At 60.7% G+C, this 112386-nt stretch carries 110 protein-coding genes, 2 tRNA genes and 2 pseudogenes (2 of these 114 only partly in view); 57 read left to right on the top strand and 57 right to left on the bottom strand.

Going from position 1 to position 112386, the window contains the following annotated elements; all coding sequences use genetic code 11:
• The 10 genes from FHT77_RS06785 to FHT77_RS06830 form a co-directional block, all read left to right on the top strand.
• Window positions 1-816, top strand: the 3' portion of a protein-coding gene (locus FHT77_RS06785; protein WP_183753621.1) for an ABC transporter ATP-binding protein. It extends 696 nt beyond the left edge of the window; the window shows 816 of its 1512 coding nt (coding positions 697-1512); its start codon lies off the left edge, out of view; its stop codon occupies window positions 814-816.
• Window positions 817-823: 7 nt separating this feature from the next.
• Window positions 824-1927, top strand: coding sequence for an ABC transporter permease (locus FHT77_RS06790; protein WP_183753623.1), 1104 nt, complete (start codon window positions 824-826; stop codon window positions 1925-1927).
• Window positions 1928-1938: 11 nt separating this feature from the next.
• Window positions 1939-2910, top strand: a complete 972-nt coding sequence (locus FHT77_RS06795; protein ID WP_183753625.1) for an ABC transporter permease — start codon at window positions 1939-1941, stop codon at window positions 2908-2910.
• A 4-nt stretch (window positions 2911-2914) separates the two neighbouring features.
• Window positions 2915-3304 carry a cytidine deaminase gene (locus FHT77_RS06800; RefSeq protein WP_183753627.1) on the top strand — a complete coding sequence of 130 codons (390 nt, stop codon included), beginning with the start codon at window positions 2915-2917 and terminating at the stop codon, window positions 3302-3304.
• Window positions 3301-4104 carry a purine-nucleoside phosphorylase gene (locus tag FHT77_RS06805; RefSeq protein ID WP_183753629.1) on the top strand — a complete coding sequence of 268 codons (804 nt, stop codon included), beginning with the start codon at window positions 3301-3303 and terminating at the stop codon, window positions 4102-4104. Before FHT77_RS06800 ends, FHT77_RS06805 begins: the two co-directional genes overlap by 4 nt.
• Window positions 4101-4877: a deoxyribose-phosphate aldolase gene (deoC, locus tag FHT77_RS06810; RefSeq protein ID WP_183753631.1), complete on the top strand. Its 777-nt coding sequence runs from the start codon at window positions 4101-4103 to the stop codon at window positions 4875-4877. The genes FHT77_RS06805 and deoC overlap by 4 nt, the downstream gene beginning before the upstream one ends.
• A 1-nt stretch (window position 4878) precedes the next feature.
• Entirely contained in the window at window positions 4879-6198 is a 1320-nt protein-coding gene (gene deoA, locus FHT77_RS06815) for a thymidine phosphorylase (RefSeq protein WP_183753633.1), read from the top strand.
• Between the two features lie 268 nt (window positions 6199-6466).
• Window positions 6467-7549, top strand: a complete 1083-nt coding sequence (locus tag FHT77_RS06820; RefSeq protein WP_183753635.1) for a substrate-binding domain-containing protein — start codon at window positions 6467-6469, stop codon at window positions 7547-7549.
• An 81-nt stretch (window positions 7550-7630) separates the two neighbouring features.
• Window positions 7631-9883 carry an ABC transporter permease gene (locus FHT77_RS06825; protein ID WP_183753637.1) on the top strand — a complete coding sequence of 751 codons (2253 nt, stop codon included), beginning with the start codon at window positions 7631-7633 and terminating at the stop codon, window positions 9881-9883.
• Window positions 9876-10667, top strand: a complete 792-nt coding sequence (locus FHT77_RS06830; protein ID WP_183753639.1) for an ATP-binding cassette domain-containing protein — start codon at window positions 9876-9878, stop codon at window positions 10665-10667. Before FHT77_RS06825 ends, FHT77_RS06830 begins: the two co-directional genes overlap by 8 nt.
• A 16-nt stretch (window positions 10668-10683) precedes the next feature.
• On the opposite strand, the pseudogene FHT77_RS06835 reads toward FHT77_RS06830, so the two are convergent.
• The 7 genes and pseudogenes from FHT77_RS06835 to FHT77_RS06865 all read right to left on the bottom strand — a co-directional run bounded on the left by FHT77_RS06835 (window position 10684) and on the right by FHT77_RS06865 (window position 16098).
• Window positions 10684-11242, bottom strand: a pseudogene (locus tag FHT77_RS06835) (TIGR02281 family clan AA aspartic protease).
• A gap of 124 nt (window positions 11243-11366) precedes the next feature.
• On the bottom strand, window positions 11367-11996 hold the full coding sequence (gene upp, locus FHT77_RS06840; RefSeq protein ID WP_016552306.1) for a uracil phosphoribosyltransferase: 630 nt from the start codon (window positions 11994-11996) through the stop codon (window positions 11367-11369).
• Window positions 11997-12105: 109 nt separating this feature from the next.
• On the bottom strand, window positions 12106-13074 hold the full coding sequence (locus FHT77_RS06845; protein WP_183753643.1) for an adenosine deaminase: 969 nt from the start codon (window positions 13072-13074) through the stop codon (window positions 12106-12108).
• Complete coding sequence (locus tag FHT77_RS06850) at window positions 13071-14291, bottom strand: phosphopentomutase (protein WP_183753645.1); 1221 nt, start codon at window positions 14289-14291, stop codon at window positions 13071-13073. Before FHT77_RS06850 ends, FHT77_RS06845 begins: the two co-directional genes overlap by 4 nt.
• Window positions 14292-14390: 99 nt before the next feature.
• Window positions 14391-14966 (bottom strand): TadE/TadG family type IV pilus assembly protein, encoded by a 576-nt coding sequence (locus tag FHT77_RS06855; protein ID WP_183753647.1) that lies wholly within the window; start codon window positions 14964-14966, stop codon window positions 14391-14393.
• Window positions 14966-15580: a TadE/TadG family type IV pilus assembly protein gene (locus tag FHT77_RS06860; protein WP_183753649.1), complete on the bottom strand. Its 615-nt coding sequence runs from the start codon at window positions 15578-15580 to the stop codon at window positions 14966-14968. Before FHT77_RS06860 ends, FHT77_RS06855 begins: the two co-directional genes overlap by 1 nt.
• Window positions 15581-15687: 107 nt before the next feature.
• Window positions 15688-16098, bottom strand: coding sequence for a pilus assembly protein N-terminal domain-containing protein (locus FHT77_RS06865; protein WP_183753651.1), 411 nt, complete (start codon window positions 16096-16098; stop codon window positions 15688-15690).
• A gap of 401 nt (window positions 16099-16499) precedes the next feature.
• Here FHT77_RS06865 and FHT77_RS06870 point away from each other — a divergent pair, with 401 nt between their 5' ends.
• From FHT77_RS06870 to FHT77_RS06915, 10 genes are all read left to right on the top strand, one after another.
• Window positions 16500-16697 carry a Flp family type IVb pilin gene (locus FHT77_RS06870; protein ID WP_114710697.1) on the top strand — a complete coding sequence of 66 codons (198 nt, stop codon included), beginning with the start codon at window positions 16500-16502 and terminating at the stop codon, window positions 16695-16697.
• Between the two features lie 99 nt (window positions 16698-16796).
• A complete protein-coding gene (locus tag FHT77_RS06875) occupies window positions 16797-17309 on the top strand; it encodes a prepilin peptidase (RefSeq protein ID WP_183753653.1) in 513 nt (170 codons plus the stop codon).
• Between the two features lie 109 nt (window positions 17310-17418).
• On the top strand, window positions 17419-18234 hold the full coding sequence (gene cpaB / locus FHT77_RS06880; protein WP_016552298.1) for a Flp pilus assembly protein CpaB: 816 nt from the start codon (window positions 17419-17421) through the stop codon (window positions 18232-18234).
• A gap of 11 nt (window positions 18235-18245) precedes the next feature.
• Window positions 18246-19739 (top strand): type II and III secretion system protein family protein, encoded by a 1494-nt coding sequence (locus FHT77_RS06885; RefSeq protein WP_183753655.1) that lies wholly within the window; start codon window positions 18246-18248, stop codon window positions 19737-19739.
• Window positions 19740-19756: 17 nt separating this feature from the next.
• Complete coding sequence (locus tag FHT77_RS06890) at window positions 19757-20488, top strand: CpaD family pilus assembly protein (RefSeq protein ID WP_405049253.1); 732 nt, start codon at window positions 19757-19759, stop codon at window positions 20486-20488.
• 15 nt (window positions 20489-20503) lie between these two features.
• Window positions 20504-21781, top strand: a complete 1278-nt coding sequence (locus tag FHT77_RS06895) for a CpaE family protein (protein WP_183753659.1) — start codon at window positions 20504-20506, stop codon at window positions 21779-21781.
• Between the two features lie 28 nt (window positions 21782-21809).
• Window positions 21810-23279, top strand: a complete 1470-nt coding sequence (locus FHT77_RS06900; protein ID WP_183753661.1) for a CpaF family protein — start codon at window positions 21810-21812, stop codon at window positions 23277-23279.
• Between the two features lie 4 nt (window positions 23280-23283).
• Window positions 23284-24291, top strand: a complete 1008-nt coding sequence (locus FHT77_RS06905; RefSeq protein WP_183753663.1) for a type II secretion system F family protein — start codon at window positions 23284-23286, stop codon at window positions 24289-24291.
• 12 nt (window positions 24292-24303) lie between these two features.
• Window positions 24304-25287: a type II secretion system F family protein gene (locus FHT77_RS06910; protein ID WP_183753665.1), complete on the top strand. Its 984-nt coding sequence runs from the start codon at window positions 24304-24306 to the stop codon at window positions 25285-25287.
• 76 nt (window positions 25288-25363) lie between these two features.
• The gene (locus FHT77_RS06915; RefSeq protein ID WP_183753667.1) at window positions 25364-25996 is read left to right on the top strand and encodes a LysE family translocator; all 633 of its coding nucleotides are present in this window, start codon (window positions 25364-25366) and stop codon (window positions 25994-25996) included.
• Between the two features lie 2 nt (window positions 25997-25998).
• On the opposite strand, the gene FHT77_RS06920 is transcribed toward FHT77_RS06915, so the two are convergent.
• Window positions 25999-26826 (bottom strand): tetratricopeptide repeat protein, encoded by an 828-nt coding sequence (locus tag FHT77_RS06920; protein ID WP_183753669.1) that lies wholly within the window; start codon window positions 26824-26826, stop codon window positions 25999-26001.
• Between the two features lie 142 nt (window positions 26827-26968).
• Between FHT77_RS06920 and FHT77_RS06925 the strand changes: the two genes are divergently transcribed.
• From FHT77_RS06925 to FHT77_RS06935, 3 genes are all read left to right on the top strand, one after another.
• Entirely contained in the window at window positions 26969-28357 is a 1389-nt protein-coding gene (locus FHT77_RS06925) for a leucyl aminopeptidase family protein (protein ID WP_114710675.1), read from the top strand.
• A 117-nt stretch (window positions 28358-28474) separates the two neighbouring features.
• Window positions 28475-28825, top strand: coding sequence for a MarR family transcriptional regulator (locus tag FHT77_RS06930; RefSeq protein WP_114710673.1), 351 nt, complete (start codon window positions 28475-28477; stop codon window positions 28823-28825).
• Window positions 28826-28835: 10 nt separating this feature from the next.
• The gene (locus FHT77_RS06935; RefSeq protein ID WP_183753671.1) at window positions 28836-29693 is read left to right on the top strand and encodes an NlpC/P60 family protein; all 858 of its coding nucleotides are present in this window, start codon (window positions 28836-28838) and stop codon (window positions 29691-29693) included.
• On the opposite strand, the gene FHT77_RS06940 is transcribed toward FHT77_RS06935, so the two are convergent.
• From FHT77_RS06940 to purU, 8 genes are all read right to left on the bottom strand, one after another.
• Entirely contained in the window at window positions 29686-31077 is a 1392-nt protein-coding gene (locus FHT77_RS06940) for an amidase (RefSeq protein WP_183753673.1), read from the bottom strand. The genes FHT77_RS06935 and FHT77_RS06940 overlap by 8 nt on opposite strands.
• A gap of 33 nt (window positions 31078-31110) precedes the next feature.
• A complete protein-coding gene (locus tag FHT77_RS06945; RefSeq protein ID WP_183753674.1) occupies window positions 31111-31974 on the bottom strand; it encodes an ABC transporter permease in 864 nt (287 codons plus the stop codon).
• 1 nt (window position 31975) lies between these two features.
• A complete protein-coding gene (locus FHT77_RS06950) occupies window positions 31976-32923 on the bottom strand; it encodes an ABC transporter permease (protein WP_183753676.1) in 948 nt (315 codons plus the stop codon).
• Window positions 32924-32970: 47 nt separating this feature from the next.
• Window positions 32971-34500 carry an ABC transporter substrate-binding protein gene (locus FHT77_RS06955; RefSeq protein ID WP_183753678.1) on the bottom strand — a complete coding sequence of 510 codons (1530 nt, stop codon included), beginning with the start codon at window positions 34498-34500 and terminating at the stop codon, window positions 32971-32973.
• 114 nt (window positions 34501-34614) lie between these two features.
• Window positions 34615-35622 carry a P1 family peptidase gene (locus tag FHT77_RS06960; RefSeq protein ID WP_183753680.1) on the bottom strand — a complete coding sequence of 336 codons (1008 nt, stop codon included), beginning with the start codon at window positions 35620-35622 and terminating at the stop codon, window positions 34615-34617.
• 120 nt (window positions 35623-35742) lie between these two features.
• Complete coding sequence (locus FHT77_RS06965) at window positions 35743-35937, bottom strand: hypothetical protein (protein ID WP_016552281.1); 195 nt, start codon at window positions 35935-35937, stop codon at window positions 35743-35745.
• Between the two features lie 516 nt (window positions 35938-36453).
• Window positions 36454-39381 carry an aminotransferase gene (locus FHT77_RS06970; RefSeq protein WP_183753681.1) on the bottom strand — a complete coding sequence of 976 codons (2928 nt, stop codon included), beginning with the start codon at window positions 39379-39381 and terminating at the stop codon, window positions 36454-36456.
• A gap of 108 nt (window positions 39382-39489) precedes the next feature.
• Window positions 39490-40374, bottom strand: a complete 885-nt coding sequence (gene purU / locus FHT77_RS06975) for a formyltetrahydrofolate deformylase (RefSeq protein ID WP_183753683.1) — start codon at window positions 40372-40374, stop codon at window positions 39490-39492.
• A gap of 338 nt (window positions 40375-40712) precedes the next feature.
• On the opposite strand from purU, the gene FHT77_RS06980 reads away from it, so the two are divergent.
• Window positions 40713-41045, top strand: coding sequence for a hypothetical protein (locus FHT77_RS06980; protein ID WP_183753924.1), 333 nt, complete (start codon window positions 40713-40715; stop codon window positions 41043-41045).
• 2 nt (window positions 41046-41047) lie between these two features.
• Here FHT77_RS06980 and FHT77_RS06985 read toward each other — a convergent pair whose 3' ends face one another.
• The 5 genes from FHT77_RS06985 to FHT77_RS07005 all read right to left on the bottom strand — a co-directional run bounded on the left by FHT77_RS06985 (window position 41048) and on the right by FHT77_RS07005 (window position 43839).
• The gene (locus tag FHT77_RS06985) at window positions 41048-41533 is read right to left on the bottom strand and encodes a DoxX family protein (RefSeq protein WP_183753685.1); all 486 of its coding nucleotides are present in this window, start codon (window positions 41531-41533) and stop codon (window positions 41048-41050) included.
• A 21-nt stretch (window positions 41534-41554) separates the two neighbouring features.
• Window positions 41555-42310 carry a DUF2063 domain-containing protein gene (locus FHT77_RS06990; RefSeq protein ID WP_183753687.1) on the bottom strand — a complete coding sequence of 252 codons (756 nt, stop codon included), beginning with the start codon at window positions 42308-42310 and terminating at the stop codon, window positions 41555-41557.
• Window positions 42311-42319: 9 nt separating this feature from the next.
• Window positions 42320-43174, bottom strand: coding sequence for a DUF692 domain-containing protein (locus FHT77_RS06995; protein ID WP_183753689.1), 855 nt, complete (start codon window positions 43172-43174; stop codon window positions 42320-42322).
• A 69-nt stretch (window positions 43175-43243) separates the two neighbouring features.
• On the bottom strand, window positions 43244-43528 hold the full coding sequence (locus FHT77_RS07000; protein WP_183753691.1) for a DUF2282 domain-containing protein: 285 nt from the start codon (window positions 43526-43528) through the stop codon (window positions 43244-43246).
• 41 nt (window positions 43529-43569) lie between these two features.
• Entirely contained in the window at window positions 43570-43839 is a 270-nt protein-coding gene (locus FHT77_RS07005; protein WP_183753693.1) for a DUF2282 domain-containing protein, read from the bottom strand.
• Between the two features lie 228 nt (window positions 43840-44067).
• Between FHT77_RS07005 and FHT77_RS07010 the strand changes: the two genes are divergently transcribed.
• Together FHT77_RS07010 and FHT77_RS07015 are read left to right on the top strand one after the other, a co-directional pair.
• Window positions 44068-44634 carry a sigma-70 family RNA polymerase sigma factor gene (locus FHT77_RS07010; protein WP_183753695.1) on the top strand — a complete coding sequence of 189 codons (567 nt, stop codon included), beginning with the start codon at window positions 44068-44070 and terminating at the stop codon, window positions 44632-44634.
• Window positions 44621-45256 carry an NrsF family protein gene (locus tag FHT77_RS07015; protein WP_183753697.1) on the top strand — a complete coding sequence of 212 codons (636 nt, stop codon included), beginning with the start codon at window positions 44621-44623 and terminating at the stop codon, window positions 45254-45256. The genes FHT77_RS07010 and FHT77_RS07015 overlap by 14 nt, the downstream gene beginning before the upstream one ends.
• A 64-nt stretch (window positions 45257-45320) precedes the next feature.
• Here the strand turns inward: FHT77_RS07015 and FHT77_RS07020 are convergent.
• Window positions 45321-45407, bottom strand: a tRNA-Leu gene (locus FHT77_RS07020).
• Between the two features lie 175 nt (window positions 45408-45582).
• On the opposite strand from FHT77_RS07020, the gene FHT77_RS07025 reads away from it, so the two are divergent.
• Window positions 45583-46014, top strand: a complete 432-nt coding sequence (locus FHT77_RS07025; RefSeq protein ID WP_183753699.1) for a BA14K family protein — start codon at window positions 45583-45585, stop codon at window positions 46012-46014.
• Between the two features lie 26 nt (window positions 46015-46040).
• Here the strand turns inward: FHT77_RS07025 and FHT77_RS07030 are convergent, their stop codons facing one another.
• A complete protein-coding gene (locus FHT77_RS07030) occupies window positions 46041-46337 on the bottom strand; it encodes a SelT/SelW/SelH family protein (protein WP_037115172.1) in 297 nt (98 codons plus the stop codon).
• Between the two features lie 118 nt (window positions 46338-46455).
• Between FHT77_RS07030 and FHT77_RS07035 the strand changes: the two genes are divergently transcribed.
• Window positions 46456-47196 (top strand): type 1 glutamine amidotransferase, encoded by a 741-nt coding sequence (locus FHT77_RS07035; protein ID WP_183753701.1) that lies wholly within the window; start codon window positions 46456-46458, stop codon window positions 47194-47196.
• A 28-nt stretch (window positions 47197-47224) separates the two neighbouring features.
• Here the strand turns inward: FHT77_RS07035 and FHT77_RS07040 are convergent, their stop codons facing one another.
• The 6 genes from FHT77_RS07040 to FHT77_RS07065 form a co-directional block, all read right to left on the bottom strand.
• On the bottom strand, window positions 47225-49138 hold the full coding sequence (locus FHT77_RS07040) for a glycoside hydrolase family 127 protein (protein WP_183753703.1): 1914 nt from the start codon (window positions 49136-49138) through the stop codon (window positions 47225-47227).
• 25 nt (window positions 49139-49163) lie between these two features.
• Window positions 49164-50027 carry a carbohydrate ABC transporter permease gene (locus FHT77_RS07045; RefSeq protein WP_183753705.1) on the bottom strand — a complete coding sequence of 288 codons (864 nt, stop codon included), beginning with the start codon at window positions 50025-50027 and terminating at the stop codon, window positions 49164-49166.
• A complete protein-coding gene (locus FHT77_RS07050; RefSeq protein WP_183753707.1) occupies window positions 50027-50941 on the bottom strand; it encodes a carbohydrate ABC transporter permease in 915 nt (304 codons plus the stop codon). The genes FHT77_RS07045 and FHT77_RS07050 overlap by 1 nt, the downstream gene beginning before the upstream one ends.
• 75 nt (window positions 50942-51016) lie before the next feature.
• On the bottom strand, window positions 51017-52255 hold the full coding sequence (locus FHT77_RS07055) for an ABC transporter substrate-binding protein (RefSeq protein ID WP_183753709.1): 1239 nt from the start codon (window positions 52253-52255) through the stop codon (window positions 51017-51019).
• A 43-nt stretch (window positions 52256-52298) separates the two neighbouring features.
• Window positions 52299-53321, bottom strand: coding sequence for a LacI family DNA-binding transcriptional regulator (locus FHT77_RS07060; protein WP_183753711.1), 1023 nt, complete (start codon window positions 53319-53321; stop codon window positions 52299-52301).
• 177 nt (window positions 53322-53498) lie between these two features.
• Window positions 53499-54788: an ABC transporter substrate-binding protein gene (locus FHT77_RS07065; protein WP_183753713.1), complete on the bottom strand. Its 1290-nt coding sequence runs from the start codon at window positions 54786-54788 to the stop codon at window positions 53499-53501.
• A 140-nt stretch (window positions 54789-54928) separates the two neighbouring features.
• Between FHT77_RS07065 and FHT77_RS07070 the strand changes: the two genes are divergently transcribed.
• From FHT77_RS07070 to FHT77_RS07080, 3 genes are read left to right on the top strand one after another with little or no spacing between them, the layout of a single operon-like run.
• Window positions 54929-55948 (top strand): LacI family DNA-binding transcriptional regulator, encoded by a 1020-nt coding sequence (locus FHT77_RS07070; RefSeq protein WP_183753715.1) that lies wholly within the window; start codon window positions 54929-54931, stop codon window positions 55946-55948.
• Window positions 55949-55962: 14 nt separating this feature from the next.
• Window positions 55963-57819: a DUF2264 domain-containing protein gene (locus FHT77_RS07075; RefSeq protein WP_183753717.1), complete on the top strand. Its 1857-nt coding sequence runs from the start codon at window positions 55963-55965 to the stop codon at window positions 57817-57819.
• On the top strand, window positions 57816-58826 hold the full coding sequence (locus FHT77_RS07080) for a hydroxyacid dehydrogenase (RefSeq protein WP_183753719.1): 1011 nt from the start codon (window positions 57816-57818) through the stop codon (window positions 58824-58826). The genes FHT77_RS07075 and FHT77_RS07080 overlap by 4 nt, the downstream gene beginning before the upstream one ends.
• Here the strand turns inward: FHT77_RS07080 and FHT77_RS07085 are convergent.
• Together FHT77_RS07085 and FHT77_RS07090 are read right to left on the bottom strand one after the other, a co-directional pair.
• Complete coding sequence (locus tag FHT77_RS07085; RefSeq protein WP_183753721.1) at window positions 58823-60094, bottom strand: Gfo/Idh/MocA family protein; 1272 nt, start codon at window positions 60092-60094, stop codon at window positions 58823-58825. The genes FHT77_RS07080 and FHT77_RS07085 overlap by 4 nt on opposite strands.
• Window positions 60095-60252: 158 nt before the next feature.
• Window positions 60253-60930 carry a TetR/AcrR family transcriptional regulator gene (locus FHT77_RS07090; RefSeq protein WP_183753723.1) on the bottom strand — a complete coding sequence of 226 codons (678 nt, stop codon included), beginning with the start codon at window positions 60928-60930 and terminating at the stop codon, window positions 60253-60255.
• 201 nt (window positions 60931-61131) lie between these two features.
• Between FHT77_RS07090 and FHT77_RS07095 the strand changes: the two genes are divergently transcribed.
• The 7 genes from FHT77_RS07095 (at window position 61132) to FHT77_RS07125 (ending at window position 69856) form a co-directional block, all read left to right on the top strand.
• Window positions 61132-62418: an ABC transporter substrate-binding protein gene (locus FHT77_RS07095; protein ID WP_183753725.1), complete on the top strand. Its 1287-nt coding sequence runs from the start codon at window positions 61132-61134 to the stop codon at window positions 62416-62418.
• A gap of 5 nt (window positions 62419-62423) precedes the next feature.
• Window positions 62424-63386: a carbohydrate ABC transporter permease gene (locus tag FHT77_RS07100; RefSeq protein WP_183753727.1), complete on the top strand. Its 963-nt coding sequence runs from the start codon at window positions 62424-62426 to the stop codon at window positions 63384-63386.
• The gene (locus tag FHT77_RS07105; RefSeq protein ID WP_183753729.1) at window positions 63379-64263 is read left to right on the top strand and encodes a carbohydrate ABC transporter permease; all 885 of its coding nucleotides are present in this window, start codon (window positions 63379-63381) and stop codon (window positions 64261-64263) included. The genes FHT77_RS07100 and FHT77_RS07105 overlap by 8 nt, the downstream gene beginning before the upstream one ends.
• A gap of 21 nt (window positions 64264-64284) precedes the next feature.
• Entirely contained in the window at window positions 64285-65358 is a 1074-nt protein-coding gene (locus FHT77_RS07110) for a Gfo/Idh/MocA family protein (protein ID WP_183753731.1), read from the top strand.
• Between the two features lie 24 nt (window positions 65359-65382).
• Window positions 65383-66462 (top strand): ABC transporter ATP-binding protein, encoded by a 1080-nt coding sequence (locus FHT77_RS07115; protein ID WP_183753733.1) that lies wholly within the window; start codon window positions 65383-65385, stop codon window positions 66460-66462.
• A gap of 66 nt (window positions 66463-66528) precedes the next feature.
• Complete coding sequence (locus FHT77_RS07120) at window positions 66529-67404, top strand: phosphotransferase (RefSeq protein WP_183753735.1); 876 nt, start codon at window positions 66529-66531, stop codon at window positions 67402-67404.
• 1 nt (window position 67405) lies between these two features.
• Window positions 67406-69856: an FAD-dependent oxidoreductase gene (locus FHT77_RS07125; RefSeq protein WP_183753736.1), complete on the top strand. Its 2451-nt coding sequence runs from the start codon at window positions 67406-67408 to the stop codon at window positions 69854-69856.
• 253 nt (window positions 69857-70109) lie between these two features.
• Here the strand turns inward: FHT77_RS07125 and FHT77_RS07130 are convergent, their stop codons facing one another.
• Together FHT77_RS07130 and uxaC are read right to left on the bottom strand one after the other, a co-directional pair.
• Complete coding sequence (locus FHT77_RS07130) at window positions 70110-71564, bottom strand: mannitol dehydrogenase family protein (protein WP_183753738.1); 1455 nt, start codon at window positions 71562-71564, stop codon at window positions 70110-70112.
• Window positions 71561-72976, bottom strand: coding sequence for a glucuronate isomerase (gene uxaC / locus FHT77_RS07135; protein WP_183753740.1), 1416 nt, complete (start codon window positions 72974-72976; stop codon window positions 71561-71563). Before uxaC ends, FHT77_RS07130 begins: the two co-directional genes overlap by 4 nt.
• Before the next feature lie 181 nt (window positions 72977-73157).
• On the opposite strand from uxaC, the gene FHT77_RS07140 reads away from it, so the two are divergent.
• The gene (locus tag FHT77_RS07140) at window positions 73158-73367 is read left to right on the top strand and encodes a SlyX family protein (RefSeq protein WP_183753742.1); all 210 of its coding nucleotides are present in this window, start codon (window positions 73158-73160) and stop codon (window positions 73365-73367) included.
• A 118-nt stretch (window positions 73368-73485) separates the two neighbouring features.
• Window positions 73486-73923: a PACE efflux transporter gene (locus tag FHT77_RS07145; RefSeq protein ID WP_183753744.1), complete on the top strand. Its 438-nt coding sequence runs from the start codon at window positions 73486-73488 to the stop codon at window positions 73921-73923.
• Between the two features lie 81 nt (window positions 73924-74004).
• On the opposite strand, the gene FHT77_RS07150 is transcribed toward FHT77_RS07145, so the two are convergent.
• Together FHT77_RS07150 and FHT77_RS07155 are read right to left on the bottom strand one after the other, a co-directional pair.
• The gene (locus FHT77_RS07150) at window positions 74005-75486 is read right to left on the bottom strand and encodes an NAD-dependent succinate-semialdehyde dehydrogenase (protein ID WP_183753746.1); all 1482 of its coding nucleotides are present in this window, start codon (window positions 75484-75486) and stop codon (window positions 74005-74007) included.
• Window positions 75487-75518: 32 nt separating this feature from the next.
• The gene (locus FHT77_RS07155; RefSeq protein WP_183753748.1) at window positions 75519-76796 is read right to left on the bottom strand and encodes a 4-aminobutyrate--2-oxoglutarate transaminase; all 1278 of its coding nucleotides are present in this window, start codon (window positions 76794-76796) and stop codon (window positions 75519-75521) included.
• Window positions 76797-77000: 204 nt separating this feature from the next.
• On the opposite strand from FHT77_RS07155, the gene FHT77_RS07160 reads away from it, so the two are divergent.
• The 3 genes from FHT77_RS07160 to FHT77_RS07170 all read left to right on the top strand — a co-directional run bounded on the left by FHT77_RS07160 (window position 77001) and on the right by FHT77_RS07170 (window position 80290).
• The gene (locus tag FHT77_RS07160; protein WP_183753750.1) at window positions 77001-77807 is read left to right on the top strand and encodes a MerR family transcriptional regulator; all 807 of its coding nucleotides are present in this window, start codon (window positions 77001-77003) and stop codon (window positions 77805-77807) included.
• A gap of 74 nt (window positions 77808-77881) precedes the next feature.
• Window positions 77882-78508, top strand: a complete 627-nt coding sequence (locus tag FHT77_RS07165) for a ribonuclease D (RefSeq protein WP_183753752.1) — start codon at window positions 77882-77884, stop codon at window positions 78506-78508.
• 294 nt (window positions 78509-78802) lie between these two features.
• Window positions 78803-80290: a hypothetical protein gene (locus tag FHT77_RS07170; RefSeq protein WP_312859733.1), complete on the top strand. Its 1488-nt coding sequence runs from the start codon at window positions 78803-78805 to the stop codon at window positions 80288-80290.
• 89 nt (window positions 80291-80379) lie between these two features.
• Here FHT77_RS07170 and rpsA read toward each other — a convergent pair whose 3' ends face one another.
• The 3 genes from rpsA to FHT77_RS07185 form a co-directional block, all read right to left on the bottom strand.
• On the bottom strand, window positions 80380-82083 hold the full coding sequence (gene rpsA, locus FHT77_RS07175) for a 30S ribosomal protein S1 (RefSeq protein ID WP_114710594.1): 1704 nt from the start codon (window positions 82081-82083) through the stop codon (window positions 80380-80382).
• A gap of 168 nt (window positions 82084-82251) precedes the next feature.
• Window positions 82252-82899 (bottom strand): (d)CMP kinase, encoded by a 648-nt coding sequence (cmk, locus tag FHT77_RS07180; protein ID WP_183753756.1) that lies wholly within the window; start codon window positions 82897-82899, stop codon window positions 82252-82254.
• Between the two features lie 8 nt (window positions 82900-82907).
• Entirely contained in the window at window positions 82908-83549 is a 642-nt protein-coding gene (locus FHT77_RS07185) for an FMN-binding negative transcriptional regulator (protein WP_183753758.1), read from the bottom strand.
• 238 nt (window positions 83550-83787) lie between these two features.
• On the opposite strand from FHT77_RS07185, the gene FHT77_RS07190 reads away from it, so the two are divergent.
• The 5 genes from FHT77_RS07190 (at window position 83788) to FHT77_RS07210 (ending at window position 86614) form a co-directional block, all read left to right on the top strand.
• A complete protein-coding gene (locus tag FHT77_RS07190; RefSeq protein ID WP_007798949.1) occupies window positions 83788-84174 on the top strand; it encodes a TIGR02300 family protein in 387 nt (128 codons plus the stop codon).
• A 148-nt stretch (window positions 84175-84322) separates the two neighbouring features.
• Window positions 84323-84398: transfer RNA gene (locus tag FHT77_RS07195), tRNA-Ala, on the top strand.
• A 261-nt stretch (window positions 84399-84659) separates the two neighbouring features.
• A complete protein-coding gene (locus FHT77_RS07200) occupies window positions 84660-84869 on the top strand; it encodes a hypothetical protein (protein ID WP_183753760.1) in 210 nt (69 codons plus the stop codon).
• Window positions 84870-85052: 183 nt separating this feature from the next.
• Window positions 85053-85775, top strand: coding sequence for a YoaK family protein (locus tag FHT77_RS07205; RefSeq protein ID WP_183753761.1), 723 nt, complete (start codon window positions 85053-85055; stop codon window positions 85773-85775).
• Between the two features lie 53 nt (window positions 85776-85828).
• Window positions 85829-86614: a YdcF family protein gene (locus FHT77_RS07210; protein ID WP_183753762.1), complete on the top strand. Its 786-nt coding sequence runs from the start codon at window positions 85829-85831 to the stop codon at window positions 86612-86614.
• A 5-nt stretch (window positions 86615-86619) separates the two neighbouring features.
• Here FHT77_RS07210 and FHT77_RS07215 read toward each other — a convergent pair whose 3' ends face one another.
• Entirely contained in the window at window positions 86620-87102 is a 483-nt protein-coding gene (locus FHT77_RS07215) for a hypothetical protein (RefSeq protein WP_016552235.1), read from the bottom strand.
• A 123-nt stretch (window positions 87103-87225) separates the two neighbouring features.
• Here FHT77_RS07215 and FHT77_RS07220 point away from each other — a divergent pair, with 123 nt between their 5' ends.
• Window positions 87226-87861: a trimeric intracellular cation channel family protein gene (locus tag FHT77_RS07220; RefSeq protein WP_114710541.1), complete on the top strand. Its 636-nt coding sequence runs from the start codon at window positions 87226-87228 to the stop codon at window positions 87859-87861.
• A gap of 2 nt (window positions 87862-87863) precedes the next feature.
• Here FHT77_RS07220 and irrA read toward each other — a convergent pair whose 3' ends face one another.
• Window positions 87864-88283: an iron response transcriptional regulator IrrA gene (irrA, locus tag FHT77_RS07225; protein WP_016552233.1), complete on the bottom strand. Its 420-nt coding sequence runs from the start codon at window positions 88281-88283 to the stop codon at window positions 87864-87866.
• A 303-nt stretch (window positions 88284-88586) separates the two neighbouring features.
• Here irrA and fabA point away from each other — a divergent pair, with 303 nt between their 5' ends.
• The 3 genes from fabA to fabI are packed head-to-tail and all read left to right on the top strand — an operon-like array spanning window position 88587 to window position 91195.
• Window positions 88587-89102, top strand: coding sequence for a 3-hydroxyacyl-[acyl-carrier-protein] dehydratase FabA (fabA, locus tag FHT77_RS07230; protein ID WP_016552232.1), 516 nt, complete (start codon window positions 88587-88589; stop codon window positions 89100-89102).
• A gap of 58 nt (window positions 89103-89160) precedes the next feature.
• Window positions 89161-90384: a beta-ketoacyl-ACP synthase I gene (gene fabB, locus FHT77_RS07235; protein ID WP_183753763.1), complete on the top strand. Its 1224-nt coding sequence runs from the start codon at window positions 89161-89163 to the stop codon at window positions 90382-90384.
• Between the two features lie 4 nt (window positions 90385-90388).
• A complete protein-coding gene (fabI, locus tag FHT77_RS07240; RefSeq protein ID WP_183753764.1) occupies window positions 90389-91195 on the top strand; it encodes an enoyl-ACP reductase FabI in 807 nt (268 codons plus the stop codon).
• Window positions 91196-91243: 48 nt separating this feature from the next.
• On the opposite strand, the gene FHT77_RS07245 is transcribed toward fabI, so the two are convergent.
• The 11 genes from FHT77_RS07245 to rimP all read right to left on the bottom strand — a co-directional run bounded on the left by FHT77_RS07245 (window position 91244) and on the right by rimP (window position 103938).
• A complete protein-coding gene (locus FHT77_RS07245; RefSeq protein WP_183753765.1) occupies window positions 91244-91651 on the bottom strand; it encodes an ester cyclase in 408 nt (135 codons plus the stop codon).
• Between the two features lie 72 nt (window positions 91652-91723).
• The gene (locus FHT77_RS07250; RefSeq protein WP_183753766.1) at window positions 91724-92740 is read right to left on the bottom strand and encodes a class I SAM-dependent methyltransferase; all 1017 of its coding nucleotides are present in this window, start codon (window positions 92738-92740) and stop codon (window positions 91724-91726) included.
• A gap of 72 nt (window positions 92741-92812) precedes the next feature.
• A complete protein-coding gene (gene pnp / locus FHT77_RS07255) occupies window positions 92813-94963 on the bottom strand; it encodes a polyribonucleotide nucleotidyltransferase (RefSeq protein WP_183753767.1) in 2151 nt (716 codons plus the stop codon).
• Between the two features lie 316 nt (window positions 94964-95279).
• The gene (rpsO, locus tag FHT77_RS07260; protein ID WP_016552226.1) at window positions 95280-95549 is read right to left on the bottom strand and encodes a 30S ribosomal protein S15; all 270 of its coding nucleotides are present in this window, start codon (window positions 95547-95549) and stop codon (window positions 95280-95282) included.
• A gap of 157 nt (window positions 95550-95706) precedes the next feature.
• On the bottom strand, window positions 95707-96558 hold the full coding sequence (locus FHT77_RS07265) for an alpha/beta fold hydrolase (RefSeq protein ID WP_183753769.1): 852 nt from the start codon (window positions 96556-96558) through the stop codon (window positions 95707-95709).
• Window positions 96559-96688: 130 nt separating this feature from the next.
• The gene (gene truB, locus FHT77_RS07270) at window positions 96689-97621 is read right to left on the bottom strand and encodes a tRNA pseudouridine(55) synthase TruB (RefSeq protein WP_016552224.1); all 933 of its coding nucleotides are present in this window, start codon (window positions 97619-97621) and stop codon (window positions 96689-96691) included.
• Window positions 97622-97633: 12 nt separating this feature from the next.
• Complete coding sequence (gene rbfA, locus FHT77_RS07275; RefSeq protein WP_183753771.1) at window positions 97634-98044, bottom strand: 30S ribosome-binding factor RbfA; 411 nt, start codon at window positions 98042-98044, stop codon at window positions 97634-97636.
• A 75-nt stretch (window positions 98045-98119) separates the two neighbouring features.
• Complete coding sequence (gene infB, locus FHT77_RS07280; RefSeq protein ID WP_183753772.1) at window positions 98120-100876, bottom strand: translation initiation factor IF-2; 2757 nt, start codon at window positions 100874-100876, stop codon at window positions 98120-98122.
• Window positions 100877-100976: 100 nt separating this feature from the next.
• Window positions 100977-101666, bottom strand: a complete 690-nt coding sequence (locus tag FHT77_RS07285) for an RNA-binding protein (RefSeq protein ID WP_183753773.1) — start codon at window positions 101664-101666, stop codon at window positions 100977-100979.
• Window positions 101666-103270 (bottom strand): transcription termination factor NusA, encoded by a 1605-nt coding sequence (gene nusA, locus FHT77_RS07290; RefSeq protein WP_114710517.1) that lies wholly within the window; start codon window positions 103268-103270, stop codon window positions 101666-101668. Before nusA ends, FHT77_RS07285 begins: the two co-directional genes overlap by 1 nt.
• A 62-nt stretch (window positions 103271-103332) precedes the next feature.
• Window positions 103333-103938, bottom strand: a complete 606-nt coding sequence (gene rimP, locus FHT77_RS07295) for a ribosome maturation factor RimP (RefSeq protein ID WP_037131128.1) — start codon at window positions 103936-103938, stop codon at window positions 103333-103335.
• Between the two features lie 227 nt (window positions 103939-104165).
• Here rimP and FHT77_RS07300 point away from each other — a divergent pair, with 227 nt between their 5' ends.
• Window positions 104166-105797: an MFS transporter gene (locus FHT77_RS07300; protein ID WP_183753774.1), complete on the top strand. Its 1632-nt coding sequence runs from the start codon at window positions 104166-104168 to the stop codon at window positions 105795-105797.
• An 8-nt stretch (window positions 105798-105805) separates the two neighbouring features.
• On the top strand, window positions 105806-106261 hold the full coding sequence (locus FHT77_RS07305) for a GNAT family N-acetyltransferase (RefSeq protein WP_183753775.1): 456 nt from the start codon (window positions 105806-105808) through the stop codon (window positions 106259-106261).
• Window positions 106262-106263: 2 nt separating this feature from the next.
• Here FHT77_RS07305 and FHT77_RS07310 read toward each other — a convergent pair whose 3' ends face one another.
• Complete coding sequence (locus tag FHT77_RS07310; protein ID WP_183753776.1) at window positions 106264-107517, bottom strand: lytic murein transglycosylase; 1254 nt, start codon at window positions 107515-107517, stop codon at window positions 106264-106266.
• Between the two features lie 8 nt (window positions 107518-107525).
• Window positions 107526-108131, bottom strand: a complete 606-nt coding sequence (gene recR / locus FHT77_RS07315) for a recombination mediator RecR (RefSeq protein WP_183753777.1) — start codon at window positions 108129-108131, stop codon at window positions 107526-107528.
• Window positions 108132-108188: 57 nt separating this feature from the next.
• Here recR and FHT77_RS07320 point away from each other — a divergent pair.
• Window positions 108189-108808 (top strand): annotated as a pseudogene (locus FHT77_RS07320) (MOSC domain-containing protein).
• On the opposite strand, the gene FHT77_RS07325 reads toward FHT77_RS07320, so the two are convergent.
• Window positions 108805-109341 (bottom strand): alpha/beta hydrolase, encoded by a 537-nt coding sequence (locus FHT77_RS07325; RefSeq protein WP_183753778.1) that lies wholly within the window; start codon window positions 109339-109341, stop codon window positions 108805-108807. The pseudogene FHT77_RS07320 and the gene FHT77_RS07325 sit on opposite strands and share 4 nt — an antisense overlap.
• Window positions 109342-109451: 110 nt before the next feature.
• Between FHT77_RS07325 and FHT77_RS07330 the strand changes: the two genes are divergently transcribed.
• Window positions 109452-109934 carry an Lrp/AsnC family transcriptional regulator gene (locus tag FHT77_RS07330; RefSeq protein WP_183753779.1) on the top strand — a complete coding sequence of 161 codons (483 nt, stop codon included), beginning with the start codon at window positions 109452-109454 and terminating at the stop codon, window positions 109932-109934.
• A gap of 84 nt (window positions 109935-110018) precedes the next feature.
• Window positions 110019-110546 (top strand): DUF992 domain-containing protein, encoded by a 528-nt coding sequence (locus FHT77_RS07335; RefSeq protein WP_016552210.1) that lies wholly within the window; start codon window positions 110019-110021, stop codon window positions 110544-110546.
• Window position 110547: 1 nt separating this feature from the next.
• Here FHT77_RS07335 and FHT77_RS07340 read toward each other — a convergent pair whose 3' ends face one another.
• The 3 genes from FHT77_RS07340 to FHT77_RS07350 form a co-directional block, all read right to left on the bottom strand.
• Window positions 110548-111159: a LysE family translocator gene (locus FHT77_RS07340; RefSeq protein WP_183753781.1), complete on the bottom strand. Its 612-nt coding sequence runs from the start codon at window positions 111157-111159 to the stop codon at window positions 110548-110550.
• Between the two features lie 74 nt (window positions 111160-111233).
• The gene (locus tag FHT77_RS07345; protein WP_007799011.1) at window positions 111234-111557 is read right to left on the bottom strand and encodes a YbaB/EbfC family nucleoid-associated protein; all 324 of its coding nucleotides are present in this window, start codon (window positions 111555-111557) and stop codon (window positions 111234-111236) included.
• Between the two features lie 22 nt (window positions 111558-111579).
• Window positions 111580-112386, bottom strand: partial view of a DNA polymerase III subunit gamma/tau gene (locus tag FHT77_RS07350; RefSeq protein WP_183753782.1) — the 3' portion only. The gene runs 1062 nt beyond the window's last position; only the last 807 of its 1869 coding nucleotides appear in the window; its start codon lies beyond the right edge, outside the window; its stop codon occupies window positions 111580-111582.

Genomic DNA, 112386 nt, shown 5'->3' on the forward strand with positions numbered 1-112386 from the left:
GAGCTGGCCGAACTGATGGTCGGTCGTCGCGTCCTGCTGCGCGTGCAGAAGGGCGAAGCCAATCCAGGCAAGGTGATCCTGTCGGCTCGCAACCTGACCGTTAAGGACAATCGCGGGGTCACCATGGTCGACAACGTCTCCTTCGACGTCCGAGCCGGCGAGATCGTCGGTATTGCCGGCGTCGCCGGCAATGGGCAGTCCGAACTCTTGGAGGCAATTGCCGGCATCCGCAAGCCGCATTCCGGCGAGATTTTCCTCGACAACCAGCCGATCGACAAGGCCGATCCGGCGCGGCTCAGGGAGCTCGGCCTCGCTCACATTCCTGAAGATCGTCATCACATGGGGCTGGTGCTGAAGTTCGAGGAGTACGAGAACTCGGTTCTCGGCTACCATCGCAATCCCGGCTACAGCAAGGGGCCGCTGCTTGATCTCGACGCGATCCGCAAGGACGCGATGGAGAAGATCGAGAAATACGACATTCGTCCGCCGAACCCGCGCCTGAAGACAGCGAACTTCTCCGGCGGCAACCAGCAGAAGATCGTCGTGGCGCGCGAAATCGAGCGCGATCCGACGGCCCTGATCATCGGCCAGCCGACGCGCGGCGTCGATATCGGCGCCATCGAATTCATTCACCGCCGGATCATCGAGATGCGCGACGCGGGCAAGGCGATCCTGCTTGTCTCCGTCGAACTCGACGAAATCCGCGCCCTTTCAGACCGTATCCTTGTCATGTTTGCCGGCCACGTGGTCGGTGAGAAGACGCCCGATGCCGGTGAACAGACCCTCGGCCTGATGATGGCCGGCATTGCCGCGTGAGGCCTCGATGAGCACTGCTTCCGTTCCACTTCCAAATTGGATCAACTACGGCCTCATCCCGCTGTTGAACCTGTTCGTTGCCTTCCTGATCTCCGGCTTTGTCGTCTGGCTGATCGGAGAGAGCCCGCTTGCGGCCCTGTCGCTGCTGGTCGAAGGCGCGCTTGGCAGCGGCGAAGGTATCGGCTTTACGCTTTATTACGCGACGAGCTTCATCTTCACCGGCCTCTCCGTTGCCGTCGCCATTCATGCCGGCCTGTTCAATATCGGCTCGGAAGGTCAGGCCTATCTCGGCGGCCTCGGCAGCGCGCTGGTAGCGCTGGCGCTCGACCACTATGTCCCATGGTATGTGACCATGCCGGTAGCGGTTGTCGGGGCTGGCCTGTTTGGCGCTGCCTGGGCCTTCATTCCGGCCTTCCTGCAAGCAAAGCGCGGCAGCCACATCGTCATCACCACCATCATGTTCAACTATATCGGCGCGGCGCTGATGGTCTACCTGCTGGTGCATGTGCTGATCGTGCCTGGCAAGATGGCGCCGGAAACCCGCACCTTCCTTGAAGGCGGCCAGTTGCCGAAACTCGGCTGGCTGATGGACCTGTTCGGCGCCAAGCTCGGCGCCGCACCGTTCAACGTTTCCTTCCTCATTGCGCTGGTTGCGGCCTATTTCGTCTGGCTGCTGATTTGGCGTACCAAGCTCGGTTTCGAGATGCGCACGCTTGGCGTCAGCCAGAGCGCTGCAGCCTATGCCGGCATCCCCTACCCTCGCATCGTCATGATTGCGATGCTGCTGTCCGGCGCGCTTGCGGGCATGATGGCGCTGAATCCGGTCATGGGATCCTCGGCCCGTCTGCAGGTGGAGTTCGTCGGCGGTGCCGGTTTCGTTGGTATCGCCGTGTCGCTGATGGGCAGAAACCATCCGGTCGGGATCATCTTCTCGGCGATCCTCTTCGGCATCCTCTATCAGGGTGGCGACTGGATCTCCTTCGAGATGCCCAATATCACGCGCGAAATGATCCTTGTCATTCAGGGTCTCGTGATCCTCTTTGCCGGCGCGCTTGAATACATGTTCCGCCCCGCGATGGTTCGCGTCTATCAACAGTTCAAGGCCGCGTGAGGGAACGCACGATGGATTATTATGACATCTTCATCAGCGTCCTCAGCTCCACGATCCGCCTGTCGATCCCGCTGATCTTCACGGCGCTGGCAGGGCTGTTTTCCGAGCGGGCAGGCATCTTCGATATCGGCCTCGAGGGCAAGATGCTCGGATCGGCGTTTGCGGCGGCCTGCGTTGCTTATCTGACCGGTTCGCCATGGCTTGGTCTCGGCGCCGGCATCGTCTGCTCCGTGGCGCTCAGCCTCGTGCACGGCTTCGCCTCGATCACCAACCGCGGCAACCAGATCATCTCGGGCGTGGCGATCAACTTCTTCGTCGCCGGTATCACGATCGTTCTCGGCGGCGCCTGGTTCGGCCAGGGCGGCCGCACGCCGCAGCTGCTTCCTGAGGCTCGCTTTGTGCCGATCGTTCTGCCTGGCGCCGATGCCATCCGCGATATTCCGATCATCGGCCCGCTTTATGCCAACGTGATTTCCGGCAACAACATCCTGACCTATCTCGCTTTCCTCGCGGTTCCGCTTTCCTGGTGGATCCTCTACCGCACGCGCTTCGGCCTGCGGCTGCGCGCCGTCGGCGAGAATCCGGGCGCCGTCGACACGGCTGGCATTTCGGTGACCTGGCTGCGCTATCGCGCCGTCATGTGCGCCGGCATCCTCTGCGGCTTCTCCGGAACCTATCTCGCGATCGCGCAGTCGGCGGCTTTCATCAAGGATATGTCGGCCGGCAAGGGTTATATCGCGCTTGCGGCGCTGGTCTTTGCCAAATGGAAGCCGGTGCCTGTCATGTTCGCCTGCCTGCTCTTCGGCTTTCTCGATGCGCTGGCCAACTTCATGCAGGGCAAGCAGGTGCCACTGATTGGCGAAGTGCCGGTGCAGATCTTCCAGGCGCTGCCTTATATCCTGACCTGTGTCCTGCTCGCCGGCTTCATCGGCGTGGCAATCCCGCCCAAGGCGGGTGGTGTCCCCTATACGAAGGAACGTTGAGAACATGTCCCACGATCTTTTCGAGGCCGCTCGCGGCGCCATGGCTTTCGCTCACGCCCCCTATTCGAAGTTTCCCGTCGGCGCGGCGATCCGCGCCGAGGACGGCAAGGTCTATACCGGCGCCAATATCGAGAACCTGTCTTTCCCACAGGGTTGGTGCGCGGAGCCGACTGCCATCAGCGCGATGATCATGGGTGGCGCCAAGAAGATCGTCGAAATGGCGGTCATCGCTGAAAAGCTGCCGCTCTGCCCGCCCTGCGGCGGCTGCCGGCAGAAGATCTCGGAGTTCGCCTCCAAGGATACGAAGATCTACCTCTGCGATGAGATCGGCGTGCAGAAGACGATGACCATGGAAGAACTTTTGCCATTCAGCTTCGAGACTGAACTCGGATGAGTGCCGCTCTGAAAGTGCTTGCCGGAGGGCTCGGCGGCCTTTCGCCGCGCTATGGCATCGTGCTTGGTTCCGGCCTCGGCTCGTTGGTCGGCGAAGTGACCGAAGCGCAACGCATCCCGTACCACGACTTGCCGGGCTTCCCTGTTAGCGCCGTTTCGGGCCATGCCGGAGAAGTGGTCGCCGGTTTGCTGGGCGGTGTACCCGTGGTCATGTTGTCGGGCCGCGTCCATTTCTACGAGAAGGGCGACGCCAGCGCGATGCGGCTGCCGATCGAAGTGCTGGGCGAACTCGGGGTCGAGACCCTGATCCTCACCAATTCCGCAGGCTCACTGCGAGACGACATGCCGCCCGGTTCGGTGATGCAGATTACCGATCACATCAACTATTCCGGCATGAACCCGCTGATCGGCGAGGAAAGCGATCGTCGTTTTGTCGGCATGACCAGCGCCTATGATGCCAGCCTTGCCGACAAGATGCGCAAGGCCGCTGAGAAACTCGGCATCCCCTTGGCACAGGGCGTCTACATGTGGTTTTCCGGCCCAAGCTTCGAGACTCCGGCTGAAATCCGCATGGCCCGTATCCTCGGCGCGGATGCGGTTGGGATGTCGACCGTGCCGGAGGTCATTATCGCGCGAATGCTGGGCTTAAGGGTTGCAGCGGCGTCGGTAATCACCAACTATGGAGCGGGCATGACCGGTGGTGAACTGAGCCATGAGGAGACCAAGGATATGGCTCCGATCGGCGGCTCCCGCCTCGCCGCCATACTAAGAGAGATGATTGCAGGAGAAAGCGAACAATGACCACTCATTCCAGCAAGGAGACCGCCGCTGTCGCCCTCTCTCTCCTCGATCTGACCAACCTCAAGGACGATTGCACCGAAGCGCAGATCGACGCGCTGTGCGCGAGGGCGCAGACGCCCTATGGCAACACGGCAGCGATCTGCATCTGGCCGCGCTTCGTTGCCCGCGCACGCGCCCAACTCGGCACCGCTCATCCGGTGCGGATCGCAACCGTGGTCAACTTCCCCTCGGGCGAGATGGAAATCGCCGACGTCGCCGCCGAAACCCGCGAGGCGATTGCCGACGGCGCCGATGAAATCGACCTCGTCATTCCCTATCGCAAGTTCATGACGGGTAGCGGCAAGGCCGTTACCGACATGGTGACGGCCATCCGCGCCGAGTGCAAGGATCCGATCCTGCTGAAGGTCATTCTCGAAACCGGCGAAATCAAGGATGCGGCGCTGATCCGTCGCGCCGCCGAACTCGCCGTCGACGCGGGTGCCGACTTCATCAAGACGTCGACCGGCAAGGTCGCCGTCAATGCGACGCTCGAAGCAGCTGACATCATGCTTCGGGTCATTCGCCAAAGTGGTCGAAAGGTCGGCTTCAAACCGGCGGGTGGTATCGGGTCGGTGGCCGACGCGGCGCTCTATCTGAGCCTCGCAGAAACGATCCTGGCACCCGATTGGCCGATGCCATCGACCTTCCGTTTTGGCGCATCCGGACTGCTCGACGACATTCTTGCCGTTCTCAGCGGCACGCAGTCCGCGCCTGCCGCTGCATCGAGCTATTGAAATGATCCCTCAGGAGATCATCCGCCAGAAGCGAAACGGCGGAACGCTTTCCACAGAAGACATCCAATCGTTCATCGCCGCGCTTGCTTCCGGTCAGCTCTCCGAGGGGCAGATCGGCGCCTTCGCCATGGCGGTCTGGTTCAGGGGCATGTCGCGCGAGGAGGTGGTGGCGCTGACGCTGGCCATGGCGCGTTCGGGCGACACGCTGAGCTGGACAGACATCGACCGGCCGATCGCCGACAAGCACTCGACAGGCGGCGTCGGCGACAATGTTTCGCTGATGCTGGCGCCGATCGCGGCCGCATGCGGCCTGGCCGTCCCGATGATATCGGGTCGTGGCCTCGGCCACACCGGCGGCACCCTGGACAAGCTCGAGAGCATTCCCGGTTACACCATCACGCCTGATGCAACGGTTTTCCGCAAAGTCGTGAAGGATGTCGGCTGCGCCATCATCGGCCAGACTGGCGCGCTTGCTCCCGCAGATGGCAAGCTCTATGCCGTCAGGGATGTGACGGCGACGGTCGACTCGATCCCTCTCATCACGGCCTCGATCCTTTCAAAGAAGCTCGCGGCCGGACTGCAGACGCTGGTGCTCGACGTCAAGGTCGGCACGGGCGCATTCATGGCCGAGCCGAAAGACGCAGAGATGCTGGCACGCTCGCTCGTCGATGTCGCCAACAGCGCGGGGGTGCGGACGTCGGCGCTGATCACCGACATGAACCAGCCGTTGGCGGATGCGGCAGGAAACGCCGTGGAGATCCGCAATTGCCTGGATTTTCTCGCAGGCAGAAAGAAGGACACCCGGCTGGAGGCTGCCGTTCTGGCGTTCGCGGCCGAGATGCTGATGGAATCCGGCGTGGCCTCCTCAGCGCAGGATGGCGAAACGCGAGCCGCTGACGCCGTTTCGTCGGGTAGGGCCGCCGAATGCTTTGCCCGCATGGTGCGCCTGCTCGGCGGCCCCTCAGACCTCCTGGAAGAGCCGGACAAATACCTTGTCCACGCGCCGGTAACCAAGGCGGTTCTCGCGACTCAATCCGGTTGGCTCTCCGGCTGCGACGTTCGTGAGATCGGCATGACCGTCGTCGACCTCGGGGGCGGACGACGGCATCCCGAGGACAGGATCGATCACCGGGTCGGTGTATCCGACATTTTGCCGCTTGGCACCCGTGTCGAACAGGGCGATCCGATTGCGCTGGTACATGCAGCCAACGAGGATGCCGCAGACGCGTCAGTCGCCGCGCTGGCTGCCAACTACAGGATCGGCGAGCGTCATCCCGCCATCCCTGATGTCGTTTGCGAGCGCATTGCGGCTATTGCCTGAGGCGGACGCACTCAACAGCGGAACAGGAGGCACGACTGGCGCGCTACGCCCTTTTCGAAAGCCTGAAACACGACTTCGGCGGCTATTTGCCAGCAAAGCAACCATGAGATGTTTATGCGGCGTATAAATTCGCCCTTACGATGAGTTCGCCGTTTACTTGCATTGAAATTGCGCAGAATATTAGCGCATGGGAGGAAGCCCTCGGGCCTTCACTCTCCATAATTTGCGCCCGAACGACTTTCTCCCTCGGCTCAAGGGAGGACTAATCATGAGGCGGACTTTGCTGTACGCAGCGTCGGCTGCGGTACTGTCGCTGGGCGTTACACATGCATTTGCGCAGTCGGGCGGCGTTGAGAAAGCGGTAGGCGGCTATGATTTTGTCGAGGCCGCCAAGGAAGCGTCCGGCACGAAAGATTTTCATTCGGCTGACGGCCATTTGACCTTCGCGATTGTGACGCATACGGCAGGCAATGGCTTTTTTGACCCCGTTTACGTCGGCGCAACCGTTGCCGGCAACATGATCGGTGCCAAGATCCTGTTACTCGGCTCGGAATCACCGGTTGACGATCCGGCGCGCGAAATCGAGATCCTGAACCAGATTGTCCAGGACCCGACAATCGACGGCATCATCATGACGACGCCGCAAGTCGGTGCCTACAACGACATCGTCAAGGCCGCCGAGAAGGCCGGCATTCCGATCGCCACAACCAACTCGTTCGACGCAACCATCTTGAACCGCAGTGGCATAAGCCATACCGGCCAGGACGCGTCAGCCGCAGCCATCGGAGGCGAGGCGCTTGCCAAGTGCGTGCTTGATAGCGGCGCGACCAGCGGCTCGATTCTCCTGCCGTCGTCGACCGCGATGGGCAACATCGAGGTCAATAATCGCGTGACCGCCGCCTTCAACGCAATCGTCAAGACGCTGAAGGATGCCGGCAAGCTTGACGCGTTCAAGGTGGATGCCGGGCCGGAGAATGTTGGCATCGACACGAATCCGAATGACCCCGTCAACGCGCTTGTTTCGCTATTTGAGTCGCGTGGTGACGCAGTCGGTGCGTTTACAGCCAACAATGTCTTCACGCCGCCGCTCGTGAAGGCGGTCGCACAGATGGGGAAGACCGGCAAGTTCTGCGCCTTTGGTTTCGATCTCGGCCCGGCACAGCAAGAGGGGATCGCGGCTGGAAATCTCACTGGCTCGCTGGGACAGCAACCCTTCCTGCAGGGCTTCTGGCCCGTCATGCAGCTTTACCTCCAGATCGATCGCGGCATTTCCGCCGCCAACCTGGACACGCGTGCCCAATTGGTGACGAAGGATAACGTCGCCAAAGTCGGCAAGCGCTTCGAGAACTAGCCACTCTGAATGCATGGAAATCGATGCCGTGGGATGCAAAATCCCGCGGCAGCGCGACGGCAAGGTTGATCGGTGGATACCATGGCGCCCACGACGACATCGTTAGCACGTGCGCCACCTCAGCTCGTCGGCGGCTGGGAGGCTGGGCTGCTGATCTTTCTCGCCGTGCTCTACCTCGGCGGAGCTCTTGTTAATCCGGCCTTTTTTGGGTCTGCGGAAGCCCTTCTGGCGCTGCTGCGCGATACATCGCGTGTCGGGATTATCGCCGTCGGAATGACCTTTGTTATCGCCAACAAGGATCTCGATCTCTCGGTCGGTTCCACCTACGGGCTCATCGCCGTGGTTTTTGCCAGGCTCTTTGCGTCTGATGTTATCGATTTCGGCATCATCGAGTGCGCAATCTTCTGCCTGCTGCTCGGTACCGTGATTGGCCTCCTTAACGGCATCCTTGTAACGATCCTGAGAGTGCCGGCCTTCATCGCAACGCTGACCATGCTTTTCATCGGTCGCGGCTTTGTTCTCGCGCTTACGCACGGTCAGGCGATCTACTATTCCGGCAAGGCGAAAGACTACCCGTTCTTCTTCCGTCTCGGAGAGATAAATACTCTCGGTTTCAACAACCAGATCGCAGTCTTCCTCCTCGTCGCCGTCGTCGGTGCCTATGTGCTTGCCAAAACCCGGTGGGGCTATGAGACCTTCGCGACCGGCGGCAATGAGCAGGCCGCAGCCTATGCCGGCATCAACACGCGATGGGTGCGCATTCGTGCTTACCTGCTCTCATCACTGTGCGCGACGCTTTCCGCGCTCCTGGCAGCGGCGCAGGATAAGGGTGTCACCCCTCTCTACGGCGTCAGCTGGGAACTTACCGTTATCGCTTCGGTCGTCATTGGCGGCGCATCGATCCTCGGCGGGCGCGGAAGGGTATTCGGGTCCTGCCTTGGCGCCGCAGTCGTTGTGCTGATCGACAAGGTGTTGCGAGAAGGCTGGCCGATCACTCGCACCGTCGTTATCGATGGCGAGAATGTTGCCGTCGGCGCGAGGTTCACCTTACCCGCCGGGGCCGTATTGGTTTTCCTGGGCTTGCTTCTTGTCACGGCCGTGCTTATCGAGCCCTTCCTCATTCGGCGCCAGATCGCAGGCCGGTTCTGGGCTTGGCTCCGCGGTCGACCGCCACCGCCAGCCTACGAAACCGGCGGCGTGGCACTGGAAGGCGTTCAGACCAAAGGAGCGATGGCGACCGACATGGCTCTCTCGGCCACGGGGCTCGGCAAGTTCCTCGCGCGCCGTGACGCGCTGGCCATTATCCTGACTGTCGTGCTCTGGCTGACCGGCCTGGCGCTGAGGCCGGACTACTGGTGGAACTTGCCCAACACCTTCGCGATCCTGCTCAACTATACCGAACTTGCACTCATTACCGTCGGGCTCACCTACGTCATTGCAGCCGGGGATATCGATCTCTCCGTTGGCGCCGTGCTTGCGCTTGCCGGCAGCACCGCCGCCTATTTCCTGAAGGTACTGGGCGCCGATCCGTTTACAGCCGTGGCGATGGGTCTCCTGGCGGGGACGGCTGCCGGCCTCGTCAACGCCGTCGTCACGGTCGGCTTCAAGCTGCCCGCGTTCATCGCCACACTCGGCATGTTCTACATTGCTCGCGGTCTTGCCGCCTGGTTCGTGGCAGGCCAGCAGCTGACCGGCTGGCCGGAGGGCTACAACCTGCTTGGCCGCAAGGTGAACGACGTTCTCCTGCATTTCGGCTTTTCGCTGCCGTCGGGAATCGTTCGCGCGGTGGCAGAGGTCGTCAGTCTCCAGACGATCTTCATGTTTCTTGTCGCTCTCGTCGCCGGCGTCATACTTGCCTACACACCATTCGGGCTGAAGGTCTGCGCTGCCGGTGGCAACGTCCGCGCGGCCGCCTATGCCGGCATCAACACCAACCGCGTGCGTTTCCTCTCCCTGATGCTGGCAGCGCTCTGCGCCACCATGGCCGGGATCATCAACGTCGCTTACTTCCGTAGCTTCAACCCGGTTGCCGGCCAATTCCGAGAGCTTGACGCCATTGCCTCCGTCATCATCGGCGGTGGATCGATCTTTGGCGGTTACGGCACGATGATCGGCTCGCTTGCAGGTGCAGCCGTGATCACGCTCGTCCGGGCGCTTCTACAGCTCAATGTCCAGGGCTTCAGCATGCCCCAACACTGGATCAATGTTTTCATCGGGCTCATCCTTATCGTCGCCGTGCTGATTGACATATGGGTACGGCAGGCCAATCTCTTCGCGCGACTGCGGGCCCGTTTCGCGACAGCTGCGCCAACCGGAGAACGCATCCATGGCTGACGCAGAGCCCCTACGGCCCATCGTGGAAATGCGGGGCATCGAGAAGGCCTTCGGAGCCGTGCAAGCGCTCCGCAAAGTCGATCTCGCGCTTTTCCCCGGCGAGATCCTCGGGCTGGTTGGCGACAATTCGGCTGGCAAGTCGACGCTGATGAAGATCCTGACCGGCGCCTACCAGCGCGATGCCGGCGAAATCCTGGTTGCCGGACAGCCGGTGTATTTCAAGAGCCCGCACGAGAGTCGGGAAGCAGGAATCGAAATGATCTACCAGGACTTCGCGCTCTGCGGGAACATGGATGTCGGCCAGAACATCTTCCTTGGCCGCTGGCCCCTCAGGGGGCCCTTCGTCGACCGGCGAAAGATGTATGCCGAGGCGGACAGCGTACTGAAGCGTCTCAAGGTCGACGTGAATTCCGTCTATCAGAAGGTCGAGAGTCTATCGGGCGGCCGCCAGCAATCCGTGGCGATTGCCCGCGCGATCTCTTTTGAACCGCGAGTCGTGATTCTCGACGAGCCGACCGCCAACCTTTCCGTCATGGCGACCGAACGACTGCTCGAAACCATGCTGGAGCTGAAGAAGCAAGGCGTTGCCCAGATCATTATCTCGCATCGCCTGGTCGACATTTTTGCGGTAGGCGATCGCGTCATGGTTCTCAAGCGCGGCGAGTATGTGGGCGACCGCTACGTCAAGAACACGGACGAGCATGAGGTCCTGGAGATCATTGTCTCCGGAACGCGAGAGAGTGCGCGGACCGCCGACCAAGCAAGAAACACAGATCCGTCATGACGCCGTAGGCCACCGTTTATTGCTTCAGGCTGAGGGATCCGTCGGCAACGGAATAGGAAGCAAGTTTCTTGAGGAAGCTCATGCCAACGAGCGTGGAGGTAAGGGCGTCATCCTTCAGCACGAAAGCTTCCACCTCCCGCACGCGGATGCCGCCGATTTCCACCCGATCAAGCGTCACATGCGCTGCCTTCGTCTGCCCGTTGGCGGTGTCGACCGAATAGCGAAAATCCAGCTGGTTGCCGGTATAACCAAGCCTGCGAGCGAAGCTCTCGTTCAGAGCGACATAGGTTGCGCCCGTATCGATCAGGCCCTGCACCGGTCGACCGTTGATCTTGAAGTCTCCGGAGTAATGCCCTTGGGCGTCGGCTCGAAGCCGCATTGTGCCGCCAGCGGCGGCCGTGGCAGGCGCCTGATCGGCCCTGCCGGTAACGAAGTTGGCCGAAAGAGCCACTTCGCCGCCGCGCTTTTCCATGATGGATGGAATTTGCGTCGCAAGCACTGCGGCAACGCTTGCAAAAATGACGGTACGCACGAGCATCGGGACAGAAATCCTTCCTGTATAAACCCCGCGTCATGCGTGGCCATGCTTACAGGTTCTACGCCATAATTGCTGATAAGTTGCTAATGCCAGCAAGGCCAATGGCCCGGCAAACTTGTCCGGGCCACAGGCAACAATGAACTTGGTAAACGAATTGCGAATTACTTCGTGCCGTACATGCGGTCGCCCGCATCGCCGAGACCAGGCATGATGTAACCCTTCTCGTTCAGGTGGCTGTCGATCGAGGCCGTGAAGACCGGCACATCGGGATGCGCGTCGCGGAAGTTCTTGATGCCCTCAGGGGCGGCCAGAAGGCAGAGGAAGCGAATGTTATGCGCGCCACGCTCCTTCAGCTTATCGATCGCGGCGATCGACGAATTGCCGGTGGCAAGCATCGGGTCAACGACGATGATCAAGCGCTCGGAGATATCTTCAGGCGCCTTGAAATAATATTCGACGGGCTGCAGCGTTTCATGGTCACGGTAGACGCCGATATGCGAAACGCGCGCCGACGGCACGAGATCGAGCATGCCTTCAAGAAGGCCGTTTCCGGCACGCAAAATCGAGGCGAAGACAAGCTTCTTGCCTTCGAGGATCGGCGACTCCATTGTCTGCAGCGGTGTCTCGATGGTTTCCATCGTGAGCTCCAGATCGCGGGTCACTTCGTAGCAGAGCAGCGTCGAGATTTCACGCAGGAGTCGGCGGAAACTCCCGGTCGATGTCTCCTTGCGCCGCATGATCGTGAGTTTGTGCTGCACAAGCGGGTGATCGATGACCGTTACGCCGTCCATGGCCAGAGCCCTTCCTATCGTTGTTCTTATCGGATGTTTCTTTCATGGAAATTGCCTCCACCGCAAGAGCAGAGGCAATTTTGCAACGCTGATCCCCAGGGCTGGGGGATCACATCCGGGCAAACAGCGCCTGGCGCGTTGGCTCATCGACGAAGGCTGCACCGATGCCGGTTCGGGTCAACTCGTTGATTGCGGCATCGTTGAATCCGAAGGCGTCGGCGGCCAATTCGTACTCGCGCTCCAGCGAAGTATGGAAGAACGGCGGATCGTCGGAACTGATCGTCACGCGGACACCAGCCTCCTTGAGCTTTCGCAAAGGGTGAGATGCGAAGTCCGGAAAGACCTTCAGGGCAATATTCGAACCGGGACAAACCTCCAGCACGGTTCCGAGATCGGCGAGCCGCTTGACGAGATCCGTGTCCTCGATCGCACGGACGCCATGTCCGATGCGCGAAGGCCTGACAACGTCGAGCGCATCGGCAACGCTGAAAGCGCCGCAGACTTCGCCAGCATGGATGGTAAGGCCGAGCCCTGAATCGCGGGCGATGTCGAAAGCACGTGCATAGTCGGCAACCCGACCCATCCGCTCCTCGCCAGCAAGATTGAAGCCGGTGATCAGCGGGTTTTTCGCCTTGGCGGCATATTCGGCTGCGCCGATGACACTTTCTGGGCCGAAATGCCTCTCACCAGTGACGATCAGGCGTGCCTCGATGCCGCTTTTGCTCTTTGCACGACGGATGCCTTCGCACACGCCCTCGATGTAGGCGTCGGCGCCAAGCCCGATCCGCTTGCCGTGATCAGGAGAGACGATCAGCTCGCTGTAGATGGTGCCGATACCCGCGAGCTCATCCAGATATGTTTCGGTCAGCAGCGCATAGTCTTCCTCGGTCTTGTAGACCTCGGAGACCTTGTCGTAGCACTCGAGGAAGCTCGCAAAGTCATGCCAGACATAGACGCCATCCGCGAGATACGCGCTGATGTCGATGTTGTATTTCCGGGCCTGCGCCAAGGTCAGCGCCGGTGGCGCGGCACCCTCCAGGTGGCAGTGCAGCTCGACCTTCTTCAAATGCGACGTCATAGAAAACTTCTCCCGTGTGCCCCCGGCGGAATCCGCAAGTGGCGGGCGATCGTCTCGCCAATGTCGGCGTAGGTGGTGCGAATGCCGATATCGCGAGATCGCATTCCAGGTCCGTAGGCAATGATCGGCACGCGTTCGCGCGTATGATCTGTTCCGCGCCATGTCGGGTCGCAACCGTGATCAGCGGTCAGAATAACAAGGTCGCCGGGCTTCAGCTTGCCGCCGACCTCGGGCAGCCTGGCGTCGAAGGCTTCAAGCGCAGCGGCATAGCCCGCGACGTCCCGGCGGTGGCCGTAGACCATGTCGAAATCGACAAAGTTGGTGAAGACCAGCTCGCCATCTTCAGCAGTATCCATGGCCGTGAGGCTGGCGTCCATCAACGCCTCGTTGCCGTTCGCCTTGATCACTCGGGATACACCCTTATGCGCAAAGATGTCGCCGATCTTGCCAATGGCATGGACCTTGCGGCCTTCCTTCACAAGCCGATCGAGAAGCGTCGGCTCCGGCGGCGGCACCGAAAAATCGCGACGGTTTCCGGTGCGCTGAAACTTCGAGGCCGTTTCCCCAACGAATGGCCGAGCGATGACGCGACCGATGTTGTATTGATCGAGCAGCGCCCGCGCGATCGCGCAAAAGGTCATCAGCCTGTCGAGGCCGAAATGTGTCTCGTGCGCGGCAACCTGGAAGACGGAGTCTGACGAGGTGTAGCAAATCGGCTTTCCGGTCCGGATATGCTCTTCGCCGTGGCGGGCAATGATGTCGGTGCCGGAGGCGTGGCAGTTGCCCAGAATTCCTGGAACATCAGCCGCCCTGCAGAGCGCCTCGATGAGCTGCGCCGGAAACGCTTCGCCTTCCGTCGGAAAGTACCCCCAGTCGAATGTCACCGGCGTCCCAGCGATCTCCCAGTGACCCGATGGCGTGTCCTTGCCGCGGGAAACTTCGCTGGCGGAACCGAACATAGCGTAGGTTTTTTCTGGCACCGGCATCCCGGCCGGGAAGCGACCCGAGGCGGCCTTGGCAAGATGGACGAGACCCAGGGCTGACATATTCGGAAGCTTGAGGGGGCCGGAGCGCAATCCCTCGCGATCGCCGGCACCGGCCGCGCAGAATTCCGCGATGTGTCCGAGCGTGTTAGCACCCCCATCGCCATAGGCAGTCGCATCGGGCGCGCCGCCGACACCAAATGAATCCAGAACAAAAAGAAAGGCTCGCGCCATGCTCCACCCAGCGACAAAAATTGACGGCCCGCGTAGTGCGGGCTGCTGCTGCTCAAGCCTTATAACGGTGGAGGGCGCTTGGCAAACGAGCTTGGGACCTCAGCAATCGCCACACGTGACAGTCGGGCTCGCCCGCGGCAGATAGAGGTAGCTGCGGCTGATGGTGATCGTGCTGTCGTTCGGCACCAAATAGGGCGCGAACAAGAAGAGCTTATAGGGAACGCTGAGTTCGGTGCGGACCAAAAAGGTATTGGCCTTCTTCATCTCGGTCGGTATCGTCGTGGCAGAATTTAATGCGTAAGGACGGCTGCCATCCTGGGCCCAGGACCATGCCACCTTTGCGGTTGCAGTACCGTCGATCGCGATGCCAGTGATCTTCACCACGAGACCTGTGGAGCCATAGGGTACGAACGCCGCAGTGGCGACCGCCGGCATATCGGTGAGCCAGACCTTGGTCACGCTTTTTTGTTGGGTCACGATGTCGGTGATCATCCCAGCCGCTCGACTGGCGCGCTTGCTGATGCTGAGACCAACGGTGATCTCAAAGGCGCCAACGTACAGCATCACTAGGATCGGGAACAGGATGGCGAATTCGATCGCGCCCACGCCTTGGCGATCCCGAATGAAGCGTCTTGCGAGACTGTGAAGTTGAATCACGGCGCCACGAGCTACCATCAGTACTGCTCGTTCTGGAAGGCTGTCGTGGCGACGATCAGGAAATAGGAGGAGGAGCCGTCGGTGGGGCGGACGCTGCTAATGTAAGGTCGGATCAGATCGGTGATAATCTGCCAGCGGTAGTAGGCCCTGACCATGTTGATCGTACCCGATCCGCCAGGCAGGTACTTGAAGTCAGAGGTCTTGATATCTGCATAGGTGCTGGTGGACGTTCTCGGTATCGTCGTGGGAACGGCGGCAAACGTGCTGAAGTTCTGCACGTCGATGAACAGCTTGCTTGGCGTCGCAACTTCTGTCGAAGAGCATGTTATCAGAATTGCGATCTCATTGCAGAACGCCGTCCGGAATGCCGTTGCATTCGTGTTTGCAGGTGTGATCTGTCCCGTCCGCATCTTTCTGCTCATCGTATCGACGGCATTGGACACCAATTGCTCGCCGGCGAACGCGACGAACGTCTCGATGATGGCAAAGACAACCATGAAATAGGGAATAGCCAGGAGAGCGAATTCGATCGCCGCTGCACCGTCACGCGAGCGCGAAAATGCGGTCAATCGCGGCCTCTTCCACCGATGAAGGCGGGCGGTCGCGTCCGCTACGTTATCCGTTTCCTTCATGGCATGCATCCGAGGACAGCTACGACTACACTGTTGTAAGGTGTGATCGTTGATTTTCCGTTTCAGGTCGGATCAGAAGTTTAACGGAAAATGTCGTTTGATGGCTGTCACTCGCCCGCCGCTGCGGTTTCAGCGCCTTGCTGGCTGTGCTGTTCGCAATTTGGGGTACAGGAAAGAACCGAGCGCTCCGTCTGGCGGAAGACGCGGACCGTGTTTGCCTCGTCGATCGATACCAGGATGCTCTCATCCAGAATTGCGTTACCGTCAGCATCAAGCAGCACAAGGTTGGTCGTTCCGAAACTGCGCCCGGTCAGGACGATCGTCTTGGAATCAGCGACCGTTGCGTCCGCCACCTTTGCGTTGCCTACAATCACCTTGCTCACCGGACGGTCGAGCTTCAAAACACGCGCTTGATCCATGTAGACGCGCAGTATGTCCTGTTGAGCGAGCGCGGATCCACCTAGGCCGAGGATGGCAAAAAAGCAGGCGGGAATGATCCTCTTGCCACTCAGCGACATTTTCGATCTCTTTCGGGTTTCGGCGATTTCACGGAACAGGATGAGAAAAATTGGTGAATGAAGCCTTAAACCTATTCAAATTTGTCTATGATGCCGGCTTTGTGAACCAGATAAAATCAGCTTATCGCTAGCGAAGTGCCTCCTTCCGGTCCTTGCGCGTTCGCGCAAGGTTATCTTTGGAACATCACGAGCGTCGATTACTGCGCGATGCGCCAGATTCTCCTCAAATTCTAAGTAACCAGCAAAGTAAATACTTACCACTCTAGATCGTCTAGTCGTGTTTACGAACCGGTAACCCAACTCTTTAAGTTGATGGAAACAGGCATTGGCTAAATTGTGGCAATCCGATCAACGGCAACAGTTGGCGGACGTGCTGAACCTCAACTGGAGTAGGAGTTACCATGACCAAGCTTGTTAGCCGTTTTCTGAAGGACGAATCCGGCGCGACCGCAATTGAATACGGCCTGATCGCAGCGCTGATCTCCGTCGCCCTCATCACCGGCGCCAGTGCGCTCGGCGGCAGACTGAACGTTCTGTTCAACAACCTTTCCGTGACCATGAACTCGGCAGCCTCCAAGGCTCCGGCTACCGTTCCCTGATCAGCGGCTTAAGGCGGCGGCGAGACCGCGCTTTGCCTAAGTGAAAATCGGGCTCACAGTTAACGCTGTGAGCCTTTCTATTCATGGGGATTCAACGGAATGATCTCGGCAGTCGTATTTGTGATTTTCCCACTCTGCCTTGCCATCGCTGCGTTCTCGGACCTGTTCACGATGACGATCCCCAACCGCGTGTCGGTAATTCTCGCCGTGACGTTCCTCGGAGTCGCAACAGCGACAGGAATGCCCTTCATTGTGTTGGGGACGCACTTGGTTGCTGCATTTGCAGTTCTGGCCGTCTGCTTTGTCCTATTCGCCCTGAATATCATGGGTGGCGGCGACGCAAAGCTGCTCGCCGCGGCGTCCCTCTGGTTTGGTTTTGGCCCGGCTCTCATTGAATTTCTGGCTTATGTCGGCGTCTTCGGCGGCATCATCACTCTTTTGATCCTCCTGATCCGTACACAAGCCCATGTTATCCTGGCGGTCGGGCTACCGGTTCCGAGTTCGATTCTTCTCGCCAAGAAAATCCCATACGGTATTGCTATCGCCGCGGGCGGCTTTATTGCCTTTCCCTCCTCACCGATCTTTGTTGCGGCATTAGAAGGCCTGAAATAGCGCCATTTAAGCCTCCGTTAACTTAAGATCGAAGGTTTTCATTAACCATAATTACACCAATTGTGAGCCATTCTTCGGGTGAATACCGCGAATCCCCGAGGAATGATCGATGAGACCCGCCCGCCTTTTGATACTTGGAGTGGCTGTCGTTGCTGCCGGCCTTGCTGGCGTGCTGGCGATGACGCTCGCGGGCCGCGGCTCCGTTGTCACCCAAGTTCAATCGGTGGTCGAAAAGGAGCCAACCGTCAGTGTGCTCGTCTCCAGTGCCAACCTTCCGGTCGGCGCGCGATTGGATGACAAGGCGGTTCACTGGATGGGGTGGCCACAGAGCGGCGTCGTCCAGGGCTTTATCACCGAAGCGGACAAGCCCGATGCCCTGAAAGACCTGCAGGGTGCCGTCGTCCGCCTTCCGATTTTCGAGGGCGAGCCGATCCGCGCGGAAAAGATCGCCGACTCAAACAGCCGCATCATGTCTTCGCTCCTGCCTTCCGGAAAACGTGCCGTGGCAACCGAAATCTCGGTTTCGACAGGTGCGGGTGGCTTCATCCTGCCGAACGACCGCGTCGACGTCATCATGGTTCGCAAGGCCAAGGAGGCGGACAAGTATCTGACCGAGACCGTGCTCAGCAACGTCCGCGTGCTGGCGATCGACCAGCAGATTCAGGAAAAGGAAGACGGCTCGAAAGCCGTGGTCGGCACGACCGCAACACTGGAACTGACGCCCGACCAAACCAAGGTGCTGGCCGTTGCGCAACAGATGGCGGACCGGCTGTCACTGGCCTTGCGCTCGGTCGCCGATGCCCAGGAACAGGATACCAGCGCTGCGGACTATCTCCTCAGCGGCGACAACGGCAGTGCAATCGTCCAGGTCATCAAATCAGGCTCAATCGTTACAGACGCCGCCAGCGCGCCGAAGGCCGAGTAAAGGAAATGGGAATGGGCAGTTTGACGCGCCACATGAAGCCCTTGATGGCAGGGTGCTTGTCTTTTGCAATCGGGCTCTCCGGCGCCGCACCTGGCGTTCTTGCTACAAGAGCTGCATACGCAGTTTCAGACGGGATCGTTAACATCACTCAGGCTGGACCTGGTGCACACCGCAGTCTGAAGCTCGGTTTGAAGAAGGCGATCGTCGTCGACCTGCCCGTCGACGCTCACGATATCCTCGTTTCTGACCCGTCCATGGCGGACGCGGTCACCCGTAGCTCGCGCCGCATCTATCTCTTCGGCAAAACTGTCGGGCAAACGAACATCTTCATCTTCGGCGCCGATGGCCAGCAGATCGTCAGCCTCGATATCGCAATCGAGCGTGACGTCGCCGGCTTGGAAACCAATCTCCGGCGCTTCATTCCGGACTCCAACATCAAGGTGGAAATCGTATCGGACAACATCGTGTTGACCGGAACGGTTCGCACGCCCCAGGACGCCGCACAGGCCGCTGATCTGGCCCAGGTCTTCCTGAAAGGCGGCGAAGCGACGACGCGTACGGAAACGGCCACCAGTTCAGGTGGAGATGGCTCCGTGGCCTTGTTCGCTGAGGGCCGCCAAACCTCGCAGGTCGTCAACCTTTTGCAGATCCAGGGCGAAGATCAGGTCACGTTGAAGGTGACTATCGCCGAAGTTCGTCGGGAAGTACTGAAGCAACTCGGCTTCGACAATCTGGTTTCGAATTCGGGCGGACTGACTGTCGCGCAGCTCGGCTCTCCGAGCGCGAGCGGGGCAGCGGCGACAATCGGCGGCGGTCTTGCAGCACTCTTCAAGAGCTCGATCGGAAAATACGATATCTCGACCTATCTGAGCGCTCTTGAGCAGGCGAAGGTGGTTAAGACGCTCGCGGAACCGACGCTGACAGCGATTTCCGGGCAGGCCGCAACGTTCAACTCCGGCGGGCAAGTGCTTTATTCCACGACGGACAACGACGGTAACGTCACGATCGTCCCGTACAACTATGGCATCAACCTCGCCTTCAAGCCGGTGGTTCTGTCCTCCGGCCGCATCAGCTTGGAGATCAAGACGAACGTATCGGAGCCAGCGCCTTCGGTTTCCGGCTCGACTCCGACCTACCAGCGTCGCGCGGCTGAAACATCGGTTGAACTTCCGTCCGGTGGTTCGATCGCGCTCGCCGGTCTGATCCGCGACGACGTTGCGCAGACCTCGAACGGAACGCCCGGCGTCAACAAGATTCCCCTACTCGGCACTTTATTCCGGCAGCGCACGGTGGAGCGTAACGAGACCGAGCTGGTGATCATCGCGACGCCCTATCTCGTCCGCCCGGTTGCCCGCAACGAACTCAACCGTCCGGACGACAACTTCAGCCCGGAAAACGACGCAGCGGCTTTCCTGCTCAACCGCGTCAACAAGGTTTACGGCGGCCGCGAAACGCCGGTCGCCGACGCTCAATTCCATGGCTCCATCGGGTTCATCTACAAATGAGCGCAGCAGGATCAGCGATGGCACAACACAGAGATCAGCCGATGGCCCACAAGCAGAACACTGCGTATGAATACCGCTTTTCGAAATCGCTGCTGACCGCGATCACAGTGGCGACCGCCCTGCTCTCCGGCTGCGCCTCCCACGACCAGCTGACGACCGGCGGCATTCCTGACGACTATCGTCAGCGTCACCCGATCGTGGTTGCCGAAGCCGAGCAATCGGTCGATATCCCGGTCGCTTCGACGGATCGTCGTCTAAACATCGCCCAGCGCGACATGATCCGCGGCTTTGCGCAGAACTATACGTCGCGGGCGACCGGACCGGTCTACCTATTGACCCCCGAAGGATCGCCCAACTCCTCCGCAGCACGTCAGCTCCGCGGCCAAGTGCGCGCAGAGCTCTCGGCCCGCGGCGTCGCCAGCTCCAAAATCGTCAACAGCACCTATGCCGCCACTGGCATCGGAGACGCGGCTCCCATCCGTCTGACCTTCGTCGGCACGACGGCGATGACCTCGCAGTGCGGACAATGGCCGCGGGATATGATCAACGATTTCAACAACCAGAATTATTACAACTTCGGCTGCGCAACGCAGAATAATCTGGCCGCGCAAATAGCGAATCCTGAAGACCTGATCGCGCCCCGCGGCATGACCCCCATCGATGCGACCCGGCGCAACGCGGCGATCAAGGAATACCGTGAGCGCACGAGCAACATCGAGGACGTCAGCGGCAGCGCCGACAGCTTCTGATCGGTAGGATTGAAGATGAGCACCGTCGAATACGAGATCAAGAATACCACCGAACTGCGGAACGCCGAGGATGCCATGCGCATGGCCGAACTCGAAACCATGCGTCCCCTTCCGCGCATATCGGTGCACGCCTTCTGCGAGAGCGAAGAATTGCAACGGGTCATGGAGCGTTGCAGCCATGACCGCCGCATGTCTAAGGTCGGCTTGCGGATCACCAGCGGCGGCATCGCAGCCGCTGCGAACATGTTCGCGTCGGCGCCGACGCCAAATCTCATCATTCTCGAGACCAAGGCCGGAGCCGGCAATCTGCTCACCGAATTGGCGCCGCTTGCCTCGGTATGCGACCCTTCCACCAAAGTCATTATCGTCGGCTATTACAACGACATCGCGCTTTATCGCGAACTCGTCCGCAACGGCATTTCCGAGTATATGGTCCAGCCTGTTGCCATGCCTGACATCATGATGGCGATGGCTACCATCTTCGTTGACCCGGATGCGGAACCGCTTGGCCGCAGCATCGCCTTCATCGGCGCCAAGGGCGGCGTTGGTTCCTCGACAATCGCCCACAACTGCGCCTTCGGTATTTCCAACCTATTCTCGACGGAAACGATCCTCGCGGATCTCGACCTGCCTTATGGCACTGCCAATATCGACTTCGACCAGGACCCGACCCAGGGCATCGCCGAGGCGGTCTATGCACCTGACCGTCTGGATGAGGTGTTTCTCGATCGCCTGCTGACCAAGTGCTCCGAGCATCTGTCGCTGCTTGCCGCCCCTTCCCTTCTCGATCGCGCCTATGACTTTGAAGGACAGGCGTTCCAGCCCGTTCTCGAGGTATTGCAGCGCAATGCCCCTGTTACCGTCCTCGACGTACCGCATGCCTGGTCGGAATGGACGCGTTCGGTGCTCGCGAGCGTCGATGAGGTCGTCATCTGCGCCTCCCCCGACCTCGCCAACCTCCGCAACGCCAAGAACATGATGGACGCGCTGCGCAAGATGCGGCCCAACGACAAGATGCCGCATCTGATCCTCAATCAGGTCGGCATGCCAAAACGGCCTGAGATCAGCCCGTCGGATTTCTGCGAGCCGCTGGAGACCGATCCGATCGCCATCATCCCGTTCGACGCCAACCTCTTCGGGAATGCGGCCAATAGCGGCCGTATGATCTCGGAGATGGATGCGAAGTCGCCAACCGCGGAAACATTTTCGCAGGTATCACACATCGTGACTGGGCGGATTGCCGTCAGAAAGGCGCGCAAAGGTAGATTGCTCGGCCTGCTGAAGCGCAAGTAACGCCCGCGAGGGTAGATTGGAATAAGGCATGTTCGGAAAACGCGGAAACGAGGGATTTGGCAAGGCGGGCGGCACAATCGCGCCGCCTCCGCCAGTGCAACAGCCCTCCCCGTCTGCACCTGCGGTTCTCGTCGAGCCCCAGCGCGAACCTCCGCGCCAGCAGGTTCCGCCGCCGCCGATGCAAACGCCGCAGCGCAAGCGCCCTGCCCGCACCGACGAGTATTACGATACAAAGGCGCAGGTTTTCTCCGCGCTGATCGACACGATCGACCTTTCGCAGCTTGCCAAGCTCGACGGTGAGAGCGCCCGCGAAGAAATCCGCGACATCGTCAACGACATTATCACGATCAAGAACTTCGCGATGTCGATTTCCGAGCAGGAAGAACTGCTCGAAGACATCTGCAACGACGTCCTTGGTTATGGTCCTCTCGAGCCGCTGCTGGCGCGAGACGATATCGCCGACATCATGGTCAACGGCGCCGGGCAAACCTTCATCGAAGTCGGCGGCAAGACCATCGAGTCCGAAATCCGCTTCCGTGATAATTCGCAACTGCTTTCAATCTGTCAGCGCATCGTTAGCCAGGTTGGTCGCCGTGTCGATGAATCGAGCCCGATCTGCGACGCACGCCTGCCGGACGGCTCGCGTGTCAACGTCATTGCACCGCCGCTCGCCATCGACGGACCAGCACTTACAATCCGCAAGTTCAAGAAGGACAAGCTGAACCTCGAGCAGCTCGTTCGGTTCGGCGCCATCACACCTGAAGGCGCGACGCTGCTCCAGATCATCGGCCGCGTTCGCTGCAATGTCGTCATTTCAGGCGGTACGGGCTCCGGCAAGACCACGCTGCTCAACTGCCTTACCCGCTACATCGACGCGGATGAGCGCGTCATCACCTGCGAAGACACGGCCGAACTGCAACTGCAGCAGCCCCATGTGGTGCGTCTGGAAACACGCCCGCCGAACATTGAAGGCGAAGGCGAAATCACCATGCGCGATCTCGTCAAGAACTGCCTGCGTATGCGACCAGAACGCATCATCGTCGGCGAAGTGCGCGGACCCGAGGTTTTCGACCTGCTGCAGGCAATGAACACGGGTCATGACGGCTCGATGGGCACGATCCACTCGAACTCGCCGCGCGAATGCCTGAGCCGTATCGAATCGATGATCGCCATGGGTGGTTTCACGCTGCCGGCAAAGACGGTGCGCGAAATCATCTCCGGTTCGATCGATATCATCGTCCAGGCGGCCCGCTTGCGCGATGGTTCGCGCCGCATCACGCAGATCACCGAAGTGATCGGCATGGAAGGCGACGTCATCATCACCCAGGACCTGATGCGCTACGAAATCGAGGGCGAAGACGCCTCGGGCCGGCTAGTCGGCCGGCATAAGTCGACCGGCATCGGCAAGCCGCATTTCTGGGACCGCGCCCGCTACTTCAATGAAGAGAAGCGCCTTGCTGCCGCGCTCGACGAAATGGAAGCCAAGTCCAAGGATTAGTGAAATGTTCGGGTTCGATCCTGTCGTGTTGGCTATTGTCGTGCTCGCCGCCGTTGCGGCGGGCGCTGTTTGCTATGGCCTTCTTTTCACCCGGATGGAAACCGAAAAGAAATCGGCAAGCCGCGTCAACCGTGTCGCCTCAGCGGAAGCAGATAAAGCCAGCGTCAAGGCAGCCCGCGACCGCGTTCAGGAAATGTCGAAGCGTCGCAAGTCGGTGCAGGACAATCTGAAGGATCTCGAAAAGCGACAGCAGGAGAATACCAGGAAGAAGCTGTCGCTGAAATCGCGACTGACGCAGGCAGGTCTAAAGATCACCCCAGGGCGCTTCTACATGTTCAGCGCCATCTTCGGCTTCATCCTGATGTTCGTGGCTTTCCTGGCTGGCGCCTCGGTTGTGGTTGTCTTGGGCCTGCCCATTGTCGCCGGACTTGGGCTGCCGCGCTGGGTGCTCGGCTTCCTGATCAAGCGACGCCAGAACAAGTTTCTCGACGAGTTCCCCAACGCTCTCGACGTCATCGTGCGTTCAATCAAATCGGGCCTGCCGTTGAACGATGCTATCCGGCTCATCGCCAACGAAGGCAAGGACCCGGTCAAGAGCGAATTTCGGCGCGTCGTTGAATCGCAACAGGTCGGTCTCAGCGTGCCGGATGCCTGTGCACGCATGACAAATCACATGCCGCTGCAGGAAGTGAGCTTCTTTGCCATCGTCATCGCGATTCAATCGCAGGCGGGCGGCAACCTCTCGGAAGCCATCGGCAATCTGGCAAAGGTTCTGCGCGATCGAAAGAAAATGAAGGCGAAGGTGAAGGCGCTTTCGATGGAAGCGAAGGCGTCCGCCGTCATCATCGGCGCGCTGCCGTTCATCGTGGCAACGCTCGTCTACCTCACCTCGCCCGAATATATGCTGGTCCTGTTTACCGACCCCCGCGGCCACCTGATCATGGGCGTTTCTGCCGTCTGGATGTCGATCGGTATTTTCGTCATGCGCAATATGGTCAATTTCGACATTTGATGGAGACGGGCGATGTCATCTGATCTCGCGACCACACTGACTGACCCTTCCATGTTGATCGCAGTGCTGGTGGCGATCGCAGTGTTCGCCAGCCTGTACACGATTGCTGTTCCGTTTTTCGAGCGCGGTGACCTCAGCAAGCGCATGAAGGCCGTGTCGACCGAGCGCGAGCAGATCCGCGCCCGCGAACGCGCGCGCATGAATGCCGATTCGTCGGGAAAGGCCACGCTTCGCAACCAGAACAACCATTCGGTTCGGCAGATTGTGGAGAGGTTCAACCTCCGCGAGGCGCTAGTCGACGAAAACACTATGAACAAGCTGCGCGCGGCCGGTTACCGCTCGGAAAATGCGCTGAACATGTTCCTTGTGGCGCGCTTTCTGCTGCCGTTCCTGTTCTTCGGCCTCGCAATCTTCTGGGTGTTCGGTCTCAACAATCTCGCCGACAAGCCAACGATGATGCGTTTCCTGGTGACGTTGGGGGTCGCCTATGCGGGCTTCTATGCCCCGAACATCTTCATATCCAATCGGATGGGGAAGCGTCAGCATTCGATCAAGCGCGCGTGGCCGGACGCGCTCGACCTGATGCTGATCTGCGTCGAGTCGGGTATTTCGATCGAGGCAGCCATGCGTCGTGTATCGGAAGAACTCGGCGAAGCCTCGCCACCGCTGGCGGAGGAAATGATTCTGACGACGGCCGAGCTTTCCTTCCTTCCCGATCGGCGTGTCGCGCTTGAGAATCTCGGCCTGCGCACGCAGATTCCGTTGGTGCAGTCGGTCACCCAGGCCCTCATCCAGGCGGATCGCTATGGCACGCCGATTTCACAGGCACTGCGCGTCCTTGCGCAGGAGGGTCGCGACGAACGCATGAACGAGGCCGAGAAAAAGGCCGCAGCTTTGCCGCCGAAGCTGACCGTGCCGATGATCCTGTTCTTCCTGCCGGTTCTCGTCGCCGTCATCCTCGGGCCCGCCGGTATCAAGGTGGCGGACAGTTTCTAAGTTTTCGAGACTGGCCATCCCGCGGCGTTGAGCTTAGGTTCAGCGGCATCTCTCCGTGAGCGAGCAGGAGCGAGCGATGTCGTCCGCAAGCATCTTTTTGAGCATCATCGCAGCCCTATCCATCGGGGCGATGAGCCCCGGCCCGAGTTTTGTCCTCGTTTCACGGATTGCGATGTCGCGTTCACGTCTGGACGGACTTGCGGCCGCGCTTGGCATGGGAATTGGCGGCGTTGCCTTCAGTGTCTTGGCGCTGGCCGGGTTGACGGCGCTGCTTGCACAATTCGAATGGCTCTATCTGGCCCTGAAGGTGGCTGGCGGCGCCTATCTGGTCTACATCGCCGTTAGAATCTGGCGTGGCGCACGCGAGCCGATCCATATCGGCGATGCGGGAAGCGACAACTGGGCGCTGGCTCGAAGCTTCGCCACAGCCCTCCTGACCCAACTCAGCAACCCCAAGGCGATCGTCGTCTATGCAAGCATCTTTGCTGCCTTGCTACCGAAGACCGTTCCGCTCGGGTTGATTTTCGCATTGCCAGTTGGCGTTTTTGCCGTCGAAGCAGGCTGGTATGCGATCGTGGCGCTCGCATTCTCGGCAATGCATCCGAGGCGGCTATATCTGGCGGCCAAAACATGGATCGATCGCCTTGCCGGTACGGTCATGGCCGGGCTTGGCGTGCAGCTCGTAACCTCGGGACTTGCCGGTCGCTGACGTCAGTTGGTGCTCGTGGCTGAACTGCTATTGTCCTTGGCGGCAAGCTTTTGCCAGGAATTCTGCTGCGACAGCATCGAGCGCAGATAGGCGACATTGGCGTCTGCCTGTTCTTGCGAAAGCTCTCCGCGCGCAATCTTTTCCGCCTCGGGGAAGCGGCCCTGGAGGCCGACGACGAGCGCCAGGTTCTGGCGGACCCTGCTATCAGCAGTAGGCTGCCCCGCGGCCTGGTGCAGATAAGTCTCCGCTGTCCTGAGGTCGCCGGTCAGCACATAGGACATGCCGAGGTTGGACAAGATCGATGCCTCGCCGGGTTGGATATCGAGGGCTTCGCGATAGCGCTGACGTGCTTCGGTGGGGCGGCCGAGCTGATCGAGGATCGCGCCTTCCGCCGATGTCAGCTTCCAGTCCGGACGGTCCGGGGTCTGCGCGCGGCCAATCGTATCAAGCGCCTGCTGCAATTGACCGGCCGCAGCCTGAGCCTTTCCATAAGCCGCCAGCACGGTACGATCGGTAGGGTTGGAAATGGCAACCTGTTGCATGACAGCAAGGGCCTGGACGTCGCGGCCTTGCATGCGCAGGAGGTTCGCATAGTTCACACCGTTGACGGCATCGCGCGGGTTCTTTTCATAGGCCTGCCCGACGCGCTCGGTCGAGCCGCGCAGCTCGGCTTCGTTCATCGCTTCTACCGGCTTGGTGAGTGTCGGTATCGATCCCGTCGTCATCCGGTCCTTGGTCGTCGTGCAGCCGGCCAGCGCCAGCACGACGAGCGCGGTCGCGACGCCCTGAAAAATCCGAGTTTTGAGAAAACTATTGGCCGAAGCAGGCATCGTGCGTCCCTGAGATCCGAAATCGGCGTCTGACCTCAAAACGGAACAGGGAAAGGTTTTGACGCAATCTTCACTCCAGCAATAGTCTGTTAACCCTAACAGACCGTTAAGATGCGATTCCCGGACGCCCCTAAGGATACACATGGCCCCCTATCAGTTCATCGAGAGACCGACCCCGTTCAACACCAAGGGCGGCTCAACCTTGCCGATCTTTGCCGTCACCCCGGCGCACATCGAAACCGGCACGATCGATCCGATCGCACTCGATTGGGCGAAGAAGGCGGGCTACAAGGCCGAGAGTGGCTCGCTGCTGCTCATTCCGACGGAAGACGGTCATCTCGGCGGCGCGCTGTTCGGGCTCGGCACCAATCCCTCCGAGCACCCGTACATCACCGGTAAGCTTGCGCGCACATTGCCGGCCGGCGACTGGCACATCGAAACGGCGCCGCTGACGGCCAACCGCCTGTCGCTCGGCTTCGGCCTCGGCAGCTATCGCTACGACCGCTACAAATCGGAAAAGAACGCGGGCCCCACGCTGATGATCCCGCGGGATGCCGATGGCGCGGACATCAAGCGGCAGCTGGCCGGCGTCTTTTTGGCCCGCGACCTGATCAATACGCCGACCAACGACATGGGGCCGAACGAGCTGGAAGCGGCATTCCGTGGCCTGGCCGCCCACTACAAGGCGGAGATCAACGTCGTCAGCGGTGACGATCTCAGGCAGAACTTCCCGCTGGTCCACACTGTCGGTCGCGCCAGTGCGGATGCGCCGCGCCTGCTCGAAATGCGCTGGGGCAAGAAGGGTCATCGCAAGATCACACTGGTCGGCAAGGGCGTGTGCTTCGATACCGGTGGTCTCGACATCAAGCCGGCATCCTCGATGCTGCTGATGAAGAAGGACATGGGCGGCGCCGCAAACGTCATGGGCCTCGCCCTAATGATCATGGACGCCAAGCTCAAGGTCGATCTCCGCGTCATCATCCCCGTCGTCGAAAATTCGATCTCGTCGAACGCCTTCAGGCCGGGCGACATCTACCGGAGCCGCAAGGGGCTGACCGTCCAGATCGACAACACCGACGCAGAGGGCCGCTTGATCCTCGCAGATGCGCTGGCCTATGCGGACGAGGATGCGCCTGACCTCATGATCGACATGGCGACGCTGACGGGTGCGGCCCGCGTCGCGCTCGGTCCCGACTTGCCACCCTTCTTTACCGATGACGCCGAACTTGCCCAGGACTTGACCGAGGCAAGCCTTGAGACCGACGACCCGCTGTGGCGATTGCCTCTCTATGCCGGCTACGAAAAGGACATCCGCGCGAAATTTGCCGATATCACGAACGCGCCGGCGGGCGGAATGGCCGGTGCGATCACCGCGGCTTTGTTCCTCAAGCGCTTCGTCTCCAACACCACGAGCTGGGCACATTTCGATATCTATGGCTGGGCACCTTCGGAACGCCCCCACTCTCCGGGCGGCGGCGAGGCGCAGGCCATTCGCGCGCTCTATCATCACATCCGGCAGAGCGTGCGCTAGGCGGCGATCGTTAAAATTTTATTCACCGTGACGGGCGGCAAAATCTGCCGCCCCGTTGCGTCGCGCGGTGAGCTGCCGGAAAATGGAACGCGGGCGCAACGAATTTCCGGAGGACCCATGCCGCTCGAACTGACGGCCTCGCAGGCACTGGGCTTGTGGCATGGCGTGACGCTCGATCAGGTCAGGCTCGACAATCGCGATTTGACATTGCGCCAGATGGCGATCCTACTGCATATCTATCTGGTGCCGCCGCCGCATACCGTGCGTGGCCTGGCGGCGACGCTCAATGTGACCAAGCCGGTGATAACCCGCGCGCTAGACACGATGGGCGAGATGGGTCTGGTCGACCGCGTGCGCGACGAACGCGACCGGCGCAACGTGGTGATAAAGCGCACCGTTGGAGGCGCGCTTTATCTGGAAAAGCTTGGCGATCTCGTGCGCGACAAGGGTCGTCGCCTGACGCCATGAAAGGGATAGAATGACGATGCTTGATCGCCGCCTGCATGCCTACCGGCCGGACCTCGCCGAGGCTGGGCTCGAAGGACGAGTGGAAGCCCTGCGCTTCGTTGCCGGCACGCCAGCCCGCATCGCAGTGCCGGTCATCGGATTGAGGCCCGCGCCGGATATCGCAAAGGGAATCGACACCGAACTGCTCTTCGGCGAGGACGTCACCGTGTTCGACCGTGCGGACGGCTGGTGCTGGGTCAAGGCCGCCTCGGACGGCTATGTCGGCTACCTGCCGGAAACAGCCCTTTCGGATCGGTTCGCTGAGCCCACGCACGTCGTCACAGTTCAGCGGACATTTCTCTATCTCGAGGCCGAGCTGCGCAAACCCTACAAAAGCATCCTGTCCATGGGCAGCAGGGTCCGGATCGTCGGGGAGACCGAAACGCGCGGCAACCGCTATGCGATGCTTGAAGACGGGACGGCAATCTTTGCCAAGCACGTGCAACCGATCGGGGCCGGCGACGGTGGGGACTATGTCGACGTCGCGACCCGGTTCCTGGAAACCCCATATCTATGGGGCGGCCGCTCCGGCCTTGGCATCGACTGCTCTGGTCTTGTGCAGCTTTCGATGCTGATGACAGGGCGAAGCGCACAACGCGACACCGACATGCAATCCGCGACCCTCGGCGAACCGATCGACCGGTCCGAACTACGGCGGGGTGATTTCGTTTTTTGGAAGGGTCACGTTGCCGTTCTGGAAGATCCGGAAACGATCATTCATGCCAATGGCCATACGATGACGGTTGCACGCGAAAACTTCGAGGATGCGGTAAAGCGCATCGGCTGGCTGTACGAGCAGCCCACGGGTTATCGCCGCCTTGTCACCTGATCGGCGGCTTCGGCCATGACCTCACCCCGCCTGTCCAAGTCTCGAAAGCCTTCGACAGTCTGAGGACAAGCATATCGTCGAAGCGCGGACCGACAATCTGCAGACCGATCGGCATTCCCGATCGCGAGAAGCCACAGTTGATCGACGAGGCAGGTTGCTCGGACATGTTCCAGGGCACCGTGAAGCAAATGTGCTCGAAGGGGCGCGCCGGATCGTTCGTCGGCGAAGCCCAATCGGCGGGATAGGAGACGATGGGATTGGTCGGCGAAATCACAGCATCGACCTTGGTGAACAGCCTGCCGCAACTCTTGCGCATCTCTATCGTCTGATTGAAGCCCCTGACGGCATCGGCACCGCTGGTCGAGGCGCCGCCCTGCGCCCAGGTGTAGATATAAGGCAAGATCCTGCTCCGCCGCTCTGGGCTCAAGGTCTCGATATCGGCCCAGAAGCGGGAGCGCCAGAAGGTGTCCAACCCGTCCAGCATTTCCCGCGTCAGAACGGGCTCGACCTGAATGACAATCGCGCCCGCATCCTCAAATCTCCGTGCAGCGGCCTCGACCGCCGCGCGCACCTCGTCGTCCACTGCTAGGCCACACCCGGCATCGAGCATCAACCCGATCCTCAGGCCGCGGACGTCGATATCGAGGTCCATCCAATCGAAATCGTTCGGCGGCAGGCTGGTCCCGTCCCGCCAATCCGGGCGCGAAAGCGTTGCCATTGCATAGGCGGCATCTTCGACGGTCCGCGTCATCGGTCCAGCGCAGCGACCGACATACAAGGGATCGACCGGAATGCGGCCGTGGCTCGGCTTGAAGCCGAAGATCCCGGTCCAGCCTGCCGGCAGCCGCACAGAGCCGCCGATGTCTGTGCCGACATGCAGGGGTCCGTAACCGGCAGCGGTCGCTGCGGATGCGCCGGCGCTCGAGCCTCCGGGATTTTGTGAGGTATCCCAGGGATTTCGGCTCAAGCGATGGAAGCTCGAAAGCCCCGAGGAGAGCATCCCGTAATCCGGGCAGGTCGTCTTCGCGAACAGCACCGCGCCGTCTTCGCGCAGCCTTGCAGCCGCAGGAGCATCCTCCGCCGCTGGCACCAAGTCCATGGCCCTGGTCCCGAGCGGCACCGGCTGTCCCTTGGTTGCGATGAGCTCCTTCAGCGTCGCCGGAATACCATCGAGCACGCCAAGCATCGCACCCTTAGTCCAGCGATCGGTGGACGCTTTCGCCTGCTGGCGCGCCGCCTCTGGATCGTAGGCGTAAAGGGCACAAATAGCGGGCTCCCAGGCCTCGATGTGCCGTTCCAATGCCAGCCAGTATTCGAGCGGAGACAGGCTTCGATCAGCAAAGCGCTGTCTCAATTCGCGGATCGTCAAATCGGTTTCGGACATGGCATGTCATCCGGGACTATGTGGTTTCGAAGACTAGCGGCAGTTTGCCTCGCGTGGGTCGAGCATGTCGCGCAGGCCGTCACCCAACATGTTGAAGCCGAACACGCAGAGCGCGATTGCAAGCCCCGGCAGGATTGCAAGCCACGGTGCAAGCGCAAGGTAGGTCTGCGCGTCTGCAAGCATGCGGCCCCATGTCGGTGCAGGCGGCGCGATGCCGAGACCGAGAAAACTGAGACCGGCTTCGGTCAGCACGGCCAAGCCAAGTTGAATCGTTACCTGAACGATGATCTGGCTCATGATGTTCGGCAGCACATGGCGGACCGAGATCGTGAAGCGGCTATTCCCGATGGCACGGGCCGCGAGCACATAGTCCCGGCTCCAGGCCTGCAGGGCTGTTGCCAGCGTGATACGGGCAAAGACGGGAACCATGAAGGTTGCAATGGCGATGATGGCGGTAAGCCGGCCCGGACCGAGAAAGGCGCCCAGCATCATCGCCGAGAGGATCGGCGGCAGCGCGAAGATGACATCGCAGGCCCGCATCAGCAGAGCCTCGAAGGCTCCGCGCGCGGCAGCGGCCGAAATGCCCACGATCGAACCGAGTGTACCCCCAATTGCCACGGCGGTGATGGCGATCGAAAGCGAATTCCAGCAGCCCACCATCATCATCGACAGGACGTCCCGGCCAAAATGGTCAGTGCCGAGAACACCTGATGTCAAGGGCGGCTGCAGCTTGTGAATGATCTGCATCTTCGCTGGCGGCAGCGGCGTCCAGAGCAGCGACAGAAGCGCGACGGCAATGAGCATCGCAACGATGCCGCCGCCGATGACCAAGTTCATTCTCCGGCTAACGTTTGATAGGCGCTGATTGACCGTGTGACTCGATACGAGCGGACCCATATTAGACACCCTCTCGCAAGCGCGGGTCGATCGCAAGATAGGAGAGATCGACGACGAAGTTCATGACGATGACGAGCCCGGCAAAGAACAACACGACATCCTGCATGACGATGATGTCGCGCTGCGATAGCGCCTGATAGGCAAGCCGGCCGAGGCCCGGGAGGTTGAAGACGTTTTCGACAAGAACCGCGCCGGCGACCAGGAAGGTGAACTGCAGGCCGAGGATTGTCAAAACAGGAACGAGCGCGTTCGGCACCGCGTGGCGCCACAGGACCCGACGCTTCGACAGTCCCTTGGCAAGCGCCGTTCGGGTGAAGTCCTCATGCAGGGTTTCCAGAACGGCAGAACGCGTGACGCGCGTCAGGACGGCGGCTTGCGGCAAGGCAAGTGCTATTGCGGGCATCACGAGCGCCTTGAGAGCGGGCCAGATACCGGAACTCCATTCCGGGAAGCCCCCAGCCGGCATCCAGCCAAGCGCAGTGGAAAAAAGCATGATCAGCAACAGCGCCACCCAGAATCCCGGAACCGCGATGCCAAGCTGCGAGAAGATCGAAGCGACGGCGTCCGGCACGCCGCCTCGATGCGCTGCCGCAAGAGCGCCCAAAGGGATGGCGATGGCAATGGAGAGCGCGATTGCGATCAGCGCAAGAGGTAGCGTAACTGCCAACCTCTCGAGGATCAGGCCAGCAACCGGGACACCATAGGTATAGGATTGGCCGAGATTGCCCCGGAATACGCCGGCGAGCCACTCGCCATAGCGCCACAGGAGCGGCTGATCGAGGCCGAGCTCGTGGCGAAGAGTCGCAAGCGTTTCCGGCGAGGCCGACGTTCCGAGCATAATGGAGGCGGGATCGCCCGGCAGTAGGTCCATCACGACGAAGATGAGGAGGGAAACGATAGCAAGCGTGACGATCAGACCAGCGAGTCGACGTGACAAAAGCGTTATCATGTCAGGTCCGGTTCTGTTCGCCGCCTCGCCATGTCATTCATCCGCAATCAGTCTTCCCAAGAGACGTTGGCGAGAACATTGGAGGGAATGGGCTCGTTCTCCCAGAGGCCCTTCAGCTTCTTGTCCCAGACGCCGAGCTTGGGCATGACGAAGAGATAGAGCGCCGGCACATCATCGGCCAGAATCTTCTGAGCTTCACCATAGACCTTCGCTTGTGCAGCGGGATCCGAGGTCTCCTGCACCTTCTTCATCAAATCGTTGAAAGCCGGATTCTTGTAATTGAAGTAGTACGGATCACGGGCGTAGATGTCGATGTCGAGCGGTTCGGCGTGGGCGACGATGGTCATCTCATAGGCGCGATCCTTCATGACATCCTGCACCCACTTGGCCGGGAATTCGGTCGGCTCGATGTTCATTGTCACGCCGACTTCGGCGAGCATCGCCTGCATGACCTCAGCACTTCGCGGCGCATAGGCCATTTGCGGCGACTTGATCGTGAATGTGAAACCATTGGGATAGCCGGCTTCGGCAAGCAAAGCCTTGGCCTTCTCGGGGTCGTAGGGCAGGACGCCGGTAAGATCGACGTAGCCCGGGTCGTTCGGCGTATAGTGGCTGCCGATCGGTGTGCCGAGTCCTGACCAAGCCCCGTCGACGACAGTCTTCCGATCGATTGCCATCATCAGCGCCTGGCGCACGCGCTTGTCGTCGAAGGGCTTCCTGGCGTTGTTCATGCCAGCCACGACCTTCAGCTCGGTGTTGCCGATCTTGGTCGCAAGCCTCGCATCGCCGTCAAACGAACTCATCAGCTCCGGCGCCGCGAACTCCGGAATGGCATCGACATCGCCCGCCTTCAACGCCGCAGCCTGGGCTTGCGGATCGGCGATGAAGCGGAAGGTCACCTTGTCGAGCTTTACCGCGACGTCCTTGTTCCAATAATCGGCGTTCTTCTCGAGTTCGACCTTGTCGCCCTTTGCCCAGTTCACGAACTTGAACGGGCCGGTCCCGACGGGCGTCGTCTTGTCCGCTGCGGCAGACTTCGGGCCGACCATCACCGAGGCTGGCCAACCCAGCCAATAGAGGAGACTACCTGTAGGCGCGGAGAGATGCAGGACGAGCGTTTCCGGGTCGGGTGTCTCGATGGATGCGATCGAGGCGAAGAAGCGTTTCTGCGGATTTACCGAGTCAGCGCCGCGAGCGCGATCCAGCGCAAATTTTGCTGCTGCCGAATCGAAAGCCTCGCCGTCGTGGAATTTGACTCCACTCTGAAGCTTGAACGTATAGCTGAGACCATCGGACGAAATCTCCCAGCTCTTGGCGAGCTGGGGCTTGATCTTGCCGGACTCGTCAATTGCCACCAGGCCTTCAAAAACGTTCTGCCAAGTGACCTGCCCGATCGCGACAGGCGCTGCGATCGTCGGGTCGAGACCAGTCGGTTCGACAGTCATACCGAGGGTCAGATTGGTCTTGGCGGCCTCCGCCGGGGTAAGCCCCAGCGCAACCAGACCGGCCGACACGGCCGCGCCAAAATAAAGTCGCCTAACCAGCTGCGCCGACGGCACGAGCGAAACCTTCTTCATTCTGTTCCCTTGTCTGGCCACCGCGATGGCGATGGCCTTTTGCTGCTAAGGTGTCATTGTCGGAGTGCACACACAATGGCGAGCATGTGTTCTCGGCATAGCCTACTCTTTAGGCTATCTCGCGCGATCGGGGTAGCGATCTCGCCAAGCCTGCTGCGCGCCGGCAACCGGAAGTGCGGTGGCCTCGTAGACGCCACGCGCGATGGCGCGCGCCATCACGATCGTGGCGAGATGGCAGAGTTCCAGAAAGGCGGGAAGGTCCGGCCGTGGTTTTTTGCCCGTGGAAGCAGCAAAGACAGTGTCGCCATCAAGCGGCAAGTGAGCCGGCAGCAGAGCGCGCGCAAAGCCGTCATGCGCCATGATCGCCAAGCGGTGTGCCTCTTGCTTGCTCAATTCGGCATCAGTGACAATAGCGCCGATTGTTGTTGCCGTGATACTCACGCCCTTCAGTCGCATGCGGGTGTCGGCTTCAGAGATCGGTGACGGCAATCCGAGGCCGCCAAATTCCCCGTTCAGTTCGAACGGCGCCGCCCAGAAGTGTGGCCCCTCGCCCACCGTCGCCGAGCCGAGTGCGTTGACGGCGACGATCGCTGCGATCTTTAGTCCGGTGCCGGTCTCCGCGCTGGCCGAACCGAGCCCCCCTTTGAAGGTCGCGGTCGTCGCTCCCGCGCCCGCACCGACAGTCCCGAGTGCAAAGTGCGCTTTCGCCGCCGCCTTGAAGGCTTGGTAGCCCATGTCGCGATAGGGGGACTGCAGACCCCAGTCTTTATCGCCGCCGTTCAGCAGATCCATGAGAATCGCCTGGGGAACGATTGGCACCTTCACATCGCCGACCGGAAAGCCGCGACCGGCTTCGCGGAGCCCAGCCTGTACACCGCCTCCCGCATCCAGCCCAAAGGCCGAGCCGCCGGAAAGCACGAAGGCATCCACCGCGCCGACCGTCATCGAGGGATCGAGAAGGCTTGTGTCACGACCGCCGGGGGCGCCGCCCAATACCACGCCGGATGCAGTGGCCGGTTCGTCGAACACGATGGCGGTCACGCCCGAGCCGAGCTTCAGGTCAGTCGCGTGCCCGACGGAAACGCCTTCAATGTCGGTGATCAGATTGAGCAAGCGCGCCATCCTCGTTTGAACAGGAGCGCGCGATAGGACCGCAATGGCGGTCAAAACACAAGACCGGCTCACCTTTGGGCAAGACCGGTCTCAAATCTGTCAGGGGTGGTTCGCCCGTGTCTCATGCGCTCAGGCATGGATGGGCTTCGGGTCACGGCGGGTCATCAGATCATGGATCGCAAGCTTCACCTCCGCCGGCGAGCTGAAATGCTGCTCGTCCAGGTCGTGAACATGGTACTTCACTGCGATGAACTTCAACCGGTTCTCATCCGGGATGACGATCCCGACGGGAACGCCGGCGTATTCGATTACTTCTTTTTTCATGCGTAGAACTCCTGCCGCGCGGTATGCGCTGGCGATGGCGAATTGACTTGTCTGATTCCGTTAGAGGTGGACGAAGGTCACATTCGACAGTTCGGGCGGGAGAGGGCGCCCGGACGGTCATTGCCAAGCACAAATCGCCCAAGGAAATCGGCGAGAGTATTGATGTCAGTCATGTCTCGTTCCTTTCGTTGGCGTTGCGCTTGCTTGAGGCCCCGTTGGTGGGACCCGGCGATGACTGCGCTATAATCTATCTATTCTGTAGACTATATCTCGCAGTCTGTCAGAAACATATTCCGAAACATGTCAAAAAATCGACCATTCGGAAAATTTCATTCCATCATACTCGAATTGACTGCAAGAACCCTATCAAGTCTTTGTGCAATTCGCGTGACAGCCTGACGCTCTCTTTCGATCACGGAGCAGACATAGGAAGCATCACTGATTCCGGCAATGGGCGTTTGGTTAAAAAGCCGTAAGCCTTGAAATGACCGAAATGGTTAACGGGGCGACCGCCCTTTACCAGCCTTCCGAAAGCACCTTTTTCAGCATGTCGACGAAGAAATCTGCGCTTTCTGGCGTCAGGCAAAGCGGTGGCTTGATCTTCAACACGTTCAGGTGATCGCCGGTCGGCTGCATCAGGACGCCGAGATCGAGAAGTCGATTGCAGATCGCCGCGGTCTCTTCCGTCGCCGGCTCCAGCGTCGTTCTGTCGCGAACCAGTTCCAATCCAAGATAGAGCCCCATGCCATGCACGGCGCCGACCAGCGGATAGGTTTCGATCAGCGCCACAAGGCGACCCTTGAGGTAGTCGCCGACATCACGTGCGTTCTCCTGCAGCTTTTCGTCGGCCATGATATCCAGCACGGTCATACCGGCGACGCAACTGACCGGACTGCCGCCAGCCGAAGAGAAGAAATAACCTTCCTTCTCCAGCGAACCGGCGATCGCCTTGGTGGTGATGACGGCACCGAGCGGATGCCCGTCCCCCATGCCCTTGGCAATGGTGATGATGTCGGGCACGACACCCTGCTGTTCAAAACCCCAGAAATGATGCCCAAGCCGTCCATACCCCACCTGTATTTCGTCGGCGATGCAGACGCCGCCGCGAGCTCGAACCTGCCCGTAAACCGCGGCGAGGTAACCATCCGGCAGCGATATGCCCCCGGCATTCCCATAGACCGGCTCGGCGATGAAGCCCGCCAACCCCTCACCTTTGGTGTCGATGCCCTCGAGGGCCTCAACGACCGCTTCCAAATACCCGGTGGCTGATTCAGAACCGCGGAACATACCCCGATAGGTATTTGGCGACAGAACGGCATGTACCCAGTCGGGCCGCGTCGTCAGGGCCTGCGGATTATCGGCGATCGACGTGGATACGGCGTCGCTTGCAACCGACCAACCGTGATAGGCCTCGAGCAGGCTGAGCACATGCCTGGACCCCGTATGCGCCCACGCCAGTCGCAACGCGAGATCGTTGGCCTCCGATCCACTGTTGACGAGAAAGACTGCGTCCAGCCCTTCGGGGGCAAGAGAGGCAAGGCGCTCTGAAAATTCCGCGATGGCTGAATAGTGGAAGCGTGAATTGGTGTTCAGCCGCAACCATTGCTCGCTGATCGCCTCGGCCAGGCGCGGGTGGCCGTGACCGAGAATCGTTACGTTGTTGAGCATGTCGAGGTAGGCTCGCCCCTCGACATCGAACATATGCTCCTTCCAACCGCGCTCCATTTGCGGTGGCGCCTCATAGTAGTGCTTCTGCGGCTTTGCAAGATGAGCTTGGCGGAGAGCGAACAATTCCGTGGACGCCGGCTTCGGTGCATCGACGCCGGTTCCCAGAAGTGCTGCCGGCGACGGGCATAATTCCGACCAGGCAGCCGCCTCCCGAGGAGCGCAAAACAGCGGCGGCTCGGTGCCCACAAGAGTGGAGAGCTGTACCCGCAGACCGCCGAGAGATCCGCTTTCGCCGGAGATCGCACCGAGGGGCTGACCTGGTTCCACGTCCGCCTCATCGTCAATCGTGGGCTCCATACCGTCGAGATGAAGGCTGATACCCTCGCCTGCCAGAACGAAATGGTGATTCTTCCAGCTGACCTTCCCGGCGAAGGGGGCGGAAACCGTGGTACCGCCAGCAAGGCAAATGTCGGAATGCAATGTGTAAGTCGCCGGCGGCGTGGCGCTACGAAGCTTGGAACGCGACAACCGGTACTCGCCATAGCGCGTTGCCGACGTACCGGTCTCGGCCGCAGCGCGGGCAAGCAGGCGCCAATCCATGTCGGCTTGCGACCAGTTGCCCGCGGCGAAATGCCGGCTCGAAACGCCGAGATCGACGAAGGAAATTGTCGCCGGATCGATATCAGGAAAGAGTGGACGCCAGCCTTCGGTCGAAAGCACGGCCGTGCTCATACCAACCGCCTTCAGGACAGCAATCTCCATCAGTTCGTAGGGGGCGGAGACCGCCGTATCGAAAATGCGGCGCTCCAACTCGAGATTGCGGCGAACATAGTCGTTCTCGGGGTCGATCGAGATCTGCTGCTCGCCGCTCGCGACGAGAATGACAGCGCGGGCGACGACCAGCGGCCAGAGCGCGCGCAGCTCCTCCTCGGTCAGAGGATAAACCTCGTGATATGCCTTCACCGCCGGAAGAATATAGAGCGGGTCGCCATCCGCCTGATGCAACAGCGAGGCGCAAGTCACCGCGAGATCCCCGATCAGCCAGCCGCGTATGATATCGCCGAAATCGATAACGCCGTCGGGAACCAGACGGCCGTAGCTGTCGCGGTGGCTGACGACGTTGTCGCCGGTCACATCATGGTGCACGGCCTGCAACCGCAGAGACGGCGCCAGCGGCTGGATTCGCCGCACGGCTGATACCATCGTCTTGGCGATGCGATCGCGCGCGGCGCTGTCGGTAATCGCCGACAGCAGCTGGACGGCGACCGGACCGGCGCGGCGCAAGTCCCATTGCAGGCTGCGATCGAGGCCTGGATGCGTGAAATCGGCGAGCGATTGTGCCAGATGGGCGCAAAGCGCCCCAAGTGCCGCAACCGACTCCTTCGGTAGGTGCTTGCGATGCGTCAGCCCCTCGCCCTCGAGATACTCCAGCAACCGAACCTGATAGGTCTGGTCGCGGACGGTAACTGCGACGATGTCCTGTCCATCGGTCGAGGGGATTACATGCGGGACGCGCGGCGCCCCCTCTTTCGAACTGATGTGATGGATGGCCGCATTCTGGGCTTCGAGCTCCAGAGTCTCATAGGCTACATGACAAATCTTCAGGACATAGCGTCGCTCGCCGGTATCCAGGCAATAGTTGCGATCCTGCTGGCTGCCGAGTTCGGTGAGCGTTCCTGAGAGGCCATACCGCGACTGGAGAAGGTCGCCAGCTTCCGCGGCGGTCACGTCTGGGCGTGGCAACGTCGCGCGATAGGCAAGCGTCTCGTCAGTCATGGCATCCCCCGCGGCATGATTCGATTTTGCAGACTAAGCAGATAATCGAATCCTTGCCACCGGCAAACGAGGAGATCGCCGTCGTCGACGGCGAATCCGTCGTGGCTGTCAGCCCATGCGCTCGGAGGCGTAACTGCCCGGGCTTGCAGGGAATACGATGGTGCGGTTGCCGTTCAGGAAGACGCGACGATGGATATGGGCATGAATAGCGCGGGCCAGCACCTGGCTCTCGACGTCGCGCCCGATGGAGACATAATCGTCGGCACTCTGAGCGTGAGTGATGCGGGCCGTATCCTGCTCGATGATCGGACCTTCGTCGAGATCGGCGGTGACATAATGCGCCGTGGCGCCAATCAGCTTCACGCCGCGCTCATAGGCCTGCTTGTATGGGTTGGCGCCCTTGAAGCTCGGCAGGAAGGAGTGATGGATGTTGATGATCCTGCCGGACATCTTGCGGCACATGGCATCGGAAAGAACCTGCATGTAGCGGGCGAGCACGATCAGTTCGGTGCCGGTCTGATCGACGAGATCAAGGAGCTGAGCCTCCGCCTGTGGCTTGTTTTCCTTCGTCACCTTGATGTGGTGGAAGGGGATATCGTGGTTCACCACGACCTTCTGATAGTCGAAATGATTGGAGACCACGCCGACGATCTCAATCGGCAGCGCGCCGATCTTCCAGCGGTAGAGCAGGTCGTTCAAACAATGGCCGAAGCGCGACACCATCAGGAGCACCTTCATGCGGCTGTCGCCGTCATGGATTTCGGTGTCCATGTCGAATTTCTCAGCGACAGGCTTGAACCCTTCCTTGAGCGCCGCAAGCCCGACCCCTTCTTCGGAAATGAAGCTGACGCGGGTGAAGAACTTTCCGGTATCGAGGTCGTCGAATTGCGACGAGTCGATAATGTTGCAGCCTTGATCCGCCAAGTAGTTGGCGATAGCCGCCACGATCCCGCGCGTCGACTTGCACGTCACCGTCAATACATAGCTCGTCATCTGTTCCGTCCTTCTCGCGGCGCCCATCGGCCGGCCTGCTTAGATCAAAGCGAAAGTCACGGATAGAGTACCGCGCTTTCATTCATGCAACTATCTGCTGGGAGAAACTGTCATAGGCTTGCAGGCTCTCTGGCGTCTTCCCGTCGCGATCAACTTACGGCAGACAGCACGAAATTCCGTTCCGCTTGCGCCGTCAAGACGCGTATCCCCGCCGTAGCAGCGCTACGGCCGAACGAGGTCACGTTTTCGAGATGACGGGCGGCAGAATGAGCCCCTCGCTTGATGCACGCGGTGTCCGCGCCTACATCGATGAAGGAAATGAATCTGGATCCGGCAAGATGTCGTTCGCGAGAGCGTTGTTGATCGCCTTGGCAGTCGGCGCAACCTTGGCGCCAGGCTTGAGCTTTGCTGCGGATTGGCGGCGCGCCGGTGAGGCTCCCGTCCAATCGGACTATCCCTTCGTAAACCTGCCCGGCGTCAAGGCCCAACCGGACCCGAAGGACGAGGAGCAATACAATTGCCGGACGGAAACGCGTCCGCTCCGCCGTTCCTATAACAAGATTTTCCGGACCGGCGGACTACCTACGCTGGTCTATGTCTGCGATCGCGACGGCGTCGAAAGCGTCGGCACGCAGGTGCCGTTGCGGGGACACTACCAGCCGATCCGGTGAGCCTATCGCGCGTTGTTGCCAAAATGGCGTGCTATCAGGTGGTCGATCGAGATCCGCCCCGGCCCACCGGCAATGATCACGAGGAAGCACACCGCCCAGGTGCCATGCGTCGGCCAGGCATCGGGATAGACGAACAGTTCGATCACCAAGGTCATGCCGAGCAGGGCAAGAGCGGAAAGGCGACTCGCCAAGCCGATCACCAGCAAGAACGGGAAGAAGTGTTCCGCAAAAGCTGACAGATGAGCGGCAATCCAGGGATCCACGAGCGGCAACTTATATTCGTTCTCGAACAGATAGACCGCATTGTCGGTGACGTGCCAGCCATCGACCTTCGTCTCACCGGACTGCCAGAACACAGCACCGATCGACAGGCGGGAGATCAGGGCGATCACATCATGTGGAATTCGATCGAGCACTCGCAGCCCACTATAGAACTTCTGCGGCAGTGTCGGCCCCTGTGTGCGGGGCATCGTCATTTCGTTGTGCATGGCTGCATCTCCAGAGGTCGGTTAGCGAACGGAACGAAATGCACCCGCGCGCAAGGCGCCGGCGAGGTTCGTCGATAAGTCGAATGCGGAGGCCCTGCCGACAGCCGCCTCGACCGAGCCGCCGAGCGACACGCCGGCTGCCAGTGCCTCCAGAAAGACGGCGCCACCCGGCGGCAGCCGGCAGACCTCGACGTTCAAATGCGCTCGGGTGACCAGGGCATCTTCGGCCTGCCAATCGTCGATCGGTCCGAGCTCGATCTCGCCGGCGTTCATCGCCCAAATGGTCACCACCGGATGTGGTGAGCGCAGGACCGACAGGGATGGGTGCGGTTCGAAAACGAGACCCGCGAGCTTTTCCGGATCAATTGCGGCCAGCACGCTGGGATCCAAAGGGACCGCGTCGGCGGCGTGGTAGGCGCGACTACGCGCCAATTCAATGCGAATGACATCCGGCAGGTAGGCGATTTCCGTCGCTGGCTCGAACGAGGCGACGAACTTGGGAAACTCATCCCCGTAGGATAAAAGTAGCGGCGAACGCGGCGGGTAGTGGTGAATGAACTCAGACGCCATCACGGCAAAGAATTCCGCACCAACGATCTTCTCCGCAACTGGAAAGCGGGAGGCCAGTGCACCGATCAAACCGACGGTAACATTGTTGCGGTAGACGCCAAAGCGACGCTCCGGCGTCGGCCCATTCCATGCAATCAGCCCGGAAGGGACAGGCGCCTCGGGGTTTATCAAGGCAGTAGCAAAATTGGTCTGCGTCGAGAGGCCCATCGTATCCCCCTATGCAGCCAGATCACTGGCCGCGCGGCGCAAGATAGCGTCGGCAGCCTCGGCCTCTGCCCGCAGCACAGGCCAATCCGGCACCTCGTTGTCCCATTCCACAAGGCTTGCGACCGGCCCTGTTCGGGCAATGAGTTCCTTGTAAAGCGCCCAGACAGGATCCTTGACCGCCGTATCGTGCGAATCGATCAGAAGCGGCGCGCCGCGATCGTCGATCGTTTCCGAATGACCGCTCAAATGGATTTCGCGCACGTGACCGATCGGGAAGCGGGCCAAATAGTCGCGAGGATCCATGTGGTGGTTGGTGGAAGCAACGAAGACGTTGTTGACATCAAGGAGCAGGCCACAGCCTGTACTGCGCGCGATTTCACTCAAGAACGCCGTCTCCTCGATCGTGCTCTCCTCGAACAGGAGGTAGGTCGCGGGGTTTTCGAGCAGCATCTGCCGTTTCAGCATGCTCTGCACTTCGTCGATGTGCTCGACAACGCGCGCCAGCGTCGCTTCGGTGTAGGGCAACGGCAACAGGTCGTTCAGAAACACGCTGTCATGCGTCGACCAGGCGAGATGTTCGGAGAAGCTCTCGGGCTCATAGCGGTCGCAGACAACCTTCAGCCGTGCGAGATGCTCCCGGTCGAGCGGCTGCATCGATCCGATCGACAGGCCGACGCCATGGACCGACAGGGCGTAATCTTCCCTCAATCGACTCAACTGGGCGTGCGGTGGACCGCCCGCTCCCATGTAGTTCTCGGCATGCACTTCGAAAAAGCCGATCGGCTGGCGACCGGCATTGATGCTGACGAAGTGCTCCGGCTTGAAGCCAATGCCGGCGCGGCGCGGCAGTTCGGACGGTTTCATGGCTGATCTCCAACTTCTTGGCGGCAGCGACACGATCCCTGGTGCCGCTGCCGGTGGCTGGTCCCCCGATCAGGCCGGAGCTGGACCTTGCATCAGCGAGCCGTGGCCGTTCGGCGTCTTCATCGAAACGCAGGTGCCCGCCGGAACGAGTTTCCAGGAGTTTTGCTGATAGTCGACCTTGGATGTGCCGGCGCAGGTCGTGCCGGGCCCGGCGGCGCAGTCGTTTTGCCCCTTGAGCGCGATGCCATAGCACTTCTCTTTCGAGGTATCGGCGGCAGAAACCTGCACGGTTCCGATCAGGGACAAAGCAGTCGCCACGGAAGCGGCAAAGACGGTTGCTGAAACGTTGGACATGATGATCTCCGGTCCTTGAAACTACTGATGTCGATAAGCAATCAGGCCGGCATCAACGAGCCGTGACCCTTCGGCGTCTTCATCGAGGTGCAGGTGCCGGCGGGGACAAGCTTGAAGGAAGCCTTGTCGTAGCTCACGGTCGACTTGCCGGCACAATCATGCTTGCCGGCGGCGCAGTCGTTCTGGCCTTTCATTGCAACGCCGTAGCATTTTTCCTTGGCATCGGCGGCAGAGGCCGCCGGCGCCGCGATCGTTGCAAGCGCGGAAGCAAGGGAGCCCGCGAGAGCCAGGGTAGCGATGCTGTTTTTCATGGTTCCGTCTCCGTTTAAGGGACAAGCCGTGATTGGCCTGCACTGGGGTCTACGGAAGCATCCGGTGAGTTGTTACATCAGTGGTCGTGATTTTTTGTGCGGCCCCATCTTGCCGCGTCCTCGATTGCGAGAGAAAACGCTTGCGCAGCAAAGCCTTCCGGCCGGATCGAAAAATCGGCTCCGATGTCGGTAACAAAAACGTGTGGCGGTCCGTAGAGGATAATGCGGATGAGGCATTCGACGCGTGAAGAGGAATGGGCAGGGTGGATGCGTGGCGCTCTCAAAGGCGACACGCAGGCCTATCACCGCTTTCTCGCCGCCGTCACGCCGCATCTACGCGCAATGGCCCGCAGGCGGTGTGATCAGCTGGGCGCCCCGGCGAGCGAGGCCGAAGACGTGGTCCAGGAGGTGCTGCTTGCGGTCCACCTGAAGCGCAGCTCCTGGGATCCGTCGCGCCCGATCGGTCCTTGGCTGTCGGCCATCGTGCGCAACAAGCTAATCGACAGCCTCCGCCGGCGCGGACGACATGTGAATGTGCCGGTTGAAGACGTAATAGATACGCTGGAGGCCGAAGAGCAGACGGATGCCATGGATCGGCTTGACGCCAGCCATCTGCTGGCACGGCTGCGCGATCCGCAGCGCGACATCGTCCGTTCGATTTCGCTGGAAGGTGCCGGTGTGCGTGAAACAGCCGAAAGGCTTAAAATGACTGAAGGAGCCGTGCGCGTCGCGCTTCATCGCGCGTTGAAGTCTTTGGCGGCCCTCTATCGGAGTGAAATACGTGAAGACGAATGACCTGATCAACCTGTTGACCGAAGACGCAGCGGTCCGTACGCGGCTAGGGCACGTCCTCGCCCTAGCGCTTGGTGTCGGCGTCGTCGTCTCAGGTGCCATTCTGCTGACAACGATCGGCATCCGTCACAACATGTGGAGTATCTTCGAGACTTCGCGTGTGCTCTTCAAGATCGGTTTCACCGTCGTGCTTGCGGTGACAGCGTGCATCGTCGTGTTCCGCATCGGGCGTCCTGGGGTTTCCGTCAAGGCAAGCGTCGCAGCGCTGCTTCTGCCGCTTGCCCTGCTGATCGTCGCAGTGATCGCGGAGATGCGCGTGATCCCATCGGATGCATGGGAAGCAAAGCTGATTGGCAACAATGCCCCCTTCTGCCTGATGTTCATTCCGCTGCTGTCGCTTGCGCCTTTGGTAGGCTTCATGCTGGCCTTGAGGAACGGCGCACCGCAGCGCCCATCACTGGCGGGAGGCGCTGCCGGTCTTGCGGCGGGTGGGATTGCAGCGGCGCTCTACGCCTGGCATTGCCCCGACGACAGTCCGCTTTTCGTGGCCACTTGGTACACGATCGCGATCGCAGCCGTGACTGCCATCGGCAGCCTGATCGGGCGTCGTTATCTGCGGTGGTAATGTCTTTTCGGAGAGGAAACGGGAAGCCGTGAATATCGGCTTTCCCATTGCATTTCTTAGGGAATGGTGCCCAGAAGAGGACTCGAACCTCCACACCCTTTCGGGTACCAGCACCTGAAGCTGGCGCGTCTACCAATTCCGCCATCTGGGCGACGGAGAGCCATGTACGGGGGTGGCCTCTTGCTGTCAACAGCGTTTTTGAAGTTTTCCTGACAGGCAGCAAAAAAGTCGTTGATGTCGGTGTATGATGGCAGCGGCCCAGTCTGAAGCAACGCGATAGCGATCAGCGCAAGACGCCCTATATGGAAGCAAGAAAGGATGATCCGATGCCTGGCCTCCACAATCTCTGCCTGATCGCGCTCTTCTCCCTGCTGCCCTGCACCGTGCTTGCGATGCCGCTCAGCGGATTTTCGCCATACGTCGGCGAATCAGACGTGATCCGCGTGGGGTCGACCATGTGCGACGCACGCGGCTGTTTTACCTTCGGCCCGGTGCAATCGTTCCGGCCGTCCTATGTACAGCCGAACTTTCGACCGCCAACGGCCACCGGTCCGACCTACTATCGACCGGGCGCACAGGGACGCGGGCCGCTCTACTACAATCCGCCGCCGCCTGTTCGTACCGTGCAGCCGAAGACGCAGGACCGGCAATTCCATGTGGATTGGTGCAGAACTCAGTATCGAACCTATAACCCGAAGACCGATCGCTTCGTAACCTATGAGGGTTTCTACAAGACCTGCAATTCACCTTTTGACTAGCGGCAGAACCGGTTTTCGATCCTGCCTCAGCTTTCCAGCGAGGCCCGATCGACGTGGCCGAGATCGCGGCCAGGTTCGATGATGTCGCGCACGCGCTGCTTTAGCTCCTTAGGACCGGGAAAGCCGCCGTCACGCTTGCGCTCCCAGATCAAATCGCCGTCGACACGTATTTCAAAATTGCCACCGGTGCCGGGAATGAGCGCCACCTCGCCAAGACTGTCAGTGAAAGTCTGGAGCAACTCCTGGGCCATCCAGCCGGCGCGCAGCAGCCAGTTGCATTGGGTGCAATAGAGGATCGTCACGCGGGCTTTCTTGTCGCTCATGTCGGGGCTCCCTTTCGTTCATCCCGATTTAAGAACTGCGTGGGCATGGCGCAATCCATATTGCAATCGCGAAGCGGCTGGTGTTCCTCTCCGTCTCGAGGATCGTAGGGAGATGCTGATGCGGATCGCCGTCGTTGAGAACATGAAGAGCACGCCGCTCGGCTCGCTGGGCCTAGCGCTGGCGGAAGCCAATGCCGAAATCCAGCACTTCTATCCCTGGATCGACGGTACGCTGCCTGCCGATGATGCCGATTATGATGCGCTGGTGGTGCTCGGTGGTGAACAGAACGCTATCGACGACGCGAACTATCCCTACCTTCCGGCGCTTACGCATTTGATGCGCGAGTTTGCCGAGGCCGATAAGGCCGTGCTCGGCATCTGCCTTGGCGCACAGATCCTGGCGCGCGCCTACGGTGCCGAAAATCTGCTGAATGCCAGGCTGGAATTCGGCTGGCACACGGTCAGCAAGTCCGAGGAGGGCCGGATCGACCCGCTGCTTTCCGGGCTTGCAGAGGACTTCACAACGTTCCAGTGGCACAGCGACACCTTCACGCTACCGGCCAGCGCGACCCGTCTTGCCGTCAGTAGGCTAGCGGAGAATCAGGTGTTTCGCGTGGGACGGGCGGCCTATGGCACGCAGTTCCATTTCGAGGCCAGCGCATCCGTCATCGACAGCTGGAAAGTCGAATTTGCGACTTCAATCGAACAGATGGAGCCAGGCTGGCATGAACGCTATGCGGCGCTTGCCGCCGCCCACGCGAGCGAATCCGATGCCAGCGGCCTTGCCATCGGGCGCAACTGGGTCAGCATGATCAGAGCACAGGTGCGGTCACAGCCCGAAGCCGTCGCCGGCAGATAAGCCGGCGACTTATAGTGAACCTGCGGCGCTACTGGGCTGAGCGAATCCAAACGAGCATTTCGCCGGGCGCGCGGTTGTCCCACAGATGATAGGGCACAAAGCGTGCCGTCCCCTTCCCGGTTGCGGGCGGCTTGGTCCGATAGAGTGTCGCACCCCAATCCGACTCATCCTTGGTCACTGGGACATCGAGGGCGATCGCACCACCAAGCTCGGCGATCTCCGCCGTGTTTGCCGCTAGATCCTCGCCAAGCCGGATGCCATTCAGGGCTGCCCCGTTGTCCGTTGCCTCGACGCAATAGACGAGAGGACCGCGCATCAGGGCAGCGCGCCCGGCGTCCTGGCGAACCAGTGGATTTGCCCAAAGAGCGCGCGCTTCCAGCGGAATGTTCAAGTCGATCTTGTCGCCATCGCGCCACTCGCGTTCGATGCGGGCGTAACCATCAACGTCGACTGAGCCGAGTTCGATCGGCTCACCGTTGACGGCGAGCGTTGCGCCATTCGCCCATTCCGGGATACGCAGCGAAACCGCAAAGCGAGCCGGCGTGCTTGTCTTGATGTCGAAATGAACGGCACCGTGCCAGGGGTAGCGGGTCTTCTGCGTCAGTTCGACATCCGAGCCGGCGATTTTGAACCGCGCCTTGCCTTCTCCGTAGAGATGGATGGCAATCTCGTCGTCGGCGACACCATACATATAGGAGCCGATCGAGGCGAGCAGGCGGGCAATGTTCGGCGGGCAGCAGGGGCAATGGTGCCAAATCCAGCGATGGTGCTTGCCGGCGCTTTCCAGCGGATTTTCGTAGAAGAACGTCTTGCCGTCGAGCGAGAGGCCGGCCATCGCGCCGTTGTAGAGTGCCTGCTCCATGATATCGGCATAGCGACGGTTCGGGCCGCGGCCAAGCATGCGGTTTGCCCAGAAGACCAGGCCGACGGAAGCGCAGGTCTCGGCATACGCGCTTTCGTTCGGCAGATCATAGTAATCAGTGAAGCCTTCGTTGGCCGCGGCTGGGCCAATGCCGCCAGTGACATACATCTGCTTGGTCGTCAGGTCGTCCCAAAGGGTCTCGAGAGCGCCAGTCAGACTGTCATCGTTATACTCGGTCGCGATGTCGGCCATTCCAGAATAGAGGTACATGGCGCGAACGGCGTGGCCGACGACCTTCTTCTGCTCGCGAACCGGCTGATGGGCCTGGCTGTATTCATAGGTCTTCTGATGATAGTCCGCTGTGCTGCGACCATCGCGGATCGCCTCTTCGGTGAAGAAGTGCGGCTCCGTTCCGCGCTCATCGACAAAGAACTTGGCAAGGTCCAGGTACTTCTTCTCACCCGTCGCACGGGCGAGCTTGACCAGTGCCAACTCGACCTCCTCGTGGCCGCAATAGCCCGGCATCTTGCCCGGGCCGTGACCGAAGACGGAAATCAGGTAATCGGCAAAGCGGCACATGATATCGAGCAGCTTACGCTTGCCGGTGGCCTGATAATAAGCGACCGCGCCTTCCATCAGGTGACCGGCGCAATAGAGTTCGTGATGGTCGCGCAGGTTGGTCCAGCGGCGGTCGGGCTGAACCCGCTGGAACCAGGCATTCACATAGCCATCCTTATCCTGCAGCTTCTCGTACATATCGACGATGGCATCGACCCGGCCTTCCAAAGCAGGATTGGCGCGGCGATAGAGCGAATAGGCAACCGTCTCGATCGACTTGCCGAGATCGCTATCCCAGAACATCTGCGTCGAACCGCCCCAGGGACCGATCGGGATGACAATACCTGGGCTCGGTTTGGTAACGTCGATTGCCTGCAGCATGCCGGCCTCGACACAGCGATCGAGCAGCGTTTCGGCGGTGCTATTGCAGATCGCATCCTGGCGCTCTCCGAACAGGCCATGCACATCGACATCAGGTACGGGAAGCGGACGAAACTGGCGATCTCTTTTCAACTTGTTCATGGCTTGATCCATCTTTCTTCGGAGGTCATTTCACAGCGCCGGCCATCAGCCCGCGCATGTAGTAGCGTTGCAGAAGCAGGAAAACGATGAGGCACGGGATCGTCATGACGGCGACACCCGCCTGCACGGCGCCCCAGTTGATCGCGCCCAGACGACCGGCGCGCACCGCCATCATCAGGACGGGCAGCGTGTACTTCTCGTTGCTGGAAAGCAGCACGAGCGCAGCCAGGAATTCGTTCCAGGCATTGAGGAAGGCGAAGATAGCCACGGTCGCGACGCCCGGCAGGACAAGCGGCAACAGGACCAGCACGAGCAACTTCAGGTCGTGCGCGCCATCGATGCGCGCCGCTTCCTCGATCTCCTTCGGTACCGCATCGAAGGCGTTGCGCATCATGAACACGGAAAACGGCAGCTGCAACGTCACGTAGACCAGCGTCAGACCAAAGAGCGAATTGTTGAGCCCGAGCTTGGCGAGGATGATGAAGAGTGGTGTGAGAATGGATTGGAAGGGGATCATCAGCGTCGCGATGATCAGGATGAAGAAGACGTTCTTCATCGGGAAGCGGTAGCGTGAGAAACCATAGCCGGCGAGCAGGCTGATGACCACGGTCAGCACAACGGTCGCAACCGACACGATGAGCGAATTGAGAGTATGCTGCCAGATGCCGGCGCCGAAACTGTCCAGCGAGCGATAAGAATCGAAGCTGATGCCGTTCGTCGGCCATGGCGGCAGCGGCGGCAACCGCGCCTCCGTGCCATGTCGGAGCGAGGCGAGCAGAGTGATAACAAATGGAGCGAGGAAGAAAATGGCTATAGCGATGCCGGTGCCGTGATAGGCAGCCTGCCCACGGATTACACGGCTTCGCCTGCGACCAGTGACGAGGCTCATCAGCGCTCCTCCCCGACACGCAGCAGCCAAAGCTGCACGACACTGATGACGACGAGAATGGCGAGCAGTGCAATCGACAGCGCTGCGCCATAGCCGAGATTGAAAGACACGAACGACTGGTTGAAGATATAGTAAACGACGGAGATCATTCTGTTTTGCGGTCCGCCCGAGGTCATGATGTAGAACTGATCGAAGGCGAGGATCGAGCCGGTCACCGAAATAATCAGAGCAAGCGCGATCGTCCTGCGCATTAACGGCAGCGTCACAAAGCGGAAACGCTGCCACCAGTTTGCGCCATCGACGACAGCGGCCTCGGTGAGATCGGTCGGGATCGCCTGCAACCCTGTGAGCAGGATGATCATTGTAAAGCCGGCGATCTTCCACACGACCATGACGCAAATCGTCAGGAACGCGCTGTCGAAGGTGGCAAGCAGATTGGGGCTCTTCTCGACCAGTCCGAGTGCTTTCAGGGCGGGGCCGATAAAACCGCTGTCGACGTTGGCGAGCCACACCCACAGCAGCGACGCCGACGCCAGACCGACGACGACGGGCAGAAAGATGACGGTGCGATAGGTGCTGACGAAGGCCCGCTGCCGCTCGACGAACAGGGCAAGCGGAAAGGCGACCGCGAAGATCAGGATCGTCACGATGACCGTGTAGTAGGCGGTGAAGTTCAGCGCCGCGACGAAGCGGCCGTCATTGAACATGCGAAAGTAGTTGTTGAAGCCGATCCAGCGCTGGGCACCCATCAGGGGCCAGTTGTGAAGGCTCATCCAGGCGGTGAACCCGACCGGGAGCACGAAGAAAACGATCACCAAAAGCATCGCCGGAGCGATGTAGAGGAGGCCCGTCCATTCCGGTCGTGGGGCACGTCTGCGCACGCATGCAATCTGCTTTTGACCCGTCACGGTCATCGAAACACTCCGCATCATTCCTGGTAAAATCGGCCGGAGGACTGCCACCGCCCTCCGGCCACGGCCGCCGGGAGATTATTGGCCGCTGTCAATGATGGACTGCATCTCCGACTGCGCGTTCTTGAAGGCGCCGTCGACATCGTCGCCGAAGATGGCGGCGTTGGTGAATGTCGCCCACGGACCGTTGGCGCTGTTGATCAGATCGTTGAACTGCAGCGTATAAGGGGTCTTGGCGACCGAGATGGCCTTCAGGCCGACCTGCAGCCGCGGATCGAGGCCCTCGAGCACCTTGTCGGCGATGTCACCGCGGGTCGGCAGGCTGCCGTATTTCGCCATGATCTTCTGGCCGTCCATGGAGTAGATGTATTCGAGGAATTCCTTCACGGCATCGATCTTCTTGGTGCCCTTGGTGATGACGAAGTTGTCGCCACCAGCAAAGGAAGACGGATTGCCGTCAACGCCCGGGATGAGCGTCACGCCGAAATTGATGTCGGGATGCTCGGTGACGAGCGTGCCGATCGCGAAGGCACCGAGGCTCTGCTGGCCGATCTTGCCGTTGGTGAAGGTCAGGAAGTTGGCACCATTGTCGCTGGCCGCACTTGCCGGGACAAGATCCTTCTTAACCATGTCGCGATAGTAGTCGACCGCCTTGCGCATCTGCGGCGTATCGAGCGTCGCCGTCTTGCCGTCGGCCGACAGGATGTCGGCACCCGCACCCCAGGTGAGCGGCGTGAAAGTGAAGATCATGCAGCCGCCGCAGCCCCCGCCGGAGAAATAGAAGCCGTAGGTGTCATCACCGAGCTTGCGGATCTTCTCGGCGTTGGCAGTGATTTCCTCCCAGGTCGCTGGCGCCTTTTCAGGATCAAGACCTGCCTTCTTGTAGAGGTCCTTGTTCCAGGCGAAGACCGAGGTCTCGACCGACAACGGCAAACCGTAGACGCGATCCTGATAGGTGCCGAGGCGGACGTGCGACGGCGATAGCGAATTGAAATAGGGCAGCTTCTTTGCCCAGTCCGTCAGGTCTTCCAACTGTCCGGCAGCAGCGAAGGCCGGGTTGTAGATGAGATCCATCGACAAGGCATCCGGCGCCTGCCCACCGGCAATGGCGGTTGCGTATTTCTGGACGAGTTCCGAGAACGGCACCTCGGTCGCGACGACCTGGTTCTCGTGGCTGGAATTGTAGGCTTCGACAACCTTCTTGAAGGACTCGCCGATGCCCGAACGGACCCACATTTCGACTTTCTCGGCGGCCGACGCTCCGGACACCAGGCATAGGGTGGCAACGCTTGTCGCAGCCAACAGACGCTTAATCATGGCACTTCCTCCCAAATTGGCGCATCTCCTCCGCGCCGGTTCCTCATCTCCTGGGGTTTTGGGCCCCGCATGACTGCCGCACCACAAGCCGGCACGGCAATTTCCTGACACCCGGATCCACCGGGCGTCCCTCCGCCAGCGCCAGGACCGTCAACCCGGCCTGACGCCCTAGTTCCTTCAACTCCATATCGACGGAGGTGAGCGGCGGGCGCGTCTGGCCGGCGACGATCTCCCAATTGTCGAAACCGACCACGGAAACATCGTCCGGCACGCGTAAACCACGCTCGCGCAGCGCATCCACCACGCCACGGGCGATCTGATCGTTGCCGCAGAAGATCGCGTCCGGCCTTTCGCCTTCCTTGTTCCAAATCTCAGCGACAGCCTCGTGACCCCAGGCCTCGGCCCAGTGACCAAACATGACGAGGCCCTCGCCGCCAATGACATCGCGATAGGCATCCGCGCGCTCGCGAACCGAGAAGAAACTCTCCGGCCCGGTCACGTGAGCAATCCGACGACGGCCCATCTTCACAAGCCATTCCACCGCCAGCCGCGCGCCCTGCGCGTCGTCCGAGCGGAAGGTAACGCTTGTGGATGCCCCCTCGGTGAATGCGTAGACGACGGGGACAGGCAGGTCCGACAGATCGATCGGAAGCTGTCGATCCAATCGCTTTCCAGTGGCGATGATCCCGTCCACTTGCTTTTCCAGCATGGCGTCGACATGGATCTGACCGAGCGCTGGATCGTCTTCGATCGCGCAGAGAAAAACCGATACCCCGTGATCGAGCAACGCCTCCGAGATGCCGGCCATGACAGGCAGCGTGAAGCGCCCGTACGTGTCGTTGGTCAACAGGCCGATCGTGAAGCTGCGTTTGCTCAGCAGGCCGCGTGCAAGCGCATTCGGACGGAACCCGACCTCGCCGGCGATGCGCTTCACCCGCTCCCGGGTGTCCGCGCTCATGCGCCCGGTTTCATTCAGCGCTTTCGACGCAGTAGAGATGCTAACACCCGCCGCCGCTGCGACGTCGTGAATGGTGATCCGGCCTCTTTTTCCGCCAGTGACGTTCACGCGCCCCTCCCTGTTCGACGATGAGAAAAGCTTTTCCCAAACCGATCGTCAAGTGAGAAAAGGTTTTCTCAATCAAAAATCATACAATTGCCATCGAGAGACCAGGAGGCACGAAAGCAAAGAAAATCGCGGCAGTTTTTACGACTGCCGCGATCCAATTCAGCCACGTGTATGCGATCAACCCTTGATCGTCGCCTTGCCTTCTTCAAGGAGACGGGCCGCCGCTTCGGCGGGAGTCGTCCGCTCAAAAGCGAGTTCATCGGCGATCGGACGGAAAACGCGCTGGTCGAACTGTGTCGAGCCGAGCGGTGCCGGTGCCGGATATTCGCCGACCTGATCTTTCAGCAGGTTAATATATTTCACGGTGGCCTGCTCGGTCGGATTGAGGTTGGGGAGAATCGCCTCGCGCACGACCGGCGACATGGGCACGCCGCGCTCCACGCCGAGGATCTTGCCAGCGTCGACGTCGTTGACGAAGAAGTCGATGAACTTGGCCGCAGCTTCGCCATTCTTGGTAGACCCGCCGACGCTCCAGATCAATGCCGGGCGATAGTAGTGGCCGGAGGGGCCGCCCTTCTTTTCGCGCGGCAGGAGCGTGATCGCGAGCTTATTTTTGGAAAGAAGCTGGTAGCCGACGAGCTGGTTGGAATACGCCATCCCCATTGCCGATTTTCCGAGCGCGAGTGCGTTCGTGTCGATGGTGTTCTGGTCAAGCGTCTGGATATCGGCAGCGACGGTACCGCCCTTCTTGCGCAAATCCTCCCAGAACGCGTACCACGCCGTCGCATCGTCCACATTGAAGCCGAGCTTGCCGTCGGCATAGAGGCTCTTGCCGCGCTGACGCAACCAGGCATCGAAGACGTAGGTGTAGCGCGCACCGTAAGGGCCGCCCCAGTAGTTGTCCTTGCCGCCAGCCTTCGTCAGTTCGACCGCAAGCTTGGCATACTCTTCCCACGTAAGGTCCGCAGTCGGCACCGGGATGCCCGCTTTCTCGAAGGCAGTCTGGTCAAAGAACAGCGCGAAGGAGTTGAGGCCCAGACCGACGCCGTAAAGCTTTCCGTCCACAGTCGTCAGCTTCAGCATGTCCTTGCCGAACGAATCGACCTTCAATGTCGAGGGTACGAATTCATCCAGTGCCAGGCAGGCACCGCGCTTGGAGTAGTCCGAGATCGTTCCCGGCTCGAGCTGGAACACGTCGGCAATGGCGCGGCCGGCCATCTGTGTGGACAGCTTGGTCCAGTAGCCATCGCCACTCAAGGACTCACCGACGATCGACACGCCGGGATTCTTGCTCTCGTAGAGCTTCGTGACATCAAGCGTGCGCTTGGCACGATCGTTCGATCCCCACCACATCGCGCGAAGCTTCGAATCTTCCGCAAAAGCCGGGATCGAGCCTCCGGCGCCGAAGGCCAGACCGGCAGCAACACCGGCAGAACCCATCAGAAATGAACGGCGATTGACCTGCATCTTTCATCCTCCTCTTTCATCGCCCCGCCATCCTCCAACGGCTTAGTGGGCTTATGCGGCGTAGATTACGCAAAAAAATACTCAATGCAACAAATTATCTTTTTCTTGCAAATTTGCATCATTTGCATAATCTCCTCGATATGAACGAGATAAAGACCAAAAGACTGAGACAAGCCGACATCGCCGCCATGGCTGGAGTCTCCGTATCCACGGTGTCCCGCGTGCTCGCCAACGAGCCCGGCATCAGCGAAAGCGTGCGCCAGCATATTCTCAAGGTGGCGGCCGAGAACGGCTATTCGGCCCGCACGACGAGCGGTCCGCTGCGCGGCACTCTCGCCTTGATAGCCAGCGACGGGGTAACAGGCGGGCTGAGTGTCTTCTACGAAGGGATCGTCGAGGGGTTGCGCGCCGGCGCCCTCGATGCCGGCCTTCCCTTCGAGGTGCGGCTCATCCGCGAGAACAGGGCTACGCCGGACGTGGTCCATGAGTATATGCAGACGGCCGGTGCCGGCGGGCTGTTCCTCGTCGGAATCGATCCGAGCGCCGAGTTGCGCGCCTGGTTCGAGGACGCCGCGATCCCGACGGTGCTGGTCAACGGCACCGATCCGCGGCTCAAGATCGACGGCGTTTCGCCTTCGAACTTTTTCGGTGCCTATGAAGCGACGACCCGTCTGCTGAATGCCGGCCATCGCCGGATCCTACATTTGACGGGATCGCACCGGAACACGATTCGCGAGCGCGTGCGCGGCTTCAAAGCTGCGATTTCAGAGGTGGAGGGTGCGGAAGGACGCCTTGTGTCGATGACCTTCCATGGCAGTGCAACCCGCGAAGCACACGAACTGACGTCCGCCGTGCTCGCGGAGAACGTCGGCTTCACTGCCGCCTTCTGCATGAACGATTTCATCGCCGTCGGCGTTCTCGAAGCCGCAACCGAGGCCGGAATGCGGGTGCCGGAGGATTTCGCCATCGTCGGCTTCGACGATCTTCCCTGCGCGCTGATGACCAACCCGCCGCTGTCGACCATGCGCGTCGATCGCATGGCGCTTGGCAGGGAGGCAGTCAGTCTCATTGTTGCGCGCTTCAAGGACCGCAATGCCCCTGCCCGCCAGATTTGCCATGCCGTCGTACCAATTGGCGGCGGCACCGTTCCGAACTCCTGAAATGAGCAATGCCGATGACCTATGACCCCGCCAGTGCAAATCCGCTTGCCAACAATCCCCTGAAGACGCGCGAGGACATGTCGCGCGCGCTGCGTGACCTCTTCGATCCGCTGCTTCCCTATTTTTCGGCAGGCAATGCCCGCGTCCGGCTTGATGGCGCGGCTGCGCATTTCGATCGCGCGGCAGCGGATCTCGAAGGCTTTGCGCGGCCGCTCTGGGGATTGGCGCCGTTTGGCGCGGGTGGCGGCGACTTTGAGGAATGGCACCGCTTTGCCGAGGGCATCGCCAATGGCACAGACCCGAGACACCCTGAATATTGGGGGACCGTCAACGGTCGCGATCAGCGCATGGTAGAGCTTGCGGCGCTCGGCTTCGCGCTGGCACTGGTGCCGGAGAAGGTCTGGGAGCCGCTGAGCGGCCGGGCGCGCGACAATGTCGTCGCCTATCTCAAGCATGCCCGGCAGTTCGACTATGCCGACAACAACTGGAAATTCTTCCGCATCTTCGTCGACATCGCGCTCGACCGCGTCGGCGCCAATTTCGACCGCAGCCTGACCAAGCAATATCTCGAGGAGCTAGAGGGCTTCTACATCGGTGACGGCTGGTACCGTGACGGCAATGTTCGCCGGATAGACCACTACATTCCATTCGCCATGCATTTCTACGGCCTGATCTACTCTAAGCTCGTCGATGACGACTACGCAGAGCGTTACCGCGAACGTGCTGTCCTCTTCGCCAATGACTTCAAACACTGGTTCGGCTCGGATGGTGCGACGATTCCGTTCGGCCGCAGCCTGACCTACCGCTTCGCCTGCGCCGGTTTCTGGTCAGCCCTTGCCTTCGCCGATCTTGAGGCCTTGCCTTGGGGCGAAATCAAGAGCCTCTGCCTGCAGCATCTGCGCTGGTGGAAGGACAAGCCGATGACCAACCGCGACGGCATCCTGTCGATCGGCTTCGGCTATCCCAACCTGCTGATGTCCGAGAACTACAATTCCGCCGGTTCGCCCTATTGGGCATTCAAGGCGTTCCTGCCGCTGGCTTTGGCTGAGGATCATCCCTTTTGGACTGCGCCGGAAACGCCGCCTGTCGAAACGGCGAGCGTCCTGCCGCAGCGCCATCCCGGCATGGTGCTGATGCGCAATGGCGGCGACGTCGTCGCGCTTTCCTCCGGCCAGGAGAACCTGCAGATGCGGTTCGGCACGGAGAAATACGCGAAGTTCGCCTATTCCAGCCGCTACGGATTCAGCGTCGAATCCGACGAGCGCAACTTCGCCGGCGCCGCCTTCGATTCAGCCCTCGCCTTCAGCGATGATGGCCTGCATTACCGTGTTCGCGAGACCAACCGGGAGGCCAAGCTTGCTGGTGATGTTCTTTATTCCAAGTGGTCGCCATTCCAGGATGTAGACGTCGAGACTTGGCTGGTGCCGGCAACGCCATGGCACATCCGCGTCCACCGGATCAACACACCCCGGCCTCTGCAGACCGCGGAAGGCGGCTTTGCGATCGCACGCCGGGATTTCGAGCTCGATACGCTTGTCGCGGACGGCTCGAGCGCCTATGCCGTCGGGGAAGCTGACTTCAGCGGCATTGTCGATCTCGGCTCACAGGCACCGCGCACCGGCCTCACACAAAAGGCGCCGCCGAACACCAACATGATCGTTGCGAAGACGCTGGTGCCGCAGCTGCGTGGTGAAATCCCAGCAGGCCAGACGATCCTGATGACGGCGGTCCTTGCCGCCAACGACACAAGCACGGTAACCGCCGCGTGGGCTGCTCGACCAAACGCTCCTGATATTGCGGAGCTTGAAGCCCTTGTGGCGAGCGCCGGCATCGAGGTCAGCACCATCAAGGCACCGGGGCAGATGCCATGAAGCACCCGTCCATCGCGCTTGCCATGCAGCCATCCCGAACAGAGCACGTCCTGAACGCCGAGGCCCTGCACCGGTTGGCGGAGATCGGCCATCTTCTCGATCCTACACCGCTTCAGAGCTTTAACGACGATCGTGCTCGACGCGTTCTCGCCGAGACCGACATCCTCATCACCGGTTGGGGGGCGCCCTATATCGGTCGCGAGGTTCTTGCGGCCGCACCACGGCTGCGGCTCATCGCCCATGCGGCCGGAACCGTGAAGGGAATCGTCGACGAGCAGATCTTCGATGCCGGCATTGCCGTCACGCACGCCGCCGAAGCGAACTCGGTGCCGGTTGCGGAGTTTACGCTTGCGACAATCATCTTCGCCGGCAAGCAGGTGTTCCGCTTTCGCGACCTTTACATCGCGGATCGCGACCGACACCGGACGCGCGCGATGCAGCGGCTGGCGATCGGCAATTATCGCCGCACGGTCGGCATCGTCGGCGCATCGCGCATCGGCCGACGGGTCATCGAGCTGTTGCGACCATTCGAATACAACGTGCTTCTCTTCGACCCCACCGTCGATGTGGTCGAGGCGAAAAGCCTCGGAACCGAGAAGGTCGACCTGCCGACGTTGATGACACGATCCGATATCGTCTCCCTGCATGCGCCATCTCTTCCCTCGACGCGTCACATGATCGGAGCGGAGGAGCTGTCGCTGATGAAGGACGGCGCAACGCTGATCAACACGGCGCGCGGCGCCCTGATCGACGAAGCTGCGCTGCTCAAGACGCTCGCCAATGGGAAAATCGACGCCATCATCGACGTCACGGATCCTGAAATACCCGAGAGGGGGTCGGCTTTCTACGATCTGCCGAATGTCTTCCTCACCCCGCACATCGCCGGCGCAGTGGGGCTCGAGCGCGGGCGCCTCGGGGACATGGCAATCGATGAAATAGAGCGGTTCACAAAGGGCGAACCGCTCCGCTATCAGATCCTGCGCCGCGACCTGGCACTTATTGCTTAGCCGGCTTTCAAATTCGCCGGTGCACCGGCGACGATCTCCGGCATCAAATCGGAGATCTTCACGACCTTGCCGGTGCGCGAACTGGTGAGCGCCGCAATGCCACACAGTACCGACATGGCGCCAGCGCGCGTGCCGGCTCGTTGGCCAAGCTTGTCTTCCATCCCCTGCTTGAAGATCATGTTGCGCATGCGGTTGTCGCCGCCGTAGTGGCCGCCCGCCGAATGCGGCACGACGATGCGTTCGACGGCCGGCTTGTCTTTCGGGAAATTGCGGACGAGCAGGATAGTGTCCTCGTCAGGCGTTTCCCAGGGCTGCTTTTCGTATTGTCTGAGCTCAATGCGCCCATGCGTGCCGTTGAAGGCGATGTGGTGGCCTTCGATCGGCTGGAAGGTATTCAACGAATAGGAAACATGGACGTTGTTCTTGTAGCGGATGCTGACGACCATCGTGTCGGGGATATCGATATCCTCGCGATAAACGCAGCCGTCGCGGAAGTAGCCATCGATTTTCGACGGGTCTTCGTACAGTGAATCGAGGAATGGATCGGCTTCGAGGTCGAGATAATAGTCACACTCGCCAGTATGCGGACAGAGCTTGCAGCGCGGGCCGCGGAACGGCCCCTTGCGGCCGTAGTTCTGCAGGTCGGCGAAGGAAGTGACGGCATCGGGGTCGCTATCCAGATACCAGTTCAAGAGATCGAAGTGATGCGTCGCCTTGTGTACGAAAAGGCTGCCGGAGTTTTCTGCATAGGCGTGCCAGCGACGGAAATAGTCGGCCCCGTGCTTCGTATCGAGGTACCAGTGGAAGTCGACCGAGGTGACGCGGCCGATCTCGCCGGCATTCAGCAATTCCTTGATCTTGGCCGCCGTCGGCGCGTAGCGATAGTTGAACGACACGTCCACGCGCTTGCCGGTTCGTTTTTCCGCATCGAGGATACGGCGGATCTTGTCGACAGCCGTCGTCATCGGCTTTTCCGTAATGACGTCGATGCCGGCTTCCAAAGCACGAACGACGATGTCGTCATGCGTATAATCCGGCGTGCAGACGATGACGAGATCGACCTGCTGCTCAGCGAGCATGGCGTCGATGTTTTCGTAGATCGGCGCATTGCTGCCGATCATCGTGCGGGCTCGCTCGGCACGCAGCGAGTTGGTGTCGACGATCGCGACGAGATCCACATGCTCGCGCCAGCCGGCAAGCAATTCCTTGCCCCACATGGTGGTGCCGCGGTTTCCCGTTCCAATCAAAGCAAAGCGACGTTTCTCCATCGAATGATCCTCCTCATGCGTATGAAACGAACAGCGTCCTGATGCCTGACCAAGGAAAGCCGCGCCCCCTATTCGCGGCTCATGGCAAGGCTGTAACTAAACAGTTACCTGACGGCAGAGATGGTTTCCTGTCAATAGCCGATGGCGAATTTCACGGATCAGGCAGAAATCGATGCGAGGGTCACGTGGACGATGTGCCTCTCCCAGGCGTTGAGATTGCCCGGCTCCACCAGGTCACGGCCGAAAATCGTCGAAAGCGTGTACTGGTTGGACAGATAGAAATATCCGAGCGAGGCAATCGTCAGGTAAACATTCAGCGGGTCGGCATTGGCGATGAAGACGCCAGCCTTCTTGCCGCGCTCAAGCACGTCGGCGAGTTCTCCGATCAAATGCGAATGCAATTCCTTGAGCCGAACCGATTGGCGCAGCCAGCGGGCGCGATGAAGGTTCTCGGTTCCGAGCAGACTGAGAAATTCCGGGTGCTTCAGGAAATAGCGCCAGGTGAACAGCGCCAACTCGCCAATGCCCTCCTCAGGCGTGCGGTCGCCGATATGGAGCTCGCGTTCGGCGGTGCGGATCCCGACATAGGCCTCCTCCAGCACCCTGAGATAGAGCTGTTCCTTGTCGCCGAAGTAGTGGTAAAGCATGCGCTTGTTTGTGCCAGCACGCTCGGCGATGGCGTCGACGCGCGCCCCGCCGATGCCGTTCTCGGCAAATTCCTTGGTCGCAGCCTCAAGGATTGCCGCGCGGGTCCGTTCCGGATCGCGCTGCAGGACACGTTCGGGCGATTGACGCCTTACTCTCTTCTTTTGCCCATTTCTGCCGGCGCCTTCCATCGGCTCACCTTTCCAATTTCCCCATTGCGCTCATAGTACGTTGAGAACAGATTGTAAAAACGAGAAGCGTCAGCGGCACCATCAACATCAGCGCTTGACAGCCTCAACGCTTGTCCATAGCTTGTAACCAATTAGTTATTTGTTGCAAGAGAAACCAGCAAGGAACGTGTGGAGGCGTTCCCCAAGGGAGGAGGAGAACAGATGACGTTCAGCATAAATAGACGTGGCTTCATGGCGGGGGGAGCTTCGCTCCTGTCGCTTTCGGCGCTCGGTGCCCCTGCATTCGCAGAGGATGCCCGACTTCGCCTTATCTGGTGGGGCTCGCAACCGCGCGCAGACCGCACCAACAAGGTCTCGGATCTCTACAAGTCGAAAAATCCCGGCGTTTCGATCACCGGCGAATTTCTCGGCTGGGGCGACTACTGGCCGCGCCTGGCAACACAGGTTGCCGGCAAGAACGCGCCCGACGTGATCCAGATGGATTATCGCTACATCGTCGAGTATGCTGGGCGCGGCGCGCTTGCACCGCTTGAGTCCTATATGCCGGCCAAGCTCAATCTGGGCGATTTCGACAAGGCGCAGGTTGAAGGCGGCAGTGTGAATGGACACCTCTATGGCGTCAGCCTCGGTGCCAACTCGGCCGCAACGGTGCTCAACACCACTGCCTTCCAGGAAGCAGGTATAGACCTGCCGACCCAGGCAACCACGTGGGAAGAGTTCGGCAAGATGGCCGCCGAGCTGACCAAGGCGGGCAAGCGGAAGGGCATGTTCGGCATGGCCGACGGCAGCGGTGCCGAGCCCCTGTTCGAAAACTACCTTCGCCAGCGCGGCAAGGCCCTCTACACGGCGGACGGCAAGATTGCCTTCGGCGTCGAGGAAGCCTCCGAATGGTTCGATATGTGGAACAAGTTCCGCGAAAGCGGCGCCTGCGTCCCCGCCGACATTCAGGCGTTGGACAAGAACGACATCGAGACCAATACTGTCTCGCTCGGCAAGTCGGCTGCCGGCTACGCGCATTCGAACCAGTTCGTTGCCTATCAGCAGATGAACAAGGACAAGCTCGCACTTACCAACTACATGCGGGTCGCCAAGGACTCCAAGGGTGGGCACTATCGCAAGCCATCGATGTTCTTCTCGGTGTCGTCGCAATCGAAGGTGCTTGAGCAGGCGGTCGATTATGTCAACTTCTTCGTGCAGAATCCGGATGCTGCGGTCTTGCTCGGTGTCGAGCGCGGCATTCCAGAGTCCGCTGCCATGCGTGACGTGGTCGCTGGCAAGCTCGATGCAGTGGGCAAAATTCCGCTGGAGTATGTCGCCGGACTTGGAGAACTTGCCGGCAAGTTGCCGCCGCCGCCGCCCTCGGGCGCGGGCGAAGGCGAACTGACCTTGCGCAACATTTCCGAACAGGTTGCTTTTGGCCAGGTGGCGCCAGCCGATGGGGGCAAGCAGCTCGTGGATGAGATCACGCGTATTCTCGCGCGAGGTTGAAACCTATGACCAATGCGATGCGCACGACGGCTAGCGGAGCCGTAGCAGTGGAACATTACCAGGGAGCAGTGGCAGACAGCCGTTTTCGGCGGTTGTGGAATGCCAATGCGCCGGGTTACCTGTTCCTATTGCCTTGGCTTCTGGGCTTTTTCGGGCTGACCCTCGGACCTGCTCTGATTTCGCTCTACCTGTCCTTCACCGACTTCGACATGTTGCAGTCGCCGGGCTGGGTGGGCGCTGCCAACTACGTGCGTATCGCGACGGCCGACCCGAAGTTCGCGTCGGCAATGTCGGTGACCCTGACCTATGTTGTGCTCTCGGTTCCGTTCAAGCTCGCTTTCGCACTGCTGGTCGCGATGGCGCTTAACAAGGGTGTGCGCGGTCTGCCCGTCTACCGCGCCATCTTCTACCTGCCGTCGCTGCTCGGCGGCAGCGTGGCGATCGCCGTCCTCTGGCGGCAGCTCTTCGCCCGCGACGGCCTGGTCAACGCGGCGCTTGCCAATTTCGGGATCGAAGGTCCGAGTTGGATCTCACACCCCAGCTATTCGATCTATACGCTGGTGGCGCTCAGCGTTTGGCAGTTCGGCTCGCCAATGATCATCTTCCTTGCGGGCCTACGGCAAATTCCGACCGATATGTATGAAGCCGCCAGCCTCGACGGCGCATCCAAGTTCCGGCAGTTCTACAAGATCACTCTGCCGCTCTTGACGCCGGTCATCTTCTTCAACGCCGTCGTTCAGACGATCGATGCCTTCAAGGCCTTCACGCCGGCCTTCATCATCTCGGGCGGCACAGGCGGGCCGATCAACTCGACGCTGTTCTACACGCTCTATCTCTATCAGGAGGCTTTCGGAAATTTCCGCATGGGCTACGCCTCGGCGCTCGCCTGGGTCCTCGTGTTGATCATCGCGGTCTTCACTGCCTTCTCCTTCCTGACCTCGCGTTATTGGGTGCACTACGATGACTAACGGGATTACATCGGCCGTTGCGGCACCACCTTCCGATATCACCAAGCGCAGCCTCCCGGCATCGATCACGGTCCATACGCTGCTGATCCTCGGCTCGCTGCTGATGCTCTATCCGCTGCTGTGGATGGTCTCCGCGTCGGTTCGGCCGGAAAACGAGATCTTCTCGTCGACCTCGCTCATTCCGTCGTCGGTCGACTTCTCATCCTATCTTCGCGGCTGGGTCGGCCTCGACATCAGCTTCGGCCGGTTCTTCTGGAACTCGCTGGTCATTTCGGTACTGACCGTCATCGGCAATGTTGTTGCCTGTTCGTTGGCAGCCTACGCCTTTGCCCGGCTGCGTTTCGCCGGCCGGAACTTCTGGTTCGCGATCATGCTCGGCACACTGATGATCCCGTACCACGTGACGCTCATTCCGCAGTATGTGCTGTTCCTCAACCTCGGTTGGGTGAACACCATCCTGCCGCTGGTCGTGCCGAAGTTTCTGGCAAGCGATGCCTTCTTCATCTTCCTGATGGTGCAGTTCTTCCGCGGCATCCCGCGCGAACTCGACGAAGCGGCGATGATGGACGGGTGCAGTGCCTGGCGCATCTACTGGAAGATCATGCTGCCGCTATCACTGCCGGTGCTAGCGACCGCAGCGATCTTTTCCTTCATCTGGACCTGGGACGACTTCTTCGGGCCGCTGATCTACCTCAACGACATGAACACCTACACGATCCAGCTCGGCCTGCGCACCTTCGTCGACTCGACCAGCGCATCGGACTGGGGCGGCCTGTTCGCCATGTCCACGCTGACGCTGGTGCCGGTGTTCTTCTTCTTCCTGTTTTTCCAGCGATTGCTGATCGAAGGCATCGCTACGACAGGCATGAAGCGCTGATGCAGTTACGGATATAGGTCAATGACTATCAAGAGAGTTGCGATCGTTGGCTGCGGCATCGGCCGTTCCCACATCGTCGAAGGCTACTTGCCGCATCCCGAGAAGTTCAAGGTGGTGGCGATCTGCGACCTGAACGAAGAGCGGCTGCGCGAGATCGGCGACGAGTTCGACATCGCCAAGCGCACGACCTCGTTTGCCGACGTGCTGGCCGATGAGAGCGTCGATATCGTCGACATCTGCACGCCGCCCGGCATTCACCTGGAGCAGGTGGTGGCGGCGCTGGCAGCGGGCAAGCACGTCATCTGCGAGAAGCCGTTGACCGGCTCGCTTTCCGGCGTCGATATGATCATCGAAGCTGAGAAGGCGGCCAAAGGGACGCTGATGCCGATTTTCCAGTATCGCTACGGCGACGGCATCGAAAAGGCGAAACGGATCATCGAGGCGGGTATCGCGGGCAGGCCCTATATGGGCTCGGTGGAAACTTTCTGGCGCCGCACGCCCGAGTATTACTCCGTGCCCTGGCGCGGCAAGTGGGCGACGGAGCTTGGGGGCGTGTTAGTCACCCATGCGCTGCACCTACACGATATGCTGTTGCATCTGATGGGTCCGGTGTCGAAGGTGTTCGGCAGGGTCGCAACTCGCGTCAACGACATCGAGGTCGAGGATTGCGCCTCGGCAAGCCTATTGATGCAGAGCGGCGCCTTCGTGTCTCTCTCCTGCACGCTGGGCTCCCAGGAGGAGATCAGCCGGTTGCGGCTGCACTTCGAAAACGTCACCTTCGAAAGCAATCATGAGCCTTACTCACCGGGTAAGGATCCATGGAAGATCATCGCCGCGAATGACGATGTGCAGGCACGCATCGACGCCATCATCGGCAATTGGCAACCGGTCGCGCCGCGATTCACCACGCAGATGGAGCATTTCCACGCCTATCTCAGCGGCAATGGACCACTGCCGGTGACGACAAAGGACGCGCGCCGCGCGCTGGAACTCGTGACCGCCATCTATCAATCGTCCGATACCGGCAGCGAAATCATCCTGCCGATCGGATCGGACAGCCCGAAGTACGCCGACTGGCGTGCTCGCACGAAATAATGGACCAGGGAGGATCCTGAGATCATGGCAACAAGCGTCGTTCTCCAGAAGGTCGAAAAGCGCTACGGCGCGCTTGATGTTATCCACGGCATCGACCTGAAGATCGATCCCGGCGAGTTCGCGGTCTTCGTCGGCCCGTCAGGCTGTGGCAAGTCCACGCTGCTGCGGATGATCGCGGGTCTCGAAGAGATCACCGGCGGCGCGCTGCTGCTCGACAACGAGCGGATGAACGAGGTGGCTCCGGCCAAGCGCGGCATCGCGATGGTGTTCCAGTCCTATGCGCTCTATCCGCATATGTCTGTCTATAAGAACCTTGCCTTCGGGCTTGAGACCGCTGGCTACAAGAAGACCGAGATCCAGCCGAAGGTGAAGCGCGCCGCCGAAATTCTGCAGATCGAGAAGCTGCTAGAGCGCAAGCCGAAGGCTCTCTCTGGTGGCCAGCGCCAGCGCGTGGCGATCGGCCGCGCGATCGTGCGCGAGCCGCGCATCTTCCTATTCGACGAGCCGCTTTCCAACCTCGACGCGGAACTGCGCGTGCAGATGCGCGTCGAGATTTCCCGGCTGCATCGCAGCCTTGGCAACACGATGATCTACGTCACCCACGACCAGGTGGAAGCCATGACCATGGCCGACAAGATCGTGGTGCTGAACTCCGGCCGCATCGAGCAGGTCGGCGCGCCGCTCGACCTCTACAACAATCCCGCCAACCGCTTCGTGGCAGGCTTTATCGGCAGCCCGAAGATGAACTTCCTGCAGGCGAGGGTCGAGCAGGTCGGTGAGGCCGAGACGACCATCAACGTCTGTGGCAACGCCGTTCGCCTGCCACGGCGGCTGAAGGCCGCAGCCGGCCAGACCATCACCTTCGGCATCCGTCCGGAACATCTTTCCGTACTCGAAAATAGCGGCCTCACGCTTGCGACTGTCAACATCGACCTCGTCGAGAATCTTGGCGGCGCCACCATGCTCTATGCGAAGACCCCGGACGGACAGCAGTTGACGATTGCGCTCGACGGACAGCAGAAGGTCGAACGCGGAACGAATGTGAAAGCGTCCTTTGACCCGACACGGTGTCACGTCTTCGATGCATCCGGCGCAGCCATCTAGCCGCGCTTGACAGCTGATCCCGCTCTGGCCATGATTTCAATAGGATAGGCCGCGAAAGGGAAAAGCGTGACGCCTGAAGATCGGATTCATGCGCTCGGCATATGGCAGGGTCCGATCGAAATCGTGCCGATTACAGGCGGCATCACCAACCGGAACTATCTGGTGCGGGATCGAGCGGTGCGCCGCGTGGTCCGGCTCGGCGAAGATATCCCTGTCCATCACATCAGCCGGCAGAACGAGCTTGCCGCAAGCCAGGCTGCACATGCCGCAGGGCTTTCGCCTCAAGTCATCCATCATGCGCCTGGTGTGCTCGTCCTCGACTACATCGACTCGAAGGCGCTCTCGCCTGAGGACATTCGGCGTCCTGAGATGCTGGAGCGGGTCATCCCGCTGGTGCGCGCCTGCCACCATGACATCGCCCGTGAATTTCGCGGTGCGGCGGCAATCTTCTGGGTGTTCCATGTCATCCGCGACTACATCGCCAATCTGGAGACCGCCAACAGTCGCTATCGCCAGCTTTTCCCGGATCTGCTCGCCAAGGCCGAAAGGCTGGAGGCGGCGGGCGGCCCGTTCGAAATTGCCTTCGGCCACAACGACATGCTGGCCGCCAACTTCCTCGATGACGGCAAGCGGCTCTGGCTGATCGACTGGGACTATGCGGGGTTCAACACGCCGCTTTTCGATCTGGGTGGCCTTGCCTCCAACAGCGAGTTTTCCGAGGCGACCGAGCGATCCATGCTCGAGACCTACTACCGGATGCCGTTGAGTGCTAATCTCTGGCGGCGCTACCAAGCCATGAAGTGCGCATCGCTGCTGCGCGAGACACTCTGGAGCATGGTGTCCGAAATCCATTCCACCATCGACTTCGACTACGCCGGTTATACGGCCGAGAATTTAGCGCGCTTCGAGCGCGCCTATGACGCTTTTGAACAGGATCGTTAATATGACGAAGGAATTGCCAAAGACCGCCAAGGCTGTTGTCATCGGCGGCGGGATCATCGGCTGCTCGACGGCCTACCATCTCGGCAAGCTCGGCTGGACGGACACGGTGCTTCTGGAACGCAAGAAGCTGACTTCGGGCACGACCTTCCACGCCGCCGGGCTGGTCGGCCAGCTGCGCACCAGCGCCAATATCACCCAGCTGCTCGGCTATTCCGTCGATCTCTACAAGAAGCTTGAAGCCGAGACCGGGCTAGGCACCGGCTGGAAGATGAATGGCGGCTTGCGCCTAGCCTGCAACGAGGAGCGCTGGACCGAGGTCAAGAGACAGGCGACGACCGCGCAATCCTTCGGGCTCGAGATGCAACTGCTGACACCGCAGGAGGCCTTCGACCTCTGGCCGCTGATGACAATAGACGATCTCGTCGGCGCGGCCTTTCTACCGACCGATGGACAGGCCAATCCATCTGACATCACGCAGGCGCTTGCCAAGGGCGCTCGCATGTCCGGTGTCTCGATTTTCGAGGATACCGAGGTTCTCGACCTCGAAATCGACAAGGGCCGGATTCGCGCCGTCATCACCGAGCATGGCCGCATCGAGTGCGAACGCGTCGTCGTCTGCGCCGGCCAGTGGACGCGCGCCTTTGCGGCCCGCTTCGGCGTCAATGTGCCGCTCGTATCCGTCGAGCACCAGTACATCATCACCGAATCCTTCGGCGTGCCCTCGAACCTGCCGACGCTGCGCGACCCGGACCGCCTGACCTACTACAAGGAGGAGGTCGGCGGTATTGTCATGGGCGGCTACGAGCCGAACCCGATCCCGTGGGCCAAGGACGGCATTCCCGAAGGCTTCCACTACACGCTGCTCGACAGCAATTTCGATCATTTCGAACAGATCATGGAGCAGGCGCTTGGCCGCGTTCCGGCACTCGAGACCGTCGGCGTCAAACAGCTGCTGAACGGGCCGGAGAGCTTTACGCCTGACGGCAATTTCATTCTCGGCGAGGCGCCGGAGCTGAAAAACTTCTTCGTCGGCGCCGGCTTCAACGCCTTCGGCATCGCCTCAGGTGGTGGCGCCGGCATGGCGCTTGCGGAATGGGTTGCCAAGGGCGAACCTCCCTACGACCTCTGGCCGGTCGATATCCGCCGCTTCGGCCGCCCGCATTTCGATACGGACTGGGTGCGCACGCGCACGCTTGAAGCCTATGGCAAGCACTATACGCTGGCCTTCCCCTTCGAGGAGTATTCGAGCGGCCGGCCATGCCGCAAATCGCCGCTCTACGATAGGCTAAAGGCGCAGGGGGCGTGCTTCGGCGAAAAGCTCGGATGGGAGCGGCCGAACTGGTTTGCCGATCTCTTCGCCAACGAGGAACCGAAGGACATCTACACGTACGGCCGTCAGAACTGGTTCGAGGCCGTCGGGCGTGAACATAAGGCCGTGCGCGAGGCCGCCGTGATCTTCGATCAGACGTCTTTCGCCAAGTTCGTGCTGAAGGGGCGTGATGCCGAGGCGGCACTGTCGTGGATCGCCTCCAACGACGTGGCAAAGCCGGTTGGCTCGCTTGTCTACACGCAGATGCTGAACGACAAGGGCGGCATCGAGTGCGATCTAACCTGCGCCCGCGTGGCTGACGACGAGTATTATATCGTGACCGGCACCGGCTTCGCGACTCATGACTTCGACTGGATCGCACGCAATATTCCCGATGGGATGCACGCGGAACTCGTCGACGTCACCTCCGCCTATTCCGTCCTGTCGCTGATGGGGCCGAATGCGCGCGCCGTTCTCGAGAAGGTGACAAACAGCGATGTTTCCAATGCCGCATTCCCCTTCGGGCGCGTCAAGACAATCGGCATTGCCGGCTGCCCGGTTCGGGCGCTGCGCATTACCTACGTCGGCGAACTCGGTTACGAGCTGCATGTGCCGGTCGAATACGCAACAACGGTCTATGACGCGCTGATGGCGGCGGGCGCTCCGCTGCAGCTGACCAATGCCGGATATCGCGCCATCGAGAGCTGCCGTCTCGAAAAGGGTTATCGCGCCTGGGGTTCGGATATCGGCCCGGATCACACACCTGTTGAAGCCGGGCTCGGCTGGGCGGTGAAGACGAGGAAGAACACCCCCTTCCGCGGCCGAGAGGCGATCGAACGGCAGCTCGCGTCAGGCGTCAGGAAGATGCTTGCCTGCTTCGTTCCCGTTGATCCTGAAGTCGTGCTGCTCGGCCGCGAGACGATCTACCGTGACGGCAAGCGCGTCGGCTGGCTCTCCAGCGGCGGCTTCGGCTACACGGTCGGCAAGCCTATTGGTTACGGCTATGTGCGCAATACGGACGGCGTGAGCGATGACTTCGTGCTGTCCGGCAGCTACGAACTCGACGTGGCGCGCGAGCGGGTGCCTTGCCGCGTATCGCTGTCGCCGCTGTACGATCCAGAGATGGTGAGGGTGAAGGCCTGATAGGCGCGTATCGCCCCTTGGGTCGTCATTCCTGTGATTGCCACAGGAATCCAGCTACCGCGCGTCGGCATGGTGAATGACTATTGGAAAACAGTCTCTCGCGCCCAAGGACTTGGGCGCACTGGATCCCCGTGTCAAGCACAGGGATGACGGCGTAGGCCGGCGCTAAACCCGGCCATCGTCACTGATGCAAGGGCGCCAAACGGGCACGGAAAAATCCGTGCCGTGACGAGCGCGCTCATCGCAGTTCCCTTCAGAAAAGCGGGAGCTTGTTGTCCTGGATGAGGATTTCGAGCTTGTTCGCCACGTCCTCGGTCCAAGCGAGATTTCCGGTCAACGCAGAGGGGAAGAGACCCGGTAGACCAAACAGGGCCTTCGACACGGCGCCGCCGTTGCGCGGCACATCGGCCAGCAGTGCGGCAATTTCCGCCGCGCGGGGATCGCGCAATTCGTAGCGTTCGCCGTTCCCGTCAACGCCTAGGGTATAACGCATCCAGGCAGCCACCGCGATCGCGTACGTCTCCGCCTTGCTGCCATCAGCCAATGCCTCGGTTGCCGGCTCCAGAAGACGCTGCGGCAGTTTCTGCGTGCCGTCCATGGCGATCTGATAGGTCCGGTGGGCGATCGCCTTGTTTGCAAAGCGTGCGATCAACTCGTCGGCATAGGCTTCCAGATCAATACCGGGCACTGGATCGAGCGTGTCCGCAGCCGCGTTCATATGGCGGCGTGCCAGGGCTGCTAGACCGGCGTCGTCCATGACGTCGCGGATAAATTCATAGCCGCCTATATAGCCGAGATAGGCGAGCAGCGAATGCGCGCCATTGAGCATCCGCAGTTTCATCTTTTCGTAAGCCGAGACTTCCTCGACCATCAGCGCGCCGGCCTTTTCCCATTCCGGGCGGCCGTTGGCGAAGTGGTCCTCGATCACCCATTGCGTGAAGGGTTCGGTCTCGATCGCCGCCAGGTCCTGCCGGCCCGTCAGCCTTTCGGCATCGCGATAGGTGGCGTCCGTGCTTGCCGGCGTGATGCGATCGACCATGGTCGACGGGAACGGTACGTTTGCCTCGATCCACTGGCGAAGCTCCGGATCGATGCGACTGGCGAACTCGAGCGCGAGCCGCTTCAATACGGCGCCGTTGCTCGGCAGGTTGTCGCAGCTGAGCGGCGTGAATGGCGCTGTACCCTTGGCGCGACGGCGCGCAAGACCTTCGACCAGATAGCCGATGACGCCGCGAGGCGCGTGGCGGTTGGCAAGATCAGCCGCAATGTCGGGGTGCTTCAGGTCGAGCCCGCCTGTGGCGGAATCGAAGCCATAGGCCTTTTCCGTTACCGTCAGGCTGACGATGCGGATGTCCGGGTCTTCCAGTCTTGCAAGCAGGTCGCCGGGATTGCGAGTGGCGACATGGGCGCGCAGGATCGGGGCGATGACATGCGCTGTTGTGCCCGAGGTATCGCGCACGAGCATGGTGTATAGCCCGTTCTGCTCGTTCAGGTGATCGGCGACGTCGGCCGTGCGTAGGCTTGCGACCTCGATGCCCCAATTGCCGCCGGCGACGGCAATCGCAGCATCGGTAAACGGTGCGAAGTGGGCGCGAAAGAACGCGCCCGGACCGAGATGCAGGATACCCGGTTTCAATGCCTTGCGATCATAGGCCGGAAGCTTTGCGGTCGGCGCCAGGCCGGAGAGGCTCGTCAGACGTTCGGTCACAGCTTGTATGCCTTCTTCGCGTTTCCGTAGGAGAGTTCGCCGGCGACGATCTCGGCTTCCTTGCGGGACATCCGGTGTTCGGTCACGAACTGAGCCAGGAAGCGGCAGACCTCGCGGCGCCAGACATCGTGGCGAGCCGGGATCGACAGAAGCGCCCGCGTATCGTCGTTGAAGCCTGCCAGATTGGCGAAGCCGGCCGTCTCCACCACCTGGTCGAGATAGCGGCGAATACCGTTCGGGCTGTCGTGGAACCACCAGGGCGGGCCGATCATCAGGCAGGGCCAATGTCCGGCCATCGGCGCGAGTTCGCGGGCATAGGTCGTCTCGTCGAGCGTGAACAGCAGCACGCGCAATCCCGGTGCATGGCCGTATTTTGCCAGCATGGCCGAGAGACCGCCGACCCAATCGGTCGGCGTCGGGATATCAGCGCCCATGTTCGGACCGCGGGTCTGGAACAGCTCGCGATCGGTGTTGCGGCGCGAGCCGGCGTGGATCTGCATCGTCATGCCGTCTTCGGCCGAAAGCCCCGCCATTTCGGTGAGCATCTGGCCGCGGAAGAGTTCCGCGTCCTCGGCGCTCAGCGTGCCCTTGTGCGCCTTGTCGAGCAGGCGCTGCTTATCGGCAAGCGGCAGGTCCGCGGTGAAGGCCGTCGGTACGCCATGGTCGGTGGCGTTCGCGCCATATTGGCGGAAATAGGCGCGGCGCTTGCGATGGGCGTCGATCAACCCATCCCACTTCGTCACGTCGCAATCGGTGAGTTCGCCGAGTCGGACGAGGTTTTCGCGGAAGCCGACGGCATCCGGGTCGGTGACGCTATCCGGGCGATAGGTGGTGCGGACGCGGCCGATCCAGCCGTCCTTGGCCATCGTCTGGTGATGCACCAGCGGGTCGAGCGCACCTTCGGTCGTAGCGATCGTCTCAATACCGAAGCGCGTGTGTAGGGCGCGCGGGCGAAACTCCGGCAGCGCCAGCTGCGTATTGATGTAATCGTAGAGCGCGTCGGCATTCTCAGGCGTCAGCGGCTCCTCGCAGCCGAGGACGGCCGACATCGCGTGATCGACCCAGAGGCTGGAGGGCGTGCCACGGAAGAGATGGTACTGCGCGGCAAAAACGCGCCAGATGTCACGGCCCTTGGCGACCGGCTTGCCGTCCAGGCGCGGAACGCCAAGATCGTCGAGCTTGACGCCGACGCTGTGCAGCATGCGGAAGAGATAATGATCCGGAATGACGAGCAACGAAGACGCATCCTCGAACGGCTTGTCGTCGGCAAACCACGACGGCTCCGTATGCCCGTGCGGGCTTACGATCGGCAGTGCACGAACCGTCTCGTAAAGATCCCGCGCGACCATTCGGGTTGCCGGATCGGCTGGAAAGAGCCGGTCCGGATGAAGAAAGCCGTTTCCAACATCCATAAGAATTCCTCCCTGAGGGCTACCGGCCTATCCCACAAGTCGGTATGCGGCAAGGGCTTTTAGTAACCAAACGGTTCAGTTTTGCAAATCGCCCTGCCCGCCCCTCGAAATGATTGACCGCACGGACTATTTCCGCTTTTCAGATGCGGACGAAATTGGCCGCTTGCGGCAAGGAGGTTCCATGTCCGACGAGACAAGCCGCGTGATAAAGCTCGAGGAAATTGTTGCTCACCAGGCGAAGACGATCGAGGAGCTATCCGACCAGCTGGCCGAGCAATGGAAGGTCGTGGAGCAGACGCGCGCCAAACTCGATAGATTGACGGAGCGGTTCCTGTCGCTTGAGGAGCAGTCTCTCGACGCCCCTGCCATCACGCGACCTCCGCACTACTGAGCTGCCGGCAGCCCTTGTTTTTGACCGCCGGAATACCTATTAAGAGGAGCGTGAGGACGACCTCCCCCTCTATGGGCATCAACTCGGGACGACCCGAACATTCCCATTGGGGGTAGTCATGCGGAAAACCGCAGATCGTATCCGTCACGCCATCAGCTTCGAACTTGTCGGACTAGCACTCGTCACCCCGCTCGGGGCACTGGCATTTGGCATGCCCATGGCCGACATCGGCGTGATCGGCGTTGCCGGCGCGACGCTGGCGACGCTGTGGAACTACATCTACAATCTCGGCTTCGACCACCTGATGCAGCGTCTGACCGGCGGGACGCGGAAGAGTGTCGCGATCCGTGTGTTGCACGCCGTCATGTTCGAGGTGGGACTGCTTTTGGCGCTGCTACCGATGATCGCCTGGTACCTGGGCATCAGCGTCGTTCAAGCGCTGATGATGGACGTGTCCTTCGCACTTTTCTACATGGTCTATGCCTTCGTCTTCAACTGGGTATACGACCGTGTCTTCCCGCTGCCGGATTGGCAGCCGGTCGCGCAGCAATTATAAAGCAGCTCTACCGATGAAAAGAAAACGGGACCGCCTTTGCCGGCGATCCCGTTGATTTTCAAGGCGTGACCGATCAAGTGATCAGACATTGCCCATGCAGAGATACTTCATTTCCAGATAGTCCTCCGCACCGTGGCGTGAACCTTCGCGCCCCAAGCCGGATTGCTTGATACCACCGAAGGGCGCCGTTTCGCTTGACATCAGGCCGGTGTTGATACCGACCATGCCGTATTCGAGCGCCTCGGCAACACGCCAGACCTTCTTGAGTTCGCCGGCGAAGAAGTAGGCGGCGAGGCCGAATTCGGTGTCGTTGGCCTGCGCGATCACATCCTCGACGGTATCGAAGCGGAAAAGTGGGGCGACGGGACCGAAGGTCTCTTCGCGAGCGACCTTCATTTCGCGCGTGACACCTGTTAGCACGGTCGGCGTGAAGAACGTGCCGGCACCCTCGACGCGCTTGCCGCCCGTAACGATCCTCGCGCCCTTCGACACCGCATCCGCAACGTGGCTTTCGACCTTCGCCAGCCCCTGCTCATCGATCAGCGGGCCGATCGTCACACCCGGCTTGAAGCCGTCGCCGACAGACATTTCCTCCACCTTTGCGGCAAGCTTGGCGGCGAAGGCATCGTAGACGCCCGACTGCACGTAGAGACGATTGGCGCAGACGCAGGTCTGGCCGGCATTGCGGTACTTAGACGCCAGAGCGCCTTCGACTGCCGCATCGAGATCGGCGTCATCGAAGACGATGAAGGGGGCATTGCCGCCAAGCTCGAGGCTGACCTTCTTGATCTGGTCGGAGCACTGACGCATCAGGATACGACCAACCTCGGTCGAGCCGGTGAAGCTGATCTTGCGCACCTTGGCGTTGCCGCAGAGTTCCTTGCCGATCGCCGGGCCGTCTTCGCCAACGATGACGTTGAAGACGCCGGCCGGAATACCGGCCTGCTCGGCTAGAACGGCGAGCGCCAGAGCCGACAGCGGCGTCTGTTCTGCCGGCTTGGACACGACGGTGCAGCCAACGGCGAGCGCCGGGGCAATCTTGCGGGTGATCATCGCGGCCGGGAAGTTCCAGGGCGTGATGGTGCCGACGACGCCGACGGGCTGCTTGATGACGATCATCCGCTTGTCGTTCGACGGCGCGGGGATCGTCTCGCCATAGATACGCTTGGCTTCTTCCGCATACCATTCGACATAGGCCGCGGCATAAAGGATCTCGCCGCGGGCTTCCGCGAAGGGCTTGCCCATTTCGGCCGTCAGGATCGCCGCCAGCTCATCCGCATGGGCGACCATCAGGTCGAACCACTTGCGGAGGATCCCGGCGCGCTCCTTGGCCGGACGCGCCGCCCAGGCCGGCTGCGCGGCATAGGCGGCATCGATTGCTTCCCGCGTTTCCGCGGCGCCCATATCCGGTAGCGAAGCGAGCACCTCACCGGTCGCGGGATTGAGGACATCGAAGGTCTTGGTCGCGCCGCCTGATGTCCAGACACCGTTGATGTAACCGGCGTCGCGCAGGAAAGGCGAGGAAAACGGAACGTGTTTTGTCAGTGCAGTCGTGAATGCCATGTCATGTAACTCCAGGCAAAGAGGCCTTCGCCTTACTTGCCGCTTGCTTCGAGGATCGAGGCTTCCAGAATGTCGAGCGCTTCGCCGAAGACATTGTCCTGAATGGTGATCGGTGCGAGGAAGCGGATGACGTTCCCGTGCACGCCACAGGTCAGAAGGATCAGGCCCTTCTCTAGCGCGATCAGGCGGACTTTGTTGGCGAATTCGGCGCTCGGCAGCTTCGTCGTCTTGTCGTTGAACTCGACGGCGTTCATGAAACCCGGGCCGCGGATGTCGACGATCTCGGGTGCCTTCTCGCGGAGCGATTCAAGGCGCTGCTTGAGCCGGCTGCCAAGCTGGTTGGCGCGGTTGCAAAGATCTTCGTCCTTGATGACGTCAAGAACCGCATGGGCGGCCGCGATACCAAGCGGATTGCCACCATAGGTGCCGCCAAGACCGCCCGGTCCCGGCGCATCCATGATCTCTGCACGACCGGTAACGGCGGCGAGGGGGAAGCCGCCGGCAAGGCTCTTTGCCATGGTCATCAGGTCGGGGGCGACCTCATGGTGATCCATCGCGAACAGCTTGCCTGTGCGGGCAAAGCCCGTCTGGACTTCGTCGGCGATGAGCAGGATGCCGTGCTGGTCACAGAGCTCGCGCAGTGCCTTCATGAAGGAAACCGGCACTGAGTAGAAACCGCCCTCGCCCTGAACCGGCTCGATGATGATCGCGGCGACACGCTGCGGATCGACATCGGCGGCAAACAGCTTCTTCAGCGCGGCCAGCGACTGATCCGGCGTCACGCCATGAAGCTCGACTGGGAACGGCACGTGGAACACATCGCCCGGCATCGCACCGAAGCCAACCTTATAGGGCACGACCTTGCCTGTCAGCGCCATGCCCATGAAGGTACGGCCATGGAAGCCGCCACCGAAAGCAATGACGGCGGAGCGACCGGTCGCTGCACGGGCAATCTTCACGGCGTTTTCGACTGCCTCGGCACCTGTGGTGACGAAGATCGTCTTCTTCTCGAAATTGCCGGGCGTCAGCGCATTCAAGCGCTCGGCGAGGTGCACGTAGTTCTCGTAGGGAACGACCTGGTGGCAGGTGTGGGTGAAGTGATCGAGCTGTTCCTTGACGGCAGCGATCACGCGCGGGTGGCGATGACCGGTGTTGAGAACGGCGATACCTGCCGCGAAGTCGATATAGCGGCGACCTTCCTTGTCCCAGATCTCGGCATTCTCTGCGCGGTCGGCATAGATCTGCGTGGTCATGCCAACGCCGCGCGAAATGGCAGCATTCTTCCGGTCTGTAAGAGTGGTCGCGGTCATCGGTGTGTTCCTGCGCTCTGGAATGTTGGGAAACGATCTTGCATAACTTCTGCAAGACATGTAAAAAATTCCTACATTTTTCCTGCAAGAAATCAAGCGGCATTTTGTGCTTCAAACCGACGTCGTTTTCGGCGATGGTCGCGCAAGAAAAGAAGAGCCGGAGACGGCCTCAAGAAAACAAAACGAACCGGGAATAATTGGCTTATGAGCAACGGGACGTCGGTGCGCTACAAGGTAGCGGAGGCGGCAAAATCAGCGGGCGTTTCCGCGTCCACCCTGCGCCTTTGGGAAAGCCAGGGGCTTGTCGTTCCGGATCGGTCGGAGACCGGGCACAGGCAATACACCACTGAAGACGTCGCGCGGATAAAAAAGATAGCCTGGTATCGAACTGAACGCGGGCTCAACCCGGCCGCCATCCGCGAAGCGCTGGAAAGCGAAGAGCCGTCGGAAAGCTCCGATTCGGCGGACACGTCTGATCTTGGGCGGCGGCTGCGGAGCCTGCGGCATGGTGCGGGAAAGACATTGGATCAGGTCGCCGGCGACGTCGGCATTGCTGCATCGACGCTGTCGACCCTCGAGCGCACATCGCAGGGCGTGAGCTTCAAAACGCTGCACGACCTTGCCGAATATTACGGCACCACAGTTTCCCGTCTCTCCGGCGAGGAACGAGACGACATGCCCGAGGTGGTTCGCGCAGGCGCCTGGCACACGTGGCCCGAAACGACACCTGGCGTCACGGTTCAGCTTCTCGCCGAGGGCCGTACGATGATGGATTGCCACCGTTTTGTGCTCGCGCCCGGCGCGGCAAGTGAAGGCGCCTATCGGCACGAAGGCGAGGAGTTTATGCACGTGCTCTCGGGGCGGCTGGAACTGGTGCTCGATTCCGATCAGTTCTTCGATCTCGGACCCGGCGACTCGCTATACTTCGAGAGCCGCCGCTACCATTCCTGGCGGAACCGTCACGACGGCGAAACCATTCTTATATGGATCAACACGCCGCCGACATTCTAAGCCTTGGCGGTATCGTCCACGATGGCTTTGCGCTATAGCGCCAGAAGTGACAGTTTGAGTGAGAGACGAGATTGATGGCAGCCACCATACGTTTCCATGAGGGTGATATCTCTGCAGCGGATGCCGCGCGCTACACCGGAGCTATTGCGATCGATACCGAAACTCTCGGCCTCGTGCCGCGCCGCGACCGGCTATGCCTTGTGCAGCTCTCGCCGGGCGACGGTTCGGCTGACGTAATCCGCATCGCTGCCGGCCAGAAGGACGCACCGAACCTGATTGCGATGCTGGCGGATCCTTCCCGCCAAAAGATCTTCCACTATGGCCGCTTCGACATCGCCGTTCTGTTCCATACATTCGGCGTCACTACGCAGCCGGTCTTTTGCACGAAGATCGCCTCGCGCCTCAGCCGCACCTATACCGACCGGCATGGCCTGAAGGACAATCTCAAGGAAATGCTTGAGGTTGATATTTCCAAGGCACAGCAGTCTACCGACTGGGCCGCCGCGACCTTGTCGCAGGCGCAGTTGGAATATGCCGCCTCCGATGTGCTTTACCTGCATGCCCTGCGTGACAAGCTGACCGAACGGCTCGTGCGTGATGGCCGCATGGATCACGCCAAAGCCTGCTTCGAATTCCTCCCTACCCGCGCCAAGCTTGATCTGCTCGGCTGGGAAGAAGCTGACATCTTCGCGCACAGCTAAGATATTTCTGGCTTTTTTGACAGATGGGACCGGCGCGGCCCAGCCGTGCACCGATCATTAGCGATTCGTTAACCGCCGCGTCGTTAAATTCTTTACCACTTTTTATGCATTCGACGGCGCGATGGAGCGCCACGTCGCGCAGGTAGGACTGCCGGGGAATGCGACGGGCCGGATGAGCGCGGCCTTCTTGTAACCTGCTTTCACCGCACTTTACGAAAGAAGGAGCATGACATGTTGACTCCGGTTCGTTCAGCGTCAAATACGAGTTTATCCTCCCAAGGCCAGACGGCCGCCGTGAGCGGCGACGTCTTGGTGCGCGCTTCGAGCGCTGTTGCGCCGGTCCACCAGATTCAGAGCGCGGATCTCAATTCTTCTGTTGCCGGCAAACTCAACATCCTCCTGCTGGCAGTGCGTGCCCGCATGGTCGATGCCCTCCTTGATGTGCTGAATGCGACCAGCGATGCGGTTTCAATCCCGCGGGAGGAAGATGAACCCGATCTGGCCTTTGCCTCCCGCCTGGCGGCCGCGATTCAGAAGTTGCCGCCCGCAAAAATCGAACAGCTCGAGCGTCAGCTTGCAATGCAAGGCCACGCAGTACCGCTTCGGTTGTTGGCCGAGGCACTGCGGAACCCGGCCGGACCGGAAGCCGCCCGCATCGCCACCTATCTCGAAACCATTCGTTACAAGGATCGCGATCTGGCGACCCGCGCCGTCGTTCGCTCCTACGGCCAGAACGATGCGTCGCCGCCGCGTCAGGAGCAGCGAGGCGAAATCAGCATCCATCGGGACAATCTCACTGTAGCGCCGGGAGCTCCTGTCACGACGAAGCGGGAGCCAGAGACTCCGCGACAGACGGCGCTCGTTGCCGCCGCCTACCTCGATGCAGACAGCGCGCCGGTTCAACCCATTGAACATTCCGCGGACAAGCCGATCGCCAAACCGGCTGTCGAGGCGACGCTCGAAGAAACGTTGCCCGAGATCGGCGAAGTCTTGGATGAAAGCATGGCATCCGGGGAGAAAGTCGAGCCGGCGCAGGAAGCCGCACAGGCAGGCACGCACGGCCCCGTATCCAAAGGCGATCCCATCATTCCGAAGAGTTGGGCGGCGATACCCGCGTCGCTCTCGGATGATACGACAAAGCTGATCGTGACAATCATTCGGGACCAGGAAGCCGAAGCTCTGGTCGAGGTCGCCGATCCTGATCCTGCAGTCGAAGTCGACATCATCCTCGATGAGACGATCCTTGCCGATCTGCCGGAAGAGTTGATTGCGCTGCATGATCGCGCGCCGTCCCTACCGGAAGGCGTGGCGCGCCAATCGTCGCTTGTCGCCGAACAGCCGGTTAGCGAAGCAGCTGCCACAACTGCGAAAAAGCATCCTGCTCCGGAAATCTCACCGCCCTTGATCGTACAGCAGGCCATCGACGAAACCTATGCGCCGGTACTGATGAAAATCGTCGAAGGCGTGCCCTACGCGATGCAGCCCTACGATTTCTCAAAGGACGAGGCCGACGATAGCGGCGCCCGCGAGATGCATCGCCAGGATCACAATGGCGGCGAGTCGTCGGAGGAGGAGGAGGATGCGGAGAAGCAAGGCGAGCCGTCGAACGAGGACCCGACGGGTGTTGTGATCGACGACGAAGCCGCCGCTGCCTTGGCCGCCCGAGAACGCGCGATCAAGGCCGGGACACCGCCGCACCGGCCGGCACCGCCGCTGCCGATGGCAGCGGCAAACGCGGACGACGCCTATATGCTCTACCGGCGCAAGGTCGACTGGGAATAGCGCGCACACTTGCATGGGCAGCGCAAATGCAAAGAACCCGCCGGATCGCTCCGGCGGGTTCTTTTATTCTTCAAGCCTGAGGCTGGCGATTATTCGCCGCCGCGGTTCTTCAGAGCCGCGCCGAGGATGTCGCCGAGCGAAGCGCCGCTGTCGGACGAACCGAACTGAGCAACAGCTTCCTTCTCTTCTGCGATTTCCAGAGCCTTGATGGACAGCATGATCTTGCGGTCCTTCTTGGAGAAGTTGGTGACGCGGGCGTCAACAACCTGGCCAACCGAGAAGCGTTCCGGACGCTGCTCATCGCGGTCGCGCGACAGGTCTGCACGGCGGATGAACGAGGTGATGTCTTCGTGGTCGACGAGCTTCACTTCGATGCCGCCATCGTTGACTGCGATCACTTCGCAGGAAACGACTGCATTCTTGCGCAGGTCGCCGGAAGCTGCTGCTTCGCCGACAGCATCCTTGCCAAGCTGCTTGATGCCGAGCGAGATGCGCTCCTTTTCGACGTCAACATCGAGAACGACCGCCTTGACGACGTCACCCTTGTTGAACTCTTCGATGACCTGTTCGCCCGGACGGTTCCAGTCGAGGTCGGAGAGGTGCACCATGCCGTCAACATCGCCGTCGAGGCCGATGAACAGGCCGAATTCGGTCTTGTTCTTGACTTCGCCTTCGACTTCAGTGCCAGCCGGATGGTTGCGAGCGAATGCTGCCCACGGATTTTCCAGGGTCTGCTTCAGGCCGAGCGAAATACGACGCTTGGACGGATCGACTTCGAGAACGACGACTTCGACTTCCTGGCTCGTGGACAGGATCTTGCCGGGGTGTACGTTCTTCTTGGTCCAGGACATTTCCGAGATGTGGATCAGGCCTTCGATGCCCGGCTCCAGCTCGACGAACGCACCGTAGTCGGTGATGTTCGTGACAGTACCGGAGATCTTCTTGCCTTCCGGATACTTGGCCTGGATGCCATCCCACGGATCCGACTCGAGCTGCTTCATGCCGAGCGAGATGCGGTGGGTTTCCTGGTTGATGCGGATGATCTGTACCTTGACCTGCTGGCCGATGGACAGGATTTCCGACGGATGGTTCACACGGCGCCATGCCATGTCAGTGACGTGCAGCAGGCCGTCGATGCCGCCGAGGTCAACGAACGCACCGTAATCGGTGATGTTCTTGACGACGCCGTCAACAACCTGGCCTTCTTCGAGGTTCTGAACGATTTCAGAACGCTGCTCGGCACGGGATTCTTCCAGAACCGTACGACGCGATACGACGATGTTGCCGCGACGCTTGTCCATCTTGAGGATTTCGAAGGGCTGCGGGTTGTGCATCAGCGGGGTAACGTCGCGGATCGGACGGATGTCGACCTGCGAACGCGGCAGGAAGGCAATCGCGCCATCGAGGTCAACCGTGAAGCCGCCCTTGACCTGGTTGAAGATAACGCCTTCAACGCGCTCGCCAGCTTCGAACTTGGCTTCGAGCTTGACCCAGCTTTCTTCGCGGCGAGCCTTTTCGCGCGACAGAACAGCTTCGCCGAGCGCGTTTTCGATACGCTCAACGTAAACTTCGACTTCGTCGCCGACCTTGAGGGTGCCGTCCTTGGCCTTGGCGCCGAATTCCTTGAGCAGAATGCGACCTTCGACCTTGAGGCCGACGTCGACAACCGCGGAGTCCTTCTCGATTGCCGTTACGATGCCCTTGGTGACATAGCCTTCGGCCAGGTCGTGCTTGGCAAAGGACTCTTCGAGAAGGGCCGCGAAATCTTCGCGAGAGGGAGTAGCTACTGACATGAAATCTCCTGCATATCCGAATCCGGATATGTATGCGCCGGTTGGTTCGTGTTGAACGGGCCTGAACCCAGTCCGCCTCCTCATCGGGAGGCAATCCGGCGCTTGGACGGAATTTCAGGCTTAGTCTTCAAAAGCGACCCAGACATGGCCCGGGCAAATCGCTCGAATTCAGATATTTCGGCTCAAAGCTGCATCGATGATCGATTTCGCAGCTTGAAACGCGGCCTCTATACTCATTTCCGACGTATCAAGCAAGTGCGCGTCTTCGGCTGGTTTCAAAGGGCTATCAGCCCGTCCCATGTCGCGTTCGTCGCGGCGCTTGACGTCGTCGAAAATGGCATCGAAATCGGCAATTCCTCCCTTGCCTTTTATTTCGTCGTAGCGCCGCTTGGCCCGAACCTCGGGACTTGCAGTTACATAGAGCTTCACCGGCGCTGCCGGGCAGACGACGGTGCCAATATCACGGCCGTCGAGCACCGTACCTGGCGCCTTTTCCGAAAACCGCCGCTGCGCCTCCACCAGTGCACGCCGCACGCCAGGCATGACCGCGATCTTCGAGGCGGCCTCGCCGATCTCGTGTTTCGAGAGTATATCGCGATCGAGACCCGCCAGTTCAACATCGCGGGCCATCTTTTCCGCCACCGCCTCGTCGTCGAGCGTGAGGCCGGCATCGAGCAGGGCCTTTGCCGTCGCGCGGTAAGTCAGCCCCGTGTCGAGATGGTGAAAGCCGTAGGTCTCGGCGATCTTGCGCGATAGCGTTCCCTTGCCGGCGGCTGCGGGTCCATCGATGGCGATCGTGAACTGTTTGATGGTCATCTGTCCGCTCATTTCTCTGTCAATCCGCCGTAGCGACGGACGAGATCGACCATGTCTTCCTGACCGGGCTCTTCACCGAGACCGGCAACAACACCTTCGCGATCGGCAACGGGCCGATTCTGGCTGACCTTCCACTTGCCTTCGATCGTGGCAATCTCGATTTCGACCCCGATGATGCCTTTCATCTGCGCGCGGATGAAATCATCCGGCGCATCGCCCACTGCCCAGGGCCTGTCGCGCGGCCCTTCCTGTTGCGTGGTGATCGCGTTGATCTGCCGGAGCAGCCAATCCGCATCGTCGATGACGCGCGCCTTGCCCCTCGCTTGTACGATCGCGTAGTTCCAGGTCGGCACGACTTTGCCGGTCTCCTGCTTGGTCTGGTACCAGGACGGCGTAATGTACGCATCAGCACCCTGGAAGACGGCGAGCACATCGGCGCCTGCCTCGATATCGCGCCACTGCGGATTGGCCCTGGCGAGGTGGAGACGCAGCGTCCCCTTTTCGGAGGCTGCGGAATCGACAAGGAAAGGCACCGAATTCGCCATCAACCCCGACGCGCCTGCCGTAATCAGCATGCCGAGCGGATGCGCCCGGATCAGGGCGTGCTGGACGCTCAGGTCTTCCTCGCGAAAATGCGGTGGCTGGTACATTCCTTGGCACCCATTCAGCAGCCGGCGACAAGCCGATCTGCCCCGAAAATGAACAATCGCCGGCTCAGTACCACAACTGGCGGCACCGGTCATCCGGCTTGCATCAGCGATGCTTGAAGTTAGGCTTTGACATGCCGAGCTGCAACGATTATGGGGACCGGCTTATAAATTCCGAATAGAACGCCGGTTTTCACGGCATTTGCCGAATCTTGATTCGGCCATTCTCACGAGGCTAACAGTGGCGAAAGCTGAACTTGGAACGAAGCGTACCGATCCGGAAACCGGCAAGAAGTTCTACGACCTGAACCGGGATCCGATTGTTTCCCCCTATACGGGCAAGTCCTATCCCCTCTCCTTCTTCGAGGAAACCTCCGCTGCAGCGGCTGCCGAAGCCCAGGATGAAGAAGAGGTCGCGGAAGTCGATACCGAAAGCACGGAAGTCGAACTGGTTTCGCTCGAGGACGCCGATGAAGGCGCATCCGGCGACGACATCCCAGACATGGGCGACGACGACGTCGAAATCGAAGGCGACGACGACGACACCTTCCTCGAAGCTGACGAAGATGACGACGATGACGACATGAGCGACATCATCGGCGTCACCGGCGACGAAGACGAAGTCTGATCTGATTAAGTGTCGGCCCGGACGAGAAAATTTCGCCGGGCCGATTTTTTGGCTTGCTATCTCCAAAAACCGGAAGTAAGAAGCCGCCACTCCGCGAGGCAAGCGCTTCGCGAAGCATCCCAGGGCCGGCTCGCCGGACTGCCTTGATGGGGCTATAGCTCAGCTGGGAGAGCGCTTGCATGGCATGCAAGAGGTCAGCGGTTCGATCCCGCTTAGCTCCACCAAATCTTCATCGCAGATCGTGCTCACCGTCTTATTGCATTGAAATGCTTACGCTCCAACGTTCTGCCTACAAAGGGCCGCGGCAAATCCCTCTCGGTTCCCGGCACTCAGCATCCTATCTGAATGGATAGGCTGTCCATACGCACGTGGGATTCATTTCGCAGAGCGACCATGGTCTTCTAACCGGGTGTTCGAAGGTCCCTGCACCACCACCGAATTTCGCGCAGAAGCATAGGGATGTTGGCAAGCTGGAGGATTTTGCCATGGAAGCCCCGAGGTACAGCCTGCACAAGAACCTCAACATCTACTGGACGGTGTTTGACGACATGACCGGGAAAAAGGCCGTGCTCGACGGGTTTTTCATGGATATGGTGACCGTCGACGAGGGCCGCGAATTGGTAGGGATGCTGAACTGTCGGGGGAGCGAAGACGATCCCCTCCTGACGCCTACCTCGCAGCTCTCACCGGCTTGAGCTGGCCGACGCACCATCAGGTGATAGGCCAGCGTTACGCGGTGAGCACGCCGGACTTCGCCGCAGTCACGATCAACTGACAGTTTGCCGACTTGCTTTGCACGCCGACGCTTTGCCAAATTTTTAGCAACGGCGACTATGGTTTCCATGCCGACTTCCCCGGCGGACTGGAGCCTTGGTTCAATGACACGAGAAAGACGGCGGCGGCTGATCCATGCGCGTAGAACGGCAACGGGCCTGACGCTTGCCGGCGCGATCTCGTTTTTGGCAGGCATGACGGATGCCACCGGCCTCGCGCTGACGGGAGACTTCGTGTCGTTCATGACGGGGAACACGACGCGGGCTGCCTTGTCGCTTGGCGACGGCAATTTGCGACATGCAATTGTCCTTCTCTCGGCGATCATGGTCTTTGTGCTTGGAAACGCCGTCGGCATCGTGATCGCACACTTTGCAGACCGTCGTACGTTTGCGGTGTTGTCATGCGTCAGCATCGCGCTGGCAACGGCTTCGTTGATGGCAGGAGATAGCCTGGCGATGCCGCGCTTCTATCTCATCGTTGCCTCCATGGGGATGGTGAACGCGGCGGTCGAGCAGATCGAAGGGCTGCCGATCGGTCTCACCTATGTCACCGGAGCCCTCTCGCGCTTCGGACGCGGCCTTGGACGCTGGATCGTCGGCGACGACAGAATGGATTGGACCATCCAGATCGTGCCATGGGTCGGCATGCTGGGCGGGGCTATTGTTGGAGCGCTGTTGGCGCAAATCGCCGGGGCAGCGGCGTTGTGGCTGATAGCCGTTTTTGCGATGTTGGTTGCGCTTGCTACCCTTTTGATTCCGAAACGCACCCAACGCCGGTTCAACGCTGCGTCGCGCTCGTCAAAGCAGACGAAATCGCGGTCGCAATAAAGCTCCACCGAATCAGATAGAGAGCACCAGGAAACCGCTAGAGGAAGTCATCCTTGTTTCTCTTTTCGAAGCTCGTCTGGGTGTTCGGCCAACCCTTGTCGCTCGCTTTTCTCTTCGTCGCGCTTGCCTTGGTGGCGGGTGTTGTCCGCTGGCGCGCGACAAGCTTCATTTCAACAGCGATTGCGGGCCTCATCCTGTTCATCACCCTCTACACGACCGTCGGCAACTACCTTCTACAGGGCCTCGAGGATCGGTTTCTGAAGCCGCAGGATCCGGCAAGCCTGCAGTGCATGATCGTACTCGGCGGCGCGTTCGAGAATGAGGTCAATACCGCCCGCCACGGCATCGAACTCAATGCCGGCGCCGATCGCTTCGTCGAGGCGATGCGCCTGGCACAGAAATATCCGCAGGCCCGCATCCTGATTTCAGGCGGCGATGGATCGATCTCCGGTATCTATGAAGGCGACGCGGCGATATCGGCGCGCTTCTTCCCAATGTTCGGCATCAGCAGAGACCGGCTGGTCGAAGAAACGACGTCACGCACGACCTTCGAAAACGCAGTGAACGCCAAGGAGCTTCTGGCGAGCCAAGGTCTTTCGAACTGTCTGCTGATCACCTCCGGCTACCATATGCCGCGATCGGTCGGCATCTTCCGCAAGCTTGGGATCGACGTCGTGCCGTGGCCGACGGACTATCGCACCGACGGGCGAGAAAGTCTTGGCCTCGACTTCACGCAGCCGAGCCGGAATTCCCAGAACCTGGCAACAGCAATCCGCGAGTGGTTCGGGCTGGTCGGCTACTATCTCGCCGGCCGCACTTCAGAGTTCTATCCGGGCTGAACCAGCTATTTCTTCGAGATCGTCACGAATTTGGTCCCGCGCACACGGGCCGTGACGACACAGGGCTCCTTTGTCTTGTCGGCATCCGGGCGATCGCAGAAGCGCGGGTGCATTTTCATCGCCAGCACCATGTTGCCGAAGCGCTTCACGAAGTCGTATCCGTAGACTTGGGCGGTCGCGATCATGAAATAGCCGCCCTCTGCGACCTGTAGATAGAAATTGTAGGTGCAGCCGTCGTCGTTGCACTGCGGACCCTTCTCGCCGTCGCACGTCAACTCGCCCTCATTGACCACAGCGTCGATCAGGCCGTCATTGTTGATATCCTGGCGGATGACGAAGCCTTCCGAAAAGTCGGCTTTGGTACACTGTTCCTGGAAGTGCTTCTTCTCGTAGATCTCGGGGTCCGAGATAAGCGATTGCTGGGCAAACGCCGCAACCGGGGTAACGAGCAGCACAGCAATGTTCAAAGCGATCAGGAGCGTTTTCACGAAGGGTTTCTCTTTTGGTCGGATAAGGGCGCTGTTGGCCGCGCAGTTTGCTTGATCCGCCTTGCGCCGCCCTTGCGGCCGTGATTCATTTCGGAGAGATACGCGTCGGCTCTGGAGGACTGCATGCCGCTGTTCGTCTACCTGGATTATGCCGGCGTTGCGCTCTTTGCGGCAACGGGCGCGCTCGCAGCCTCGCGCAAGCAGCTCGACCTGATCGGTTTTCTCTTTTTTGCGATCGTCACCGGCACCGGCGGCGGCACGGTGCGCGACATTGTGCTCGGCCGCGTGCCGGTATTCTGGGTTTTGAACCCGACCTATGTCCTTGTCTGCTGCGCCGTCGGCCTCCTGGTGTTCTTTACCGCCCACCTTGTCGAGTCGCGCTATCGGCTGCTGATCTGGCTGGATGCCGTCGGGCTCTCCGCCTATTGCGTCATGGGGGCCGCGAAGGGCCTTGCTGCTACCGGCTCCCCAACGATCGGCATCGTCACAGGCACACTGACGGCAACGTTTGGCGGCATCCTGCGCGATCTTCTCGCCAATGAGCCATCGGTTCTGTTACGGCCGGAAATCTATATCACCGCAGCGCTTGTGGGCGGTGGCATATTCACGGGCGCGAATGCACTTGATCTACCGCTTTATGCGGCTTCCGCAGTCGGTGTCAGCGCGGCATTCCTGGTGCGTGGCGGAGCGCTGTATTTCGGCTGGACCTTTCCAACCTACAAGGCAAAGCCTGGTCGTCACCCTGATGACGTGATGTGAGATCAGCGCTGTTTGGGGCGAAGGCGGATCACCACGTCGACATGGGAGATTTCGAGGCCTGGCGGCGGCTCCGGCAGATTGCCGATCGTCAGGTTGCTGACCGGAATATCGAGCACATCGTTTTCGCCTTCGATGAAGAAGTGGTGATGGTCTGAGACGTTTGTGTCGAAATAGGTCTTGGCGCTTTCGACCGCGAGAACACGGATCATCCCGGCCTCGGTGAACTGGTGCAGCGTGTTGTAGACTGTCGCCAATGACACCGGTACGCCCGCGTGCACGGCTTCCTCGTGGAGTTCTTCGACCGTCAGATGTCGATCGCCCTTGGCAAAGAGGAGGTCACCGAGCGCGACGCGCTGGCGCGTCGGACGAAGGCCGGCGTGTCTCAGCCGTGCCTCAATGGTAAGCGGGGCCTCTGCCACCATCCAACGAACTCCAGTTAATCTAGCGTCAAGCAATCAGGTTTCATTAGCCATATAACTTTTGCGCAAAAGCGTTTCAATAGTTTCAATGGGGACAAAGCGAGTGAAAGCGCCGCAAAATCGGGCTTTTGGCGCAATTAGTGCTGGCCGGGGGCTTGGCCTTCCTGTATGCGACCACCAAATAAGGCGCGCAGCCGGTCCTCCGAAGGTGGGTGAAGCTCAGTCATGCTTATGCTTCATTTTCCGCTGAACTTGGACTAAACGTTCACATCCATCGGCATAGTTGCGGGGGGAATAAGAGTTTTCATGGCGACGAAACAATCCAGCTTCAACTACGAGGAAATTCTGGCCTGCGGCCGCGGCGAACTGTTCGGTCCGGGCAACGCACAGCTCCCCCTCCCGCCGATGTTGATGGTTCATCGCATTACCGACATTTCCGAAACCGGCGGTGCCTTCGACAAGGGCTATATCCGCGCCGAGTACGACGTGAAGCCTGACGACTGGTATTTTCCCTGCCACTTCCAGGGTAATCCGATCATGCCGGGCTGCCTTGGCCTCGACGGCATGTGGCAGCTGACCGGCTTCTTCCTCGGCTGGCTCGGCGAGCCCGGTCGCGGCATGGCGCTCTCGACCGGCGAAGTGAAGTTCAAGGGCATGATCCGCCCGACCACGAAGCTGCTCGAGTACGGCATCGATTTCAAGCGCGTCATGCGCGGCCGCCTGGTGCTCGGCACCGCCGACGGCTGGCTGAAGGCCGATGGCGAAACCATCTACCAGGCCACCGACCTGCGCGTCGGCCTGTCCAAGGACAAAGAAGCCTGATTGCACCGGGCATAGCTGCCCGGTTTCCAAGTTAGAAAAAACGAAAAGGTCGAAACACATGAGACGGGTAGTTGTTACGGGTCTGGGTGTTGTCTCCTCGATCGGCAGTGATGCCGCCGAGGTCACTGCGTCGCTGCGCGATGCCAAGTCCGGCATTTCCTTCTCCAACGATTTTGCCGAACACGGCTTCAAGTGCCAGGTGTGGGGCCGCCCCTCGCTGGATCCGACCGATCTGGTCGATCGCCGCGCCATGCGCTTCCTTTCCCAGGGCGGCGCCTGGAACCACGTCGCGATGAAGCAGGCGCTCGCCGATTCCGGTCTTGAGGAAAAGGACTACAGCGAGAACGAGCGCACCGGCATCATCATGGGCTCGGGTGGCCCTTCGACCCGCACGCTGATCGAAGCCGCTGAGATCACCATCAAGAACAACAGCCCGAAGCGCATCGGCCCGTTTGCCGTGCCGAAGGCGATGTCTTCGACGGCGTCCGCCACGCTCGCCACCTGGTTCAAGATCCACGGCGTCAACTATTCGATCTCGTCGGCCTGCTCGACCTCGGCGCACTGCATTGGCAACGCTGCCGAAATGATCCAGTGGGGCAAGCAGGACGTGATGTTTGCCGGCGGTCACGAAGACCTCGACTGGACGATGTCGAACCTCTTCGACGCCATGGGCGCCATGTCCTCCAAGTACAACGACACGCCGGCAACGGCTTCGCGTGCCTATGACGTCAGCCGTGACGGCTTCGTCATCGCCGGCGGCGCTGGCGTTCTGGTTCTCGAAGAGTTGGAGCACGCCAAAGCCCGCGGCGCCAAGATCTACGCCGAAATCGTCGGCTACGGCGCGACCTCCGACGGTTACGACATGGTCGCTCCGTCGGGCGAAGGCGCGATCCGCTGCATGCGTCAGGCGCTTTCGACGGTGAAGGGCGATGTAGACTACGTCAACACCCACGGCACCTCGACGCCTGTCGGCGACAGCAAGGAAATCGGTGCGATCCGCGAAGTGTTCGGCTCCAAGATGCCGCACATCCAGTCGACCAAGTCGCTGACCGGCCACTCGCTCGGCGCTGCCGGCGTGCAGGAATCGATTTACTCACTCTTGATGATGCAGGCCGGCTTCATCGGCGAAAGCGCCCATATCACCGAGCTCGACCCGGAATTCGATGGCGTGCCGATCGTGCGCAAGCGCATCGACAATGCCAAGATCGACATCGCGCTTTCCAACTCCTTCGGCTTCGGCGGCACCAACGCCACGCTCGTCTTCCAGCGCTATAACGGATAATAATATGACGGGAATTATGCAGGGTAAGCGCGGGCTTATCATGGGCGTTGCGAACAACCATTCGATCGCCTGGGGAATTTCGAAGGCGCTGGCAGCACAAGGTGCAGAGCTTGCCTTTACCTATCAGGGCGATGCACTCGGCAAGCGGGTCAAGCCGCTCGCAGCTGAAGTCGGATCCGAATTCGTTCTGCCGTGCGACGTCGAGGACATTGCTTCGGTCGACGCCACAGTTGAAGCTATCAAGGAACGCTGGGGCACGCTCGATTTCGTCGTACATGCCATCGGCTTCTCCGACAAGAATGAGCTGAAGGGCCTTTACGCCGACACCACGCGCGACAATTTCAGCCGCACGATGGTCATTTCCTGTTTCTCGTTCACCGAGATCGCCAAGCGCCTGGCGCCGCTGATGAACGAAGGCGGATCGATGTTGACGCTGACCTATAACGGCTCGACGCGCGTCATCCCGAACTACAACGTCATGGGCGTTGCCAAGGCCGCTCTCGAGGCCTCCGTGCGTTATCTGGCCGCCGACTACGGCCCGCGTGGTATTCGCGTCAACGCGATCTCAGCCGGCCCGATCCGCACGCTGGCTGGCGCCGGTATCTCGGATGCCCGCGCCATCCTGTCGTGGAACCAGCAGAACTCGCCGCTGCGCAAGACCGTGACTATCGACCACGTCGGTAATTCGGCCCTCTACCTGCTCTCCGACATGGCAGCAGGCGTCACCGGTGAAATCCACTTCGTCGATGCCGGCTTCAACATCACCTCGATGCCGGCGCTTGAGGCGCTACGCAAGGCAGACGTGGAGTAAGACAAAAAAGCCGGGCTCGAAGCCCGGCTTTTCCTTTCGGCGCATCGGCTAGTGATGCACGACCTGCCGCAGGATGGCGGCCGAGTCCCTGGCGCCCCAACGCGTCGTAATCTTTCCGTTTTCGATGACGAACCATTCCATCGCGGTGACGTCGTAGCTCTTACCGGTCGGATCGTGACCCACGAGGCCGCGAAAGAAGCCGGAATAGCGCCCGGTCTCCCTGTACCGGGCGACGACATTCTGCCCTTCGGCAGCGATATCGAGGATCTCGAGGTTTATGTTCATGCCGTCGTGAAGCTCGTGCCAGATCGGCTCGACATCATCGAGGCCACCATATCCTAGAACGCCGTAGATCCGCGCGTCCGCGGTAAACAAGTCGCGCAACGCCGCCATGTCGAAGCGATTGAACGCCTCGACATAGGCTCTGACGATGTCCTTGTTGGCTTCCGTTTCCATGGCTTCCCCTCCCGCTTGTAAGCTCGTGGGGGCAACTCTAACAGATCCGCGAAGGCCGGCTATGCGAGGTGACTACTTCTTTGCCCACAAGACCTTGAAACGGGCGTTCCTGCAGGTTTCGCCGCTTTCCTTGAAGTTCGCGGCCAGCACAGGCTCGTAAGGCAGTCCGCGATTGGCGACCAGCAGCAGGCGACCACCGCCACGCAGCGCCGAGGCGGCTGTCTTGATCATCGCCTGGCCGAGCGATGGCTCCGCCGCATGGCCTTCGTGGAAGGGCGGATTCATGATCACGAGATCGTACTTGTCCTTGACCGGTTCGCCGGCCAGATCGTGCCAAAAGAAGCGCGCAGGCACGTCGGGGCAGTTCTCCTCCAGATTGGCCTTTGCCGCTTCCAGAGCGGCGTAGTTGGCTTCGTAGAGGTCAAGACGGCTGACGCCGGGAGACCGCTCTGCCAATTCGACGGAGAGATACCCCCAACCAGCGCCGAAATCGGCGACGTCACCGGTAAAATCGGCGGGCAGACGCGAGGCGAGCAATTCCGAGCCATCATCGACACGGTCGTGCGAGAACATGCCAGCTGCAGCCAGGAAACGGCCATCCACGCGCACGGACGGCTTGGAAAGCTTGCTGACGACCTCGCTGACGTCGGCCGGCCGTGCGAACCACAGCGCCACGCCGTGATATTTGGGCATGTGTTCGATCTCGAGGCCGAAACCCTCCATGCGCTTGCGAAGCGACTGGATGCCATCCTCCTTGCCGCCGGCGATGACAATCAAGCCGCCCGCCTTCAAGCGCTGCAGCGCAGTGGCGATGTTGGCCTCGTTCTCGCCCTTGTGCTTGTTGCAGAGAACCAGCGCGGCATCGTAGTCCTCGCCTTCGATCTCAGGCGTGGTTTCGATGCGCTGGGAGAGCAACTGTCGGTACAGCGGCCGGAAGCCCTGTACGGCGCTCAGCGAGGCGGCAAAGCCCTCTGGCACAGCGAAGCCCGCCTCAGCGCCAAGGAAGAGTACGCGTTCGCCCTCGCCCGGCGCGTCGACGGTGCCGCTGGCAAAGGGATGGAACAGTGTCTTCAGGGTCTCGCGGCTCATGGTCTCTTCTCTTCGGATGCAAAAAGGGCGCGGGAAAACTCCCACGCCCTCAAATGGTTTGAAAGGCGCGGCTTACTCAGCCGCATCTTCCTTCTTCTTCTCAGCCTTTTCAGCAGCCGGAAGTTCCTGGCCGGTTGCCTGGTCGACAACCTTCATCGACAGGCGGACCTTGCCGCGCTCGTCGAAGCCGAGCAGCTTGACCCAGACCTTCTGGCCTTCCTTGACGACGTCCTGGGTCTTGGCAACGCGCTCGGAAGCGAGCTGCGAGATGTGGACGAGGCCGTCGCGGGCACCGAAGAAGTTGACGAAGGCGCCGAAGTCGGCGGTCTTGACGACCGTGCCTTCGTAGATCTGGCCAACTTCAGGCTCGGCAACGATCGAGTGGATCCACTTGCGGGCCGCTTCGATTTCCTTGCCAGACGAGGAAGCGATCTTGACCGTACCGTCGTCTTCGATGTTGATCTTGGCGCCGGTCTTTTCAACGATCTCGCGGATGATCTTGCCGCCCGAGCCGATGACTTCGCGGATCTTGTCGACCGGGATGTTCATGACTTCGATGCGCGGTGCGAATTCGCCGAGCTGGCCGCGGCTCTCGGTGATGGCCTTGGCCATTTCGCCGAGGATGTGGGTGCGACCGCCCTGAGCCTGGCCGAGAGCGACCTTCATGATCTCTTCGGTGATACCGGCGATCTTGATGTCCATCTGCAGCGAGGTGATGCCGTCGGCCGTGCCCGCAACCTTGAAGTCCATGTCGCCGAGGTGGTCCTCGTCGCCGAGGATGTCGGAGAGAACGGCGAAGCGGTCACCCTCGAGGATCAGGCCCATGGCGATACCGGCAACCGGCTTAGCCAAAGGAACGCCGGCGTCCATGAGAGCGAGCGAGGTGCCGCAGACGGTTGCCATCGACGACGAACCATTGGACTCGGTGATTTCGGAGACGACGCGCAGCGTGTAGGGGAACTGCTCGGCAGACGGCAGCATCGGGCGGATGGCGCGCCATGCGAGCTTGCCGTGACCGATTTCGCGGCGGCCCGGGGAGCCCATGCGGCCGGTTTCGCCAACGGAGTAGGGAGGGAAGTTGTAGTGGAGCAGGAAGCGCTCCTTGTACATGCCCGTCAGGCTGTCGACATACTGCTCGTCTTCGCCGGTGCCGAGCGTGGCAACGACGATCGCCTGGGTTTCACCGCGAGTGAAGAGTGCCGAACCGTGGGTGCGCGGCAGCAGGCCGACTTCCGAAACGATCGGACGAACGGTTTCGAGGTCGCGGCCGTCGATGCGGCTCTTGGTGTCGAGAATGTTCCAGCGAACGATCTTTGCCTGCAGGTGCTTGAAGATCGCGCCAACTTCTTCGGCCGTGTACTTGGCTTCGCCTTCTTCCGGAAGGAAGTGCGCCTTGACCTTCGCCTTGACGGCGTCGACGGCAGCGTAGCGTTCAGCCTTCTGCGTGTTCTTGTAGGCAGTGCGAAGCTCGGCTTCGAAATGCTTCAGCATCTCGCCTTCGAGTTCCGAATAGTCTTCCGGCTGGAAGTCGCGCGGCTCCTTGGCAGCCACTTCGGCGAGCTTGATGATCGCATCAAGAACCGGCTGGAAGCCACGGTGGCCGAACATGACGGCGCCGAGCATGACTTCCTCGTTGAGTTCCTTGGCTTCGGATTCAACCATCAGCACGGCGTCGTGCGTACCGGCGACGACGAGGTCGAGAACCGACTCTTCCATCTCGTCGAGATGCGGGTTCAGAACGTATTCGCCGTTGATGTAACCGACGCGCGCGCCACCGACCGGGCCCATGAAGGGAACGCCCGAGAGGGTGAGTGCCGCCGAGGTCGCAACCATCGACAGGATGTCGGGGTTGTTTTCCAGGTCATGCTGGATGACGGTGACAACGACCTGGGTGTCGTTCTTGTAGCCTTCCGGGAAGAGCGGGCGGATCGGGCGGTCGATCAGGCGGGAAACGAGGGTTTCGTTTTCCGAAGGACGGCCTTCGCGCTTGAAGTAACCGCCGGGGATCTTGCCAGCTGCGTAGGTCTTTTCCTGGTAGTTGACGGTCAGCGGGAAGAAGTCCTGGCCCGGCTTCGGCGCCTTGGCGGAAACGACGGTGGCAAGAACCACGGTTTCGCCGTAGGTCGCGAGAACGGCACCGTCAGCCTGACGGGCGATCTTGCCGGTTTCCAGCTTCAGCGGGCGGCCCGCCCACTCGATTTCCACACTATGAGTATCGAACATATGTCTTGTCCTTCAATGCGGGAACGCGCGCCTGCCCTCCAAGGCACGGCACACGGTCAACCGCAATCGGTGTGACACATCATGGGCAAGACAACGGGAGGCTTTGCATCAACGGTCCCAGAAGAGACCGGGCCAAAGCTCATCGAGCCCTGGCCGAAAGCATCCGGCAATCCTGCCCCATGACAGGTCAACGGTTGGTTTGGCAGAACCGGCCCATCCGGGTCTGCCGGGCAATCCGCCACGGGTGGCGGGTGGGGAAAGGTTCCCCGAAAAAATCCGGCGGGCGTCCCAAGGGGGAGCGCCCGCCGAGAAATCATTAGCGGCGGATACCCAGGCTGCCGATCAGCTTGGTGTAGCGGCCTTCGTCCTTCTTCTTGAGGTAGTCAAGAAGCGAGCGGCGGCTGGAAACCATCGTCAGCAGACCACGGCGGGAATGATTATCCTTCTTGTGGTCCTTGAAGTGGCCGGTCAGGTTGTTGATACGCTCGGTCAGGATGGCAACCTGAACTTCCGGAGAACCGGTGTCGCCTTCGAACGTTGCGTATTCCTTGATGAGAGCCGTCTTGCGCTCAGCAGTAATCGACATCGGATGTTCCTTTCTATGAGAGGAGATTAGGTCGCCAAAAGCCGGGATGTCGTCCAGCTTTGGCCGCGAATGCATCCGGACAAAGCCCGATTGCTGGCGCTGCCTATAAACCAAATGCGTTGCAATGGAAAGAGGCATGCCACAGATGGCCGATTCGTCACTTTCCAGCCATCGCATCGCGGATCATGGCGTTGTAACCCTCTGGGTCCTGCAGCATGGCGAAATGGCTTGCGTCCTTCAGGATCACCAGCGTCGACCCCGGAATCTGCTTGGCCATCATCTCGGTATGGTCAAGCTTGACGGCCTCGTCGTGATCGCCGATCGCCAGAGTAACGGGCACCTTGATCTTGCTGAGGTCGTCGGCTGTCCAGGCAGGCTGGCTTCCCCACATGCCAGAGATCTGGGTGACGAAGGCATCATATTCGTTCGGCGTCGGCGACAGTCTCTTGTAGGTCTCGCCGGCCGCGTTGATATAGTCGCTGAAGGTCTTGTTGTTCATGACGTCGGCCTTGACGCCGTCGGTCGTGACGTTTGCTGCCTGCGCGATCACGCGCGTCAGCTTCTCAGGGTTCTTCATCGCCATGTCGATGCCGATGATGCCGCCATCCGACCATCCGACCAGAGTCACCTTGTCGAGCTTCAGATAATCCAGCAATGCGACGTAGTCCGAGGTCATCAGGTCATAGCCGAACGGCTGCTGGCTGCGCGTCGAGCGGCCATGTCCACGGCTATCGGCGACGATTACCCGGTGGTCCCTGGCGAACTCAGCCACCTGATAGCCCCAGACATCCGCGCTGCCGAGTCCGCCGTGGATGAACAGCATCGGCTCACCCTCGCCGTATTCGGCGTAGTACATCTCGATGTCGTTGACGGGGGCCATGCCGCTTGTCTTAGGGGCCGGCATCGGCGGGAAGGCTGGCAACATCGCCCAGCGCTCTGCCGAGCACGCGTTGGCGGCTATCAAAACCGCCGAGAAGAACATCAGGATGCCGGCTGCAAGTCTGCGCATGACTGTCTCCCTGATCCGAAGGGCTCCGCGGCCCGGATCAGGGAAACATATCTCGATGGCAAAGGCTGACAACTGCCATCTGAGGTTTCGTTCGGCCTGCAACGGGCCGAAACCGGAGGTTTATCGAGCCTCAGCCAAACACGCGCTTCGGGCGGAACTCACCCTGGCCGATCTCGCCGATCGCGACCAGTTTGCCGCGGGACGTGGCATAGGCTTCGCTTTCGGCAACCGGTGCATCGCGACCGCGCACGAGGATCGGATTGCCCATCTTCAGCCTGTGCGCCTGGTCGTCATTGACGACAAGATGCGGCAGCGAGGAGAGCGCTTCGCTGGTCTCGATCAGCAGGGCATCCAGAGCTGCAAGCCGTTCGTCCGCGTCTTCGACTGTCTCAAGCGCAACGAGATCGGCAAGCGGTATCATGGTCTCTTCGGCAAATGGAGCGACAAAGCTGCGACGCAGGCCGGAGATATGGCCATAACAGCCAAGCTCGCGGCCGAAATCGCGCGCGAGCGCGCGCACGTAGGTGCCCTTGCCGCATTCGACCTCGAAATGCGCCGTATTGGCATCCTGGCAAGACAGGAGCGTCAGACGGAAAATCTCGACCTCGCGCGACGGAATCTCGACGGCTTCACCTTCACGCGCCAGATCATAGGCGCGCTCGCCCGATATCTTGATGGCGGAAAACTGCGGTGGCACCTGACTGATGACACCGGTGTATTTCGGCAGAAGGTCGCGGATCTGCTGTTCGCTCGGGCGCTTGTCGGAGCTCTGCGTTACATCGCCCTCAAGATCGTCCGTTGCACGCTCCTCGCCCCAAGTCACGGTGAATTCGTAAATCTTGCGGCCGTCCATCACGTAGGGGACGGTTTTGGTCGCATCGCCAAGGGCGATCGGCAACATCCCCGACGCCAGCGGGTCGAGCGTGCCGGCGTGACCGCACTTCTGCGCCTTGAACAGCCACTTGATCTTGGAAACGGCTTCAGTGGAGCCGAAATCGACCGGCTTATCAAGGATCAGCCAGCCCGAGATCGGGCGGCCTTTCGGTTTGCGTGGTTTGGACATCAGTCTCTTCTACTATTCTTCTTCGGTATCGCCGTGATCGAGATCGCGCTGGACCTCGGGCGAGCGCAGCAACTCGTCGATCTTCTTGTAGTTGTCGAAGCTCGTATCGTCGCGGAAGCGGACCTCCGGCATGTACTTCATCTGCCGTAGCTGGGACCCGAGGCGGCCGCGAATGTATTTTGCATTGCGGTTTAGCGCACCAATCACCGCATCATGATCCGTCACACCGAGCGGCGTCACGTAGGCCGTCGCGATCTTCAGATCGGGTGACATGCGGACTTCGGAGATGGAAATGACGGTCTTCTCGATCACGTCATCGCGCACTTCGCCGCGCTGCAGAACCTGCGTGATCGCGGCGCGAACCTGCTCGCCGACGCGCAGCATACGCTGCGAAGGTGCGGAGGTTGTTGGTCTTATTGCCATTTTTCTTTGCCTCAAAAGGTTCGGGCGCCGGCCTCAGTTGATCCGGCGCCCGTCCAAATTTCCAGTTTCACACGATCAGAGCGTACGGGTGATGTGCTCGACGCGGAAGCACTCGATCGTGTCGCCGGCGCGGATGTCTTCGTAATTCTCGAAAGCCATACCGCATTCCTGGCCGGAATGCACTTCCGAGACTTCATCCTTGAAGCGCTTGAGCGTCTTGAGCTTGCCTTCGTGGATGACGACGTGGTCGCGGACGAGGCGAACACCGACGCCACGCTCGACCTTGCCTTCGGTAACGCGGCAACCCGCGACCTTGCCGACCTTCGTGATGTTGAACACCTCGAGGATCTCGGCATTGCCGAGGAAGGTTTCGCGACGCTCTGGCGAAAGCAGGCCCGACATCGCCGCCTTAACGTCATCCACCAGATCGTAGATGATGTTGTAGTAGCGGATTTCGATGCCCTGGCGCTCCGCCAGTGTACGAGCCTGCGCATTCGCACGGACGTTGAAGCCGATGATCGCGGCGCCAGATGCCTCGGCAAGCGAGATATCCGATTCCGTCACACCGCCGACGGCCGAGTGAACGATGCGGGCACGGACTTCGTCGGTACCAAGCTTTTCGAGCGCGCCTGCGATCGCTTCGATCGACCCCTGCACATCGCCCTTGATGACCAGCGGGAACTCCTTGACGCCAGCGGACTGCAGCTGCGTCATCATCTGTTCCAGCGAGCCGCGCTGACCCGAATGGCGGGCGGCGGCCTTGTCGCGAGCGAGGCGCTGGCGGTATTCGGAGATCTCACGGGCGCGGCTTTCGTTTTCGACGACGGCGAACCTGTCACCGGCCTGCGGCGTGCCGGAAAGACCAAGCACCTCGACCGGCATGGCCGGCGGGGCTTCCTTGACATGATCGCCCTTGTCGGTGACGAGGGCGCGGACACGACCCCAGACATCACCGGCGACGATGATCTGGCCAGGCTTCAGCGTACCGTTCTGGACGAGAACCGTGGCAACCGAACCGCGGCCGCGGTCGAGCTGGGCTTCGATGACCGTTCCTTCCGCCGTGCGGTTCGGGTTGGCCTTGAGGTCCAGGATTTCGGCCTGCAGCAGGATGGCTTCCAGCAGCTTGTCGAGGTTCAAGCCGGTCTTGGCCGAAACTTCGACGTCGAGAACTTCACCGCCCATCGATTCCACGAAGACTTCGTGCTGCAGGAGCTGCGTGCGCACCTTCTGCGGATCGGCACTCGGCTTGTCGACCTTGTTGATCGCCACGATGATCGGAACACCAGCGGCCTTGGCGTGGTTGATCGATTCGATGGTCTGCGGCATGACGCTGTCGTCGGCCGCAACGACCAGGATCGCAATGTCCGTCGCCTGTGCACCACGAGCACGCATCGCCGTGAAGGCGGCGTGGCCAGGGGTGTCGATGAAGGTGATCTTCTGACCGTTCTGCTCGACCTGATAAGCACCGATATGCTGGGTGATGCCGCCGGCTTCGCCGGCAACCACGTTGGCATGGCGGATGGCGTCGAGCAGCGAGGTCTTGCCGTGGTCGACGTGACCCATGATGGTCACAACAGGCGGACGAGAAACGCGATCGCCTTCGGCGTCGGCAATGTTGAAGATGCCTTCTTCAACGTCAGATTCCGAAACGCGCTTGACCGTATGACCGAATTCGCCGGCGATGAGCTCCGCGAGGTCGGCGTCGATGACGTCGCCCGGCTTCATCATCTGACCTTCCTTCATCAGGTACTTGATAACATCAACGGCGCGTTCAGACATGCGCTGCGACAGTTCCTGAATGGTGATGGTCTCCGGCAGGATGACTTCGCGGACAACCTTTTCGCGGGTTTCCTGCATCTGGCTGCGGCGGAACTTCTCCTGGCGGCGGCGCATGGCGGCCATCGAGCGGCCACGGGCGTTGCCGTCGTCGTCGGTGCTCGCAGCGGTGATTGTCAGCTTACCCTGACGGCGGCCTTCGTCGCCCTTCGGACGCGCGGTAACGGGCTTTGCCGGTTCCGGACGCACGATACGGCCACGCGCCGGAGCGCCGCCACGCGGTGCTGCGCGATCGTCTTCGTCGGATTCGCGGCGACCGCGACCGGCAGGTCCAGGTGCAGCGGCTCCCGGCGCAGGACGCGCCTGGGCCGGCGACGGCGCACCATCGGGACGCCGTGCGGCGGGAGCCGACGGCTGAACGCGTGGGGCTTCGGCGCGAGGCGCGGCAGTAGCGGACGCTGGAACTTCAGCCGGAGCCGGAGCCGCAGCAGCGGCGGCAGCTTCCGCGACACTAGCGGCAGCTTCCTCTGCAGCGCGGCGCTTGGCTTCTTCAGCCTCGGCAGCCTGGCGCGCAGCTTCTTCAGCGGCACGACGCTTTTCTTCTTCGGCGCGGCGAACCGCATCTTCAGCATCGCGAACCTGCGCCATGGCGAGCGCGCGGCGGCGTGCATCCATTTCCTCAGGCGACAGATGATTCAGAACCACCGGACGGGGGCGATCCTGCTGGCGCGGAGGCTGAGAAGATGGCTGTTGTGGACGCGACTGCTGGCCACCGGCCGGTTGGATGCGCGGCTGCGGAGCCTGCGGTGCACGCGGCTGATGCGCGCTCGGAGCGGCTTCGGTGCGTACCGGGGCGGCGGCGGAGCTTACGGGGGTGATCGGGCGTTCGTCTTCCGGACGCATCGGACGCCGCTTGCGGGTCTCGACAACGACCGCCTTGGTGCGCCCGCGGCCCATGTCCTGGCGCACGGTGCCCTGGCTCATTCCCGACGGCTTCAGGGTCAGAGTCTTCTTGCCCGGGCCGTTCAGTGTCTTGTCGTCATTGCTATCGGTCATTCGTTCCCGTTCCTTCGGACAGGGAGCGATGATGTCATCAAACCCTGTCAATCAAATATGTCGATCAATGATATCGGGGCCGGACAAGCCGGTGACCGCATCATTGTTTTTGCCGGCCAGCGCCGCCCGCTGCCCGGGACTGACCGCCGTTGCGGTACTGTTCGAGCATCTTTGCGCGCTTCACTACACCCTCACCCGCCTGCCCTGCAAGCACTGCAGCATGGATAAAAGCGTTCTGGCCCATCAGGCCTTCCATTTCGCTCTCCGAGAAGAGACGGTAGGAAGGTATTTCCTCCTCGGTCTCCATTCCGAGGTGCCAGGCCTTGCGGGCCTGGTCGATTTTTCTCACGCCGTCTTCGGCGGCATTCGTTGCGTGGAACACCGCAATCGCGGCCCCACTCCTGACTGCGGCATCCACTTTCGCGGAGCCGGTAACGAACTGCCCCGCCTTGCGGGCCATGTTCATCATCTGCATCAACTGCTGCGCTAGCAGCATCCCGACGGTTTCGCCGAGAGCGGCGTCCGCCTTCACATCCGCTTTCAACGCACGGGCGAAGAGCTTCTTCGCCACGGCCTTGTCGACCAGCGAGCGGTCGATCTTCACCCAACAGCCGCGTCCCGGAAGCTGGCGCTTCAGGTCGGCGATGACTGTCCCATCCGGAGCGGCAACGAAGCGGATCAGCTCATCCGGCGATCCGCTTTCGCGCGTCACGATGCACATGCGACCATTCACGTCATATCCTGCAAGATCCTCGTCCTCAGGAGAAACGGTCGGCTCACGCGCGGACATTATACTTCCTGCTCGGCCTCGGGAGCTTCTTCAGCTTCCGCGTCCTTGGCGAGGTCTTCCTCGGTGATCCAGCCAGCCGCGAGGCGAGCCTGAACAACCATCTGCTCGGCCTCGACGCGCGAAACGTCGAATTTGGAGAACAGGCCCTCGAACTTCTTGGTCTCGCCGTTCTTGCGTTCGCTCCAGCCAACGAGATCGTCAGCGGCACAGCCGGCAAAGTCCTCGATCGTCTTGATGCTGTCTTCGCCGAGTGCGACCATCATCTGGGCGGTCATGCCGTCGATCTGGCGCAGTTCGTCGGAAACGCCGAGCGCCTTGCGCTTTTCGTCCATTTCGGCTTCGAGCTTTTCGAGATATTCGCGAGCACGGGTCTGGATTTCCTGTGCCGTGTCTTCGTCGAAACCGTCGATCGAGGCGATTTCGTCGAGATCGACGTAGGCCAGTTCTTCAACAGCCGCGAAGCCTTCGGAGGCCAGAACCTGGCCGACCATTTCGTCAACGTCGAGCGAATCCATGAACAGGTTGGTGCGCTCGTTGAATTCCTTCTGACGACGCTCGGATTCTTCAGCTTCCGTCATGATGTCGATATCCCAGCCGGTCAGCTGCGATGCCAGGCGAACGTTCTGGCCGCGGCGGCCGATGGCCAGCGACAGCTGCTCATCCGGAACAACGACTTCGATGCGCTCGGCATCTTCATCAAGAACGACCTTGGCGACTTCAGCTGGCTGCAGGGCGTTGACGACGAAGGTCGCCGGGTCCTGCGACCACGGAATGATGTCGATCTTTTCGCCCTGAAGCTCGCCGACAACGGCCTGAACGCGCGAACCACGCATACCGACGCAGGCGCCGACCGGATCGATCGACGAGTCGTTCGAGATCACGGCGATCTTGGCCCGCGAACCCGGATCGCGGGCAACGGACTTCACCTGGATGATGCCGTCGTAGATTTCCGGCACTTCCATGGTGAAGAGCTTGACCATGAACTGCGGATGCGTGCGCGACAGGAAGATCTGCGGGCCGCGCTGTTCACGACGAACGTCATACACGTATGCACGGACGCGATCGCCATAGCGGACGTTTTCGCGCGGGATCATTTCGTCGCGGCGGATGATGCCTTCGCCACGGCCGAGGTCGACGATGACGTTGCCGTATTCGACGCGCTTGACGGTGCCGTTGACGATTTCGCCGACGCGATCCTTGAACTCGTCGAACTGGCGGTCACGCTCGGCTTCCCGAACCTTCTGGACGATAACCTGCTTGGCGGACTGGGCGGCGATGCGGCCGAAATCCATCGGCGGCAGCGGATCGGCGATGAAATCGCCAAGGGCTGCGTCCGGGTTACGGTCGCGGGCCAGTTCTAGCGGGATCTGGGTCGAGTAATCCTCGGCCTTGTCGACAACTTCGAGCAGACGCTGAAGACGGATTTCACCGGTCTTCGGATTGATGTCGGCGCGGATATTGGACTCGGTGCCGTAGCGGGAGCGCGCTGCCTTCTGGATCGCATCGGCCATTGCGGCAAGCACGATCTCACGGTCGATCACCTTTTCGCGCGCCACTGCATCTGCGATCTGCAGAAGTTCGAGCCGGTTCGCACTGACTGCCATTGTCTTTTCTCTCCGTCTAGGCGTTCAGGGTTCCCTTTCCCCGGCGCCACAAGTTGATCGGTTTATTCTTCGTCTTCCGCTTCGTTCTGGTTCGCGGCCTCTGCCTTCGCCAGCTTGTCGGCGCGCAGTGCATCGCGGATCAGATCGTCGGTCAGAATGAGCTTCGCATCGGCGAGGGCCGTGAAAGGAATGACGATATTCTGTTCCTCACCCTCGGAAACCTGATCACGCTCGAGCGTGAAACCGTTTGCGTCGGTTGCAACGATCTTGCCCCGGAAGCGCTTACGGTTGCCGACCATGATCGACGTTTCGCACTTCAGAAGGTGTCCCTGCCAGCGCACAAAATCGGACTTCCGCACCATCGGGCGGTCGATACCCGGCGAAGACACTTCCAGATGATACTCTCTATCGATCGGATCTTCCACATCGAGAACCGGAGAAACGGCCATCGAGACCTCTTCACAGCCTTCGACGTCCATCGTTCCATCGTTGCGCTCGGCCATGATCTGCATGGTGGCGCCGTTCTGGTTGAGCATGCGCACGCGGACCAGACGGTAGCCCAGGTCAACAAGCACGGGCTCGATTATGTCCGCAAGGCGCTGATCGAGACCGGTCTCGGTGATCAGCCGCGGCTCAAGTTCATTGTTGGCGTTCGTCGGATCCGACAAGCGATGCGCTCCTCGCAATTTTCTGCATTTCGGATGATCGCGGTAATAAAAAAGAGCGGGTCCTTGCGGCCCACTCTTCATCAAAACGATCAAGATTTGAGAGCCATATAGGCCGGTTTTTACGAAATTGCAAGGTCCGTCGCCAACCTTCGGCTCGGCGGTCGCCCAAGGTAGCCAGCGGCATCTTTCGGCATATATTGGTCGGGGGACCGTCATCGGGAGGGATCGTGCCTTACAATTCGTCGACACTGGCGCCGCTACGGCACGAAACCTACCGAACAATCTGGTTTGCAAGCCTCGCTTCGAATTTCGGCGGCCTGATCCAGGCGGTCGGCGCCGCCTGGCTTATGACCACCATCACCTCCTCAGAGAACATGGTCGCACTCGTGCAAACTTCGACGGCATTGCCGATCATGCTCTTCTCGCTCGTATCAGGGGCGCTCGCCGACAGTTTCGATCGTCGCCGGGTGATGCTGACGGCGCAATACTTCATGCTGGGAGTCTCCGCACTGCTGAGCGTTTCGGCCTATTTCGGCTGGCTTTCGCCGTGGCTTCTGCTGTTCTTCACGTTTCTGATTGGCTGCGGCACGGCATTGAACAACCCATCATGGCAGGCGTCCGTCGGCGACATGGTGCCACGTGCGGACCTGCCTGCAGCCGTGACGCTCAATAGCGTCGGCTTCAACATCACCCGCAGCGTCGGTCCGGCGATTGGTGGCGTCATTGTCGCCGCCGGTGGGGCGGCGGCAGCCTTTGCCGCCAACACGTTCAGCTACTTCGCACTGATTTATGCGCTAATCCGTTGGAAACCGAGCCTGCCGACTTCCACCCTTCCACGGGAAACGCTGGGCAGGGCGGTCTTTGCCGGGCTTCGCTATGTGTCGATGTCGCCCAACCTGCAAAAGGTACTGCTGCGTGGCCTCATCTTCGGAATCAGCGCCAGCTCCATTCTGGCGCTGCTGCCGATCGTGGCGATCAACCTGGTTGTCGGCGGCCCACTGACCTACGGCCTGATGCTCGGTTCCTTCGGCATCGGCGCGATCGGCGGTGCGATGTTGAATGACCGGCTGCGTGACCGCTTCTCAAGCGAAACGATCATACGGATTTCGTTCGCGGGCTTTGCCTTGAGCGCCGTCGTCGCCGCCTTCAGCCCGATTGCCGCGCTGACCTGTGCCGGACTGGTGGTATCCGGCGCCTGCTGGGTGCTGGCGCTATCACTGTTCAATACCATCGTGCAGCTGTCGACGCCGCGCTGGGTCGTCGGTCGCGCGCTGTCACTCTATCAGACCGTGACCTTCGGCGGCATTGCGGGTGGCAGCTGGATCTGGGGCGTGGCCGCCGACCGCTACGGTGTCTCAAACGCCCTGCTGATCTCCGCGGTCGTCATGCTCTTCGGCATCGTCGTCGGGCTGCGCTTTGCCATGCCGGCATTTGCCTCGCTCAACCTCGACCCGCTGAACCGCTTCACCGAGCCGGCGCTCAGTCTTGATATCACCCCGCGCAGCGGCCCGATCGTCGTCCAGATCGATTACGAAATCGCAGATGCTGACGTGCCGGAGTTTCTGGCATTGATGGGCGACCGCCGGCGCATCCGCATTCGCGACGGCGCCCGCAATTGGGCGCTGATGCGCGACCTCGAAAAGCCCGGGCGGTGGACGGAGACCTACCATACGCCGACCTGGGTCGAATACATCAGGCACAATCAACGCCGCACGCAGGCCGATGCCGAAAACATCGAACGGCTGCGCGACCTGCACCGCGGTGAACAACTACCGCAGGTGCACCGGCTGATCGAGCGTCAGGCGATTCCACCCAATGACGACGTCTTCTACAAGGCGCCGATCGACCTCCACCATTGAGGCAAGACATGCATTCCTTCCGCCCTGCCCGTCGTTCCGACCTGACCGATATCATCGGCCTACTTTCCGATGACGATCTCGGCGCCACGCGCGAGGTCGTCTCCGATCCACCAGATACCAGGTATATTGCAGCATTCGCGGCGATCGAGGCCGATGCCAACCAGTTGCTGGCCGTCGCCGTCGAGGAGCGCGATCGCATCGTCGGCTGCCTGCAGTTGACGTTCATCCCTGGTTTGTCGCGGACTGGGATGTGGCGCGGGCAGATCGAAAGCGTGCGTGTCGCCAGAGACGCCCGCGGCTCGGGCCTCGGCTCCGATTTCATCGAATGGGCCGTTGGGCGTTGCGCCGAGCGCGGTTGCGGCCTGGTACAATTGACCTCCGACAAATCGCGGACGGAGGCGATCCGGTTCTACGAGAAGATGGGGTTCGTCGCGAGCCACGACGGGCTGAAGCGTAGCCTCTAGGTTTACTTCAACCTGCCGATCATCGATGCCTCGGGATAACAGGTGGGCTTCATGCCATTCTTTTCCTGCCACTGGCCGATGGACCGGCGCGTCTTGTAGCCTGGCAAGCCATCGGAGCCGCCGACATCGTAGCCCTTCTTCTCCAGTGCCTTCTGCATGGCTGCAACGTCGGAGCGCAACATCTTGCCGACATCGCCCCACGGCCCCTGGAAGGCGCCGGAACCATAGGCAATCCGATCCGCGAGGTTGCCGATATAAAGGGCGTAAAGATCGGAGTTATTGTACTCCTTGATCACGTAGAAGTTCGGCGTGACGACAAATTCCGGTCCGTCGCGGCCAGCCGGAACGAGCATCATCCCGGATGCCTTGCCTTCATCTGAAGGGAAAGCCTTGCCCGATATTCTGACAATGCCGAGCGATGCCCAATGCGACACCGGCTTGGCGAGATCCGGACCCTCCTGCGCGCAGGACACCTGCGCGGGGATCGTCACCTCGTAGCCCCAACCGCGTCCGCGCTGCCAGCCCTTCTGCGCCAGGAAGTTCGCGATAGAGGCAAGGGTATCGGGGACCGACGTCCAGATATTCGGATGGCCGTCGCCATCGAAATCGACCGCATATTTCAGATAGCTGGTCGGCATGAATTGCGGCTGGCCGAGTGCGCCAGCAGACGAGCCCTTGAACTCCGCCGGCGTCGCATCACCGCGATCGATGATGTGCAGGGCGGCAAGAAGTTCGGTACGGAACATCTCCTTGCGCGTCGACATGAAAGCCTTGGTCGCCAGCACCTCAATTGCCGAGTTCGGGATCTTGGCAGCGCCGAACCCCGTTTCGCGGCCCCAGACAGCCAACACGATCGACCCGGGAACCCCGTAGGTCCTCTCGATCTTCTTCAGCGCCGACGCATATTGCGAGGCAAAACCGCGGCCGGTGGTAGCCAATCGCTTCAGCCGATCCTCATTGAAATAGGGGGCCGGGGAGGAAAATTCGGCCTGGGTCTGCTTCTGCTCCTTCGGCGGCGGAAAGCCGGGAGGGGCGAGATCCGTCAGGCTCCAATTGAGTTCGACACCGGCGAACGACGCACGGAACGCTCGCTCGGAAATGCCGTTCTTCTGCGCTTCCGGCCAGAGATCGTTCTGCACCCATTTCTCGAACTGCGCTTCGACATCGGCCTTCGACGCGGAAAGCACCGGCGTGCATGACAGAGCCAGAAGCGCCGCCGTCGCGGTCAAAAGGCGGCCGAAAATGCGCTTGCTCATGCTTCCCCCTAGATTGCTGTGCGTGCCCGGAGGGCCGCCTGCAGCGTTCCTTCGTCGAGATAGTCCAGTTCGCCGCCGACCGGAACGCCGTGGGCAAGCCGCGTGATCTTGACGTCCAGTCCGGTCAGCTGGTCGGTTATATAGTGTGCTGTCGTTTGACCCTCGACCGTGGCATTGACGGCGATGATGAGTTCGCGAATGCCGCCCGCCGTGATGCGCTCGATCAGGCCGCGAATATTGAGATCGTCAGGCCCGACGCCGTCCAAGGGCGAGAGGGTACCGCCGAGAACATGGTAGGCCGCATTTAGGGCGGCGGCACGTTCCAGCGCCCAAAGGTCAGATACATCCTCGACAACGATGATGACGGACTGGTCGCGCCGGTCGTCCGTGCAGACAGTGCAGGGATCGACGGTATCGACATTGCCGCAACGTGAGCAAATCTTCACCTTGTCGTAGGCCTCACCCATCGCATTCGACAAAGGGCCAAGCAGCTGGTCCTTCTTCTTGATCAGATGCAGCGCGGCGCGGCGTGCGGAGCGCGGGCCGAGGCCCGGCACCTTCGCCAGAAGCTGGATCAGTTTTTCGATTTCGGGGCCGGTGACTCGCTTTGCCATGAGCGGTTATTAGCCCATATGGTGGAAAAACGGAAACAGGTTGGACGAGCCGAACGAATGAAAATCCTTGCCGTCTGCATCGGAAGTGCCGAGCGTCTGCCCGGCAAGAGCTACAAGACGGGAATCTACAAGCATCCGATCAGCGGCAGCGTGCTTGTCGATGCCGAGGGGCTTCTTGGCGATGCCATCTGTAACCGGAAGCACCATGGCGGCGTCGACCAGGCGGTCTATCTCGAGGGGTCGCTGACGCTCGACTGGTGGTCGACGGAACTGGGACGACGGGTCCGGGCACATTCGGCGAGAACATTGTGATCGGCGGCCTAGACAACAGCATCGTCTCGGTCGGCGATCGCTTCATAGCCGGCGATCTTGTTCTCGAGGTCACCAGCGCGCGTATCCCTTGCGCGACCTTTGCCGCCCGGATGGGCGAACCGGGCTTCGTCAAGCGCTACACCAAGGCCGCCCGGCCGGGCATCTATTGCCGTGTCATCAAAGGCGGAACGATTGCAGCCGGAATACCGGTCGAGCATCTCCCCTATGGCGGTGAAAAAGTCACGATGCCTGACATGATCGCCACGTTCGGCAAGGTTCTCGCGGCGCGGGATCGCGACCGCTATCTCGCGGCTCCGATCCACTACAAGCTTCGCGATATTCTCGAAGAGCAGGCAGGCCCCTAGCGCAAGCGCGCCTCAAGGGCTGCCAGAGCGGCGCGTCCCTGCGGCCAATCCCCAAGCCCGCTTGTCCCGTTTATATGGCCGCGGGTGCCGATCTCCATGAACTCGCTGCCCCAACCATTCGCCCTGGTGCGCGCATAGTCGAGCGAGGCGAAGGGATCGTCGCTGCTCGCGATGACCAGAGACGGGAATGGGAGCGCCGTGTCGGGCGGATTGGCAAAGCCGGCGGCCTCGCAGGGAAAGGCCGGCGAGGTCGGATTTGGTGGTGCTACCAGTAGGGCGCCACCTGCCCGATGCCTACTCCGCGCCGCCCAATGGGCAACAAGCAGGCAGGAGAGGCTATGAGCGACGAGAAGCGGTTCCGCCTTCGACTGCGCGACGGCATGGTCCAATGCCGCAATCCAATTGTCGAGTTCGGGTCGATCCCAACTCGAAGGCGAAAAGCGCTGCATGCGCGCGTCGGCCGCCTCCCACCGAGATTGCCAATGTGTTTCGCCGGACCCGCCAATGCCGGGCAAAGTGATGATATCTCGCATCGATTCCTTCCTGTTGCTCACAGGATAAGCTGCGTGAGATAGTCAGTTACCGACATGGGAAATCATCGGGAAAACCGTCCTCAAGCCGATGAATTAAAGGCGATACAAAAATGGCTGATTTCGTAAGCCGGCAACTTGACCCTACCGACATGCTGATTGTCGAGATCATGCAGGCCGACGGGCGTATCACCGTTTCTGAACTGGGGCGAAAGGTCGGCCTGTCGCAGCCGGCCGCGTCCGAGCGGCTAAAGCGCCTGGAGGAGCGAGGCATCATCGAGGGCTACGGTGCCCGCATCAATACCGCGGCACTCGGCCTGGGCATGATGGCCGTCATCCGGCTGCGCACCATTCACGAACATATCCGCGCCTGCCTCAAGCAATTCTCTGAAATGCCTGAGATCATCGAGGTTCTGAGGTTGACCGGGGAGGACTGCTTCGTCCTGAAGGTGCTAGTTCCCTCGCCGTCCGAGCTTGAAATCATCGTCGACAGCATCGCTCGCTATGGTGCGGTAACAACATCCCTCGTGTTGCGTAGCGAGCCCCCAAAGCCGATCGGTCGCGAACTGATGAAACTGGCGCGCAATCACTCATGAGGCGGATTTCGATCGCCGCCACTTGCTGAGGCGAAGAACACTCCTAGATTTTCACGCACGGGGTGTAAATCGAAGGAGGCTCGCATGTCCATCGCAAGACTTATCGCGGCGGCCGTCATCGCCGCAACAGCCACTACCTTCCTATCAGCAACGCCGGCAGCAGCCCGCGTCAAGGTCGGCTCGTTGGGCTGTGACATATCTCCGGGATTCGGTGTCATCATCGGCTCCAAACGGACGCTCAACTGCATTTTTACACCGTCTTCCCCTGATCGGCCAAGCGAACGATACACCGGCACGATCACCAAATTCGGCGTCGATATCGGGACGCTCGCTGGCGGCGGCATGATCTGGCTCGTCTATGCGCCGACCAATCGGCTCGACGGAGCGCTGCAGGGCAGTTACGCGGGCGTCGCAGCCAATGCTACGGTCGGCCTTGGCGTCGGGGCTAACGTCCTGATCGGCGGCTTCGAAGGCTCGATTGCTTTGCAACCGGTATCGGCTGAGGGCACGTCCGGCCTCAATATCGCAGCAGGCGTTGCGAGTATGGTCCTGACTTGGGTGCCGCCGGCACCACCGCCTTTGCCGCCCAAGCGTCACATCTCGCAGAGGTAGCCTAACGGATCGCGATTGCCACCGCGGCGCCGGCCATCGTGCCGGCACTCGCGCGGTTGGCCATGCGCACAGCACGCCGGCTCTTCAGGAAGCTTCTCGCCTTGGCGGCGAGCAGCGCCCAACTGATATCGATCACGATCAACACCAGAAGCATGGTCACAACCAGTTCGGCCCAGCCGACCATGGTCACCGACTGAATGTCGATGATCGAGGGCAGCAGCGCCATGTAGAACATCATGATCTTGGGATTGCCGAGCGTGACCGTCATGCCGGCAAGGAAAAGCTTCAACGGCGACTGCGCATCAGGCAGCGCCTCGCCGTCACTATCAGGCGATGCGAACCACATCTTCCAGGCGAGATACAACAGATAGCAGACACCCAGCCACTTGATGGCAATGAAAGCATAGTGGAAGGTTTCGGCAATCGCCGCCAAGCCGGCGACGGCGCAGGTCAGCCAGATTGCTTCGCCGAGCCACATGGCCGCAAGGAACGGCAGAACGTCGCGCGCACCCTTGGAAATCACGCGGGCGACGAGCGCAGCAACGCTTGGACCCGGGGAGCCAGCCGCGACAAACAACGCGCAGGCAAAGACAAAAAGACTGGTCAACGTCATCGGCAATCCTCCCTGTTGCGTGACGGAAGGCGATGCCAGCGCAGCCGACACCGCACCCTTAGTCTACCTACTAATCAGAACGGCATCTTGAAGCCTGGAGGAATCGGCAGGCCGGCGGTCAACGCCTTGGTCTTTTCGGCAGCAGCGGCTTCCGCCTTGTCCTTGGCATCCTTGTGCGCGGCAACGATCAGGTCCTCGAGGATTTCGACGTCATCTTCCTTGAAGAGGGACGGGTCGATCTTCAGGCTCTGCATCTCGCCCTTGCCGTTGAGGATCACGGTGACGAGGCCGCCACCCGACTTGCCTTCCGCGTGGAGTTCGGCGATTTCCGCCTGCATCTTCTCCATCTTGGCCTGCATTTCCTTGACTTTGCCCATCATGCCCATGATGTCGCGCATCGTCTCGCTCCTTCTCGATACTTTAGAAAATTATGTCGTCGCCAGGCAGGATGTCGCCTTCGTCGGATTCGGCAGCGGCAGGCGCCTTGACCTCTTCTTCCTCATCCGGTTCCGGCGCCCGTACGCGAACGTCGATGATCTTGGCGCCCGGAAACTGTGCGAGGATCGCCGCCACATCCGGATCCTGCCGGGCGTCGCTCACCTGCTGCGCCTTGGCATTCGCTTCGGCCTCGACCATGGTCGGCTGGCCTTCCTCGCGACTAAGGCTGACGATCCAATGGATGCCGGTCCAGTCCTTGAGCTTGACCGCCAGTTCGTTCAGCAGCGTGCCGGGGGCACCTTCCGTCAGGTTGACGTCGAGGCGACCGGGCTCGATGCGCACAGGGCGCACGAAGTTGCGCACCAGCGCCTTGATCTTCACATCGCGCTTGTCGCCGGCCAGATTGGCGATATCGCCAATGGAATTGACCGACACCAGCGGCTTCGGCGCCTCGGTCGGCTTCGTCTCGACGCGGCCGACCGGCACGTTGTGCGGATCGGGATTGGGGACGGCGCGCAGCATCGCGGTCGGACCGGCGGGGTGTGGACGCGGGATCGACTCGGTCGATCGAGCCGCCAGATTGCCCTGGTAGTTCACCGTTGCGCCGCCACCGCCGTTGCCAGATGACGCAGACGGGCGACCGCCACCGTTCGTCTCGGAAAACTCCGCCAGGCGACGGGCGGCGTCTTCGGGTGCCGGCAGATGCGCGGCATGCGCCAGCCGGATCAACACCATCTCAGCGGCGCCGGCCGGACGCGAGGAGCCCTCGGCCTCCGGAATGCCCTTCAG

This window comes from Rhizobium sp. BK181, from assembly GCF_014193305.1.
Taxonomy (GTDB): domain Bacteria; phylum Pseudomonadota; class Alphaproteobacteria; order Rhizobiales; family Rhizobiaceae; genus Rhizobium.

Bases quoted from the DNA above. Each gene is read 5' to 3' on its own strand.
- FHT77_RS06790 (WP_183753623.1), top strand. From the start codon at position 824: ATGAGCACTGCTTCCGTTCCACTTCCAAATTGGATCAACTACGGCCTC.
- FHT77_RS06795 (WP_183753625.1), top strand. From the start codon at position 1,939: ATGGATTATTATGACATCTTCATCAGCGTCCTCAGCTCCACGATCCGC.
- FHT77_RS06800 (WP_183753627.1), top strand. From the start codon at position 2,915: ATGTCCCACGATCTTTTCGAGGCCGCTCGCGGCGCCATGGCTTTCGCT.
- FHT77_RS06805 (WP_183753629.1), top strand. From the start codon at position 3,301: ATGAGTGCCGCTCTGAAAGTGCTTGCCGGAGGGCTCGGCGGCCTTTCG.
- deoC (WP_183753631.1), top strand. From the start codon at position 4,101: ATGACCACTCATTCCAGCAAGGAGACCGCCGCTGTCGCCCTCTCTCTC.
- deoA (WP_183753633.1), top strand. From the start codon at position 4,879: ATGATCCCTCAGGAGATCATCCGCCAGAAGCGAAACGGCGGAACGCTT.
- FHT77_RS06820 (WP_183753635.1), top strand. From the start codon at position 6,467: ATGAGGCGGACTTTGCTGTACGCAGCGTCGGCTGCGGTACTGTCGCTG.
- FHT77_RS06825 (WP_183753637.1), top strand. From the start codon at position 7,631: ATGGCGCCCACGACGACATCGTTAGCACGTGCGCCACCTCAGCTCGTC.
- FHT77_RS06830 (WP_183753639.1), top strand. From the start codon at position 9,876: ATGGCTGACGCAGAGCCCCTACGGCCCATCGTGGAAATGCGGGGCATC.
- upp (WP_016552306.1), bottom strand. From the start codon at position 11,996: ATGGACGGCGTAACGGTCATCGATCACCCGCTTGTGCAGCACAAACTC.
- FHT77_RS06845 (WP_183753643.1), bottom strand. From the start codon at position 13,074: ATGACGTCGCATTTGAAGAAGGTCGAGCTGCACTGCCACCTGGAGGGT.
- FHT77_RS06850 (WP_183753645.1), bottom strand. From the start codon at position 14,291: ATGGCGCGAGCCTTTCTTTTTGTTCTGGATTCATTTGGTGTCGGCGGC.
- FHT77_RS06855 (WP_183753647.1), bottom strand. From the start codon at position 14,966: ATGGTAGCTCGTGGCGCCGTGATTCAACTTCACAGTCTCGCAAGACGC.
- FHT77_RS06860 (WP_183753649.1), bottom strand. From the start codon at position 15,580: ATGAAGGAAACGGATAACGTAGCGGACGCGACCGCCCGCCTTCATCGG.
- FHT77_RS06865 (WP_183753651.1), bottom strand. From the start codon at position 16,098: ATGTCGCTGAGTGGCAAGAGGATCATTCCCGCCTGCTTTTTTGCCATC.
- FHT77_RS06870 (WP_114710697.1), top strand. From the start codon at position 16,500: ATGACCAAGCTTGTTAGCCGTTTTCTGAAGGACGAATCCGGCGCGACC.
- FHT77_RS06875 (WP_183753653.1), top strand. From the start codon at position 16,797: ATGATCTCGGCAGTCGTATTTGTGATTTTCCCACTCTGCCTTGCCATC.
- cpaB (WP_016552298.1), top strand. From the start codon at position 17,419: ATGAGACCCGCCCGCCTTTTGATACTTGGAGTGGCTGTCGTTGCTGCC.
- FHT77_RS06885 (WP_183753655.1), top strand. From the start codon at position 18,246: ATGGGCAGTTTGACGCGCCACATGAAGCCCTTGATGGCAGGGTGCTTG.
- FHT77_RS06890 (WP_405049253.1), top strand. From the start codon at position 19,757: ATGGCACAACACAGAGATCAGCCGATGGCCCACAAGCAGAACACTGCG.
- FHT77_RS06895 (WP_183753659.1), top strand. From the start codon at position 20,504: ATGAGCACCGTCGAATACGAGATCAAGAATACCACCGAACTGCGGAAC.
- FHT77_RS06900 (WP_183753661.1), top strand. From the start codon at position 21,810: ATGTTCGGAAAACGCGGAAACGAGGGATTTGGCAAGGCGGGCGGCACA.
- FHT77_RS06905 (WP_183753663.1), top strand. From the start codon at position 23,284: ATGTTCGGGTTCGATCCTGTCGTGTTGGCTATTGTCGTGCTCGCCGCC.
- FHT77_RS06910 (WP_183753665.1), top strand. From the start codon at position 24,304: ATGTCATCTGATCTCGCGACCACACTGACTGACCCTTCCATGTTGATC.
- FHT77_RS06915 (WP_183753667.1), top strand. From the start codon at position 25,364: ATGTCGTCCGCAAGCATCTTTTTGAGCATCATCGCAGCCCTATCCATC.
- FHT77_RS06920 (WP_183753669.1), bottom strand. From the start codon at position 26,826: ATGCCTGCTTCGGCCAATAGTTTTCTCAAAACTCGGATTTTTCAGGGC.
- FHT77_RS06925 (WP_114710675.1), top strand. From the start codon at position 26,969: ATGGCCCCCTATCAGTTCATCGAGAGACCGACCCCGTTCAACACCAAG.
- FHT77_RS06930 (WP_114710673.1), top strand. From the start codon at position 28,475: ATGCCGCTCGAACTGACGGCCTCGCAGGCACTGGGCTTGTGGCATGGC.
- FHT77_RS06935 (WP_183753671.1), top strand. From the start codon at position 28,836: ATGACGATGCTTGATCGCCGCCTGCATGCCTACCGGCCGGACCTCGCC.
- FHT77_RS06940 (WP_183753673.1), bottom strand. From the start codon at position 31,077: ATGTCCGAAACCGATTTGACGATCCGCGAATTGAGACAGCGCTTTGCT.
- FHT77_RS06945 (WP_183753674.1), bottom strand. From the start codon at position 31,974: ATGGGTCCGCTCGTATCGAGTCACACGGTCAATCAGCGCCTATCAAAC.
- FHT77_RS06950 (WP_183753676.1), bottom strand. From the start codon at position 32,923: ATGATAACGCTTTTGTCACGTCGACTCGCTGGTCTGATCGTCACGCTT.
- FHT77_RS06955 (WP_183753678.1), bottom strand. From the start codon at position 34,500: ATGAAGAAGGTTTCGCTCGTGCCGTCGGCGCAGCTGGTTAGGCGACTT.
- FHT77_RS06960 (WP_183753680.1), bottom strand. From the start codon at position 35,622: ATGGCGCGCTTGCTCAATCTGATCACCGACATTGAAGGCGTTTCCGTC.
- FHT77_RS06965 (WP_016552281.1), bottom strand. From the start codon at position 35,937: ATGAAAAAAGAAGTAATCGAATACGCCGGCGTTCCCGTCGGGATCGTC.
- FHT77_RS06970 (WP_183753681.1), bottom strand. From the start codon at position 39,381: ATGACTGACGAGACGCTTGCCTATCGCGCGACGTTGCCACGCCCAGAC.
- purU (WP_183753683.1), bottom strand. From the start codon at position 40,374: ATGACGAGCTATGTATTGACGGTGACGTGCAAGTCGACGCGCGGGATC.
- FHT77_RS06980 (WP_183753924.1), top strand. From the start codon at position 40,713: ATGTCGTTCGCGAGAGCGTTGTTGATCGCCTTGGCAGTCGGCGCAACC.
- FHT77_RS06985 (WP_183753685.1), bottom strand. From the start codon at position 41,533: ATGCACAACGAAATGACGATGCCCCGCACACAGGGGCCGACACTGCCG.
- FHT77_RS06990 (WP_183753687.1), bottom strand. From the start codon at position 42,310: ATGGGCCTCTCGACGCAGACCAATTTTGCTACTGCCTTGATAAACCCC.
- FHT77_RS06995 (WP_183753689.1), bottom strand. From the start codon at position 43,174: ATGAAACCGTCCGAACTGCCGCGCCGCGCCGGCATTGGCTTCAAGCCG.
- FHT77_RS07000 (WP_183753691.1), bottom strand. From the start codon at position 43,528: ATGTCCAACGTTTCAGCAACCGTCTTTGCCGCTTCCGTGGCGACTGCT.
- FHT77_RS07005 (WP_183753693.1), bottom strand. From the start codon at position 43,839: ATGAAAAACAGCATCGCTACCCTGGCTCTCGCGGGCTCCCTTGCTTCC.
- FHT77_RS07010 (WP_183753695.1), top strand. From the start codon at position 44,068: ATGAGGCATTCGACGCGTGAAGAGGAATGGGCAGGGTGGATGCGTGGC.
- FHT77_RS07025 (WP_183753699.1), top strand. From the start codon at position 45,583: ATGCCTGGCCTCCACAATCTCTGCCTGATCGCGCTCTTCTCCCTGCTG.
- FHT77_RS07030 (WP_037115172.1), bottom strand. From the start codon at position 46,337: ATGAGCGACAAGAAAGCCCGCGTGACGATCCTCTATTGCACCCAATGC.
- FHT77_RS07035 (WP_183753701.1), top strand. From the start codon at position 46,456: ATGCGGATCGCCGTCGTTGAGAACATGAAGAGCACGCCGCTCGGCTCG.
- FHT77_RS07040 (WP_183753703.1), bottom strand. From the start codon at position 49,138: ATGAACAAGTTGAAAAGAGATCGCCAGTTTCGTCCGCTTCCCGTACCT.
- FHT77_RS07045 (WP_183753705.1), bottom strand. From the start codon at position 50,027: ATGAGCCTCGTCACTGGTCGCAGGCGAAGCCGTGTAATCCGTGGGCAG.
- FHT77_RS07050 (WP_183753707.1), bottom strand. From the start codon at position 50,941: ATGACCGTGACGGGTCAAAAGCAGATTGCATGCGTGCGCAGACGTGCC.
- FHT77_RS07055 (WP_183753709.1), bottom strand. From the start codon at position 52,255: ATGATTAAGCGTCTGTTGGCTGCGACAAGCGTTGCCACCCTATGCCTG.
- FHT77_RS07065 (WP_183753713.1), bottom strand. From the start codon at position 54,788: ATGCAGGTCAATCGCCGTTCATTTCTGATGGGTTCTGCCGGTGTTGCT.
- FHT77_RS07070 (WP_183753715.1), top strand. From the start codon at position 54,929: ATGAACGAGATAAAGACCAAAAGACTGAGACAAGCCGACATCGCCGCC.
- FHT77_RS07075 (WP_183753717.1), top strand. From the start codon at position 55,963: ATGACCTATGACCCCGCCAGTGCAAATCCGCTTGCCAACAATCCCCTG.
- FHT77_RS07080 (WP_183753719.1), top strand. From the start codon at position 57,816: ATGAAGCACCCGTCCATCGCGCTTGCCATGCAGCCATCCCGAACAGAG.
- FHT77_RS07085 (WP_183753721.1), bottom strand. From the start codon at position 60,094: ATGGAGAAACGTCGCTTTGCTTTGATTGGAACGGGAAACCGCGGCACC.
- FHT77_RS07090 (WP_183753723.1), bottom strand. From the start codon at position 60,930: ATGGAAGGCGCCGGCAGAAATGGGCAAAAGAAGAGAGTAAGGCGTCAA.
- FHT77_RS07095 (WP_183753725.1), top strand. From the start codon at position 61,132: ATGACGTTCAGCATAAATAGACGTGGCTTCATGGCGGGGGGAGCTTCG.
- FHT77_RS07100 (WP_183753727.1), top strand. From the start codon at position 62,424: ATGACCAATGCGATGCGCACGACGGCTAGCGGAGCCGTAGCAGTGGAA.
- FHT77_RS07105 (WP_183753729.1), top strand. From the start codon at position 63,379: ATGACTAACGGGATTACATCGGCCGTTGCGGCACCACCTTCCGATATC.
- FHT77_RS07110 (WP_183753731.1), top strand. From the start codon at position 64,285: ATGACTATCAAGAGAGTTGCGATCGTTGGCTGCGGCATCGGCCGTTCC.
- FHT77_RS07115 (WP_183753733.1), top strand. From the start codon at position 65,383: ATGGCAACAAGCGTCGTTCTCCAGAAGGTCGAAAAGCGCTACGGCGCG.
- FHT77_RS07125 (WP_183753736.1), top strand. From the start codon at position 67,406: ATGACGAAGGAATTGCCAAAGACCGCCAAGGCTGTTGTCATCGGCGGC.
- uxaC (WP_183753740.1), bottom strand. From the start codon at position 72,976: ATGGATGTTGGAAACGGCTTTCTTCATCCGGACCGGCTCTTTCCAGCC.
- FHT77_RS07140 (WP_183753742.1), top strand. From the start codon at position 73,158: ATGTCCGACGAGACAAGCCGCGTGATAAAGCTCGAGGAAATTGTTGCT.
- FHT77_RS07145 (WP_183753744.1), top strand. From the start codon at position 73,486: ATGCGGAAAACCGCAGATCGTATCCGTCACGCCATCAGCTTCGAACTT.
- FHT77_RS07150 (WP_183753746.1), bottom strand. From the start codon at position 75,486: ATGGCATTCACGACTGCACTGACAAAACACGTTCCGTTTTCCTCGCCT.
- FHT77_RS07155 (WP_183753748.1), bottom strand. From the start codon at position 76,796: ATGACCGCGACCACTCTTACAGACCGGAAGAATGCTGCCATTTCGCGC.
- FHT77_RS07160 (WP_183753750.1), top strand. From the start codon at position 77,001: ATGAGCAACGGGACGTCGGTGCGCTACAAGGTAGCGGAGGCGGCAAAA.
- FHT77_RS07165 (WP_183753752.1), top strand. From the start codon at position 77,882: ATGGCAGCCACCATACGTTTCCATGAGGGTGATATCTCTGCAGCGGAT.
- rpsA (WP_114710594.1), bottom strand. From the start codon at position 82,083: ATGTCAGTAGCTACTCCCTCTCGCGAAGATTTCGCGGCCCTTCTCGAA.
- cmk (WP_183753756.1), bottom strand. From the start codon at position 82,899: ATGACCATCAAACAGTTCACGATCGCCATCGATGGACCCGCAGCCGCC.
- FHT77_RS07185 (WP_183753758.1), bottom strand. From the start codon at position 83,549: ATGTACCAGCCACCGCATTTTCGCGAGGAAGACCTGAGCGTCCAGCAC.
- FHT77_RS07200 (WP_183753760.1), top strand. From the start codon at position 84,660: ATGGAAGCCCCGAGGTACAGCCTGCACAAGAACCTCAACATCTACTGG.
- FHT77_RS07205 (WP_183753761.1), top strand. From the start codon at position 85,053: ATGACACGAGAAAGACGGCGGCGGCTGATCCATGCGCGTAGAACGGCA.
- FHT77_RS07220 (WP_114710541.1), top strand. From the start codon at position 87,226: ATGCCGCTGTTCGTCTACCTGGATTATGCCGGCGTTGCGCTCTTTGCG.
- irrA (WP_016552233.1), bottom strand. From the start codon at position 88,283: ATGGTGGCAGAGGCCCCGCTTACCATTGAGGCACGGCTGAGACACGCC.
- fabA (WP_016552232.1), top strand. From the start codon at position 88,587: ATGGCGACGAAACAATCCAGCTTCAACTACGAGGAAATTCTGGCCTGC.
- fabB (WP_183753763.1), top strand. From the start codon at position 89,161: ATGAGACGGGTAGTTGTTACGGGTCTGGGTGTTGTCTCCTCGATCGGC.
- fabI (WP_183753764.1), top strand. From the start codon at position 90,389: ATGACGGGAATTATGCAGGGTAAGCGCGGGCTTATCATGGGCGTTGCG.
- FHT77_RS07245 (WP_183753765.1), bottom strand. From the start codon at position 91,651: ATGGAAACGGAAGCCAACAAGGACATCGTCAGAGCCTATGTCGAGGCG.
- FHT77_RS07250 (WP_183753766.1), bottom strand. From the start codon at position 92,740: ATGAGCCGCGAGACCCTGAAGACACTGTTCCATCCCTTTGCCAGCGGC.
- pnp (WP_183753767.1), bottom strand. From the start codon at position 94,963: ATGTTCGATACTCATAGTGTGGAAATCGAGTGGGCGGGCCGCCCGCTG.
- rpsO (WP_016552226.1), bottom strand. From the start codon at position 95,549: ATGTCGATTACTGCTGAGCGCAAGACGGCTCTCATCAAGGAATACGCA.
- FHT77_RS07265 (WP_183753769.1), bottom strand. From the start codon at position 96,558: ATGCGCAGACTTGCAGCCGGCATCCTGATGTTCTTCTCGGCGGTTTTG.
- truB (WP_016552224.1), bottom strand. From the start codon at position 97,621: ATGTCCAAACCACGCAAACCGAAAGGCCGCCCGATCTCGGGCTGGCTG.
- rbfA (WP_183753771.1), bottom strand. From the start codon at position 98,044: ATGGCAATAAGACCAACAACCTCCGCACCTTCGCAGCGTATGCTGCGC.
- infB (WP_183753772.1), bottom strand. From the start codon at position 100,876: ATGACCGATAGCAATGACGACAAGACACTGAACGGCCCGGGCAAGAAG.
- FHT77_RS07285 (WP_183753773.1), bottom strand. From the start codon at position 101,666: ATGTCCGCGCGTGAGCCGACCGTTTCTCCTGAGGACGAGGATCTTGCA.
- nusA (WP_114710517.1), bottom strand. From the start codon at position 103,270: ATGGCAGTCAGTGCGAACCGGCTCGAACTTCTGCAGATCGCAGATGCA.
- FHT77_RS07305 (WP_183753775.1), top strand. From the start codon at position 105,806: ATGCATTCCTTCCGCCCTGCCCGTCGTTCCGACCTGACCGATATCATC.
- FHT77_RS07310 (WP_183753776.1), bottom strand. From the start codon at position 107,517: ATGAGCAAGCGCATTTTCGGCCGCCTTTTGACCGCGACGGCGGCGCTT.
- recR (WP_183753777.1), bottom strand. From the start codon at position 108,131: ATGGCAAAGCGAGTCACCGGCCCCGAAATCGAAAAACTGATCCAGCTT.
- FHT77_RS07325 (WP_183753778.1), bottom strand. From the start codon at position 109,341: ATGCGAGATATCATCACTTTGCCCGGCATTGGCGGGTCCGGCGAAACA.
- FHT77_RS07330 (WP_183753779.1), top strand. From the start codon at position 109,452: ATGGCTGATTTCGTAAGCCGGCAACTTGACCCTACCGACATGCTGATT.
- FHT77_RS07335 (WP_016552210.1), top strand. From the start codon at position 110,019: ATGTCCATCGCAAGACTTATCGCGGCGGCCGTCATCGCCGCAACAGCC.
- FHT77_RS07340 (WP_183753781.1), bottom strand. From the start codon at position 111,159: ATGACGTTGACCAGTCTTTTTGTCTTTGCCTGCGCGTTGTTTGTCGCG.
- FHT77_RS07345 (WP_007799011.1), bottom strand. From the start codon at position 111,557: ATGCGCGACATCATGGGCATGATGGGCAAAGTCAAGGAAATGCAGGCC.